Genomic DNA, 115,343 nt, shown 5'->3' with positions numbered 1-115,343 from the left:
CCCCAATCAACTCCGACATTGGAGAATATGGAATTCCGAAATCTCGCGGATCAATCTTGATCTCTTTAACTTTGCCCTCGCCGATAACGAGAACGGTAGAAGTGGTTGTCAAAGTGATCTCATCCAGGCCGTCATCGCCACGGAATACAAAGCCATCCACGCCTCTGCGTGTAAGAACCTCGGCCATCACATGGTGTAACCGTTGATCAGCAACGCCTATGGCTGCCGCCTTAGGTCGGGCTGGATTGGCGAGCGGACCAAGAATATTAAATACGCTCGGAACCCCTAAGGCCTTTCGAGCCGACCCCGCGAATCGCATTGCCGGATGAAATTTAGGAGCAAAACAGAAACCAATTCCAAGTTCACGGACGCAAGTTTCAATCGCCGGTCCATCCAGTGAGATAGCCACGCCTAGCGCTTCGAGAAGATCGGCGGCACCGGATCGAGAGGTTGCTGCTCGATTTCCATGTTTTATGACGCGTGCGCCAGCGGCCGCTGCGATGATGGCGGAGGTAGTTGAAATATTAATTGTGTGAGCGACATCCCCACCCGTGCCCACGATGTCGACAGCCCTTTCCGAAATGGAGATCGGAGCGCAATGCAGATACATCTCGTCGACCAGTGCATTCACTTCGCCAGCCGTTTCCCCTTTGGCTCGGAGAAGGAGGAGGAAAGCACTTATCTCGGCGTCATTAGCTCGGCCTTCAAGAATTTCTCTCATCGACCACTGAGCATCCGGCACAGTGAGATCTAAACCCAGTTCAAGATTGTGCAGGACGTATGCCCACGACCCTGGCTGCAGGGTCATCTAGCTGGTGAGTTGTGCCGTGCGCCTGAGCAATCCGGCGGCGACATGCGCAAAGGTAAAAGGGTCGATTGGTGCCAGCACGGTGGCATCGGACCGAGACCAGGCGGCCAACCAAGCATCATCGGGTCGAGCCGTAATCAGCAGGACCGGTGGGCATTGAAAAACCTCATCTTTGAGTTGGCGCGAAACGCCCATCCCGCCCTCTGGAACCGCTTCCGCGTCTAAAATGATTAAATCAGCCGCCTTACCTGGTTTGGAGGCATCAATCACTGCCCGCAGGGCATCCGCTGTGGCGAACTCCGAAATATCGTGCTCGCCCAGGTCGGCGCTCACGCGTTTGCCCAGGGCGCTTAGGATCGCAGCCCGCACCGTTGAATCGTCCGAATAAACTAGAATCTTCTTGCGTGAAGTAGTCGCTCCCATGGCAAGAAGTCTAATGCGTTGGGCACCTTCTTCCTATCAGCCCTTTGCATGTCGAGCCCGATGGGATCGGGTCGGACGGTGCCGAATGATTTGCCTCACGTCTGTCGATCCAACAAATCGCGGACAAACCCCTGGCGGATTAAGCAAATCCGGAGAATTCAGGAATAATACCCCCATGTCAAGCGCCACTTTAGTCACGCCAAAAATCAATCGCCCCAACCTGGTGGCCGTAGGAACAATTGTCTGGTTGTCGAGCGAGCTCATGTTTTTCGCGGCTCTCTTCGCAATGTACTTCACGACGAGAGCGGTGCAAGGTCCTGCCGTTTGGCTAGAGTCAACAAGAATATTGAATGTTCCTTTTGCGGCGATAAATACGACCGTTCTTGTCCTTTCGTCGGTAACCTGCCAATTCGGGGTATTCGCGGCAGAGCGCTTACAGTCAAAACGCAAAGGTCCTCTCTTCAAAGTTTCACGCTGGGGCATGCGCGAGTGGTTTGCTCTCACATTCCTGATGGGTGCCTTCTTCGTCGGCGGACAAGTTTATGAGTATGCATCCTTAGTTCAAGAAGGTGTGACACTTTCATCGCATGCCTACGGTTCGGTCTTCTACATCACCACCGGATTCCACGGCTTGCACGTGACGGGCGGTCTCATTGCCTTTTTGATCGTTTTGATCCGTGCCAACAAAGCCCGTAAATTCACCCATTCGCAAGCAACAACCGCCATTGTGGTGTCTTATTATTGGCACTTTGTGGACGTCGTCTGGATTGCTCTCTTTTCTGCGATTTACCTGATTAGATAGACAAAAAGAACCGTAGGAATATCCACTTGCTACTTGGCAGTTGAGGGTTAAACAATTGAGAGGGAGTAAATCGTGAGACGCCTTTCGCGTTACCGACGACACCGTTTTGCGGGGCCAATTTTGTTGGTCTTCGCGCTATTTATGATTGGCACAACCTTCTCGGTTGCGAGTGCCTCAACCCAGCGAACAGCTAATGCCCTCGCCCGAACGACAGCCATTGACGAAGGGCGTCAGCTCTTTCTTAGAGGGTGTTCGTCTTGCCACGGCCTCAATGCAGAGGGCACATCGGTTGCCACATCACTGATCGGAGTGGGTGCGGCTTCCGTGGATTTCCAAGTCGCTACCGGTCGAATGCCCATGGCGGATATGAGCACTCAGGCTATTAGAAAGAAACCTGCTTACACTCCAGATGAAGTTGCTGCCCTGGTCGCTTATGTATCATCTCTTTCGCCCGGCCCGGCAATTCCTGATCAACAAGTTATGTTCTACGAACGGGATGGAAACACCGCGCAAGGCGGCGAGCTCTTTCGAAATAACTGCGCCATGTGCCACAACTTTGCAGGTCAAGGCGGAGCACTTACGCAAGGTAAATTTGCTCCAACCCTGATGGCATCCACTCCCGTGGAGATCTACGAAGCCATGATTACTGGTCCACAATCCATGCCAGTCTTTGGAGACAAAATCGTTACGCCCGAAGAAAAACTCTCCATTATAAAATGGATCAAAGCAGCACAGAACGAACCGAACTTAGGCGGCGCCTCACTTGGCCGCGTAGGCCCGGTTACAGAAGGTTTACTCATTTGGACACTTGGACTCGGACTGCTGATTGGTATTGCAGTCTGGTTGGCGACGAAAGCGAGATAGCAAATGTCAGATCAAATCGAGCGTCTCCAAGATCCGGGTTTACCGGAGCATGTGCATCGGAAGGCGGACACAGATCCGACCGCTGCCGATAAAGCAGAGCGTCAGATAGCCATTCTCTTTGGGCTCTCTGCTCTCGGAACAATTCTCTTTATTTATGCGTACATCAAAGTGCCAGGGGACACATTCGTTTTTCTTCCCGTTCTTGGAACAACGAATGCACAACAACTTCTCCTCGGCATTGGCCTTACCTTCTCCACCCTCTTTATTGGTTTGGGGGCGGTGCATTGGGCGAAAACCTTGATGCCAGATAACGAAGTAGTCCAAGATCGTCATGAGTTCCGCTCCGAAGATGTTGATCGAATTGATTTCGTAAAGACCGTTAAGGAGCAGGCCGCGGCATCGAACTTAGGTCGACGATCCCTGATCAAACGTTCACTTGGACTTTCACTTGGCCTTCTGGGACTTGTGCCACTCGTTGCTCTGCGCGATCTTGGTCCCCTGCCTAAGAAGTCACTTGAAGAAACCAGTTGGATGAAAGGCACCCGGCTGGTCACCGATCCCGGTGATCGACCTATTAGGCCTTCTGACTTAGAAGTTGGTGCGGTTGCCCAAGTATTGCCAGCGTTGCTCCCAGGCGAGGAGCGAACCCTCAATAACATCGCAAAAGACGCGGTTCTTCTCATCCGCGTTCGTCCCGAGGAGTTCCAACTCTCCCCTGAGCGGCTCGCTTGGACTTATCAAGGGATTATTGCTTTTTCCAAAATCTGCACGCATATGGGTTGCGCGGTTGCACTCTACGAACAACAGACGAAACATCTGCTCTGCCCTTGTCATCAATCGACCTTCGACGTGCCGCGCGCCGCCAAGGTAATCTTCGGGCCAGCGGCCCGCCCGCTGCCACAACTCGCCATTACAGTGGATGCCGAGGGTTACCTAGTCGCCCAAAAACCATTTACAGAAGCAGTCGGACCTAGTTTTTGGGAGCGTTCATCATGAGTAGCGCAGAGAAGAAACTCGGTTCAGTCGCCAACTACGTCGACGAGCGTACCGGTGCCGCAAAATGGTTGAAAAAGAATCTAACTAAGGTATTTCCCGACCACTGGTCATTCATGTTGGGCGAAATTGCGCTGTATTCATTCATCATTCTGCTGCTAACTGGTGTGTTCCTCACATTCTGGTTCGATCCATCCCAACGCGAAGTCTTCTACCACGGCAACTACGCCCCGTTGAGTGAAATCAAAATGTCGGCTGCTTATGCCTCGACTCTTAATATCTCCTTCGATATCCGCGGCGGACTTTTGATGCGCCAAATCCATCACTGGGCCGCCCTGCTCTTCATGGCAGCAATCGTGGTCCACTTGATGAGGGTTTTCTTCACCGGCGCTTTCCGCAAACCGCGTGAGTTCAACTGGATTATCGGAGTCGGGCTTCTTACCCTGGGAATTGTTGAAGGTTTCTTGGGTTACTCACTTCCTGACGACTTGCTCTCCGGTACCGGAATTCGAATCGCTGAGGCGATTATTCAGGCGATGCCAATCGTCGGATCATATTTAGCGTTCTTCGCATTTGGTGGTCCGTTCCCAGGCGAAGTCTTTATTCCTCGCATCTTCACTGTCCACGTCTTACTACTCCCCGGCATCTTCCTGGCACTCATTACCGCTCACTTGATGCTGGTTTGGTACCAGAAGCACACTCAATATCCAGGCCCTGGTCGCACCGAGAAGAACGTCGTTGGCTATCCATTTATGCCTGTCTATATGGCCAAGGCGGGTGGATTCTTCTTCATCGTCTTCGGAGTTACGGCATTCATCTCCGCCGTCGCCTCAATCAACCCCATCTGGCTCTATGGACCATATACACCGGGACAGATTTCCGCAGGTTCTCAACCGGACTGGTACATGGGCTGGCTAGATGGACTGGTGCGAATGTCACCAAATTGGGAATCGCACCTGTTCGGACACACCATTTCCTGGAACATTCTTATTCCAGGTTTGATCATCCCCGGAATTCTCTTCACATCTATGGCGCTCTACCCATTCATCGAAAGTTGGGTGACGGGAGACAAGAGAGAACACCATCTCTTGGACCGTCCACGCAATGCACCAAACCGCACGGCACTGGGCGTGACGGCCTTGACCTTCACAATGGTCACCCTGCTCAATGGAGGCAATGACCTCATTGCAACGCACTTTTCACTCTCAATTAACCAGATCACGTGGATGAGCCGTATCGGGGTACTCGTGCTACCTCCTCTCGCTTTCGTCATCACCAAACGTCTCTGCCTCTCCCTGCAAAGGGCAGACCGTGAATTGGTCCTCCATGGAAAAGAGACTGGTCGTTTAGTCCTGTTGCCGCATGGCGAATTTGTCGAAGTGCATCAGCCCCTGACCGATGCAGAGGCCTTCGCTCTAACGCAGCATGAACAGTTGCAACCTCTAGAGCTGGCAGATGTCGATAGCCACGGCGTTCGCCGCCGAGTGGGGATCGCAAACAAACTGCGTGTCCGAATCAGCCGTGCCACGACAGAGCAAATTGCCAAGCCTTCACCGGAAGATCTCAAGGAGATCGAGCACCACTAATAAACTAGCGTGCACCCGACTCAGTTTCCAACTGATTGGTCTTCGCGCTTACGAGGAATGAGTTTAGATTTGACCCTTTGCAAACAGATCCATGAAGACGTCGACACTTGTGCTCTCCAATTTCTTCCGATTGAGAGAGTAATCCAAAATCATTGTCTGTTGCGCGGGTGAAAAGACTCGCGCCAGATTTGTCCGATATTTCGCGATTAATAGCGGGATACCTTCCCTGCGTCGCCTGGCATGACCTAATGGGTACTCAACAATGACCTCATCCATCACCGACCCATCTTCAAATTCAACCGTTAAGGCATTGGCGATCGATCGTTTGTTTGGATCGTGGTAATCGTCGGTAAATTGCGGATCCTCCTTGCAAATTATTCTATTTCGCAGCGAATCAATGGATGGGTCCGAAGCCACATCATCCTCATAATCTCTCGCGGTGAGTCGACCATAGATTAAGGGCACGGCCACCATGTATTGAATGCAATGATCGCGGTCCGCTGGGTTATTCAGACGGCCTTTCTTATCAATAATTCGTACGCAGGCTTCGTGTGTGCGAATGGTTACCCGTCTGATTTCCTGAGCTGACTTCCCCGCTTCTCGCATCTGCTTATGTATCTGCATAGCAGCCTCAACAGCAGTTTGTGCATGGAATTCAGCCGGGAAGGAAATTTTAAAAAGGATGTTCTCCATTACGTATGAACCGTAAGGGCGCTGAAAACTAAAGGGTTGGCCTTTGAAAAGCACATCATAAAAACCCCATGTTTTCGCCGTGAGCGCCGAGGGGTATCCCATTTCTCCGACTTTGGCCATAAGTACCAAACGAACCGCTCGTGACGTTGCATCCCCTGCCGCCCAAGATTTTCTCGAACCTGCATTTGGAAAATGTCGGTAAGTTCTAAGAGACTGTCCATCAACCCATGCGAGAGAGAGTGCATTCAAAGATTGTTCATGCGTGAGACCCATCATTTTCGCCACAACGGCAGTCGAGGCAACTTTCACCAAAAGCACATGATCTAGGCCGACGCGATTAAAGGAATTCTCCAATGCAATGCAGCCCTGAATCTCATGCGCCTTAATCATTGCCGTGAGCACGTCCCTCATCAGGAGCGGTCTTTCTCCTGCTGCCACCGCACTTCTGGAGAGCCAGTCTGCCACCGCGAGAATTGCTCCCAAGTTGTCAGACGGGTGTCCCCATTCAGCAGCCAGCCACGTGTCGTTAAAATCCAGCCAGCGGATCATGGTGCCGAGGTTAAAAGCACCCTGAACTGGATCAAGTTGAAAATTTGTCCCCGGGATTTTGACGCCATTTTCAACAACTGTCCCCGGGACCAGCGGCCCTAAGAGTTTGGTACAGGCAGGGTACTCAAGTGCCTCCAGACCGCATCCAAGTGTGTCCAGTAGACAGTTCCAAGCAGTTTCATATGCTAAGTCGGAGTCAACTTCGTAGTTCTCAACGTAATCAACAATATCAACGATAACTTGGTCGAATTCCTGGGTTGAATTGTCCTCGCTCGTTGCCACAGAGATACGCCTATCGCTTATCTATTGGCTGGAAAGGCAGGTCTTCGGGACCAATGTAAAGAGCACTTGGGCGAATTATCTTGTTGTCGATTCTTTGCTCAATAACATGAGCGGCCCATCCAGAAATCCTTGCCATCACAAAGAGCGGCGTGAAGAACGAGGTGGGTATCTTCATTTTGCTGTAAGCAACGGCTGAGTACCAATCCAGATTTGGGAACATTTTTTTCGTCTCCCACATCACTTCTTCTATTCGTTCAGCAATCTCAAAAAGCACGGTTGACGAGGCTTGCGAGGATAAATTTCTCGCGATCTCTTTTATGATGCCACTGCGCGGGTCAGAGATTGTGTACACAGGATGGCCGAATCCAATAATCACTTCCTTCTCAGAAACCCTCTTCCGAATATCTTCTTCAGCTTCAGCTGGGTCTTTATATCGTTCTAGTATCTCCAAAGCCACTTCATTTGCGCCTCCGTGCTTCGGACCACGGAGTGCTCCGATCGCCCCGGTTATTGCAGAGTAGATGTCAGATCCAGTGCCGGCGACTACCCTGGCAGCAAATGTAGAGGCATTGAACTCATGCTCGGCGTACAAAATGAGAGATGCATGCATCGCCTTCTCCCAAATTGGATCCGCTTCAACTCCATGGAGAAGGAAGAGAAAGTGTCCCCCAATTGAATCTTCTTGGGTCTGCACATCGATCCGTTTGGCGTTGTGACTAAAGTGATACCAGTACAAAAGCATGGAAGCGGAGCAAGCCAGTAGGCGATCGGCGATATCACGCGCTTGTGCTTCTGTATGCGACACACTCTCCGGCAAATCGCATCCCAATGCCGATACGCCGGTGCGTAATACATCCATGGGATGCGCAGTGACTGGTAGTGCTTCCAGTACCAGTTTTACCGAGTCGGGCAACCCACGCAATGAAGTCAATTTACGCTTGTATTTAACTAACTCCACGCGGGTAGGAAGCACACCGTGAATCAACAAATGAGCGACTTCTTCAAATTGGCATTCTCGGGCTAGATCCGCAATGTCGTATCCACGATAGTGAAGATCATTACCGCTTTTTCCAACCGAGCAGAGTGCCGTGCTGCCCGCAACAACACCTGATAGGGCAACCGATTTCTTCGCTTTGATATCCACCATATTTGAACTATTTCTCTCTTTCCGAAAATCGATCCAAAATGGCTTCGTACTCGTAATAATTGATACGCTCATAAAGCTCTTCACGGGTTTGCATTTCCGCTAAGACTGACTTCTGAGTGCCGTCTCGGCGAATAGATTCGTAGACTCGCTCTGCTGCCTTATTCATGGCTCGAAAGGCAGATAAGGGATAAAGTGCCATCGAAACATTCGCACGTCTTAATTCTTCAACAGTAAAAAGTGGCGTAAGTCCAAATTCAGTAATGTTTGCCAATATCGGTACTTCTACAACTTCAGCGAATCTTCTATATGTTTCGAGTTCGGTAATTGCTTCGGGGAAAAGCATGTCTGCACCGGCTTCGATGTACAAACCTGCTCGATCTAAAGCCGCTTCAACGCCTTCTCCAGCAATGGCATCCGTCCTGGCCATAATAGAAAAACTCTCATCAGTACGTGCATCGACCGCCGCCTTAATTCGATCCACCATCTCGGCCGCGCTCACCAAATCCTTATTCGGACGGTGCCCGCATCGCTTGGCGCCGACCTGGTCCTCAATGTGCATGGCCGCCGCCCCGCCTTTGATGAGAGATTTCACCGTCCGGCCGATATTGAAAGCCGAGGCACCAAAGCCAGTATCAGCGTCGACGAGGAGTGGCAGTTCGCAAATATCGGTTATGCGTCGAACTTCGATAAGGACGTCCTCAAGTGAGGTAATTCCAAGATCGGGAACGCCGAGAGAGCCGGCTGCGACACCCCCGCCGGAAAGGTAGACCGCCTTAAAACCAACCCGCTTGGCCAATAACGCGTGGTTGGCATTGATAGCACCGACGATTTGCAGGGGCGACTCCGCCTCCAATGCCCTTCTCAACCGAGTACCCGCAGTATCTCCAGCCATAAAATGACCCTATCACGCGCTATTTTTCGCCTATTGACTAGTGCTGGCACTCACCCGGGCGTAGGTTATGGGACATGAAACGCCTTCCCACTATAGCCATGGGTGCTGCATTGGCGTTGGCATTAGCCGGCCTCACTCCATTTTCTTATGCGGTGGGTACCAACTCACCGGGCACTAGATGTGTCAAAGTAGGCGCGATTGCCAAATCCGGTGCGGTTCAGGTGAAGTGCGTCAAAAGCGGAAAGAATTTGATCTGGCAGAAGAAGGTAAAACCTAAAACCACGCGAAAAACACCCGCGCCAATTACTTCAGCGGGCAGTGTTAAGCCAACACCATCCAAGAGTCAAACTTCCCCCGCAATTCCAGTGGTTCAGAGCGAATACACGGTCAACGCAAAGGGCGTGGCGTGGTCTTGGTCATTCACCTATCAACTTGATGGAACCAACTCCGTGCTCGTTTCCGATTCTTCTCATTCCGCGGTTCTGTTTATCCCTCAAGGCAAACTTGTCCATATCAATCTGAAATCAAATGATGTCTCACACGGATTTTGGATTCCTGGACTTGGAATTGACAAAGAAGCTTCACCCGATTCTGTTGGGAGAATAGACATCATGGCTGAAAAAGCCGGAATATTCCCCGGTGCATGCAATATCCAATGCGGAAGAGGACATGCAGGGATGAAATTATCAGTTCAGGTTGTAACCGAAATGGAATACCTAAAGTACCTATCAACCCTTAAGTAAGCATCAACATTCGAACTAACAAAATCTAATTGCAGAACCAGAATTAGTGATGCGATGAAGTGGTTGGCTTCTCGTATTCGGTGACATAGCCGAGAATGCTGACCAGCAAGGCTCCTACGCCAATGAAGGTAAGCCACCATCCGATGATCAGCCCAAGACCGGCCGCGCAAGCGGAGAGTGCAACCGGCAGCGGCCACCAAGAATGTGGACTGTAGAAACCAAGTTCGCCTGCTCCGTCAGCTATCTCTGCCTCTTGTCGATCTTCCGGTAAAGATCCACCAATTCGCTTATGCGCGAACCACATGTAGAAGCCAACCAGGGCCGCCAACGCACCACTTAGAAAAAGAGCCGTAATTCCAACGGCTTCTCCCCCGACCTGCCAATAGATGGCAGTAATAATGAAATAGAAGACTGCTAACCCGAAGAAAAGGTTTATCGATGTTTTCATGGGAGTTAGTGCCCTTCGGTCTTGATATGAGGGTGATGCAGATCGAATGCCGGGCGTTCACTTCGGATACGAGGCATCGCAGTGAAATTGTGACGCGGCGGCGGACACGAGGTAGCCCACTCCAGCGATCCGCCATAACCCCATGGATCATCCACGCCGACCATGGGAGAATTTCGCGTAATCCAGACATTTATCGCGAACGGAATCATGGAAGCGGCAAGAAGCACTGCCCCAACTGTCGAAACCTCGTTCATGAAAGTGAACCCATCCGATGGCAAATAATCAGAGTAGCGACGAGGGAATCCCTTAATACCTAGCCAATGTTGAATCAAGAAGGTCAGGTGGAATCCAAAGAAAGTCATCCAGAAATGGATCTTTCCCAACCGTTCATTGAGCATCTTACCCGTCATTTTTGGCCACCAGAAATAGAATCCGGCGAACATTGAGAAGACCACGGTTCCAAAAAGGACGTAGTGGAAGTGAGCGACGACGAAATATGAAGCCGACACCGCGAAGTCAAGTGGAGGTGAAGCCAGAATGATTCCAGTCAACCCGCCAAAGAGGAAGGTAATGAGGAATCCTAGAATCCAGAGCATCGGGGTCTCGAAAGTGATCGACCCGCGCCACATCGTGCCGATCCAGTTAAAGAACTTCACTCCAGTTGGAACGCCGATGAGAAAAGTCATAAAAGAGAAAAACGGTAGAAGGACTTGTCCACTTGCGAACATGTGGTGGGCCCATACTGAAACCGAGAGAGCCGAAATCGCGATAGTTGCTGCTACCAAACCCTTGTAGCCGAAAATCGGTTTACGGCTGAAAACGGGCAAAATTTCGCTTGCAATACCGAAGAACGGGATCGCAAGAATGTAAACCTCGGGGTGACCAAAGAACCAGAACAAGTGCTGCCACAACATAGCTCCGCCGTTTGCCGGGTCAAAGATATGTGAACCGAAGAGACGGTCGGACTCGAGCCCCAGGAATGCAGCAGCAAGTGGAGGAAATGCTAGTAGAACCAGAATAGAAGTGAGAAGTATGTTCCATGAAAAAATTGACATTCTAAACATCGTCATCCCCGGTGCGCGCATTGTGAAAATTGTGGTTATGAAGTTGACGCCGGAAAGAATTGTTCCAAGGCCACCAAGTGCCAACCCCATGACCCACAGGTCTCCCCCGATTCCAGGAGAGAACTGCGAATTAGCCAACGGGGCGTAGGCGGTCCAACCAAAGGATGCCGCGCCGCCCGGAGCCAAGAAGCCGGCAAACGCCATGGTGCTGCCAAAAAGATAGAGCCAGTACGACAACATATTCAAGCGTGGAAAGGCCACGTCTGCCGCGCCAATTTGAAGAGGCATGATGACGTTGGCGAACCCAACAAAGAGCGGGGTGGCAAACATCAGCAACATGATCGTTCCGTGCATGGTGAAGATCTGGTTGTACTGCTCGTTGCTCCAGAACTGCAGTCCTGGGCGGGTTAATTCTGCGCGGAGAAAGAGGGCAAGAATTCCGCCGATAAGAAACCAGGAAAACGAGGTCATGAGGTACAGATACCCGATTGTCTTGTGATCCGTTGACGTTATCCACTTCACAAAAGTGCTGCCCTTACGGGACGGCGCCTTCATAGTCGAGAGAGTGGCAACTCTTGGTGGCTGTGCAACTGTTGTCATGACAGACTCGCCTTCAAGGTATTGAGGTAATCCTGATAGTGCGCAGGAGTAACGACGCGAACCGTAAATAACATTCGCGAGTGATCGCGCCCACAGAGAATGTTGCACCGACCTGGATAGTCACCAAGTTTGTTGGCGGTGAATTCCAGATGATTCGTAACTCCGGGCAAATTCTGCATTTGAATCATGAATGCCGGAATCCAGAATCCGTGCACTACATCACTTGAGGTGAGGGTGAAACGAACTTTTTCGCCTTGTGGAAGATAGAGAATCGGCGCCTTTCCAGGCGTTCCTGTCACAACAGCCTTCTCGCCTGCTTCGGTATATCCGAATTGCCAGGACCACTGAATTCCATTGACAGAAATATTGTGTGCAACACCCGTCGTCGACTTAGAGGTGATTTTAGATTCATCGCGAGCTGTCATTGCAAAAAATACGGCGACGATAATAAACGGAATCAGGGTATAAGCGATCTCGATTGGGATGTGGTACTGAGTTTGTTTCGGAAACTCCTCGTTCTTCTTCCGGTGGAAAAAGGCCGACCAAAAAATAAGCCCTGCGGTAAATACGCCGACGACTCCCGCCGTAATCCACTCTGCTTGCCAGAGCGTCATCGATGTGTCGTTCACGCTGGAAACTCCCTTTTCGAAGCCGAGTCCAGAAATGGAACAGCCAGATAAGAGAACAAGCGCGGGAATTAACAGGGCAAGATTGCGCACAAGATGTGCGTTTCGGGTGCGGGGCTCCAAAGACATGGGGTAAAGGATAGTGGGGCATTTCGATCTGGCTTGCAAGTGGGGGTAGCGTAGGCGAGGTGGCTGACTTCACCAGGAATTTTCTCTCAGAATCCCCTCTCTCTCCTCTGGTCGCCGATGCCCTTACGGATGCCCTGAACCAGGGCTGGCATGATCCCCACAAGCTCTCCCAACACTCGGCGCGAGCGCGAATCCTGCTCAATTCGGCCCTGGACTCCCTGGCGGCAGGACTGAATGTACGACCTTCTGAGATTGAGATCCTGGGAGAACCAGGGCTAGCCCCCTACCTCGCCATTGTCGGCCTGCTACACCCCACAGACACGCTCCTCTTCTCCAGCGTGGATCGGAAGGAGGTCATCACCATTGCTCGAGACCATGGGCAAGCCCAAGAATTGCAGGTTGATCCGGCTGGCCACATTCTCCCCGATTCCCTCCCTCAGGATGCGCAACTCGTGTGGGCCATACAGGGTGCCAACGCCGAAACCGGAGTCGTGCAGGATCTCGAAACCCTCATCACCCATGCACCTAAAGCCAGAATTGCCTGCGATTTCACGGTATCGGGCACCCGGGTGCCCCTTCCAGCGCGATGGGACACTGCCATTTTTGATGCAAGGTCCTGGCAGGGGCCGCAAGGCGTATCGCTCTTACTTATTCACGAAGGAGCCAACTGGCGCAACCCTTTGCCCCATTTAAACCACCTTCGAACACCACAGTCATATTCCTTGCCTCTGCTCATCGCCAGCGCGGTTGCCCTTGAGGAGTGGTCCGGCAATGAAGAAAGGGAGAAGGCGCGACTTCGCAAACTTAGCGCAGAATTAAGAGCGCAAATTCGCGCCTCGATTGAAGATTGCGACATCGCTGGAGATCTTGAATCATCGTTACCCAACATCACTTCATTCTCATTTCTGTACGTGCAGGGTGAAGAGTTGCTACGCCGACTCGAGGTAGCTGGCTTCTCAGTAGATTCTGGTTCTGCTTGCACTGCCGATGATCTGCAGCCGAGCCACGTACTTGCCGCCATGGGACTTCTCACTCACGGAAATATTCGCATCACTCTTCACCATGGCGCCACGCAGGAGGAGATTTCGGCTCTTGTCACCGCGATTCGTGAAGCGGTCAGAGATTTACGTGGATCATGAAAGTAGTTGATTGCCTCGGAACCCGGTGCCCACTTCCCATTATTCACACTGCCAAAGCCCTAAAAAGCCTCAAGGAAGGCGAGTCTTTGGTTTTACTGGCCGATGACCCAGCAACGAAGCCAGATCTTCACGCGTGGGCGCGGATGACTGGCAATACGGTTGAAGAGATTGGACCAACGCAATTCAAAGTGACAAAAGGGCACTAATGATTAACGAGTTTAAAAATCAAAAAGTAAAAATTAAGAATCGAATCCAAAGTGGACGAGGTGTTCGCTTACATCTGCAGTAGCTTCTGCACCGAAAGCCTTTTCAAATCTCTCCAAGAACTCTTCCCTCGTAAAGCGATACTCCTGCGTACCTTTAGTTTCGATGACATAGGTTGCCAGCATTGAGCCAAGTTGGGCACAACGCTCGTGACTCAGTCCCCATGCGAGCCCGGCAATAAACCCAGCTCGAAAGGAATCACCGACCCCGGTGGGATCCAACTTGGACTTCTCCTGGGCAATCCCCACGGTGATGGTTTCCTGACCCTTTTCCTCGACTTTCGCGCCTTTAGAGCCGAGCGTGACTACTCGGACCTCAACCCGATCGAGAATCTCTCCATCACTCCAACCTGTCTTCTGACTAGCCAGGGCTAACTCGTACTCATTAAGGAATAAATAGGCCGCCCCGTCAATTAACTTCTTGATTTCTTCCCCGCTCATTCGAGCCATTTGCTGAGAAGGGTCCGCCGCGATCCGAATGCCTTCGCGCTTGGCAATTTCGGAATGACGCAACATGGCTTCGGGGTCATCAGGTGAAATCACCAGAAGGTCGAGTTTCCCGGTCTTATCCATTATGGGCGCCAACTCGATATTTCGTGCTTCGCTCATCGCACCCGGAAAGAATGAGGCAATTTGATTGAGCTCAGTATCAGTTGTCACCATGTACAGCGCGGTGAGAAGAGTCTCAGAAACCAACACGTGCGAAGTGTCCACGCCATGACGTGTCAACCATGCTTCGTAGTCTTCAAAATCCGTGCCAACCGCGGCTATAAGGATTGGATTAAGTCCGAGAACTCCCATTCCGAAGGCAATATTTGCCGCGCATCCCCCGCGCCGAATATCAAGTCCATCTACTAGAAAGGATAGGGAAACACTCTCAAGCGAACCGGCAACCAGGGAATCCGTAAATTTGCCGGGAAAGGTCATCAAATGATCTCGGCCCACCGAACCAGCAACACCGATTTTCATAATGATCCAGCGGGTAGCGAAGTCAAAGAATTAATGGAATGAATCTCCGCAGGCACAGGAACCACCGGCGTTGGGGTTATCTATCGTGAACCCCTGCTTTTCGATGGTGTCGACAAAATCAATCGTTGCGCCGGCTAAGTAAGGATCGCTCATTTTGTCAACGATAACCTTCACTGTGCCAAAAACATGAGTGGAATCACCTTCCATGTCGCGATCGTCAAAATAGAGCTGGTAGCGCAGCCCTGAACAACCGCCGGGTTGAACCGCGACCCGAAGAGCTAAATCATCGCGACCCTCTTGCGCCAATAGAGCTGCCACCTTGCCAGCGGCAATATCAGTCAACTGGATCGTGCTGGTTGTTATCGGAGTGGTTGTCTCAGTGCTCATATTCATTCTCTCCTCTTTTGCGTACTGGAAGAGCCTACCCGCTACCACCCTCACACGCAGAATGAACTCGCGCGTAGCCATAAAAGCGTGGAGAATACGGACGTGGCTCTACTAGACCTCTTAAACTTTGGCCGTGAAGCAGACTTAAGCAGCGAGCGAGGCGTCTCCTGTACGGGCGAACTCCCTGCGGCTAGCGATCCAAGTCTCGTCGCCCGCGCGCGCGCGGCGCGGGCAACCCTTGGATCGCGTGCGCTGGTCCTCGGGCACCACTACCAGCGAGATGAAGTTATTGAGTTCGCGGACATCACGGGGGATTCGTTCAAGTTAGCGCAAGCCGCAGCCGCACAATCCAGCGCGGAATACATCATCTTCTGCGGAGTGCATTTCATGGCCGAGAGCGCGGATATTCTTACCTCTCCCGCTCAGAAAGTTATTCTCCCCGATTTGGCTGCGGGATGCTCCATGGCAGACATGGCCACGGCGAACCAAGTCGATGATTGCTGGAAAGTTCTAGAAGATCTGGGAGTCGCAGGTTCGACAATTCCTGTGACATACATGAATTCGTCGGCTGCAATCAAAAGTTTCACGGGCAAAAATGGTGGCACCGTTTGCACCTCGTCCAATGCAAAACGGGCAATGACCTGGGCCTTAGAACAAGGCGAGAAAGTACTTTTCCTGCCCGATCAACATTTAGGACGCAACACCGCAGTTCTCAGCCTGGGGCTCTCGTTGGAAGACTGTGTCCTTTGGAATCCCTGGAAACCCATGGGAGGACTCACAGCGGAGGAGATCAAAAACGCAAAAATAATTCTCTGGCGGGGACACTGTTCGGTTCATGGTCGCTTCTCATTGGAAACAGTCAATGAAGTAAGGGAGAAAATTCCTGGCATTCAGATTCTCGTACATCCCGAGTGCCAGTATGACGTCGTGTCTCATGCCGATGTTGTTGGTTCGACTGAAATGATCATCCGCGCCATTGAAGCGGCTCCAGCGGGATCACAGTGGGCTATCGGTACCGAACTCAATCTGGTCTCTCGACTTGCTAAAAATCACCCTGACAAATCCATCATGTTCTTGGATAAGACAGTCTGCTATTGCTCGACCATGAATCGCATTGATCTCCCCCACCTTGTCTGGGTCATGGAGTCTCTCGTCAGTGGCCACCTCGTAAATCAGATTCAAGTAAGTGAGGAAGTTGCGAAGTTCTCCAAAATTGCCTTAGAACGAATGTTGGCGCTCCCCTAGATTCCCTCTCCAGTGCGGACTACCCGTATAGTCGCTACATGAATTCAGAATCGACACAGAACACACCTGAGAGCAAGGGTCGTCCGACACCTAAGCGAAAAGACGCTCAAGCCAAACGCGTGGTTAACTCAATGGCACCCGCGACAAATAAAGCAGAACGAGCGCAACAAAAGGAACTAGTACGCCAGCAGCGAGCGGCAACCCGCGCCGCGTATATGCGTGGAGAAGAGAATGCTCTGCCTGCGCGAGACCGCGGTCCCGTTCGCCGATACGTTCGCGATCTCGTGGATTCGCGCCGCTCTGTTGGAGAGTACTTTCTTCCACTTCTTGTGCTTGTCCTACTCATTTCGAGAATTGCACAACTTCAAGCCGTGGCAGTCATCCTCATGTACTTCATCATGTTCAGCGCGCTCGCGGATTGGTTCGTTTTGAGTCGTCGTATAAAACGCGAAGTTGGCGCTAAATTTCCAGATGCTCCGACCAGAGGTTTGGGAATGTATGCATGGTCGCGCTCAACCCAGTTGCGTCGACTCCGTGCGCCAAAGACTCAAGTCACTCCTGCTTCTCTAGGGAAAAAGAAGAAATAAAGAGAAGCGACTAACCTCTAGTCTTTGGACTTTCCGTTAGCGCTGGATCTTTTTCTGGCAACTTCCCCAAAGCTTTGTCAATTGCCTTCATTGATTTTGCCGAGAGTTTTACACCCGAAGCTTTGACATTCTCTTTAATCTGCGAAGGCTTCGTCGCCCCGATTATCGCCGATGAGACATTCTTGTTCTGAAGGACCCAAGCAACAGCCAACTGAGCCATAGTCAATCCAGCTTCTTCGGCGATCGGGCGAAGGTTCTGAACAGCGCTAAGCACATCGTCTCTCATCCAACGAGAAACCATTTCGGCGCCACTCTTCTTATCTGTTGCGCGCGATCCAGCCGGAACCTTTTTGCCTGCTTTGTACTTACCAGACAACACGCCCTGCGCGATCGGAGACCAAACAATCTGACCAATTCCAGCCTTAACCGATGTCGGAATTACTTCCGCTTCGATTACCCGCCAGAGCATGGAGTATTGAGGTTGGTTGGATACGAAACGGTCGTACCCATAAGCATTCTGAATTTCGATAGCGGCTTCGATTTCGCTGGCTTTCCATTCCGAAACTCCTATGTAATTAACTTTGCCCTGACGAATCAAATCGTCAAAAGCTTTGAGGGTTTCTTCTAGTGGGGTCTCATAGTCGAAACGATGAGCTTGATACAGATCTATGTGATCGGTCCCGAGTCGCTTCAAAGAAGCGTGACATGACTCCAAAATGTGTTTACGAGACAGTCCCTGATCATTCTTGCCCGGTCCCGTCTTTCCGTAGACTTTTGTAAACAACTCATACGACTCTCTGCGCACACCCTTTAGAGCCTTACCTAGGACGGTTTCCGCTCGCGTATCTGCATAAACATCGGCTGTATCAAAAGTCGTAATACCCACATTAAGCGCCTCTTTTACGCAAGCGATGGCACTTTGCTGTTCTACTTGCGAACCGTGAGTGATCCAATTCCCGTAAGAAATTTCAGATACATACAATCCAGAACTTCCTAAACGGCGATACTCCATGGCGGTCTCCTAAGTGGCTACTCTCGGTCGTGACTAGTTCACGCTCAAATCTCACTAAGTGAAGGCTAGCACCGCCAGTTCGAGCCTGCCGCTTTGCATACGTCACCCACTTGTGGTTTGGTAGACCCACAATTACATATTGTTCTTGCGTTCAGGGGAAGTCCGGTGAGAGTCCGGCGCTGACCCGCAACCGTAAAGCAGTTCATAACTGCTAAGTCGGATTACCTGACCAGGAACTCGATATCGACACCACCCGCCGAGGTTTGCGGGGCGCTCGTCCAAACAGAAGTGTTTGCACAGTTGGTTAAGTCGTTCGAGAACACGATCGAGCGGTTTTTTTGTGTAGAAATTTCAACTGGTCCGCCCTGTGAGACTCCCTACAGAGAGACTCATACATTGAAAAGTAAAAGTTCACGTTCATTCATATTCCTAATTCTTTCTACATTCGTTCTATCTGCTCTATCGCCTTCGGCTCAAGCCGCCGACAAGGGTTACCGCTACTGGGGGTATTTCCAAGCAGCACCTGGAGCAACTGCTTGGAGTGAAGCAATGACAGGTCCAACCACCGTTGTTGCAGATGGTTCAGTTGAAGGATGGGTTTTCACATTCAGTGGTGACGGCGTCCCGCAGGCTTCACAACCAATGTTTGCTCCAAATTTCAAACGATTGTGCGGAAGAGCAAAGTTTAAGTCCGCCACTCAGAAACGAGTTGGCGTAGTAGTCGATTTCGGACGAGTCGTCTTGCGCCCAAAGGGTGAGTCGATTCCCCACTTTGTCTCTAAATGCGTCGTGATTGAGAAATCGGCACTCGGTTCGGACATACTGGCGAAAGTTGTGAAAATACGTTTCGCTGCTTCCGGATTTATTTGTGCCTTCAATGATTATCCCGCAAAAGAATGCGGAGCCGAAATTCCCACTCCTCGATTGCTGCTCATAAAGAAGAAGTAATAACGTATGGATCGTTCATTACACCCACTTGCATGGTGGATATGGGCTGGCGCCCTCGCTATTAGTGCGGCGCGTCAAAGTTCCGTTCTCATGTCCATCGCAATGGTGGGTGTAGTGGCGATCATTGTTCTCTTCAAATCGGAGGATGCCCCTTGGGCGCACAGCTTCAAATGGGCGCTCAAACTAGGGCTTTGGATCTTCGCAATTCGCACTCTCACTGGGATTCTCATTGGAGTCCCCATACCTGGACAAACGCTATTTTCGATCCCAGTCCTCCCCCTTCCTTCTTGGATGGCAGGGATTCGCATCGGAGGCAATGTCACACTCGAACGTTTATCCCTTACCGCTCATGAGGGAGTGATGTTGGCAACAATCGTGGCGTTGCTTGGTGCAGCCGCGTCGCTTTCAAGCCCGCACAGGTTACTTCGATCCTTGCCTATCATGATTTATGAATTTGGGGTTGCTGTCGTGATTGCCACTTCGTTGGTTCCGCAGCTTGTCACAAGCACGACGAGAATTCGAGAAGCACAACGATTGCGTGGCCAAGATATCCACGGCTTGAAGAGTTGGAAACGAGTCGCTCTTCCACTCCTTGAAGATTCTCTTTCGCGATCTCTCGACCTAGCGGCGGCAATGGATGCGCGCGGGTACGGTTTCAGTAAAAGGCGATCTCGCTATCGACCAAACTCATGGCATTTTAGAGAGACTCTCATCTGTTTGAGCGCAATTGCGGCGGTTGCTTGGCCCTCACTTGCATTGCCTGCATCGATTACAGCACTCGTGCTTGCACCTAATTTGAAGATAAGGCAAGAACTGGGTGTCCAACAATGATCTCCTTTACAAATGTCTCTCTTATATACCCAACGTCAACAAAAACAATTTTTGAAGATCTCAGTTTCACCATTAGTGAAGGTGAACTTGTGCTTGTTATGGGAGCGACAGGTTCTGGAAAATCATCCCTATTGCGCCTTATCAATGGGCTCATCCCCCACCACACAGGTGGAATTCTCGCGGGCGATATAAGTGTCAACGGTATTTCGACTAGAGAAGTAAAACCCGGCGGACTCGCGCATCTCATTGGAATCGTGGGACAAAATCCAATCAATGGATTTGTAACCGACAAAGTTGAGGAAGAACTTGCTTTTGGAATGGAAGCACTCAATTTGCCTCCCGACATCATGCGGAAAAGAGTGGAAGAAGTACTCGACCTTCTCAGTTTGGCTCACCTAAGAAATCGCTCTATTGCAACCCTCAGCGGAGGTGAGCAGCAAAGAGTTGCAATTGGAAGTGCTCTAGTCATGCACCCCAAGGTTTTGGTTCTTGACGAACCTACAAGCGCGCTTGATCCGATCGCTGCCGAAGAAGTGCTCTCAATTCTTCACCGGCTGGTTCAGGACCTCGGACTGACGGTGGTGATATCAGAGCATAAATTGGAGCGAGTCATCCAATTCGCAGACAGAATTCTCTACATAAAAGGTGGTGGCCAAGCGGAAATCGGAAGTCCTGAAACGATTCTACAAACTTCCGAAATTGCTCCACCAATTGTCCACCTTGCTCGTGCACTTGATCTACCCGCGATATCACTCACGGTACGTGACATGCGGCGATCGACAGAAGCATTGCGAAGAGATATTTCGATACCGAATACTCAATCTGATCAAATGCCTCACTCTGAAGTGATAAGTATCAGAGGGATTTCACTTTCGTATGCAAACACGAAGGCACTCGACAATATCTCGCTCTCAATCGGAGGGGGAGAGATCATCACAATCATGGGTCGAAACGGCGCCGGAAAGAGCACTCTCCTCAAAAGCATTGCTGGAATTCTTAAACCTACTCAAGGTCAGATATCCGTCCTCGGAAATGTTCCCTCTTCACTTCATGGCAAAGAACGGCGAATGTGTATCGGTTTCATTCCACAAGAGCCGAGTGACCTCCTATACGGCCAAAGTGTCCTAGGAGAGTGCGCAACGGCAGATCGAGATAACGAGATCGATAAGGGATCGACTTTTGAATTACTGAAGAGCCTAGTCCCAGGCATTTCCCCTAATACGCACCCACGAGATCTTTCAGAAGGACAGCGTCTGGCCCTCGCCTTGAGTGTTGTTCTCTCCTCAAATCCAAAAATTCTCATTCTCGATGAGCCGACGCGTGGGCTGGATTACAGTGCGAAGAATTCCCTTGTAGCAACGCTCAATGCCACCGCCTCTCGTGGATGCGCTGTCATTCTGGCAACTCACGACGTCGAACTCGTGGCAGAAGTAGCGACGAGAGTGGTCTTCATTGCAGATGGTGAAATTGTCGCGGACGGTCGCACAGTTGACGTTCTACTCTCGTCGCCGGCTTTTGCACCCCAAGTTGCCAAAATTATGTCGCCAGCGCCCTGGCTTACTGTAAAAAATGTTGTTGATGTTCTTGAGCTCTCGAAGCCCAACGAATGAGCACCACAGCGAATATCTACACGTTTAGATTTAGATCAGTTCTCGCACTTTCTGTAGCTTCGTTAGTGAGTCTTTATGGATTCCTCTGGCCATTCCTTCTTGATGCTCAATCCAGTTGGCATCACATCAATAATCAAATCTTCTTCTTCGCGGCGGTACCGCTTGCACTTGCTCTGCTGATTACCGAGATTAGCAACCAACGATTGGACGCCAAATCGGTGGCTCTACTTGGCGTGTTGGCAGCGCTCACTGCTGCTCTGCGACCGATGGGTGCCGGGGCTGCCGGAATCGAACCTATGTGGTTTATTTTGATCCTAGGTGCGCGGGTCTTTGGCGCCTCATTTGGATTTGTTCTGGGAATTCTCTCAATGTTCGTCTCGGCGATTCTCACGGGCGGTTTCGGTCCATGGCTCGCCTATCAAATGTTTGCGGCGGGTTGGATTGGATTGGCAGCAGGAGCACTCCCCAATCGATTCGGAAAACAATTGATCCGAGGACGAAGTGAAGTGCTTCTTTTGGTTGCATTTGGAGCAGTTGCAGCATTCACATTTGGCCTGCTTATGGACCTTCAGTTCTGGCCGTGGGCCTTAGGTGCTCAGACTCAGATTTCCTATTCTCCCACTGCAAGCGTTGGAACAAATTTCCACCATTTCATCATTTATCACTTCGCATCCGCGATGGCATGGGATGTTCCAAGAGCCATTCTCACCAGCATGCTTATGCTTTTGACCGCGCCAGCTGTCCTCTTTGCACTACGAAGAACGCAACGCAAGGCCGCTTTTGTTACCCCGATCGAATTCCAAAGTGCGAAAGAATTCGCTATCGCACGTGCGAAGGAACAAAAGGCACTTTGACGATTTCGACTTCGCAGTCTTTGCCGCGTACATCGATGCTGAGGCGATCGCCAAGAGAATGACCAGGTGCAATAAGTGCTAAAGCAATGCCATTCTTAAGAGTCGGGGAGAAAGTTCCACTCGTCACTTCGCCAATCTTTTCGCCAGCAGAGTTCTTCACTTCCATATGCGCACGCGGGATTCCCCGGCCAAGGCATTTCAGCCCAACGAGCCTACGAGCAGGACCATCCTCTTTTTCTTTGCGAAGAATGTCAGATCCAGTGAAGAGAGTTTTATTCCAACCGACAGCCCAATTGGCACTTGCTTGAACGGGAGTTATATCTAACGAGAGTTCGTGACCATGGAGTGGATAACCCATTTCCGTCCGCAATGTATCCCGAGCTCCGAGACCACAGACAACACCATCAAATGGCTTCATTGCATCGACAATTTCTACCCAGACTTTCTCTGCCTCATTCCACGTTGGTAAAATCTCGTATCCATGTTCGCCCGTATAACCCGTACGGCAGAGAATGACAGGTGCCCCAGCAATGGATGTGCGAGAAAAACTCATGTAGTCGATATCAGGGTTTACGCCAAGCGCACGGAGAACGTCAATTGAATTCGGGCCTTGCACTGCCAAGACGCCATATTCTTCGTGCAAATTTCTTATTTCCATCCCAGGGTGAGAGAACGCCTTAAGGCCTCCGACTACATCAGATGTATTGGAAGCGTTAGGAACCAGAAAAAAATCATCTGGACTATTTCTATAAACAATAAGGTCATCTATTACGCCTCCTGCCGCATTGCACATCATTGTGTATTGCGCTTCTCCATCAGCAATCCGATTGAGGTCATTGGTAAAAGCCGCGTTAAGAAAATCCAGTGCATCTTGCCCCTTCACTGACGCCTTGCCGAGATGGGACACATCGAAAAGCCCCACTCGCTCACGAACCGCGGTGTGCTCGGCCAAAGTACCGGTATCTGGATAATCGATTGGCATAAGCCAACCGCCAAAGTCGGCCATCTTGGCGTTTCGGGCGAGATGCTGGGCGTGCAAGGGTGAATGTTTCATGTTGTTAATCTATCGCCTAGGCTCACTTCTTGTAACGAAGTGCAGAGCGAACAGACCGAGTCTTCCGAGTATTAAGGAGTAATTCGTGGCAAAGGTGCGATTAATCGACGGAGCAGCCTCAACCGGTGTCCTCGTGGTGGGACTGACGCACGGTGAAGGAAAGAATCCCACACTTCACATTGAATCGGGTGACTTAGTTCTCGACACCAAGCCACTTCTCGCTACCCTTGCAGATCTAGGTGCAACTGGTAAAACCGATGAAATCATTCGACTTCCTGGCGCTTCTATCCGTCTACTTGTATTTACAGGACTCGGGAAGAAAGCCCAAAAATATCCGCATGAAGTACTGCGACGCGCCGCAGGTGCAGCCACTCGCGCCTTGGCCGGCAATGCGGAAGTCTCCTTTGCTCTGCCGGTGGCTGACGTTCACGCGGTAAACGCCATTGCTGAAGGTGCGGCCATTGCCGCGTACTCATTTGAGGAATTTCGTGGAAGCACTAAGGGCGACGCCCGAACACCTGTTACTTCGATCACAGTTCACACGACACTTGCGAATTCGCCACAAGCTAAGAACATTTCTAAACGCGCGATGATAACTGGCCAATACAACGCCCTGGTTCGCGACCTTGTGAATACGCCTCCGAGCCACCTCACTCCAATGTCATTTGTGGAACACATCAAAAAGGCAGTTGCAGATGCAGGTGGTGAAAAGGCAGGGCTTAAAATTACAGTTCTCAATGAAAAGCAACTGAAATCTCAGGGTTTCGGTGGCATCACCAGCGTTGGACAAGGCTCCTCCAACCCTCCGCGTTTACTGCACATCGCCTATAGCCCTAAGAAATCAAAAAAGAGGTACGCCTTCGTGGGAAAGGGAATCACCTTCGATACTGGGGGGCTCAACCTGAAAGCGGGACTGGGTATGGAAGCGATGAAATCAGATATGGCGGGCGCGGCTGCCGTCTGCGCGGCAACTCTCGCAATTGCCGCCCTAAAACTTCCGATTCACATTGACGCATGGGCGGCGCTGGCAGAGAACATGGTCAGCGATACGGCCACCCGCCCTGGTGACATCGTCACAATATACGGAGGGAAAACCGTCGAAGTGCTCAATCCCGATGCCGAAGGGCGACTGGTTCTAGCGGATTCGCTGGTTAAGGCGGTAGAAGTGGCCAATGCCGGTGGTTTAAAAAGAAAAAAATTGGACGGAATCATCGACGTGGCGACCTTAACCGGCGCACAACTCATCGCACTCGGCACACGTACCGGCGCCGTGATGACCAACGACGAGGGACTATCCACGCAATTCCTGCAGGCCGCTGGGGAGGCAGGCGATTCCCTCTGGCCCATGCCGCTACCTGAAGAACTTCGCGCATCCTTGGACTCGCCCGTCGCCGACATGGCAAATATCGGCGAGAAAATGGGTGGGATGCTGGTTGCGGGTCTTTTCCTGCGGGAGTTTATTCCCACAGACCTTCCCTGGCTTCACATTGATATTGCCGGGCCGTCCTACAACGTCCACGAGCCGCATGGTTACACCCCCAAAGGTGGGACCGGGATGCCTATGCGCTCATTAATCCGTTTTGCTGAGAACAATCTGGAGTAAAGGGATCCACTTCCAGGAGGGGAACCAAATCTCAAGTCGTGCTCAACGCCCAATGGCTGGCAGAATAGGCAAACCAATCTGAAGGGGTAGAAGTGTCTGAATTTGATCTGGTTGTGCTGGGCGGCGGTAGCGGTGGATATGCATGTGCTCTGAGAAGCGCACAGTTGGGCTACTCAGTAGCTCTCATCGAATCGGATAAATTAGGCGGTACGTGCCTGCATCGCGGATGTATCCCAACCAAGGCACTTCTTCACGCGGGCGAAATTGCCGACAACACCCGAGAAGCCATTCGCTATGGTGTCAACGCCCAATTCCAGTCCATTGACATGGATGGCGTGAATGCTTATAAGGATGGCGTCATCAACAAACTTCACAAAGGATTGCAAGGTCTCGTTAAGTCTCGAAACATAACTTTTGTACAGGGCCATGGACGACTCGTGTCGAAGAACACCGTAGAAGTTGATGGGGAGCAATATGTCGGCAAGAACGTCGTACTGGCTACCGGTTCCTACGCGCGTTCATTGCCTGGGCTCGATATTGATGGCAACAGAATTATCACGAGCGACCATGCGCTGACATTAAATTACGTCCCCTCTAACGTCATTGTTCTCGGAGGAGGCGTAATTGGATGTGAGTTTGCTTCACTCTGGAAGTCCTTTGGCGCTGAAGTACGAATTATTGAGGCGCTTCCCCACCTGGTTGCCCTGGAAGATGAATCTTCAAGCAAGCAACTTGAAAGAGCTTTCCGCAAGCGAGGAATTAATTTTGAATTAGGCGTTCGATTCCAATCGGCCGCGGTGACGGACGAAAACGTGACCGTGACTTTAGAGAACGGAAAAGAGTTTGTGGCCGACCTGCTCTTGGTAGCAGTCGGTCGCGGACCAGTTTCTGCCAATTTGGGTTATGAAGAGCAAGGCATTGCAATGGAACGCGGCTACATCACCGTTGATGACAAGTGCCGCACAAATGTTCCAGGAATCTGGGCAGTTGGAGATTTAATCCCAACTCTTCAATTGGCCCATGTTGGATTCGGCGAAGGAATTCTCGTGGCTGAAGAAATTGCCGGACTCAACCCCCGACCTATTAACTACGACGGAGTTCCACGTGTCACCTATTCAGACCCTGAAGTTGCTTCGGTCGGACTGACCACTGCGCAGGCCAAAGAGCGCGGTCACGATGTCATTGAGTTGACGTATGACCTTGCTGGAAACGGCAAAGCTCAAATTCTTGGAACCGCGGGTTCCATCAAACTCGTATCCGAGAAAGACGGCCCAGTTCTCGGTATTCACATGGTCGGTGCCCGCGTGGGAGAACTCCTCGCGGAAGCACAACTCATATTCAATTGGGAAGCCAGCGCCAAGGATGTCGCTGCGTTAATTCACGCGCATCCAACGTTGTCGGAGGCAATGGGTGAAGCGCACATGGCACTTGCCGGTAAACCGCTGCATGCGCACGGTTGAAATTATTAGCAAACTCATCGCAGTCACACTAAGGGGAGAACGTCAATGACATTTTCAGTAACGATGCCAGCTCTGGGCGAGAGTGTCACGGAAGGCACTGTCACGCGCTGGCTTAAGGCCGAGGGCGATCATGTCGCAGTTGATGAGGCACTCTTGGAAGTTTCCACCGACAAAGTCGATACCGAAATTCCTTCCCCCGTTGCCGGCATCCTCTCCAAAATAGTCGTTGGAATTGACCAAACAGTTCCAGTCGGCGCTGAACTCGCGATTATTGCGCAAAGCACAGAGGCCACTCCTTTTCCAGCAGCACCGGTTGTGCCCGCTGCATCCACAGCACCGGTTGTGCCCGCTGCATCCACAGTGCCCGCTGCGCCAGTTGTCGAAACTCCAATCGTTGCCACACCGGCACCTGTCTCCTCGAACTCGGGGACTGTCGTATCCATGCCAGCCCTCGGCGAATCAGTCTCTGAAGGAACCGTCACGCGCTGGCTTAAAAATGTGGGCGACCCGGTTGCGGTAGATGAGGCTCTCCTGGAAGTTTCTACCGACAAAGTTGATACGGAAATTCCCTCCCCCGTCGCAGGTGTTCTACTTGCTATTGATGTTCCCATTGATACAACAGTTCCAGTTGGAGCACGCCTCGCCCTCATTGGTTCCACACTCACTCCAGTTGCACCAGCACCAGTTGCACCAGCACCAGTTGCAACTTCCATTGCTTCTCCGATAGTTGCGCCCGTTGCCGTTGCGCCTACATCGACGCCGGCATCCCTCACTCCTGTTGTCGCCGAGGCCGATGCCTATGTCACTCCCCTCGTCCGCAAACTCGCTGCAGAACTCGGTGTCGACCTGGCAAAAGTTGCGGGTACTGGTGTGGGTGGCCGTATCCGTAAGGAAGATATTGAAGCCGCTGCGGTTCGCTTGGCGCCAGCGCCAGTTGCACCACCTGTCGCGACCGTCGCTCCTGTAACCCACGTAGCATCGGGTGCTAGTACAAAGATGCCGACTTCAGGAGGATCCCCTCTTCGGGGGCAGACCGTCACGATGTCTCGTCTGCGAAAAGTTATCGCCGCGCGCATGGTCGAATCACTTCATGTAAGTGCGCAACTCACAACGGTTATTGAAGTAGATGTCACCAAAATTGCCCGTTTGCGCGATCGCGCTAAGGCCAAGTTCGAAGAGCGTGAGGGAGTGAAACTCACATTCCTTCCATTCTTTGCCGTAGCCGTATGTGAAGCATTAAAGCAACATCCGGTTGTCAACTCATCGGTTGAAGGCGACCAGATCACGTATCACGCGGCCGAACATCTTGGTATCGCAGTAGACACCGAACGCGGGTTGCTGGTTCCGGTAATACGCGACGCAGGCAACCTCAACATGGGCGGAATCGCCCAGAAGATCTCAGATCTTGCAACTCGTACGCGCGATAACAAAGTCACTCCGGACGAACTCGGTGGCGGCACATTCACAATCACCAACACGGGTAGTCGCGGTGCGTTATTCGATACTCCGATTATCAACCAACCCCAGGTCGCGATTCTTGGTCTTGGTGCAATTGTGAAGCGACCAATGGTGGTCAAGGGCGAAGATGGTGGGGAAACAATCGCCATTCGCTCCATGGTTTATTTGGCCCTCTCTTACGATCACCGAGTTGTAGACGGCGCAGATGCAGCACGCTTCTTGGTGACACTGAAAGATCGTCTTGAAGGCGGATCATTTGAAACGGACCTTGGTTTGTAATGAACCCATTACAACGCATTGCCGTTACAGGATCCTCGGGTCTTATCGGAACTGCGATTGTGGGACATCTCAAATCAGAGGGGCATACAGTTCAACGTTTGGTGCGACGGCAGACCGTCGCGCCGGATGAAATCAGTTGGGATCCACAAGCAGGTACCGTGGATCTCGCGGCACTTGAAGGCGTCGATGCGGTCATCCATCTGGCAGGTGCTGGGGTCGGAGATAAAAGGTGGACTGCAAAATACAAAAGTGAGATCTTGAACTCGCGCCTACTTGGAACAACGACAATTGCACATGCAGTTGCAGCGGTAAAGCCAAAGGTATTCATTTCTTCCAGCGCAATGGGTTGGTACGGCGAAACAGGTAATCGAGCCATGACCGAAAGGGATCGCGCAGGGGATGATTTCCTTGCAGCCGTATGCCATGAGTGGGAGAACGCGGCAGATCTTGCCGGGGATGTTCGAACCGTAAAACTTCGAACGGGACTCGTCCTAGATCCAACTGGTGGTGCACTTGGAAGGATGATCCCGTTCTTTCGTTTCGGCATTGGCGGTCGGCTCGGATCAGGAAAACAGTGGTGGTCTTGGATAACTCTGCATGATGTGGTTCGCGCCGTCAGCTTCGCTTTGGAGAATCCAATATTGGGTCCGGTCAACATAACCGCACCCAATCCCGTGACCAATCAAGAATTCACTGCTGCCCTGGCACGCGCCCTGCATCGGCCAGCCGTTTTCCCAGTTCCTGCCATCGCCTTAAAAATTGCCTTTGGCGGATTCTCATCCGAGATGCTCGGATCAAAAAAGGTCATTCCGGAAGTTCTCACTGAGGCTGGATTTGCCTTCGATTATCCCCATATAGGGGCAGCACTTGCGGCTTTAGTGGAGTAAGTAATCACTTCCTAATCGCGGTGCTGGAGTTTTGAGGGCCACCAGACTTTGCCACCAATATCGTGTACAAGTGCCGGCACAAGTATCGATCGCACGATGATCGTATCGAGCAGGACTCCAAATCCAACCGCAAAACCTAATTCGGCAAGAAATACCAGTGGAAGTATCCCAAGTACGCCAAAGGTCGCCGCAAGCACGATACCGGCAGAGGTAATCACTCCACCTGTGACTGTCAATCCCTTGATTACTCCAGCGCGAGTTCCGATTCTTGCACTCTCTTCACGAACCCGAGTCATTAAGAAGATGTTGTAATCAATTCCAAGAGCAACCAGGAAAACAAAGGCGAAAAGCGGGAAAGAAGTGTCGGCTCCTGGAAAGTGGAAAATATTATGGAAGACCAATTGGCATACTCCCAAGGTTGCGGCATATGAGAGCACAACTGTGGCAAGTAGGAGTCCTGCTGCTACAAAGCTCCGCAGGAGGAATGTAAGGATGATTCCAATCAATATCAAAACCACCGGGATAATCAAGCGATTATCGTGGCGTGAAGCTTGATCAATGTCATAAGAAACTGCGCTGGATCCTCCCACAAGGATTGTCGGATCAATCTTATGAACAGCAGCTCGTATTACTGGTACCGATTCCCTTGCCTTCACAGAATCAGGAGCTTGGGTCAAAGTCGCATTGAGTACTACGAGTCCGCCGACAATCTTAATATCAGGTAGCGGCTGGCCCGGAATCGGAATTGAAGTGCGCATAGGCTCGACGCTGGCGACGCCATTTACAGATAAGAGAACTTTCGTCGTTTCCTGCATGAGCGATTCTTTAACAATGACTTCAGTTGGCTGCCCTTCCCCGCCGGGGAAGTGCTTGAGCAATAGATCCTGTCCAACAACAGATTCAGGCCGGGTGGTGAATGATTGCGATGTCGACAGACCATCTGCTTGCAAGGTTGTGGCAAATCCAGCAAGAACGAGAAGAAGTACTGCAGTGCTGATCCAAAGACGACGCGGTTGCTTGCTTACCTGCGCGCCCACTTTCGCCCACACTCCCGAAAGATTGGCATCCACATCATCAAAGCGTGGAATGCGTGGCCAAAAAATCCACCGCCCAAAAATCACCAATAGCGCCGGCAGTAGGGTCAATATCGTCAACATGGCCGCGACGACTCCTATCGCACCCACTGGTCCCAAGCCGCGGTTGCTGGAAAGTTCGCTCAAGAGCAGAACCAGCAGACTGATCGCCACTGTTGTTCCAGAGGCGAGAATTGGCTCAAAGATTCCTCGATAGGCAGCGCGCATCGCAACAAATCTTGATTCATGGTGGTGCAACTCTTCGCGGTAACGAGCAATCAGCAGCAGCGCATAATCAGTCGCCGCACCAAGAACCAGAATCGTGAGAATCCCTTGCGCTTGCCCATTCAAATCGATGATTTGGTTCTTCGCTAAAAGATAAACGATTCCCCCACCAGTGGAAAGTGCAAGTATCGCTGATGCCACCGGAAGGATCCAAAGTACGGGTGATCGATAGACAATAATAAGAATGAAAGAAACGACTCCAAGTGTCGTGAAAAGCAAACTTGAATCAATGCCGCCGAAGGCACCAAAAAGATCACTGAGCAGCGCGCCTATTCCCGTCACATGACTGACGAACCCGTTCTCGGCGGCCCACTTGTTCATATCATCGCGAATCGTTTTGATCATTGCTGTGATCACAGGTTGACCGTCTGGGAGGGTTGCAGTCGCCACCGTCATAGATACGGGCAGACTAAGAAGGATTGCCTTTCCATCCGGGGCAGGGAAAGCTTGCGGAGAAGCGCCCCCGGCAAAATACTGCGAAAGTTTGATTCCCGAGTCAACCGTGCCTTGGTACTTCTCTAAATAATTAATGTGCTTATTCGGCAGAGTAACAAGGTGCGCATTAATGGCTGCCAATTTGCTGGCATCAACATTTCCTTCCAACAGAACCAGGGTTGGAAGTTTGGAATTGTCCGCGACGGAGAATCGGGCGATCACTTGGGATGCCTTAGTTGACTCAGCGTTATCCGGTAAAAAGGATGAGTTGTTATTCTCTTGCACCGTGCTCAACTTGCTAAAAAGCGGGCCAAAGACACCGCTGGCTCCAAACCAGATGAAGATGACCAAGACTGCACTCCAGAAGGGGCGGCGAAATGCCTTTCTTGGAGATTTCGCCGGATGGACGGATGTGGTCTGGGACACGAATATGAGACCTTTCCTTCGCTGGTGGGGCCATTCTGCCATCTGCTTAGAATTTCAAGGAGATGAGAGTGCCAGCCTACCTTTAGGCTATGTGGGTGCCAGTTGAAGCAATCCTCACTAAATCGCCAATCGCGCTTTCTCGGAGCGGAATAATCGACTACGAAAAAGCGTGGCAAATTCAGCGAACCGTTCACGCGGAAGTCGCAGAAGGAAAACGCCCCAACACCTTGATGTTGCTGGAGCACCCGTCGGTCTTTACCGCCGGACGGCGCACTCTCGATGTTGAAAGACCAACTGACGGAACCCCCGTGATCGACGTCGACCGCGGCGGCAAAATCACTTGGCACGGACCTGGACAAATAGTCGGTTATCCCATTGTCCGGTTGGCAAAACGACATGATGTGGTGGGCTTCGTCCGTGAGATCGAGACCGCGCTCATTGATGTCTGCCTAGAGTTCGGCATACCAGCGCAGAGATATTGCGAACGTTCCGGGGTATGGCTACGGGACGAGAAGGGTGACCGGAAGATTGCAGCGATCGGCATCCGCTTCGCTAAAGGTGTCACCATGCACGGTTTTGCGCTCAATGTAAATCCGGACCTATCCTGGTTCGACCGGATCGTGCCATGCGGTCTCCCAGATGCGGACGTGACATCGATCTCCAAAGAATTGGCACGAGAAGTAACCGTTGAGGAAGTGGTACCCGTGGTCGAACGACACATCTATGAGGCATTGTTAAGGGTGAGCGCATGACATTGGCACCAGATGGAAGAAAATTACTTCGGATTGAAGCTCGCAACGCCGCAACGCCGATTGAACGAAAGCCTGAATGGATCAAGACACGGGCCAATATGGGACCTGAGTACACACGTCTTCGTTCCCTGGTTAAGGGCGAAGGGCTTCATACCGTCTGCCAAGAGGCAGCTTGTCCGAACATTTTTGAATGTTGGGAAGATCGCGAGGCAACTTTTCTCATTGGCGGCGAGCAGTGCACCCGACGGTGTGATTTCTGCAATATTGATACCGGCAAACCGCAACCACTCGATCGTGATGAGCCCCGTCGAGTAGCAGAGTCAGTGCAAAGAATGAATTTGGCATATGCGACGATTACTGGAGTCGCCCGCGATGACCTGGACGATGAAGGTGCCTGGCTCTACGCGGAGACAATTCGCCTCGTACATGAAGTCAATCCGGATTGTGGAGTTGAAATGCTTGCTCCAGATTTCAGCGGACACGCACACCTTCTCAATCAAGTCTTCGAAACCCGCCCGGAAGTTTTTGCTCATAATGTGGAAACGGTCCCCCGTATTTTCAAAAGGATCCGGCCTGCTTTTACTTATGAGCGGTCATTAAAAGTAATTACGATGGCTCGTGAATTCGGTCTTATTACCAAGTCAAATCTCATCCTCGGTTTGGGTGAAACTCGTGAAGAAGTGAGCCAGGCACTCCGTGATTTACATGATTCAGGGTGCGATCTGATCACTATTACACAGTATCTTCGACCAACTAATCGCCATCACCCGGTAGAACGATGGGTCAAACCAGAAGAGTTCGTGGAGCTCGCTGATGAAGCGAAAGAAATTGGGTTCCTGGGAGTTATGAGCGGTCCGCTGGTGCGCTCAAGTTACCGCGCAGGACGCCTCTACAAACAAGCCATGGAGGCGCGAGTCTCAAATGGCTGAGTTGGTTTACCCTCCTGTCATCACGATCGCCAAATTATTTTGGCGCTATCTGGGTTTGAAGCTGACGGTAACTGGTGAGGAAAATATTCCTAAAGAGGGTGGGGCGATTATCGCCATCAACCACGTCGGTTACCTTGACTTTGCCCTCGCCGGCACTGCATTGCTTCCTGCAAAGCGCTACGTGCGATTCATGGCAAAAAAGGAAATCTTCGATAACAAATTTGCTGGCCCTTTGATGCGCGGAATGCATCACATCAATGTTGACCGCAGTAGTGGATCGGCATCCTTTGTTGCAGCTTTGCGAGCACTTCGAGCCGGAGAGTTCGTCGGAATTTTTCCGGAAGGGACCATTTCTAAAAGTTTTGAGATCAAAGAGATGAAAACCGGCGTTGTGCGCCTTGCCATGGGTGCGAGTGTGCCGATAATCCCCGTCATTATTTGGGGTAGTCAGAGAATTTGGACCAAAGGTGTCCCGCGAAATTTGAAACGAAAACGCGTTCCAATCAGTATCTCTATTGGTACGCCAATCCATTTCACGAAGGATGACGACGTGGCGGCTGCGGAAATCGCCCTGCGGTCCACAATGATCGCGATGCTTCACGAAGTCCAGGAAGAATATCCAGATGGGCACACTGGACAGTGGTGGGCCCCGCTTCGCCTTGGTGGTACCGCACCTGCCCCACTAAACTCCTGACCATGTTCAATCGGAAGAAGTCAGCGAAAACCCCAAAGACCGCCAAAGAACCTCGTCTCAAAGCGGTTCGAGAGGCCTACGTCGTAACCAAGAGCGTTAAACCCTGGATAGGAATGGCACTCCTCGCCATCTTCTTAGTCATCTGGGTCATCGGTATTCTCCTCGGCTATATCTGGGGCCATCCGGTCTACGCGGGCTTTGTCTCACTTCCCTTGGCGATTCTCGGCGCACTCTTCTTCTTCACGCGCCAAGCCAGCACCGCCGCATACAAATCTATTGAAGGCCAAGTCGGAGCGGCTGCCAGCGTGCTCATGGCCATCCGAAAAGGTTGGACCACAACTCCGGCCGTGGCTGTAAATCGAAACCAGGACATGATTCACCGCAGTGTCGGCCGGCCCGGAATCGTGCTCGTAGGAGAAGGCGGGCCATCTGTGCGTCAACTTCTTAGCGATGAGCGGAAGAAGACCGAACGATTCGCACCCGGGGTTCCGATCTCCGAACTAATTGTCGGCGATAACGCAGGACAAGTGAAATTATCCAAGATTCAGAAGCACCTGAAGAAGATGCCCAAGAAATTGAGCCCGGCTCAACTACGTGAAGTGCGTAATCGCCTCAAAGCAGTGGGTGGCTTGGCGATGCCAATTCCCAAAGGACCTATGCCTAAGAATCTCAAGGTTCCAAAGCGGTAAGTACGGTTCCACTCGCTCGCTCATGAATTCCGCGACCATTTTCATCAAATGTCACAGCGGTAACAACCAGGCAGAGTAAAAAAGTACGGATAAGAGCCTGGGTTGGCGTGACCGCACCGCCATCGGAAAATCGGACGACTTTCATCCGCAGAATTCTCTGACCAGCCGACGCTCCCTGCAGGGAAGTCAGAACCCAGACTTCAATGAAGAAGATCCCAAGGGGTGCAAATTGGCTCCACCCCGGAGTTCGAGGAACGAACGCGCTGGCAATCGCCAAGCACATCAGCCAATCAATCAGCAGGGCAAAAATTCGACGCCAGAGGCCAACCCTTTTGAAATGCATCAGAGAAGAGTAACCCTCCAAACCCAGTTGTAGTCCTCGGATTCTGTAACATATCCGTAACACACGGGTCACGACCATTTCACGCCCTAGTTCTACCCTAACGCCAAGAGTTGGAGCTCAATGTGGAGCCAATCAGGTACCCCCGCGAACGCGGATATCGGTCTGTATGGGAGAAGCATGTTTAAGAATTCGGCAGAAGTATTTGCTTTCATTAAAAAAGAGGATGTCAAACTCGTTGATGTTCGTTTCATCGACTTGCCAGGTATCCAGCACCACTTCAATGTTCCAGTTGAATCATTTGACGAAGCTGTCTTCACCGACGGTTTGATGTTTGATGGTTCATCCATCCGTGGATTCCAAGCAATCCACGAGTCAGATATGAAACTCCTTCCAGTTCCTGAATCAGCATTCCTTGATCCATACCGCAAAGAGAAGACTCTGATTATTAACTTCTCTGTTCATAATCCAGCCGATGATTCGCCATACAGTCGTGATCCGCGCGGCATTGTTGCCAAAGCGGTTGATTTCATGCGCAGCACCGGTATCGCTGACACCGCGTTCTTCGCACCTGAAGCAGAGTTCTATGTCTTTGATGCGGTTCGTTTCTCAACCGGAATCAACGAATCATTCCACCACATTGATTCATACGAAGGCGCCTGGAACACCGGCATCGAAAAGGATGCCGATGGCACACCTAACCGCGGATATCGCACTCGTGTTAAGGGTGGATACTTCCCAGTCTCTCCAACAGATCAGTACGCAGATCTTCGCGATGAAATGGTCATGAAGCTCGGTGAAGTTGGTTTGCTCGTTGAACGCGCCCACCACGAAGTCGGTACGGCCGGTCAAATGGAAATCAACTACCGCTTCAGCGATATCTTGCATGCCGGCGATGACTTAATGAAGTTCAAGTACGTCATCAAGAACACCGCCTGGGCAGGTGGCAAGACCGCAACCTTCATGCCTAAACCACTCTTCGGTGACAACGGATCCGGCATGCACGTGCACCAATCACTCTGGAAAAACGGCGTGCCACTCTTCTTCGGTGATGGATATGGGGATCTTTCAGATATCGCACGTTGGTATGTCGGAGGTCTGTTGAAGCACGCACCATCTCTTCTCGCCTTCACCAACCCAACCGTCAACTCATATCGACGACTGGTTCCAGGATATGAAGCGCCGGTAAACCTCGTGTATTCCGCACGGAACCGCTCTGCTTGTATCCGTATCCCAATCACAGGATCGAATCCAAAAGCCAAGCGCATTGAATTCCGATGCCCAGACCCATCATCGAATCCATACCTAGCTTTCGCAGCAATGCTGATGGCAGGCCTGGATGGAATCATCAACAAAATCGAGCCACCACTTCCAGTTGACAAGGATCTCTACGAGCTAACAGGCGAAGAGGCCGCAGCTATCCCGCAAGTTCCGGGTTCCTTGGAAGCGGTTCTTAACAATCTCGAGAGAGACAATGAGTTCCTAACCCGTGGTGGAGTCTTCACGCAAGATCTCATCGACACTTGGATCCACTTCAAGCGAACTCAGGAAGTTGACTACGTGCAATTGCGACCACATCCAGCAGAGTTCGAGTTGTACTTCGACCTATAGGAATCTGTACTAAAAACCCCCATCAGAAATGGTGGGGGTTTTGTATTTCGGTTCGATCTCATCCTGTTGATCCGGAAGGATTCCGAGCGCCCGAAAATTACCTTTGGCTTTAAGCGATTTGATATCTGATTTTTATAGTTGAACTTTGTCCGCTCGGCGTTTTGTGCAATATCTCGTCTCCCGACTTCATGAGTGAGTACATGACACCGCACACCATAGGCATTCGATTGCGAAGGTTCAATTCACGTGCAATATCTCCCGAAACTAAGATGGAAGAATCCTCACCTCGTCCTCGTGAATCTTCAAATCTTCCAAGAATGTATTCTCGGATATCAGCGCTTCTGGTCATGGCCACTCCTTATCGTAGTTGCGATTCATTTATTGAAAGAGTAGTCCGCAATCTTTTCATTTGTATAGCCTTTTTTGTGTTACTAAATCTGTGTCACTAGATAGGTCACAAGATGTCCAGAATCGAAGCCGCCTAAAAAAACTTTCTAAACTTAATGATCTTGCGCGCCGCCATGCCTCTCGGGCGACCTTAAAGGAGAAGCAGCAAGTCAGAGCAAACTTCAGATTGATCCAAATTTCACTTCGACCTATAGGCCACTAATTATCTGACTTGCCAAAATGGCGAGACGTGATGGTTTCTATCAGGCTTCCTCGCACTTCCCGTCATTTACGATTGTTCGGCTTGTCTCTTCGTAGTGGAGCTAGTCTGTCTGGACGTTGCGATACGCTCCCGGAATGAGTGAGAATGAGTGGGATTCCTACGCCCCAACGTACGACAATGAACCTGATCACGGCTTGTCAGACCCGCTCATAAAGCAAAAATGGACCGAATTAATTGTCAGTCAGTTGCCAGGCAAGCCAATAAGAATTATTGATATGGGTGGTGGCACAGGAAGCATTACTGAGTTACTGGCCGACGCTGGTCATCACGTCACCTACGTTGATTCCTCTCCTGAAATGGCGAAATTAGCAAAAGAGAAATGTCAAAGGTTTGGTAACCAAATAGATTATTTCACCTGTTCAGTCAAAAATCTGGATAAAGCAATTTTGAATTCAAGGTTCGACGTCGTGTTCGGCAGACATATTTTGTGGGCAACGGAGAATCTCGTCAGCACTCTCCAGGCATGGCACTCCCTTTTGAGTGAACATGGCTATTTCGTTTTGGTTGAAGGCTTTTGGTCTACTGGAGCAGGAATTACTTCAGGAGTGCTTGAGAATGCCGTTAAGACGGAGATGGGTTCCGCCTCCACTTTCCCTTTGAATGATCCGATTTATTGGGGGAAGCAGATAGATGACGAAAGATACTTAATAGTCTCAAAATAGTTCACGCCTCGCCCTGGTGTGCCCCCGTTGTGCGCCGAAGACTAAAACAATTCAATTTGAGCGTGATTTACTAACGGTCACTTTTACTTCGACCTGTAAAACTTGCCCAAAGAGCCTCTCGAGAAATCGGGAGGCTCTTTCACTTTGGTCGCTAGAATTCCCGAACCATGAATGAGATCTCAATCAAGACGCCGCGACTCTTGTTGCGTCAGAGGGGTGATACCGATTTGCTATCACTGGCAGAGATGAATCTAGACCCAAAGGTTATGGAGTTCATTGGGCCCATAATCAGCGAATCAGAAAGTCGAGCCATGATTGAGAGGGCGAGAGGGAGTTGGCAAGAACTTGGCTACGGACGCTTCGCAGTGGAAATTTCCGAAACTTCAGAATTGATCGGCTTCATCGGGCTGGCACAATGCAAATTTGAGTCTCACTTCACCCCGGCAGTTGAAATCGGTTGGCGACTTGCTCAAAAGCATTGGGGTTTTGGGTATGCCACCGAAGGCGCCGATGCAGTGATGAGTTGGGCATTTGCGAACTGCGAAATAGATGAAATCGTTTCATTCTCTTCCGCCTCGAACCTGAGTTCCCGTCGGGTCATGGAAAAGCTAGAAATGCATAGGAGCGATACCGACGATTTCTTACATCCGAATCTGAAGCCCGGAGATCCCCTGCGACAGTGTGTTCTCTACAGGAAGCGAATCCCTCACTAATTGAACTCTCTCGTGCCCCTCAAGTGCTCCAAGAAACTTGAAAATGCATATGATGAAAATGCACACAATTCGGACATCATGTATTTTGCAGGTGCTTTGTTACAGGGAACGCACCTCTACGCGTTTGGTTCAACACTCCGGGAAGCAAAACGCCCGATTGGTCATTCTTCGCTTCCCGAAATTCTCAGGAACCTCCATGGGAGACTCCAGCATGACTCCTGAGGGAAAGAATAATGAGGGTTCGTATTCGCGAGATTTTATCAAGGCGAATTTTGGAGTCATCGCAACCCTCCTCTCTTTCGCGTTCATAGTGCTTCAACTTTTTATGATTTCTGAAAAAGATTACCCAACAACTCTTTTTCTGCTCGCCCATTCGGAAAAAATTCCCCTTCTAGTAGGTATTATGCTTCCCCTTTTGGCACCCCTCTTCATGTTCACGACGTGGGTGTTCTTTCGGATTTACTTTGTAGCCAATTTTAAAGGACGAAAACTTCACGATCAGGTTATCTTCTTTCTGGCTATCATAAGTGCCTTCCTTGCTGTTGAGATGGGCAATTGGCAAACTTGGCTACTTGTATCCGGGCTTTCTTACTTCATTCTGGATATCCATTTTCCAGCTTGGCTCTTTACGCGAAAGGGTCGAGCAGGGTGGCGACTTAAACCACCAGAAGAAAAGCACGTTTTTTATAGGGATGACATAGCTTGGAGTCCAGGATCTTATGTTGCAATAATTGCAATGGTTGCCCTCTATTCTTCCGGAAATTCCTGGCTTCCTAGCGAGTGTGTCACCCTCACAAACGGAAATAGAATCTCCGCATTCGTCCTTTCTATTGATGTCCGAAACACATACTTGATGGATCTTCCAGGACGTCACCCCCTTGTGTTGAAATCCGATGAAATAGAGGATCGTCAAGTTGATCCCACGAATTCCGAAGTCGCTTGCAAGAAACTAACCAAGAAAGACAGCAGGATTACCCCTGGTGCTCCGATTGTGTCCCCAACTCCTTCGACTGTGCCATAAGTGCAGGTCGGACAATTGCTTAGAGGTGATTAGATTCCAATTCGACTTATAAGCCATAAGTCGTCCCATGCCGTTGAGCTGGCGGGAAATCGAAGGTGATCACTCTGAGTGATTTGTGGACATTCTCGCCATTCGTATCGCAGTACTTGGAATAATTCTCCGAGCAATAAAAAACTCCGGGTCCGCGTGAGCGAAATACCGGAGTTTCCAATGCAGTGCCTAAGTAACTTAACTCGAAAGTCAGCGGTCCTCAAAGGCTTTCGTGCCGAACTATACCCTTGAAGGAAGAACGTGCCAACTCAGCGACCATCCGATCCGTGGATAGAAACTTGGCTGAGCACCGGACGATTTGGAACTTATCTTTCGGCGGCTCAAGGGTCGCGATCTCTTGCCCTCGCACTCTATGAATGGAATGCCCGCCTGGGAGCAGCCTTTCTTCACGACTTGGGGCACTTCGAAGTTGGACTTCGCAATGCTTACGATCGGGCTCTTTCGGCGGCCACTGTTAGTGAAGATTCACATTGGACAGAAATTCCCACAATGCTAAAACTATTCCCAGTTGTAATGAAAAACGAACCAGCCCAACAGCGACTGGTTGATGCAAATGAAATTCCTAGAAGTCAAATTCAACGTGCCCGCATAGACGCTTCTAGGTCTGGGAACACCACACCGGTTCCTGGAAAAGTAGTCGCCGAAGTCATGTTTGGATTTTGGACTTATTTAACATCGAATGCCCATGAAAAAACCATATGGGTTCCCTATCTTCATACGGCTTATCCCAGTAAAACTGATCGAAGGAAAATCCACCAAACTCTTTATGAATTGAGGGAGTTCAGAAACCGGGTAGCACACCATGAGCCGCTGCTCGTTGGCTCAGAATTCGAACGCAGAAAGATTATTTCCGTCGCTTCACGATTGCTACCCAAGGATGCATTTGCTCACTTGACTCAAAATAGCGAAGTACTAAAGATACTTGGTGACCGACCGTCATAAATCAGAGACAAACACCGCGCGTGCTCCCGTCGTGCTCCCACTTTGGAAAGATCAAACAAAACTGCAGGTGGAAGAAGGAAAGCTCTCCCCAAACTTTTACTTCGACCTCTAAAAAGTAAGTTCTCTGGCCTGGGAAGATGGCGAGGGGTGAGCGTGAATCAAGCGTAAATGGCTCTCATCACTTGTCGCCATTATTCGTTTGTTTTCGGCGCACGACCCACTTAATTGCGAGGCGACGTGGAGTGCTCGCTTAGGCCAAGGCCATCCGGACAGCCGCTTCGGCATGGATACGGGTAGTTGGAAATACGGGCAAAGGGCTGTCGCTCTCGTCAACGAGCAATTCGATTTCGGTACAACCGAGGATGACTCCCTGAGCTCCACGGTCGTGAAGTGAGGAAATTATCGCGACGTATTCCTGGCGAGAAGCGTCGCTAACTATGCCCAGCACGAGTTCTTCGTAGATGATTCGATGGACGATCGCCCTTCGGGCAGCATCCGGCACGATGACCGTGAGTCCGTGTGAGGACACTCGGTCTCTATAGAAGTCCTGTTCCATGGTGAACGCGGTCCCCAGTAGCTCGACGGTGGTCACACCGGCCTCGAGCACGGCTTGCGCTGTCGCGTCGGCCAGGTGAAGCAATGGAATTGACACAGCCCTCTCGATGTCGGGAGCAACTTTGTGCATGGTGTTTGTACACAGCACAATAAAGTCCGCGCCGGCGGCTTCGAGGCGACGGGACTGTTCGGCAAGTACTTGCCCTGCCGTGACCCAGTCCCCGACCGATTGCAGATGTTCAATCTCGGAAAAATCAACCGAAGCCATCACGCATGCAGCGGAATGCAAGCCACCCAACTGCTCACGGACCAACTCGTTAATCAGCCGGTAGTACAAAACTGAGCTTTCCCAACTCATACCACCAAGCAAGCCAATTGTTTTCACAAGATGAGACTACACGAGCAAAAATCAATAAATACATTAAAGCAACCAACTAACGCTGAATAAACATAGGGATGCATTTGTGACGACCCATCTGCATTTATGAACTTTTAATGCATACAATGCTTATCGATATGACGATTCAATCTATCTGCAACACATGGTCGTCCGTGTCCCGGACGGCACCGACCACACAAGCGAAGCGGAACTGCTATTGACTTCAAGGCCGTGTGCCCAGGTGGTGCTCTGAAGCGATTTCATCCACGGCTTTGAGCGTGTATTTCAAACTTCACTCATTACTTCGAGCTCTAGGTCCTTACTTCTCCAGCCAATGAAAATGGCGGGAAGTGTGGGTGAATCCAAAAGACTAGCCACACTTGCCGCCATTTCTGATTCTGTTAACTTGCCGCAGCAGGCCATCTCCAACTTGCGAAGCATTCCGAACGCCTGATAAATACCTTTGGCCTTAAGCGATTTGGTATCTGATCTTTATAGTTGAACTTTGTCCGCTCGTTGTCTTATGCAATATCACCTCTCCCGACTTCATGAGCGAGTACATGACACTGCAAACCATAGGCATCCGATTGCGAAGGTTCAATTCACCTGCAATATCTCCCGAAACTAAAGTGGAAGAATCCTCTCCTCGCTCTCGAAAATATTCAAACCTTCCGAGGATGTATTCTCGGATATCAGTGCTTCTGGTCATGGCCACTAATTATTTGACTTGTCAAAATAGCGGGAGGTGATGGGCGCCATCAAGCGACCCGCACTGCCTATCGTTTATGCTTCTCCGACTTAACTCTTCATATAGGAGCTAGCCGGGCTGGACGTGGCGATACGCTCCCAGAATGAGTGAGAATGAATGGGATTCCTACGCGCCGTTAAAGATAATCGATATGGGTGGTGGCACGGGAAGCATTACTGAGTTATTGGCTGGAGCTGGTCATCACGTGACCTACGTAGATTCCTCTCTTGAAATGGCGAAATTAGCAAAAGAGAAATGTCAAAAGTGTGGCAACCAAATAGATTACTTCACATGTTCAGTCGAAAATCTTGATAGTTCGAGCCTCGCCCTAGTGTGCTCCCGTTGTGCCCCTGACGGGACTCGAACCGGTATCTCCGGCTTCGTTACAGTGGTGCTCTATAAGTTGAGTTACTGCCTAAAGCCTCGAGAGAATATCTCGGGGCTTTGGTGCTTTAAAGGTTCGATAAAGTACCGCCCACGAATGAATAAATATTGGTTTTGAAGGAGCACTTTTCGTCTTTAATGAGCAGCGGAAAATATGACTGGCGGACACGCTTAAATGGCTAGTCCAATGGTTTCAATTTGTAATGGGTGCTTCGACCACCAGCCGGAGTTCTCATTAACACACCTTTGGTTATGAGATCCGTGATGTCCCGCAACGCGGTATCTGGCGAACACTTTGCGATAACTGCCCATTTCTTGCTGGTTAGGTTTCCGTCGAATCCATCAAGTAGTCCGTTTAATAGATTGATTTGACGAGGGTTAAAAGATGTTCCCGCCCAGTGTTGCCAGAATCGTGCTTTGGTAAGTACCACATTAAGCAACTCTTCTGCGCCCTGCATTGCACGCAGGAGCGCCTTTAGAAACCATTCCAGCCATTCGGTGACGTCAAGGGAATCTTTTTGAGTGCGCACGAGCAAGTTGTAATAATTCTTTCGCTCCTTTCCTATTTGCGCCGAGAGGCTGTAGAACCGTTGCGCCGATTGTTCACTCCGCGCAAGAATCATGTCGCAAACCGCACGCCCGACACGACCGTTGCCGTCTTCAAACGGATGTATGGTCACAAACCAGAGATGCGCCAACCCAGACTTCACAAACAGATCTAGATCTTGGTCTTCGTTGAACCAATTCAAGAAATTAGACATTTCCTTTGGCACGAGTTCTGCCGGTGGTGCTTCGTAATGCGCTTTCTCTCGCCCCATTGGCCCTGAGACAACCTGCATCGGTCCTGCGGCGTCATCGCGCCAATCACCGACTCGTATTTTGGTATCGCCGCTGTAGCCCGTCGGAAACAACCCCGCGTGCCAGCCAAATAATCTCTCTCTGGTTAATGGCTTCTTGAAGTTTTGCGTTGCGTCCAAGACCATGTCGACTACGCCGTCGACGCGTCGATCTTGCAGAGCCACCGCCCCCACTTCCAGGCCTAGTCGACGCGCTATGGAAGAACGTACGGTGTCGGGGTCAAGCAGTTCGCCTTCTATTTCGCTGGTTTTCAGCACTTCGCTGGTCAGCATGGACAATGTGGCTTGGTCACTTTGTCCCAGCCCAAGATTGCGCATGCGGCCCAAGAGGAGACCTTGAGCATGGTGCACCTGGGTTAAGAGGGAAGCAAGACGCTGTGCGTTATAACGCCAGAGCGGCCAGTCTGGCTGCTGCCATATATAGGCCTTATCTCCGCGATTCATGCGGAGAATATACCTCGTATCCTCCGCAACGTCCATTTAATTACCGCAGTATCTGCGGAGAATAGGGTCAATCACGCGGAGAACCGGTGGGCAGCAGCCAAGGTTTCAGTCACTCACGATCGTTGGTTTGCTCAAGGATTTACTCGGAATTTGGTCTTTGGTGCAAGCGGCCAGGTTTACGAAAGCCCTGAAGTCATTTTTGAACACCAGCTCTCACTGATCGGCGCTTCAACTGAAAGCATTTTTCACAGATGTAAGTGAGACACTCGCCCGTGACCGCTTTGCGTCTTCAAAAAGATTCAACGACACCGCCCTCTACGCAACCAGTCGTATGTGAGCAACACGGTCGTGGAAAACGATGGTGGGAATGGTGGTTAGGAAGGAAGCCATGAACGAAACTAAATCCAGTTGGATGAGTTTTCTTGCCTGGCCCGTTGTTGGAGCAACTCTTGCAGTGAGCGTTCTAGGCGCTATGACAATTGGTCTCTATGTATTACCTCTCGCAATTGCCGCTCTGTTCGCACTCCTTAGGTGGGGTGGCAATCGGAAGAGTAGCGTCGGATTGATTTCCGGTGCCGGATTGCCTTTTCTATACATTGCTTTCTTAAACCGCCACGGTCCTGCTGACATTGTGTGTCGCCTGTACGCAGATGGCGGACAGCAATGTGCGCAGGAGTTCAGTCCCTGGCCCTTACTAATTATTGGAACCATATTGGTTCTACTTGGCATGCTGCTGTTTGTGCGCCTCCGTTCAGGTTCAACAATGTCGTCGCGCAGTACAGGGCTTTGGACGTTGACTCTCGTTGTCAGTGTGATTTTTACGAGATTGATTGCCACTCCGGCGTCCATTCCTCCGATCGCAACTGAATCTGGGAGAATTCAAAATGCGTTCAACGAAATGTCTGTGGTCGTCATTAAAAAAGAGGGGGTGCCCGCTCCGTGGCTCACTCCCGTGCACGCGGGCACCGTCTCTACTCTTGATGGTTCAAAAGTATCGTTGTGGGTTCCAAAGCCCTCACCGTTAGGAATTCGATCAAACTGTTTTTATGTAGAGGAGCGAAGAAAAGGTGGGTCTTCAGGTTTGACTGAAAATTCATGCATCGTTCCTAAGTCGGAAGTGATCTTGGAAAGGCAGGGGTTCGTTGTTATTGGTTTTGTAAGAATGACAAAGGCGAACTTCGCCACAATAACTTCCAACGGCGTTACGCTTAAGGCACCCATAACTTTTGGCTATTTCATTGTCCCCAGTGCCTTGTCGGGGGATCCGAAGGGGAAATTCGCGATCTCCTTTATTGATCCTGGTGGGGCCACCTGCAAGGTTGCCGATCTCCCAGCGCCAGGCGATTCGGCTTCCATACAATGCGTCATCGCCTAGCGAGTCTGGTACTGACATTTGAGTTAAAACTAGTTAGTTTTGAGGGAAAGACTAATGAGCGTTGGGAGATCGAGATGAATTCAAATAGGCGTTCAATGGCAAGGAAATTGACCATTCATGTCCGGTCAGGAGTTAAGTGACAATACTTACCAAATATACCTGGAGGCACAGCACTAGAGAGTGTTAGTCTGACGTGACTCTAGACCTTGGCGGCAAAGTTTGCTACCAGTACCTTCCCCAAGAGGTGTGATTCTTACCCATGTTGGCAATCATTCGTTTCTTAGCGAAACTCATTAAGAAAGAACAGTTAGTCCTGTCTCGCTATGAAAAATCCCATCCTCATTTCATGTGGTACTTAGGCCTTGATGCCGTTCTTTCCGTAGTGTTGGCATTCGGCGTATTTCAGATCGCTACATCTCATTCATTGATCCGTCTTGACGCCATCATGGGGCACTCTGGACTGGTAACGATGTCTGCTAGCGAATTTATAGACCATGTCAAAGAAGACAATCTGGATGCATATTGGCTAGGGCCTGTCTCGGAATACAAATACACTATTAATCATCAAGCACCGGGTATCGCCGATATTTTCTATCTGCCCAAAGCTTCAGGTCAAAGCGACACGAAACTATTCCTATATGAAGTTAAAACCTACAAGAATAAGGAAGTCTGGGAGGCACGCACCCATCCCCTTTTAGCGACTTCAGGTACCACTACTATTACGACTGCCCAAGGTCTCTCAATAAAGATTAACCCGGCCTCAATGAAGGGCGAAGTCGTAACCTTCAGTGACCGGCCTGAAATTGTTGCAATCGCTTACCCAGCACCCCAATCACAACAGGCCATGATAAAAAACGCGGAGAGTCTCCAGCCGGTTCGATGACACATCCTCCTCTCGCCCAAGTCTTATCCCGCTGAACTAGAAATCACGCGCAACATATTTGTTTTATACAGGGATCTCGCTGCTCAAATACCCGATGGAAATGTCTCCATAACTTTGCTGGCATGACTGCCTTTAGGCATAAGTAGCAGAAAGCGATCCAGACCGGTGTCGTGAAACACTTTTTCATAACTACCGGCAAGTGCCGGACGGACCTGTTTGCGTTCTGCGGCACCACCCCATTCGACAGCGGCGGTTACTGTGCCGCTATGAGTTGTAAATCCGATCAAGATTGCCTCATGCCCGTAGCGCTGCCACGCGCCCGTCGCGACGGGCACGTTCTGCTCCCTCTGGATCGATCTTTTGGAGGTAACTCAGAACCGCATTGATTGAGGTGTGTAGGCTATATAAATCCAAACCATAAAACCCCGTCTTAATCGCACTATCCGACAGGTCATCATTGTGCGTGAAACTAGCCGATAAAATCCAACACATCGTTTTGGATGAGACACGATGAAAGTAGCACGAGACTTAAATCGTTGCTACGTTGAAAGTGGCTGGTACCAACATCGGTTTCACCTCCGACCACATAGTTGGTCGTCCTCTTCTCGTGTTCGATACGCATGGTAAGAGTTTCCGGGGGCATGCTCTTTGGTTTCTCTCTGATAAAAACATTCACCCAATGCCTTGTCGGCACGGAACAAGAGAAATATCACAATAATATATCTAGCCACATCCGGAAATGGAATTTTGGAATGGTACGCTTAGGTCGTTATATTTTGGTGACAAGATATGCCATCAAAACCTTGTCTTTTAGAAGTGTGGCTCCTAATCTGATGTTGGTGATCATTCGTTTCCTCGCGAAATACATTAGGAAAGAACATTTGGTCCTGTCTCGCTATGATAAATCGCATCCCCATTTTAAGTGGTTCTTAGGCCTTGACGCCGTTCTTTCCGTATTGTTGGTGTTTGGTGGGCTTCAATTCGCTGCATCTTCGCCATCAACGTCAAGTTTATTGAAAACTTGTGGGGTAACGCCCTTATCTGTTGCAGAATTAACAAACTATGTCAAAGACGAAAATAAGCCCGTCTATTGGCTTGGACCTATGCCAGGGAATACATACACAATCAATAACACCCAACCTGATACCCGCCTTATTACCTATCTGCCCGCGTGTTTGGTTCCGTCTAAAGAAAATAATCTCAGCTTGACGGTTGAAACATATAATAATCTTGCCAGTTACATGGCGCACATGCGTCCCCTGACAGGGGCAATTAGCGAGAGACTTGTAACCGCCAAAGGTGCTACCGTGGAATTTGATAAGGTCTCAATGAATCGTGAAATTGTAACTTTCAAAGACAGGCCCGAAATTGTCGTAATTAATTATCCAACACGGCAAACTGCACAGGCCATGATGAAGGATGCGGATAGCCTTAAATTAATTTGGTCAGGCCCCGATACCTAGATAAGCACGTTTGACAGCCTCGTCGGTCAACAGTTCTTTGGATGGAGCGGTCTTCACCACGATTCCGGTTTCCATCACGTAAGCCCGTTCGGAACGCAAAAGTGCTTGCTGGGCGTTCTGTTCAACCAGCACGATCGTCATTCCATCCTGATTAATTTTCGTGATGATTTCAAAAATTTGGGTGACGATCATCGGCGCCAATCCCATTGAGGGCTCGTCTAAAAGTAATAGCGTTGGCCTAGACATCAAGGCGCGTCCGATAGCAACCATCTGCTGTTCGCCACCTGAGAGTGTGCCGGCTGATTGCCCAGCACGCTCTTTCACTCGCGGGAACAAGTCGTAGACTTTTTCTAAATCTTGATCCATCTCTGCCCGACCATGCTTGCGGTGATACTTGCCCATCTCAAGATTTTCTAGAACGGTCATGCCGGGAAAAATGCCCCGCCCTTCCGGGATTTGAGATATTCCCAGATCAACTCGAGCGTAGGGCGCCACGGTTGCCACATCCACACCATTGAAATGAATAGTCCCAGAGGTGGGTTTTAGCAGACCGCTAATTGTCTTCAGTGTTGTTGTTTTACCTGCGCCGTTAGCGCCAATGATCGAAATTATCTCACCCTGATGAACGTGGAATGAAATGCCGGCCAGCGCCTCAATCTTCCCGTAGTGGACGTGTAAATCTTTTACCTCAAGAAGCATCAACTGGCACCCCTAGGTAGGCCGCGATAACTCGCGGGTCGCGTTGTATTTCACTCGGGATTTGGTCCGCGATCTTCGTACCGAAGTCGAGGACCATAACTCGATCAGAGATACCCATGACCAGACTCATATCGTGCTCGATTAACAAGATGGTGAAACCGCGATCTCGGATTGCTCGTATCTGCTCTCCCAAGATTTCCTTCTCAACGGGATTGAATCCAGCTGCTGGTTCATCAAGTAAGAGAATTTCCGGGTTGGTAGCCAGCGCACGACAGATCTCAAGGCGACGTTGATCCCCGTAAGGCAATCCCTTAGCCAATAGGTGTGCCTGCTTTGAGATTCCCATAAATGACATGAGTTCGTTGGCGCGTTCATGTGCTTCGCGCTCTTCGCGACGTTTGCGTGGCAGCGTAAAGATTGCTCCGGGCACAGAGGATTTAGAATGTGCATCGGCCCCAACCAGAACATTCTCGAGTGCCGTCATCTCAGCAAAGAGCCGGATATTCTGAAAAGTCCGTGCAAGTCCCATTCGGGTAATCTCAGATCGCTTCCTGCCGACGATGCTCTCCCCTTTGAAGCGGACCTCTCCTTGAGTTGGTTGATAGACGCCGGTAACGATATTAAAGACCGTGGTTTTCCCTGCACCATTTGGTCCAATCAGCGCGGCAATCTCGCCTTTACCAACCGAGATATCAACATGGCTAAGCGCAGTCACGCCACCAAAGCGCATCGATACATTTTTGAATTCAAGGAGAACTGGCGCGTTAGACATCAGCCAACCTTTCCACGAACGCGGCGAGGAAGCAGACCTTGCGGACGCAGATTCATCATAATGACGAGAGCCGCGCCAAATAAGAGCACTCGGTACTCACTAAATCCGCGGAGTCGTTCTGGAATATATGAAATCGCTAGTGCGCCCAAAATGACACCTGGAATATTGCCGCTGCCACCAAGTACCACGATCGCCAGGAACATGACCGAAAGAGTGAGCGGGAAGTTATCGGGCGAGATAAATCCAACCTTGCTCGCGAAGAGAACTCCCCCCATGCCGCCAATGCCAGCTCCGATGCTAAAGGCCCAGAGCTTAAATTTAAGTGTCTGCACGCCCATCAATTCGGCGGCGTCTTCATCTTCTCTAATTGCTTCCCAGGCACGACCGACTCGCGAACGATCAATTCGTTTAAGGAGCCAGATAACCAAAATAATCAAGGCCAGCAATACCCAGTAAAACGGCTTGGGGTTGAGAATGTCTTCAAAATTCAGCGGACCGATCGCCGCTGGCCAAGGAATATTTGGAACACCGCGGTTAGCGCCGAGCCAATCAACATTGACCGCAGTGATTCGAATTATTTCACCAAAGCCCAATGTCACAATCGCCAGGTAATCACCCCGAAGTCGCAAAGTCGGCAGACCGAGAATCGCTCCTGCGCTCATCGCAATAACTACACCGAGCGGCAGAATGAGCCAGAAACTCCAATGGAGCAAGGTTCCAATCTGAGCCATCGTGTAGCCACCAATGGCAAAGAAGGCGACATAGCCAAGGTCGAGCAGACCAGCTTTCCCAACCACCACATTGAGGCCGATTCCCATGAGGACGTAGAGCCCAATTTTGTCGAAAAGGAGTGAAGGAAAATCTGTCTGCGGAGTATTCAGCAATGGAATCTGGACCATCGGCAGTACCGCTATACCTGCAATGAAAATCACCGTCAGCAACCGCTGCGTTGCCTTAGGTAATCCCCTCCAGCGATCTCCGACGGCATCAGTAGCCGATGATAGATATTTCATGATCACGCTCTCGCCTTCTGGAGCGTCTCGCCCAATAGGCCCGAAGGCCTGAACATGAGAACAAGGACGAGGATGACAAATGCCACAACGTCTTTCCATGATCCGCCAAATATTGCAGCGCCATAAGACTCAACTACGCCAAGGACTAGGCCGCCAAGTAAGGCACCGCGCAAATTACCAATGCCGCCAAGTACTGCGGCCGTAAAGGCCTTAACTCCGAGCACGATTCCTATACTAAAGCGCGTCTGCTCGAAATAGACCTGGTTCAACGATCCGGCAAAGCCAGCCATCAAGCCACCGATTAAAAAGGTCAAGGTAACTACTCGATCAATATTGACTCCCATCAAGACTGAAGTGTCTTGATTCTGTGCAACAGCGCGAATACCACGACCCAGACGCGTTAGCGAAACGAAGCGTTCAAGTGCAATCATCATGAGTATCGCAGAGACCAAAATCAAAACTTTGTCTGATCTAATGTCAGCCCCAAAAACTGTAAACCAGACATCCTTCTCCAGAAAGCGCGGAAAGGTTTCGTAATTACGACCCCTCCAGAGCGCGACTGCTTCCTGAAGGAAGAGTGAAGCGCCAATCGCACTAATTAGCACGGTGAGTCGGCCAGCACCGCGACGTCGCAATCCGCGATAGGCAATTCTCTCCAACAAGACCGCGGCGACTCCAGAGATAGCCATCGCCACAATCGTGACTAAGAGAAAAGTGCCGATGAGTGCCAATCCACTACGCGGTGCGCTCTCCGCATTTAAACCAATGGCTTGCGCAGAAAGGAGAGCGCCAAAAGTTCCGAGCATAAAGATTTCGGAGTGTGCAAAATTGATCAGACGCAATACGCCATAAACGAGAGTGTAGCCCAAGGCTACGAGTGCATAAATTGCCCCAAGAACGAGTCCATCAAAAGTCAACGCACCAAATTGGCTCGTTAGGGTTGAGAAATTCATAGACCCTCCTTGGACAACGTAAGGACCAAGCCACTATTGGTCAGTATTGACCCAGTGAAACCAAACTTATTGTTAGAGAGGGGGTACCCGAAGGCACCCCCTCTCTAACGAACCAGATTTACAACTATTTAATTAAGGAAGCCGTGTTCTGACCACCCTTGTATACGTAAGCGAAGATCGCACCACCGGAAACTTCACCGGTCTTGCTGAACTTCAAGGTCTTGGTGATTCCTACCCAAGACTTTGTCGAAACATACGCATTGATTGATGCACGTGTGGTCTTGCCTGATTTGATCGCCGCGAGGAAGAAGTTCACAGCGTCATACGCCTCAGGAGAATAGGTACCGTCCTTCACTCCAAAACGGGCCTTGTAGGCAGCCTTAAACGCCCGACCAACCTTGGTCGTGTCGATTGGTGCGCAAGCACATGTAACGACAGCGCCATCAGTTGCCGAACCACCAGCAGTTACGAAGCCTGGATCTAACGTTCCATCACCAGACATAAGTGTGGCTGTAACGCCGGCGTCCTTGAGCTGCTTGGCCAGACGACCAGCCTCTGCGTAGTAACCACCGTAATAAACAACATCCGCTCCGCCCGATTTGATCTGGCTGATGGTGCTACTGAAGTCTGGCGACTTTGGGTCAAGGGAGGTGCGGGTTACGACTAGCGAACCAAGGCTCGTCGCCACCACAGTTGCCAAGCCCTTGCCGTACTCCGAGGCGTCATCAATGACAGCGACCTTGGATGGCTTTAGGACGGTCTTGATGTACTTAGCCCCCATGGAGCCCTGAATTGCATCAGTACCGAGTGCGCGGTGAAAAATCTTCCAGCCCTGCTGTGAGAGCGCTGGGTTGGTGGCCGACGGAGTGATGATTGAGAGTCCACCACGTTGGAAAATTGGGTTGGCGGCCATGGATTCACCAGAGAAGGCAGGTCCAACTATGCCAACCAGACACTTGTTTTTAATTGCGCTCTGCGCCAGGCCGGGAGCCTGGGCTGGATCACCTTGGCTGTCAAAACTGACGAAATCAACTTTGACCTTTGATGCGGTAAGAGCGTATTGAGCAACCGCGAGTTCGGCACCCTGAGAAATATTCTTGCCAAGGTTTCCGGCATCACCCGTAAGCGCGCCAAAAAAACCAAGCGATAAAGTCTTACAACCTTTAGGCAACGCAGCCTGAGCAGGAGTGCCAACGGCAACCAGGCCACCCATAGCCAGAGCCAAAGTGGCCAGAACACTGGCCGTCGAACGGAACGAAACCTTCATAAATTACTCCCTAAAGATAAGGCCCTGGGGCTGGAATGGGGTGGTCATCATAGGCCGATTGGATTCCATATGCAATTTTTTCCGCGGTTGTCTCTCTACTTCAACCTCTCACTATTCAAATAACAGCCCTACAACTTAACGACACGCCGTTTTGCTAATGCCTCCTGAGATAATTGAAATTTCGTGGCTAGTCTCTGCACACAGATGGTTCGACATTACAACAGTGGTGTCGTCGTAAGAGGGAACCCGGTGAGAATCTGGGACTGCCCCGCAGCGGTAATTGGGAACGAAGTCCGTCTATAGCACTGGAAATTCAATTCTGGGAAGCGACGGCTAGTAGAAAATGCTCGAAGTTTTTCGAGTACATGCCCGAAAGTCCGAAGACCTGCCACCTGACCGAATCACTCATTCGGTGTGTCTGTGACCTCGAGGGAGGGTTCGCCGACGGTGGCTCCGCGAGGACAGGCTTGCCCTCCCCTATCTGCCGTTCCGACTCTTCCTAGTGACTCCGGGCTCATCGCTCATACTCGCGAGGAGAGAACAGTGACAATAACGAAGAGTAAGCCTGCGAACGGTGCATCCATTAGATCGACGATGCAGGTAACCAAGCGAAATGGCGCAAGAGAGCCAGTGGACGTCAATAAAATTGTGAGGGCAGTCGAACTCTCATGTCATGAACTCCTAGAGGTGGATCCACTGCGGGTTGCCACAAAAACCATCAGTGGACTGTACGACGGAGCAACAACCGAAGAACTCGACAAACTATCCATCCGCACCGCCTCCGAACTTATTGGCGAAGAGCCTAGTTATTCACTACTAGCAGCAAGGCTCCTGTCCAATTTAATTCACAAGGAAGTGCGAAACCAAGGGCTGCACTCTTTTTCACAATCATTAAAACTCGGTTACGAACTTGGGCTCATATCTGAAACTACTTACCAATTCGTTCAACTAAACGAACGAAAATTGAATGATGCGATTGACTCGAAAGGGGATCAACGATTCGAGTACTTTGGAATGCGAACCATCTATGACCGCTACCTTCTACGCCACCCAGAATCTCGTCAAGTGATCGAGACTCCCCAATATTTCATGCTTCGTGTCGCGTGCGGATTATCTACTCATCCGTCAGAGGCAATCGAATTGTATGCGTTACTAAGCCAACTGAAGTACCTTCCAAGCTCTCCAACTCTCTTCAACTCCGGTACACGGCACTCGCAAATGTCCTCTTGCTACCTCATTGACAGCCCGGAAGATACTCTCGAGTCCATTTACTCGAGGTATTCACAAATTGCTCAGCTTTCTAAATTCGCCGGCGGTATAGGAATTTCGTGGTCCCGAGTGCGATCGCGTGGCTCATTGATACGTGGAACAAATGGTCACTCAAACGGGATAGTTCCTTGGTTGAAAACACTTGACTCCTCGGTATCTGCTGTCAACCAAGGGGGTCGTCGTAAAGGCGCCGCATGTATCTATCTTGAGACCTGGCATGCGGATATCGAGGAATTTCTTGAGTTGAGAGACAATACTGGAGACGAATCGCGTCGAACTCATAACCTCAATCTGGCGCATTGGATCCCAGATCTATTTCTTCGTCGCGTTGAAGAAGACGCGATGTGGTCTCTCTTTGATCCATCAAAGGTCCCTCACTTTCCCGATCTGTGGGGAGAAGATTTCGAAAATGCCTACCGCGAAGCGGAAGAACAAGGATTAGCGGTCCGAAGTATTAAGGCCCGAGAGCTCTATACCCGGATGCTTCGCACTTTGGCCGAAACGGGCAATGGATGGATGACATTTAAGGATGCATCAAATCGTCACTCCAATCAGACGGAGAAGAGAGAAAATGTCGTTCATCTATCAAATCTCTGCACGGAAATAGTTGAGGTGACTAATAATTCCGAGACGGCCGTCTGCAATCTTGGGTCAGTCAACTTGGCAAAATTTGTGAAAGACGGGGAAGTCGATTGGGAGTCACTTGCAGAGACAGTCAGAACTGCCGTGCGATTCCTCGACCGCGTAATAGATATAAATTTCTACCCCAGTCAAGAAGCGGCCGCAAGCAATCCAAAATGGCGACCAGTGGGTTTGGGATTAATGGGTCTGCAAGACCTCTTCTTTGAGCTGCGTATTCCATTCGATTCCGATAAAGCACTCGAGCTCTCAACGAAGATTTCCGCAGAGATATATTTCAATGCTCTGCGCGAATCTTGCTCTTTAGCGAAAATTCATGGTCCGCACCCGGAATATCTTTCGACAAGAATTTCAAAAGGCACGCTCCACTTTGACGGATGGGCCGCCTCCCTTGGAAGCGGAGAGCGCTGGGATCAACTCAGAGAAGACATCTCGAAGCATGGAGTCAGGAACTCCCTCCTAATCGCAATTGCACCCACTGCAACGATTGCGTCGATTGCTGGTGCCTATGAATGCATTGAACCTCAGGTGTCTAACCTTTTCAAGCGGGAGACTCTCAGCGGTGAATTTCTGCAAATAAACGGCTTTCTAGTGAAGGAGTTGAAGGAGAGAGGTTTATGGACTCCTGAAATTAGAGATGAGATTAAGAGATCAGAAGGATCAATCCAAGGAATCGATCAAATTCCGATTCAAGTGAGAGATTTGTTTCGCACCGCCTGGGAACTCCCCCAAAAAGTACTCATCGACCTTGCCTCATCGAGAGCCCCATTTATCGATCAAAGTCAATCACTCAATCTATTCCTCTCAGATCCAAGTATCGGAAAATTGTCATCCATGTATATCTATGCCTGGAAATCAGGGCTTAAAACTACTTACTATTTACGCTCTCGCCCAGCGACGCGTATTAGACAAACGACAATTCAGCAATCAACAAAAGCACTTAGTACAAGCGCAGCAGAAGCTCTCGCTTGCTCCCTTGAGAATCCAGAAAGTTGTGAGGTTTGCCAATAATGAACACCAACGAATTCGTAACAGTTTCCTCTTCTTCGCGCGGGTCTTTGCTAGACCCCGGACTCGACTTGACTCTTCGACCAATGAGGTATCCGCAGTTCTACGAGCAGTTCCGAAATGCTATTAAAAACACCTGGACCGTCGAGGAAGTCGATCTTCACTCTGACCTTAGTGATCTGGAAAACTTAACCCCTGCTGAACGACACCTCATCGAACGATTAGTCGCATTTTTTGCCACGGGCGACACAATAGTCGCCAATAATCTCGTACTGAATCTGTATGAGCACATCAATGCGCCGGAAGCCAGACTCTACCTATCCCGCCAACTTTTCGAAGAGGCCGTGCATGTTCAATTCTATTTAACTCTGCTCGATACCTACCTCCCTGATCCCGACGACCGACATCAGGCGTTCGCGGCCGTCGAAAATATCCCATCCATTCGCGCCAAAGCACGGTTCTGCTACAAATGGATTGGGGCCTTGGAGAAAATGGGGCCGCTTATAACGGCAGATGATCGAAAGACATTTCTTCTCAATTTGATTTGCTTTGCTGCCTGCGTCGAAGGACTCTTTTTCTACGGGGCATTTGCCTATGTATATTTCTTGCGATCACGAGGACTTCTTAATGGCCTTGCATCCGGAACCAATTGGGTTTTTAGAGATGAATCCATGCACATGGCCTTTGCTTTCGACGTAATAGACACCGTGAGACGTGAAGAACCATCTTTATTCGATGAAGACCTAAATGCGAACATCAGATCAATGATGATCGAAGCAGTTGACGCCGAATATGCATTTGCGGAAGATCTTCTGAGCGGAGGAATAGCAGGAATGGCTCCTGAAGAAATGCGACACTATCTAGAATTCGTTGCCGATCAGCGCGTCGTCCAACTTGGTCTGAAGCCGATTTTTGGAAGCTCGAATCCTTTCGCATTTATGGAGTTACAGGATGTCCAAGAACTTTCAAACTTCTTTGAACGGCGAGTATCCGCCTACCAGGTGGGAGTGAGCGGAGCGATCGCTTTTGATGAAACCTTCTAGAAGTGGTACGAGAAGGACTCGCACCACTTCTCGCCATTTTTAGCATGAGTGACGCTAGCCCTCTTCTCTTTGAGGACTTTCCAGAGGAAGATGAAACGTCACGATCGATGGTTCCTCTGAGGAATTTTTATGAAGAGTGGATTTTCCAACCCAAAGGGTGAACTCGTACTTGTTACGGGTGCCACGGGATATATCGGTGGTCGCTTGGTTCCAGAACTCTTGGCGGCTGGATATCGAGTTCGGGTTATGGCACGACAACCACGGCACCTTGCCGACCGAGAATGGTTCGATCGTGTTGAGATTGTCTATGGCGATCCTTCTGATCTGGAGACTCTTCCCCCTGCGCTTTCCATGGTGACCGTGGCCTACTATTTGATTCATTCGCTTGGAGCCGGAGCAACTTTTGAATCTCTCGATCGCATTAATGCGCACAATTTCGCGGAAGCGGCATCGGCATCTGAAGTAGAGCGAGTCATCTATCTAGGTGGTCTCTACCCCAAAGAAGCGAAGTTGAGTCCTCATCTGAAGTCGAGGAAAGAAGTGGGCGATATTTTGCTGTCTAGCAGTGTGCCCACCACCGTACTGCGCGCTGCGGTGATTATCGGTTCTGGTTCGCTCTCCTTTGAAATGCTCCGCTACCTCACGGAGCGTTTGCCGATCATGATTACTCCCAACTGGGTGGATAGCCGGATACAGCCAATTGCAGTCAGAGATGTCCTCCATTACCTTGTCAAATCCGCGAAAATGCCGCCGGAGATCAACCGCGGTTTTGACATCGGAGGACCAGATGTACTTACTTACCGAGAGATGATGGTCCTCTATGCAAAAGCATCGGGTTATAAGCCACGCCGGATCATTTCGCTCCCGTTCATGACGCCATCGCTGTCAAGTCAATGGGTGGGCTTAGTGACTCCGGTTCCTAAGAAGATCGCTCAAGCGCTCATGGAGAGCCTTGTGAACGAAGTTATTTGTAAAGAACATGATATTTCTCAATACATCCCAGACCCGGAGGGGGGACTCATTGACTTTTGTACAGCAGTAGATCTGGCACTCCAACGAATTCAAGATGGCCGCGTCACCACTCGGTGGGCGTCGGCTTCGCACATTGGCGCGCCGAGTGACCCTCTGCCGACCGATCCAGATTGGGCGGGTGGAGGCCTCTACGTTGATGAACGAGTGCGAATGGTCAAGTGCGCGCCAGCGCAACTGTGGCACATTATTGAAGGCATTGGCGGCGAACACGGATGGTATTCATGGAGGCTTGGTTGGTGGACCCGTGGAGTGCTCGATCGATTTGTTGGTGGACCAGGACTTCGTCGAGGTCGCAGGGATGCCTTTGATCTTGTCATTGGTGACGCTCTTGACTGGTGGCGGGTTGAAGATCTCGAAGAGAATCATTTGCTCCGCTTGAGAGCGGAAATGCGCCTACCGGGATTAGCTTGGCTAGAACTCATCATTGAAAAGGATGACCAGGGTCAAACTCTTTTTCGCCAACGCGCCCTATTCCATCCACACGGCCCTGCTGGTGGACTTTATTGGGTGATGATCAAACCCTTCCATGGACTGGTCTTCGGTGGAATGCAGCGAAATATCGCTCGTGCGGCCGAGCACGCCCCGACCCAGATACCGCAATAACTTTCTCCAGGTTTCGATCTCTCCTTAGGTTTCGTCTGATGAGTAAAATGAAGCGATGCTCAACTAGTTTCGCGCGATCTGAATAATCGCGCTAACGAGGAGCACTACGAGCAGCGCCGATGTCCCTAGCCATATGGTGCGACTCTCCTTCTTGGAATCTCTTGCATTCACCAGCCAGTCGTACTCTATTTCTGCCTCAACAATGTTCGGCGGCGGTGGAGTATCGGCTATGTGCCCGGCCTGCCATCCCTTGACTAGTCTGCCAAACCTCAAACCTGCTGAATCAAGCGTCCTAATTTCGGCGTCGAGGAAGACTACCCGCCCAAGAGTTAAAACTGTAAGGATTGCAATGATGACTAAGGCAATGTTCATAACTAAAGAGTAGGTCGCGATGCCTGACTATTCAAGCGAAGAATTTCCTAACAATTGCTTATCTGCCTATCAACCATGACATTTCCCTTAGGAAGGTTCTTCATTATTTCTAGTTCCTCATCCAAGAGCCGGTAACTAGTCTTCTCATAGCCAGACTCGTGAAGAAAAAGATAATTGCAAGAACAACCCAACCGGGTTTTCCTAACCCGATTACCAACGCAGTGACAATGGACGGACCGAAAGCCCCTCCAACTCCCGAACCGAGCGAATACACTGCCTGATACTGACCTTGGTGATTCTGATCGGCTAACCCAAAACCTATGCTCCAAGATCCGACCGATCCAAGTAACTCCCCCGCCACGTGAACGAGCATTGCAAGTAGCAAGAGTGCACATGCCAGATATTTTGAAACACCAGCAGAAAGCGCATAAATCAAACACGATATCGCGATCAACGCGCCGGCCCTTGCATAGAGACGTGCACCCGTGTTGATATCTCCTGCACCTCTACTTGCACGAACTTGAAAGAGTATAACTGCAATTGTATTAACCAACATGATCACGGCAACCCACCAACGAGGAGCTGAAGTCTCCTGAACAACCCAGAGAGGTATCGCAACATTCTGAAGAATAAAATGGAGAGACATGATGCCGTTGAAAGCCGTAGCGGTGAGAAATTTACGGTCCCGAAACGCATTAAAGGTAATCGGTTCACCTCTTGCCACCGTTGGCGCTACATATGGCAACTTGTGCCACACATATCCCGCGGCAAAGTAGGTAATCGCGTCAAGAACGAGCATGGCGACGTAACCAGCATTGGTATTGATGGCAAGTGAGACACCCGCGAATACCGTTCCGAGTGCAATTCCCAAGTTGGTAACCGCCCTCGTATAGGCCCGGATCCTGACTCTCTCCTCACCAGTACCGAACTGCGCAATCATTGCCATCCGCAAGGCTCCACTTACTGCTCCCGTAGCACCTGCAAGTAAGGAGACAAATACAAAGGGCCAAAATGAATGCACGAAGATAAAAGTTATTAAGACGAGGCCCTCGGAAATATAGGCGAAAACCGTGATGTCACGGGGACCGAATCGATCGGCAATGTGGCCAGCAGGAACACCAAAGAGAAGTGAAATCCCTCCACCAATGGAGAGTCCGAGGGCAACTTGCGTCGGAGTGAGACCCACGTGAAAGGTGAAATAGATAACCTCAATAGTCACAAAAAGGCCGTTGCCAAAAGTATTGATGAGTGTAGCCAAACTTAAGACCCGAATTGCGCCTTCTTTGGGTATCGCAGCATTCTTCAATCTAGAAAATCGCGATTGTTCACTTTCAGGCATTGGGAAACCTTAACGTGTCGAGTCATGGAGACGCCACGACATTAAATACAGATACCCTTAGGCGTGCCTCGAAGAATCCCTCAGACATTTCGCAGATTTATCGCAATAGAAAGTTCCGGCGGAATTGTATTGGTCCTGGCTGCGGTCATCGCCCTTATATGCGCCAACTCCCCCTTCAAGATCGGGTATGAAGAATTCTGGCGACCCGGAGAGGCCTTCATCAACGAAGGCCTCATGAGTATCTTCTTCTTTCTGGTGGGTTTGGAAATCAAGAGAGAGTTTATCCACGGAGAACTTCGCGACCCCAAAAAGGCCGCGCTTCCCGTTCTCGGCGCAATTGGCGGAATGATCCTTCCTGCGCTCATATATGCGTTGGTAAACCAGGGAGGCGACGGCTCTGCTGGGTGGGCAGTACCTATGCCAACTGATATTGCGCTGGCGGTGGGAGCACTGACACTTCTTGGTTCGCGAATCAATCCTTCTCTAAAAATCTTCTTACTCTCGTTGGCGATTGCCGATGATCTCGGCTCTATTTTGGTCTTAGGTGTTTTCTACTCTGATGGTCTTAGCCCACTTAAAATTGCCTCAACTATCGGCGCGGTTCTTTTTGCATGGATCATTCCAACTCGAACCAAGCTTCCTCTGAATAGTTTGATTGATTGGATACACCCCTGGAGCAGCTACTTGGTAATCCCAGTCTTCGCTCTGGCAAATATCGGAGTCACAATAGATTTCTCATCTCTTCAAACCTTGATTACGTCCCCAATTTCCTTGGGAATTATCATCGGGCGAGTAGTCGGTAAATTCATTGGCATAACCCTCTTTGTCTGGCTCGCCGTGAGAATAGGAATTGCGAGAATGCCCGGCGCTGTTTCAATGAAAGAAATTGCCGGAGTTGCGGCTCTTGGTGGCATGGGACTTACCGTCTCCCTATTTATCGCCGATTTGGCGATGAAGGACCCTACTCAACTCTCTCAAGTGAAAACAGGGTTGATTATCTCCGCCATACTCTCAGCATTTATTGGACTGGGAATTTTACGAAAGGCAACCTCAATAAAGCCAGAATAGGAACCTTCTCCTACTGACGATCTGATTCAAGGTACGGGGTACTTTCTTGCCTCTGAATAGCCTTTCGAGCGAGGATGACGTGGCCGAAAAATCCGACAATGAGTGAGAAAATTACACCGAGATTGGCGTAGGCCCATGGGCCTTCTTTCCCGCCGATCGCGTCCATGAAGTAACCCTGCCATGAGAGCCACGATGCAAAAGGATTTGTCACAAAACCCCACCCAATTATCGATCCGATTAGTACAAGAAAGATGGAACGAAGATTCCATGACCCATATCTTCCAGATGGGAGAAATAGTTCAGATTCCGCATAATTTCGTTTGCGCATCACTACATCTGCCACAAAAATCGCAGACCAAACTGCAATCGGCACACCCAAGGTGATGAGAAAACCTTGGAATGGGCCAATGAAATCGCTCGCGTGCCAAACAATATAAATCGTCCCCAAGAGCATAATCAACGCATCTATGGATGCTGCCACATGCCGACGGACAGGAAGTCCAATGGAAACCAAGGCAAGTCCGGATGAGTACAGATCGAGAATGGCGCCACCAATAAGACCCAATACCGCCACAATCGCAAAGGGAATCAGATACCAGGTAGGAAGAAGGGTAGTGAGTGCTCCGATTGGATCCATTGCGATCTTCTCACTGAGATCTTTACTACTACCGGCTAAAAGTGACCCGTAAATAACCAAAATTACTGGTACGAGGGACGAGCCAAAAACGGTCCAACCTACAACTGCCCGACTGGAAACAGTCCGCGGAAGATAGCGTGAATAATCAGCGGCCGAATTCACCCATCCCAGTCCAATACCCGTGATACCAAAAATCATCGCCCCAATGAATGCTTGCGGATTTCCGCTGGGGATTGACGAAACCATTGTCCAATCAATGTGCTTGAAAGTCAGAGCGATATATCCGAGAGTCATCAACCCAGTAACAATCGTTAACCACTTCTGGAGTTTCATAATTACGTGGAACCCAAGTACTCCGCCAAATACGGTTAGTCCGGCCGCTATCGAAAAACCAATAATCCGAGCCACATTATGATCAATATGCCCTAGTCGAGCCAATACGGTTTCCGTTGCCAAGGTAGCTAATGAAACGAGAATTGTTTCCCAGCCAACAAAGATCAGATAGGAAAGTATGCCCGGTACGAAATTGCCGCGGACTCCGAAAGCAGCCCGTGACAGCGTCATAGTCGGAGCGTTCGACTTCTTGCCGGCAAGTGAACTCACTCCGACGAGGAGAAATGAGAGAACAACTCCAAAAAGAGCCGCTAAAGATGCCTGGGCCACCGAAATCCCAAATCCAAGAAAAAAGGCTCCGAAAGAAAGTGCAAGAAGAGAAATATTTGCGCCACACCAAGGCCAGAAAAGATTACTTGGCTTTCCAGTTCTCTCGTCTTCCTTAATGAAATTGGTCCCATTGAGTTCGAGGTTGAGGTCAAATAGCGGCACAAATTCTCCTTTGAAGGTGGGGGCTATCCTACTAATAGTGCGCGCCGATTCCACGCGAAAGAGTATTCTTCCGAGGTTATGTCAATGTTGACTACGTATGTCTCACAACTGCGTCGGAGATCTCCGATGGATGCTGTGCCATTTCACGACCCCGGAAATCCAGCGATATCCTCCCCTGCTGCGCTGCTGTTCTGGCTCGCCCGCAATCAAGTGAGAGTGATTCTTTTTGGCGCGGTTTTTGGAGTCCTGAGCACTCTCACCCTGGCGGTCATGCCTGGGTTCCTGGGCAAAGCCGTGCAAGCAATTTCTGATCATGATGAGTTTGCTCTTAGGAAATGGGTATCCATTGTTTTCGCTTTAGGCTTCACGCAATCCATCGCAAGCGTCATTCGCCACCGCTGGGCCGTAGCCAGTTGGATCATCACTGCCACACGGATGAAACAGATCATCGCCCGCAAAGCCTCGGAACTTGGCGCCGATCTACCGCGACTCATTTCGACTGGCGAAGTCGTCTCCGTCAATAACAATGACGTAGAGCGAATGGCCAGAGGTTTTGACAATATTCCCCGCCTCATTGGCTCCATAATCTCCTTCATATTTGTTTCAATCATGCTCATCCGCTCATCGCCGTCGATCGGAATGATCGTGATCGCTGGTGTTCCAATCATGGCTCTAGTCATCGCACCCATCATCGGTCCACTACAAGAGCGCGAAGCCGAACAGCGAAAAAAATTAAGCCACTCGACAAATTTGGCCGCAGATACAGTCGCCGGCCTTCGAGTCTTAAGAGGCATCGGTGGCGAAGACACCTTCATCGAGCGGTTTAGATTAGCTTCGCAAGATGTACGAGCAGCCGCCGTAAGGACGGCCAAGACTCGCTCCCTCCTCCAAGCACTCCAAATTGTTCTGCCGGGCTTCTTCATACTTATCGTCATATTTGCTGGAGGAAGCCTGGTAGCTGATGGAAAAATGAGAATTGGCGAACTTCTATCGTTCTATGGTTACAGCGCTTTCCTTGTCCTTCCATTGAGGGTGATGACTGAAACAGCGCAGCGCATGACCTCCGCGATCGTCTCCGCACGTCGAGTCATAAGTCTTCTTTCGGTTGCCCCTGTAAATACCTGGGGCGTGGACGAATCACCAAACTCTCTGGGCGTAGTACGAGACCTAATCTCCGGAATTGAAATCAGATCGGGCGAGTTTCTGGTAATAGTGAGCGAGAATCCCTTAATATCCGATGAACTTTGCGACCGCCTCGGTGGGTACATTGATGCAGACCGAGTTACTATCGATGATCGCCCACTTACCGCCTTCACAAGGACTGCCATAAGACGAACAATCTATTCGCAAGAGAAGGAGCCTGCGATCTTGTCCGGCACGATTGGTTCGATTTTTGCCGTCCCCCACTCTGGACGATTATCGATTGACCAAGCGATTGATGCAGCCTCAGCTCGCAATATCCTCGATTCACTAGAAGGAGAGGGCCTCGAGGCTGAAGTAGTGGAGCGTGGTCGAACCCTCAGCGGTGGGGAACGTCAGCGCCTTTCTCTCGCCAGAACTCTTTTCGTTGATGCCCCCATTGTCATCCTTGATGATCCGACCAGCGCTGTGGATGCTCATACTGAGACGAGAATTGCTCAGCGGCTCTCCGAAATACGAAATGGTCGCACCACTGTTGTCTTCTCCAATTCACCACTCATTCTTGATCGTGCCGATCGGGTTGAACTCATTCTTAACGGCGAAAAGCAAGAGCAAGGAACTCACAATGAATTGCTGGAAAGATCGCAGAAATACCGCGATCTGGTTATGAGGGGTGCATGAGAGGCAAACCGGTAAGCGAGGCTCATCTGCCGCCAAGTGCGTTTCGCTCTCCGCCTCCAAATACTGAGCGCATCAACACTAATTTCGGCTTCGAAAAGTCCTCATCTCGTCTTCCTATAGCAAGTGTCGAAACCGTAAATAAAGAGATGATTGCACTCATTGCAAAACACAAACGTGGATTCATGCTTGTCGCGGGTCTTCAATTAGTGACGGTCGCCGCAGCCTTGGTAATTCCTCGCGCCTTCGGAAGTCTACTTGGCCAATTGGGAAAAGATCCGCGCCATGCAAACATATCCATGACGGTAATCGTCGCCGGAGCCGCACTTGTGGTCCAGACAGTCTTCTCGTACTGGACAAAGGTAAAAGCTTCAGTCTTGGGTGAATTCGTACTCTCTTCTCTGAGGGAGCGGTTTCTTGAACGAGTGGTTGAACTTCCGCCAAATGTTGTGGAGCGAGCAGGAAGTGGAGAACTCCTCAGCAGAACTACCACCGATATTGATCATATTACGTGGGCGGTTCGCGATGCTTTCCCGATTATCACGATCTGTTTGGTAGAGATCGCAAGCATCTTTCTCGCGATTGGATTTACAGCGCCAATTTTCGTAGCAGTGGTGATGATTGGCTTCCCTGTCATCTACGCGGTGACTAGACGATACTTGCGTAAATCACCACAGGCTTACCGTGTCGAGTCATCTTCTTACGCCTTAATGAACTCAGTGCTGGTCGAGTCAGCTGAATCAGGACGAACAATTGATGCGTTGCGCCTGGGTGAGGATCGAATAGAGCGAAGTGACTCAGCTCTTGGTCGTTGGATCGAATGGGAGCGTTACACATTGCGTCTTCGGACCGCCTGGTTTCCTTTCGTCGAAGCTAGCTACGTCTTCCCGTTGGGCGTAGTCCTTCTCGTTGGTGATCACTTTTACAATCAAGGGATCATGACAATTGCGCAAGTGACGACTTGCCTCCTCTACGCTCAGATGGCCATCGATCCCCTAGAGGGCATCCTCTGGTGGATTGACGAACTACAAGGCGGAAAGGCTTCTCTTTCCCGGCTATTGGGGATTCACGAAATACAAGCACGTGAAATTCGCGAATCAGAGCCTGACGGTTATGAAGTTCGTGCAGATGAGATCCGATATGGTTACAAAAAAGAACGCGATGTCCTCAACGGAATCTCCTTCCTTGTTCAGCCCGGAACTCGAGTAGCCATCGTTGGCCCCTCCGGTGCGGGTAAATCCACACTTGGCAAATTGCTCGCTGGCATCTCGCCACCACGAACTGGAACGGTCACCATCGGCGGCTCGGAAGTTGGTTATCTTCCAGTAGAACAGGCGAGAACTCATGTCGCATTGGTAACCCAAGAACACCACATCTTTGTCGGGACATTGCGGGAGAACATATGTCTTGCCAACCCTCAAGCCAGCGATGAGGAAGTGTGGGATGCACTCGGCGCCGTAGATGCAAAGGGGTGGGTCGAAGAATTATTGGATGGGGTCGACACTCAAGTGGGAGTGGGCGGTGCCCGACTACTCCCACCCCAAGCCCAACAAATTGCACTAGCTCGATTGGTCCTTGCCGATCCACACACTCTTATCCTCGATGAAGCGACTTCGCTCCTTGACCAACAATCCGCCAGACATCTAGAAGCATCCCTCAGTGCGGTCCTACATGGACGAACCGTGATTGCGATCGCGCATCGACTTCAAACCGCGCACGATGCCGACATTATTGTTGTTATCGAGGATGGAAAGATTTCAGAGTGGGGCTCGCATGACGCCTTAATGATTGCGAATGGTCCCTACGCCAGTCTTTGGAAATCTTGGCGGGATGAAGCTAGTTAGTACGATTTTCTAATTTGTAGCGGACGGCAGTGAGAATTCCTTGCAGAATAACGATCGGTTCTGGCGGGCACCCCGGTATTTCATAATCGACGTTCAAGACTTTAGATGCCCCGCCGATAGTCGCATAACTTTCACCGAATATTCCTCCATTGATAGCACAATCCCCTACTGCAACCACCAGCTTGGGTGAAGGAGTTGCTTCATACGTCATAGATAGGGCAGTGGACATATTCCTGGAAATCGGTCCAGTAATTAAAAGCATGTCCGCATGACGAGGACTCGCAACAAATTTTATCCCGAGTCCTTCTAGGTTGTAATAGAGATTACCCAGTGCATTTAATTCAAGTTCACACCCATTACAACTTCCCGCATCGATTTCGCGGATAGTCAATGCCCGTCCAAGAATCTTAAGAATCTCATCATGAATGTGGCTCGCTTCAACTTCCATTGCTACAGGTGGTGTCTCAGTTGCGATTCCAGTCTTAGCAATCTGCTTGAGTACTTCCCACATCATCGGTCATGCCCCGAGTAAGTGAGATTGAATGATTTATTAATCAGAGGAAAGTCGGGCACGATGTCACCAATGACGGCGTATTCAAGGACCGGCCAATTCTGCCAAGAAGGATCATGAACATGACATCTCTCCACTTTGCCACCTTTCCCAATCGAGAGAGCAACAAACACCCCTCCGCGCCATCCTTCCACCCACCCAGCTCCCGATCCAGATGGCTGGGCTTTCGTCCACGGGGAATACATTTCACCCGCAGGCAATCTTTCGAGTATTTGTTCTAGCAAACGTAAGGAGTCAGCGATCTCATCAAATCGCACGCTCACACGGGCGGCTACATCGCCATCTTCATGAAAAGCCACATTTACATCAAGCTGAGTGTAGGGAAATGACTTCGAATCGACCCGCACATCGTGAGAAACTCCGCTGGCCCTGCCAGCCAAACCGGTCAAACCTAGTCGCAGTGCCAATTCGTTATCGACTATTCCGGTGTGCATGAATCGATCCTGGAGACCTGAATGATCGTCATAAATAGCACGTAAGCGCTCCACTCCAGATCGAAACGCTCTTATTTGCTCGCGAATCTTTGCAATAGATTCGAGAGAAATGTCGGCTTTCACACCACCAGGTAGAACGCAATCCATCATGAATCGGTGCCCAAATATCTCTTTATTCGCCCTTAGCCACAATTCCTTCAATCGCATAAATTGAGTGAGTCCAAAGGCAAATCCCGCATCGTTTGCAATCGCTCCCACGTCACCCAGATGGTTTGCAATCCGCTCTCGTTCCAGCATGATGGCCCGGATCCAGAGAGCCCTGTCGGGGACATTCCAATTCCACGCAGATTCGAGAGCCATGCAATACGCCCAAGAATATGCGACGGTTGAATCCCCAGATATTCGACCTGCCAGACGAGATCCCTCGATGGGCTCCATCCGCTCAAAAACCTTGTCTACTCCTTTGTGCGCGTAACCCAGTCTCTCCTCCAGGCGAAGTGTCTTCTCTCCTACGACCGAAAATCTGAAATGCCCGGGTTCGATAATTCCTGCGTGTACAGGACCAACCGCAATTTCGTGAACACCATCACCTGCTACTTCAACAAAGTGGTAGTCCTGCGCAGTCCCTTCATCGTGCACTTCCAATCCCGAGAGATCTTTGCGAAGTGGATAGTAATCATCTGGCCAGAACCCATGATTGAGCCAAGGTCGATCATCTCCACTTCCGTTAGCCACAATTCCAATGAGATCACGTATTGCTCTCTGCATTCTAATTGCGCTTGGGAAAAGTCCGGAAATATCTGGGAATGAAACTTCGTTCTCGCGCAAAAGTAGCTCGAGCCAGAGAAGACCTTCCCCCTGCAACGAATAGATCGCAGTCACGGCGAATTTCTTAGAACTTTTCTGGCTGGCCCATAGTGTTACCAACTGCCCATGATTTTGTGCGATGGCCAGTGCGCACTCTTCCCACACCACTTCATTCACCATCGTGCGGCGAATGCGAAATGGCGAACGCATCTCCTCCATTTTCAACTCAAGCTCATCGAATTTCATTAATTCATCCCCCAATAATTTTCGCGGCTTGGAGGAACCATGTTTCAAGGTATCCCGGAATGTACAACCCAAGCATTAAGGCAATTCCGAGGTGAAGAAAAACTGGTAACAAAGCTGGCGAGTGGGGCAATCGCTTCATCGTTGTTTCGCCAAAGACCATGGGTTGGACTCGACTAAATATCGCCGCAAAAGCGACGCCAAGTCCGAGTAGGAGAATCGGTGTGGCCCATGGCATCTGTCGCATGGCGCTGGTCAAAATGAGGAATTCACTGGCAAATATTCCAAATGGTGGCATACCCAGAATTGCCAGAGTGCCCATCATCAGTCCCCAGCCAACTGTGGGGCTGACTTTAATGAGCCCGCGTATGTTCTCCATGATCTGCGAGCCGGCCTTTTGCGCGGCATGACCCACTGCATAGAAAATTGCAGATTTTGTGAGTGCATGGACTGTCATGTGTAACAAACCCGCGAAATTGGCAATGGGTCCACCGATTCCGAAAGCAAAAGTCATCAACCCCATGTGTTCGATTGATGAGTAAGAGAACATCCGTTTAATATCCCTTTGCCGAAGCAGCGAGAATGCTCCGACGAGGACTGAGAGCAGACCAAAACCCACCATGAGGTGTCCCGCAAAATTGTTGCCAAGAGCCCCGTCTGTGAGAACTTTGCAGCGAATGACTGCATAAAGAGCAACATTAAGGAGCAATCCTGAAAGGACCGCAGAAATCGGAGTCGGACCTTCCGCATGCGCATCAGGTAACCAGTTGTGGAGTGGAGCGAGCCCGACTTTAGTTCCGTAGCCAACAAAAAGGAAAACGAAGGCCAGCGACATGATGACCGGGTTTAGTAAGAACTTGACTTCGTTGAGGTTGGTCCACAGGAGTGGATTCTCGCCTTCCAGAATAACTCGCTGTGCAGCCATATAGAGAAGGATTGTGCCGAGCAGAGCTTGCGCAATACCAACTCCGCACAGAATAAAGTACTTCCACGCCGCTTCAAGACTCGATGGTGTGCGGTAGACCGAAACGAGGAGAACTGTCGTCAGTGTCGCTGCCTCCATGGAAACCCAAAGAATTCCCATGTTATTCGTAGTGAGGGCTAACAACATGCAGAAACTGAAGAGTTGATACATGCTGAAATAGAGACGCATGCGATTAGGGGTCATCTTGCCGCGCTCTTCTTCAATACGCATGTACGGTCGAGAGAAGAGGGAAGTTGTGAATCCAATGAAGGCAGTAAGGGTGACTAGAAAAATATTGAGCGAGTCAATGAAGAATTGACTGTCTAATGCAAATATTGGTCCATCTGACACGATCCGGGCAGTCAATATCGATGCCGCGAGAAATGTCCCGAAACTAAAAACAACATTGACATTTCGACCTTGTACTCGATGGCCCATTACCGCAAGGACTACAAATCCAAGTAGAGGGGTCACAAGAACCGGGATAAGTGGACTCATTACCCCTCCTTTAAATTCTCAAGGTGGGAAATATCTAGACTTTCAAATTGTTCACGGATCTGAAACATGAACAGCCCAAGGATGAAGACTCCCACCAGGACGTCCAGAGCAATTCCCAATTCAACGACCATCGGCATTCCATATGTCGCAGAAGTCGCAGCAAATACCAGGGCATTTTCCATCGAAAGGAAGCCGATCACCTGTGGAATTGCTTTCGATCGAGTAATCATCATCATGAACGATAAAAGTACGCAGGCTAAAGCGATGCCGAGTGTTCCTGGACTCACGGAGGATGAGAGTTTTGACACTGGCAGAGCAAGATTGAAAGCAAACACGACAAGGACTATTCCTACGAGCATTGTGCTCGGAATATTAATGAGCGTTTCGACGTCCCACCGCACATTCAGCCGCTTGATCAATCGATGCAGCACCCACGGAATGAAAAATACCTTCAAAACAAGCGTCATCGCTGCGGAGAAATAGAGATGGTCCTGATGAGTCACATACGCCACCACACTCGTAGCAGCAACGACTGTGAAACCCTGAAGTGCATAGATGTGTACGAGATTCAATACGCGGCGCTGTGCAAGCATGGCGAATGCCAACATGAGGAGAAATGCCGCAAAGAGATTTATAAGTTGGATGCTGATGTTTGACATCATCTATGCTCCCAACAGAATGTGCGTAAGCATGCCAATGACTCCTAGCAAGAAAGCCGTTGCGAGAAACTCTGGAACCCTGAAGATGCGCAACTTGGCTGAAAGAGTTTCAACCAGGGCAAGAATGACCCCCAGGATCGCAAGTTTGAGAAAGAGAAACACAAGCGCCAGAAGTATCCGCGATGGATCCGTACCATCCGTTATCCCCCAAGGAAGAAAGAGGGCAATGCCAATAGTTGAATAGGCGAACAACTTCATTGAAGCGGCCCATTCAAGCAATGCTAAATGTCGACCTGAATATTCAAGGATCAGCGCTTCATGGATCATGGTCAATTCCAAGTGCGTGGCAGGATTATCGACGGGCACTCTCGCATTTTCCGCCAAGAAGACAAGAACAAAGGCCATCGAGGCGAAAACCAAACTGGGATAGATTGTGAATTCGTTCTGACTTACTTTGTTGACAATGGTTTTAAGAGCCGTAGAACTTGCAATGAGTGAGGACGAGAAAAGAACCGTAAGTAGCGCAGGTTCTGCAAGAAAACCAATCAGCATTTCCCGGCGGGCGCCGAGCGTTCCGAAAGCGGTTCCAATATCCATAGCTGCGAGAGCTAGAAAGACTCTCGCAAGTGCGAAAAGGCCAACCAGCGCAATCGCATCGGCAGCACGGGCCAGAGGCAAGTCAGTGGACAGTGTCGGAATGATTGCACTCGCTAAAAGCATGCACCCGAATATCAAATATGGGACGAATCGGAACAAAGGAGAAGCTGTATCCGCCATTACTGACTCTTTATTGAACAACTTGTGTAGCGCTCTATATGGCTGGAGTACTCCAGGACCTGAACGATTCGCTAACCATGCCCGTGACTGATTAACCCAACCGAGTAGAAGAGGTGCCAAAAGTACTGCGGAAAGTGTGGCAAATATTTGCGAAAGAAGTTGCGAAATATTCATCGGCTCACCTCTGGGACTAATAACAAAGTGATGAGCAGCGTTAGGAAACTATAGAGAAGGTAGATGGATATTCGTCCTTGTTGCAATCGGCCAACCTGGGCAGAGACAAATTCAGTTGCGCGCGCAATCGGAAGATAAACCCCTTTCCAGAATTTGTCATTGACCACAACCTTGTATTCAGGTTCGCTCTCTTCAGGTTTAGGAAGATGTCTTTCCATATCGAAAAAAGACTCAAATATCTGACGGATCGGTTGCCCATAGCCTTCAGCCGTGTCTTGCATGCGGGCGTTCTGCCAAGTATGCCCGCCACCCCATGGCACAGATCTGCGCATTCGACCGTGGTAGAAGATTCGAACCACTGTAAAAATGAGAGCGCACGTAATTACAACTCCAACTAGGAAATAGATCGGGCTATAACTCGCGCGCTCGAGAGAGGTCGGGGTGAGCAACCACCACCCATTTGCACTGCCACTGTGGGCTAGACCTTTGCCGACCAAGGTTTGCGTGACGGGGTCAATAAAGTGAAGAACAAAGGTGGGCGCCAATCCGAGTACTAAACACGCCAGAGCAAGCCAGAGCATGCCGATTTTCTCCAAGAACCCTGCGTCGTGGGCCTGGCTCAATTTCTCTTCACGAGGTTGCCCGAGAAATACCACACCGAAGAATTTCACCATGGCATAACCCGCAAGCGCAGCCGTCAGAGCAATCGATGCGGCAGCAACTGGAATGAGCATATTTAGAAAGGACTGTGGCAAACCAGGGGTAAATAAGAAACTCTGGAGCAACAGCCATTCGGAAACAAAACCAGAGAAGGGCGGTAATCCCGAACTCGCTAAAACGCCAATGAGCGCGAGCCAGGCAACCCATGGCATGAATCGGATAAGACCGCCAAGTTTGCCGAGGTTTCTCTCCCCTGTTGCATGTAGCACCGAACCCGTAGTGAGAAAGAGAAGGCTTTTAAAGAAAGCGTGCGCACCTACATGGTACAAACACGCAGTAAGCGCCAAAGCCGCAAGGGTGTTCATTCCATAAGAGCGGAAGATGAGCGCCAAGCCCATTGCAGCAAAGAGAAGGCCCACGTTTTCAATCGACGAATAGGCCAAAAGACGTTTCATATCGGTCTGAACAGTTGCAAAAATGACACCAAAGAGCGCGGTCACCAGGCCCAGGGCAAGAAGTAAGACACCCCACCACCAAATCTGGATGTGTAGAAGATCAAAACAAACACGTAGAAGTCCATAGATTGCCATCTTGATCATGACGCCGCTCATGAGAGCAGAAACCGGCGAAGGCGCTGCTGGATGCGCTTCTGGCAACCAGACATGAAGCGGAAGGATGCCTGCCTTCGCACCGAAACCAAAAACGGCTAGGAGGAACGCAACAGATGCCCAAAAAGGTGAAATCTCCTGAAGACGCATATTTGCAAACGTGTAATCGCCAGTATTTGCCTGCAAAATTCCGAAAGAAAGCAGGACCGCAATTGCTCCTACGTGAGCAATAACTAGGTACAAAAATCCGGCAGCTCTTATCTTCGGCATTCTATGATTAGCAGTTACCAGGAAATAGGAGGAGAGCGCCATGCTCTCCCAAGCCACCATGAAAGCGTACGCATCATCAGCAATCAGAACCAGGGCCATACTGGCAAGGAAGAAGTGGAACTCCATGCAGAGCAGTCCCGGCGCGGTACCCGAGCCGTTTCGGAAATATCCTGCCGAGAAAAGGGAAATTCCTACGCTGGTGATGCCAAGGACGAGGAGAAAAAAAGAGGAGAGCTGATCTAGTCGTAGATGAAACTGAAGTTGAGGTAACCCGATAGGCAGCGTCGTAGTCTCAACGGCTCCAGAGATGAGGGCGTGAGCCGACGCCCAAACCAATGCGAGTCCGGCGATTCCTCCCAAGGGGAAGAACACCTTGGCAACTACTCCAAATCGTCGTAGCGCGACAATTCCGAGAAATCCGATGCCAATCCATACGGCAATCACCCAGAGAACCCAGTTGAGCGGTAACCCGTCCAGCATTGTCTCTAATCGTGTCCTTACCTCAATCACCAACAGACGCTGGTGTGAATTTCCCCTCTAGTGTTCAGGAAAATTCATCTCTCCAGGCATTATATCTACCAATAGTCAAAACTTAGTACGTGGCACGTCCACCGGAAGCGTCGAAGGTAAATCCCGTTGTAAATGAACAGGCCTTGGATGCGATAAACCCAATCAGCTCTGCCACTTCTTCTGCTTCGCCGACTCGGCCCATTGGGATACGAGCAAGCATGTACTTGAGAGTCTCCTCGCTGGTGGATGAGTTCATGGGGGTTCTGATAACTGCAGGAGCGATTGCGTTGACTGTGATTCCATCGGGCGCAACCTCTTTGCCGACGCCCTTCACAAAACCGATCATCCCGGCTTTGGATGTGTTGTAAGGCGCCATTCCAGGGTTGCCCTCTTTTCCGGCGATGGATGTAACGTGAACGATACGACCGTACTTTTGAGCTTTCATAATTGGTATGACTTGCTGAGTGAGCCAGATGGCACCGAAGAGGTTCACCTTTATCGTCTGCTCGTAATCTGCCCAAGAGATATCTTCAACTTTTACATTTGTGGGACCCGTCATTCCCGCCGTATTTACCAACGCGTCAATTCTCTTTTCGGAGGCAAAAATTTTGGCTACCACGGCCTGAACTCTTTCTTGATTTGAAATATCAAGTTCGACTATTTGGTCATCTTGCAAAGACAAGTCCGCTTGAACTTTCTTGAGTGCTTGGAGATTGAAATCGAGCGCAATCACACGGGCGCCTCGAGACTTCAAAAGTGCCGCCGCCGCAGCGCCGATGCCACTGGCGGCACCAACCACGAGCACTACCTGACCACTAAAATCTGTCTTATTCTCCATGGGGCTTGTGTCCTTTACCAATCTGTCCGTTGTCGCAATTCTCGCTGAGAGTCTAATCTACTCTTTAAATTAGTGTCAGAACGTTCGCCGTAGCAGAACGCAAGCAACCCGCACCATGAATGCGTCAGCGTTCAGTTCGTGGAGACTTTCTCTCTCAATTCTTAGAGGCCGAGATTGCTCGCCAACTCATCCGGCAAGCCTTGGAAAGTCACTGGACGCAGAAAGCGTGAGATGGCATTTATGCCAACTGAAGTGTGAAGTGGAGAGGTAGATGCTGGATACGGTCCACCGTGATGTTGTCCACTCGTAACCGCAACGCCAGTTGGCCAGGCATTAAACGCAACTCGCCCGCACATGGAAGCAAGTACCGATGCAATTTCAACATTTGATGCATCATCACTCGAACTAAATAAACATCCAACGAGGGCGCCTTCGAGTTTGGAGAGTATCTCCTTAACTTCTCCAATAGAGGAATAAGTGACGATAATCCCGGTCGGACCGAAACATTCGATATGTAGTTTCTTTGAATTCACCCTCGCCTGTGAAGCAGGAAGAACGAATACTTCCGCTCTGGAATAGAAGCCTGAACTCTGCGCATTCTTTCCAAAGTAATCAGTAGAACCCAGTGATTCAGCCAATTTTTCACGATTAGCATCATGCAAATTCTTTGTCGCCTCGCTAAGGAAAGGTTGCGCTTCTCGGTGGCTCAATTGAGATTGAAGTTCGGCGAGGAAATGTTCGTCTTCCGGAACAAAAAGGAGACTTGGATTTGTGCAGAATTGCCCATTTCCGAGAAGCAGAGAATCTAAGTACCCTCCTACGAAAATTGACCGATCGGAAATTCCCGCGGCTGTGGCAACGACCGGATTGACGCTTCCTAATTCGCCATAGAAGGGAATCGGCATGTTACGTGCTTGAGCCATGTCAAATAGGGCCCGTCCACCGGCTCGAGAGCCAGTGAAGGCACCGGCGTTGATACGTGGGTCAGCTATAACCGCCTTCCCGAACTCAAAACCATGACCAAGACCTATCAGATTTACTGGCGCTCCTGCAGCGATCAGCGACTTAGCGGCAATATCGAAGGTAAGTTGAGAAGTCTGCGGATGCGAAGGATGCGCTTTAATTACAACTGAGCATCCTGCTGCAAGCGCAGATGCCGTGTCTCCCCCCAGGACGCTAAACGCAAAGGGAAAATTACTTGCACCAAAGATTGCAACCGGACCAATTGCACGCATAGTACGCAAAAATTTTGGATGACCTTGTGGCAAGGGCGCCTCAACGGCGGCATCTAGCGTGGGTCCAACAAATTCATTGGCGGCCAACGCATTTGCAAAGGTACGAATCTGAAAGGTTGTTCTGGCAACTTCCCCAGTAAGGCGACCAACTCCCAAACCTGTTTCAAGGTCAGCAATAGCAACCAGCGCATCAAGATTGGAATCAATACTTTCGGCAAGGTGGTTTAGCACTCGAGCACGTTCTTTCGGTGCAGTCTGACTCCAGACGCTAAAACTTGCAACTGCGCCATCAATAATCGAATCAATTTCGCGCGAACTCGTTGCCTCAAAAGTAGGGCCGAACTCTTCACCAGTTCGTGGATTTACCGATCGGATCGACATATTTTCCTCTTTGTAATTTACCCTGGAAATCCAGGAGACATAATCCTAATCTATGAAGAAGTCGGTGAGAAACTCCTTTGTTCCTGAAACCACGGAGTACTTATCCAAATCTGAGACCCCAGCGGATGCTAGGACCTCATCATCGATAAAGAAGTTGCCCGTGCAATCTTCAGATGCACGACTAAAGATCTCGTATGCCGCATCAGCCACAATCTCAGGCTTCCGACAAGCGCCTGTCTCAACCCCTGGGATCATTGCCAGAGCAGCGGTGTCAATCGCCGTCCGCGGCCAGAGAGCATTCACGGCGATACCATCCCGCCGAAATTCTTCCGCCATCCCAAGAACGCACATGCTCATCCCATATTTAGCCATTGTGTAGGCAAGATTGTTCTTAAACCATTTTGGTTTCATGGACAACGGGGGCGACAGGTTGAGAATGTGGGGATTTCGTCCGTCTTTTCCAGAATCACGTAGGAAGGGAACTGCTGCCTGCGAAGTCAAGAACGTGCCACGGACATTCACATCAAACATCAGATCAAACCGTTTCGCAGAGGTATCTTCAGTCCGAGTCAAATTTATCGCGCTGGCGTTATTGACGAGAATATCGATCCCGCCAAAAGTTTCATGAGTCAAATTTATCGCACTGGCAATTTGGCTTTCATCACGAATGTCGCATTGAATTGCGAGAGCCTCTCCTCCGGCTGCTCGAATTTCCTCCGCCGCAGAATAGATAGTTCCAGGCAACTTTGGGTTCACCTCTGTCGTTTTCGCCGCAATGGCAATTCGTGCCCCATCTTGTGCAGCCCGGAGTGCAATCGCTAGGCCAATACCTCTTGATCCCCCAGTTATGAATATTCTTTTTCCAGCAAGGCTCATTTGTTCTCTCTCCTGATCGTGAATTCCATGAATGCTTGTGCAGCCTCTTCGGATTGAAGGGCGAGGGTAAAGAGTTGGGCTTCTACTCCCATCACCATTGTCACGGCATCATGATCCCGACTCTTCAACAGCGCCTTCGTGTTGATGACGGCGTTTGGAGGTTGTTTGGCAATCCGTGCCGCAAGAGCATGTCCCTCCGCAGATGCGTTTTCAGAGACCATGGAGACAAGTCCCATTTCCAATGCCTCCCTTGCTGAAAAACTATCGCCAGTAAGAAAGATTCGAGATGCTCTCTGGTATCCAACTAACTGAGGGAAGAGGTAACTCGAACCCGCCTCTGGAACTAAACCCAGGGAAACGAAGGGCATCGAGAAAGTAGCGGTTGGATCTGCAACAACCGCGTCGCAATGCAAAAGCATGGTTGTCCCTATTCCGATGGCGCGTCCCTGCACAATCGCGATAATTGGCTTGGGAAAATTATGGAGCTCTAGAAGAAAATTGAAACCATCACTATCCCCCACCACGATCTCATCGGACATGAAGTCATTTATGTCGTTGCCGGCAGTGAAATTTGCCCCCTCGCCTTGGATGACCAGGCATCGGATTCCAAAATCTTCCACTGCCTCCTTGAGGTGCTTACGCAGAAGAACATACATGCCGGTGGTGATTGCATTCATTTTCGCGGGTCGGTTGAGAGTGAGAGTGAGCACACCGCCAGCCTGATTTCTTAGAATCTCATCCATTTGGCAATCTTATGGTGGTAATAGTCAATATTTTGTAGGAGAATCCTTCTCGAGTCTTCGGAGAGGCGGGTAACATCCAATGACAGCCGACATCACGCTCTCATCGAGAGATTTGACGCCTTTCGAGCGGTTGGTGATGGATCTTCTTTGCGAAGGGAAATCCAACGCCGCGATCGCGCATGAAACTTCGCACACGGAAAAAGTAGTTGAAAATACAGTCAGCCGCACCGCAAAAACTTTTGGGATCAAAGCTGACGGAGATACCAACTTGCGTGTCCTTCTTGCCTTGGCATACCGGACTCATTACGGTGACAAAGCTTTTGAACAATTAGGGATTGCGTGCCAGCACCTAGAGATCGGACCTGACGGGCAGATGATGTGCTCGCGACATATCGATTAATCTTGATTACTGCTTTTGGGTTGGCACCTCTGATTTTAAAATTCAATCGATGGCGTTATTTGTGACGTGCGTAACTCAACGTGATTCATCTAACTCATTAACATTTATCACATTTCGGCGAGGGCTAACACTCTGCACCTTCTATTCAGCGCACACTTTCTGAGTATTATTTTACATGTTCCAAACAAATGTGAACACATAAGAGGAGAGAAAATAATGAAACGTCAAACTTTTGACAAGATCGTCACGATGGTTGGAGTCGGTCTTGCGGTATTTCTATTCGTCGCAGCTGGACTCCTCAACTGGGGATACTCATTCGCCGACAGCCAAGTAAAGGGACAACTTCAGTCTCAATCTATTATTATGCCTTCGTCAACACAGAATCCCGACGAGGCTGCAGACGTAACCGCATTCTTCACGGAAAATGGCGACAAGCCAATGGCTACCGGCAAGCAAGCTCAGATGTACGCGGATCACTACTTGGGCTTCCACTTGTCAAATTTGGGAACCTACGCTGCGGTGTCTACTGCAAACCGCACGGCACAAGGCGCACTTTCAGCAGATCCAACCAATGCTGACCTCAAAGCAAAGGCAGATTCTGCAGCTGAATTAGTTGACACAGTATTCAAGGGCACAATGCTTCGTGGAACGCTGCTGACAGCATATGCATTCTGGGAGTTGGGGCAGATTGCAAAGATTGCTGCAATGGTAACTCTTGTAGGAGGTTTCCTCCTACTCGTTCTCTCAATCGCAGGGTGGGTACACCTTCGTCGCACTCCCGCAGAGGCGACGATCTAGCCCTCTACTCTCCGTGAGGGTGAAGAGAAACACCCCCCGAATTAATTCGGGGGGTGTTTTTTAATGCGGATTTATTTTACCTTTCAACAGTCCCGGAAATAAATTCTTCGGTACGGACCTGCGCCTGGTCATCTGTGTACTGAATGGGCGGGGTTTTCATGAAATAACTTGCGGGCGAGAGCAATGGCCCACCGATGCCTCGATCAAGTCCAAGTTTTGCGCAACGGAGAGCATCGATGATGACACCCGCCGAGTTAGGGGAATCCCAGACTTCTAGCTTGTATTCCAAGTTAAGTGGCACATCTCCGAAGGCGCGACCCTCTAGTCGCACATAAGCCCACTTACGATCATCCAGCCACGGAATGTAGTCGGATGGACCGATGTGCACATTCCGCGCTCCCAAATCGTGTTCCAATTGCGATGTGACGGAGTTCGTCTTTGAGATCTTCTTGGATTCAAGACGATCTCGTTCTAACATGTTTTTGAAGTCCATGTTCCCGCCAACATTGAGTTGGTAGGTACGATCCAAGTGGACGCCACGATCTTGAAACAATTTAGCCATAATTCGGTGTGTGATCGTTGCACCTACCTGGCTCTTAATGTCATCACCAATGATGGGAAGACCGGCCTTGGTGAATTTATCTGCCCACACTGGATCCGAAGCAATAAAGACAGGTAGAGCGTTCACGAATGCACACCCGGCATCAATTGCACACTGAGCGTAGAATTTCGCGGCCTCCTCTGAACCGACAGGCAGGTAGCAAATGAGTACGTCAACAGCTGCATCCTTAAGTGTGGTAACCATGTCTACTGGCGCAGCATCAGACTCCGTGATTGTCTCGCGGTAGTACCGACCTAAACCATCTAGTGTCACACCACGCTGGACGATCACTCCGGTCTTCTCAACCTCAGCGAATTTAATGGTGTTGTTCTCACTTGCCCACATTGCGTCAGCAAGGTCTAGTCCAACCTTCTTCGCATCAACATCAAAGGCGGCAACAAACTTCACATTATTAATGTGATAACCACCGATGACCGCATGCATAAGTCCAGGAATTTCTTGGTCTAAGGGAGCGTCCTTGTAATAGACGACTCCCTGAATCAGTGAGTTGGCACAGTTTCCTACGCCGATGATTGCAACACGGATGTCGCCTTTACCTGTTGAGATGGTCACGCTACTTCCTTTCGGTTTTTATCATGTCTTCCAACCAAGCGATTTCTCGTTCGGCGGATTCCAAAGAATGACGTCGCCACTCTTCTAAGTACTTATCCAGACCAATGGGTGATTTCTCAAGTTCGTTGCGAAGGATCTCTGCGCGTTCTTTTAAACGTCTATGACGTCCCTCAAGTATGCGGACCCGATTGGCCCCCGATGTGGGGCTAAAGAAGGCAAAGCGAACCTCGAAACCTTCGTCTTCCCAGGTATCAGGACTGACAGTGTCCGTCAGTTGCGAAAAACGATCCTTACCTTTTGCCGATAGGCGGTACACAATCCGAGAGCGACGCGAGAGTCCCCCATCCTCTGTGAAACTCTCTTCGATGAGCCCGGCGTCGAGCATGCGACGCAACTGCGGATAAAGAACAGAGAAGGAAAGGGCGCGAAAAGGACCAAAAATAGCGGTCATGCGCTTGCGCAATTCGTAACCATGGAGCTCGTTCTGTGAGAGGAGACCAAGGAGTGCAAACTCCAGAGACTCAGATCTCGATCGCACGCACTCCCCTACTTCCATATAGTTACTTTATATTCAAAAGATATATCGACTCGATATATAACGCGTACATTCAATCGGATATATCGCAGGGATGCAAGTCTGACTCGGGTCGGCGGCGTGGCGCGGGCTTTACGCTCAATCTAGCGAGAAGTGCACCTTACCCTTGGACCGTCTTCCCCGACCCATCTCTCCTCAGGCGCGATCTGCGCCACCACCGCGGAAGGAAGCACAGATGTCCCTACTCTCTTGGAAACTGCATGGATCTGGCAAAACGATTGGCGCTGGCGAAGTCGTATCCACCGACGAACGTTTAAGTTGGCCAAGGACCACCGGCGTTGGACTGCAACACATCGCTGCAATGTTTGGAGCCACATTTCTTGTACCGATAATTACCGGATTGCCCCCTACGACCACCCTTTTCTTCTCTGGAATCGGAACATTGCTCTTCCTCGTTATTACGAAAAATAGAGTCCCTAGTTACTTAGGCTCTTCCTTTGCGTTCCTCGCTCCCATCGCAGCGGCAGTCTCCAAGGGTGGGATGTCTGATGCACTTGGAGGCGTAGTCGTCACTGGAATCATTTTGGCAATGATTGGTCTTATCGTCAGAGCCGCTGGCATTGGCTGGATCAACTGGATGTTGCCACCAATCGTGACCGGCACCATCGTTATGGTCATCGGTCTGAATCTGGCAGGAGCCGCGAAAGGCAACTTCACCAAAGGACCAGCAATTGGCATTATTACTCTCGCCGCCATCGGCCTAGTTTCTGCATTCTCGCGCGGGTTCCTCAATCGAATTAGCATCTTCGTCGGATTGGTCCTTGGCTATGTCATTGCCTTCTTAATGGGCGACGTCAACACCGACGGTATTAAGGCTGCTAAATGGGTTGCCGCCCCACATTTCACAAGTCCGACTTTCAATATCAGTGCGGTAATCCTCTTCTTGCCTGTTGTCCTGGTTCTCATCGCGGAGAACGTCGGCCACGTTAAGGCAGTGGCAGCAATGACTGGAAAGAATCTTGACGACCAGATGGGCATGGCTCTTTTCGCTGACGGCGTTGCAACAACGCTAGCTGGTGCAGGTGGTGGTTCTGGTACAACAACTTACGCAGAAAACATAGGAGTCATGGCCGCCACTCGCGTCTACTCAACTGCGGCTTACTGGATCGCTGGCATGGGAGCCATCGTGCTCTCCCTTTCACCAAAATTCGGTGCCGTCTTGAGTGCAACCCCTGTCGGCGCGCTCGGTGGAGTCGGCGTGGCACTCTTCGGAATGATCGGGGTTCTCGGTGCAAGGATCTGGATCGAGGGAAAAGTTAACTTTGCAGATTCAACCAATCTCATCATCGCTGCATCCGCCTTGATTATCGGAATTTCTGATATGTCGTGGTCCCGTGGCAACTACACCTTCAACGGCATCATCAATGCAACTCTCGTTGCCGTCGTTGGATACCGTGTTCTCAATTCAATCGCAAAATCACGCGGCACATCAGCGGAGTAATCACGCGCCTGAGGGTTCCATAGCGTGTGGCTCAAGAACGGCGATTAAAAGAAAGAGTGCGCTCGACAAGTCATAGAGTTGAGACCGGCGATTAAAAGAAAGAGCACAATCGCCTCGTCTCAACTCTATGACTTGTCTTCTGTTTCTTATGCTGGCTGCTCAAGCTGTCGGCCGATCATAAGAAAGGCGATTGTGCTCTTTCTTTTAATCGCCGTTTATGATCGGCCAGAAGCGCACGTCTTCGATAGTATGCGGACATGATCGTGCCGACGCGAATTTGGGAATACCTTTTGGCGTCCATACTTATCATTATTGCTCCCGGCCCCAGCGTCCTCTTTGTTATTGCCAGAGCCATTGCCTGGGGGCGCAAGACAGCGGTACTCACCGTAATGGGCAATGCTGCTGGGGCATACGTTCTTTCAATATTTGTCGCGTTAGGACTTGGCCCAGTTCTACAGCGTTCGAATCTCGCGTACTCAATCATCCAATGGGGTGGCGGGGCTTACCTGGTTTATCTGGGCGTGGATGCAATTCGGCACCGCAAAATACATGCCACCGACATGACACAGAAGACCGGCATGCAGCCAGCGCCTTTTGCGTCTATGCGTGATGGATTCTGGGTAGGAGTACTCAACCCCAAGGCATTGGTCTTCTTTGCCGCCGTCTTGCCACAGTTCATCGATCGCGAACGCGGCCACATCACCGCCCAATTACTCCTCCTGGGAGCACTCTTTGCGACTCTAGCATTGATATCAGATGGATCATGGGGATTGCTTGCTGGAACCGCAAGACAGTGGTTAGCAACGGATGCCAGCCGCCTCATTAAGCTGCGCAGCGCTGGTGGTGTCGTCATGATTGCACTTGGTACATTGGTCATTATTTCCGCTATTCGTCACTCAGTGTTGTAACCAAATGATTCATACCGTCTTGGAAAAGCATGTCGTTAGAGTCTTGACATTTGCTCAAATTTTGAATGGTATAGGAGTTGCCGGAACTGTTGCCGCGGGTTCCTTGTTAGTTTCCTCAATTACACATTCAGATTCACTCGCCGGACTTGCGCAGACAAGTGCCGTACTCGGCGCGGCTGCGATGGCTCTTCCACTTTCAAGGTTGACTGAGCGGGGTGGTCGAAGATTAGCCCTCTCAATCGGGTATGTAATCGGAGTTATAGGTGCTTCGCTGGCGATAGTTGGTGGAACCTCCCGCGTGATGCCAATTCTTCTCCTAGGAACCTTCTTGCTCGGTGCAGCGTCCGCAGCAGGTTACCAAGCCCGATTCGCAGCAGTGGATCTCGCTTCAGCGGATACTCGCTCGCGCTCACTCTCCATCGTCGTATGGGGGTCCACGGTCGGCGCAGTTTCGGGTCCAAATCTCATGGAGCCTGTCGGCAGGCTCGCGCACGCACTTGGCTTGCCGAAACTAGTTGGTCCCTATCTTCTCGCAGTGGTAACTCTCGCTCTATCTGCACTGATTATTTTCTATTTTCTCCGTCCAGATCCATACCTAACGTCGCGGCATATCGCAAGTGCGCGTGTCGAATCTGACACTCGAGTTTCGACACGCTCCACATTGAAGAGGATTAGGAAAAATTCCCCGGCGCTTTTCGCTGTGGTCTCAATTGCGGTGGGGCATCTATCAATGGTCACCATCATGGTGATGACTCCGATCCACATGGCACATGTTGATGTGACTCTCTCAGTGATAGGTATGGTCATCAGTACACACATTGCGGGCATGTATGTTCTCTCTCCAATCGTTGGTTACCTCAGCGATAAAATTGGCAGAAAACGAGTGATTCAAATTGGATTGGCTACCTTGCTACTCGCCGCAATGATTGCGGGCAACTCTGCGGGAAATAGTACGATTGCACTTGGAATCGGACTATTTCTTCTCGGAGTGGGTTGGTCATGCACGCTTATCGCAGGCTCGGCGCTTCTGTCTGAATCTGTCGGAGATGAGGAACGCGCAGCTTCTCAAGGCGCATCGGATTTCATAATGAATCTAACCGGGGCATTCGGCGGAGTAATGGCTGGCATCATCATCGCCCTTCTGAGCTACGGATGGCTCTGCGCCCTGGCCTCACTGCCGGTTCTCCTCTTGGCCGCGTGGTCATATCGACTCGGCAAATAGAGGATGTCTGTCAGGGTAATTGGGCACAATTGGGCACAATTAGCGACATGAGAAAACCCACCATTCCTGCCCGCGAGAACATTTCCCCTTCGGATCTTACCTTTGGTCTCTCAACCTGTAAGCGTTGTCTCTGGATCAAGTACTGGCACAAGGTGACTATGCCAGGATCCTTTCCATTGGTCGGGACTTTCTCATCGCTCCAAGAGAGAGCATTTCGCGGAGTGGCTATGACCGATATTGACGCATCGCTGCGACCAGGAAGAATCACCAAATTGGCTGAGTGGGTCAAAAGTAAGCCATTACTTGTCAACGGCGAAGAGTCTCGTTGGAGAATTCTTGGAAAGTACGACCTTGTTGCTGAAAACGAAGATGGCACGGTAGCCCTTATTGATTGCAAGGTTTCCGACAGTGCACGGGATTCTGGCGAGTTCTACTCTCCCCAACTAGAGGCATACGCATATGCCATGGAAAGACCCGCGGCCGGAAAGGGTGAATCGGTTGCAACAATGGGACTATTGGTTTGGAATCCCAATAAAGTGATTGGTGCCGATTCGCAATCGTATGCGTTCGGAGTGTCTCAAAAGTATGTGCCAGTTCCCCGTGATCAGCAGAAATTCGAATCAGTCATCACGGATTTTATAAACGTACTTGAGGGGCCGCTTCCCGATTCAGGACCGACTTGCACGACTTGCAACTACCTTGTCGAACGGCTCGCCCTAGAGGACTAATCCTCTTCTTTGATCTCCGCCTTCCGACGGGTGGCATATATATCAACATACTCTTGGCCCGATAATTCTTGAATTTTCCGCATGAGGTCATCTGTGAGGTCGCGGAGCAACCTAAGATCTGATGGATCTCCCGTGTAAAAGATAGGTTCTCCAAAGATCATCTTTACCCGCATGATTTTCGGAATGACTTTGCCAGTAGGTTGAATCTTCTCGGTATCAAACATCGCCACTGGAATAATTGGTGCACCAGATTCAAGAGCGAGTCGGACTATGCCAGTACGTCCCTTGTAGAGACGTCCGTCGGGAGATCGTGTCCCTTCTGGATAGATCCCAAGACACTTGCCTTGAGAAAGGAGTTCGAGTCCCGTAATGAGAGCGGCTTCGCTCCTTCTTCCGCCCGAACGATCGACGGGCACCTGACCTAATGCGATAAAGGTCAATTTTTTGAGCAGCCCCTTGGGACCAGGCGATGTGAAGTATTCGCTCTTTGCCAAGAAAGTGACTTTGCGTGGAACGACGAGGGGCATGAAAATCGAATCGCTAAAGGAAAGATGATTCGAAGCCATTATCACTGGTCCGTTTACAGGAACATTACGAAGTCCGGTGACTTTGGGCCGGAACAAGAGCATGAGAAAAGGCGTAAGAAAAGCCCGCAAGAGCCCATAAGGCAGATTGACCACCTGGCCCCCTTTCAAACCACGTCAGTACCAAATCCACCGGCACTCATTACTTGGGGTGAATCCCCAGGGCACTAATTTAGTGGGTCTGAGCCCCCTATGACACTATGGGAAAGTGACAATGAACCCACCAGAAGCGGATATGGAGTTCGTTGGTCGCCAAGTGGGGGTTCTCATCCTGGATGGGACCCCTCAATCCAGAGTAATTGCAATTGCGTTGGCAAATTCCCTGCAGGATTCAGGGCTCAATGTGGTACTGCCAATGCTGAACGAAAGCCCGCACGAGTGGAATGAATTGAATTATAAACTCTGGAAAGAATGGCTAGAGATCTCAAATAAAGCATTTTTAGAGTTGAAAGAGAAATGCGGGACCGTTTTTATTGCGGGCTTGGATGCCGCTAGTACCATCGCACTCAGACTCGCTCAAATCCACGGAGACGGAATCGACGGAATCATTCTCGTCGAGCCATCACTTCCTGATAACCATCTACGCCTACGTAAAATTTGGAAAATGGTGGACCAGGGTCTACCTCTCATAGACCAGCCAATTATCATGATGTATTCGACTCGAGCCGAACTTGATTACTCAGAAAATGCAATAACAATTTCGAATAATATTTCCTCTCCATTCATTCGAGAGGTTGTACTTGAAAATTCCGCAAATGACTTCCCAATGATTGTTGAAGAATCCTCACTATTCATTAACGAAGTAAAAAATGGTTTTTGGCTAACCAATATTGCAACCGATGATGACTCTGATCTCATTGATGCAGAATTTGCTTCAATCGTTGCTGGTCTCTCTCTAGATGAATCAACTCCCTCTAACTTTCTCGACGATCTCGATCGGCGGATCCCGGTTGAAGACGAAGAACATTTTGAAAATCCAGATCCAGTTCTTGAACCGATTAGAGATCCGGCAAGAAGAAACGCAATCATCGCGATGATTCTTGGGCCCATCTACGCCTTTGCGACGGCCCTAACTGGGTTCAACCCATTTGGGATTGAACCCTGGCCTGGAATCCTCGTTTTCATTGGCGGATTGCTCTATTTCTTTTATAGTCTTCAAGACAATTCCGATGATGACGGGGCGAAACTCTAGGTACTAGAGCCTCGCTAAATCTGCAACGCCAACTAAGCCAGCTTCATTACCCAATTGTGCGGCGATGATGCGAGGTAAGGGATGCCTACCTGCAAAAGGCATGTACCTCTCCACTGCCACACGCGTAGGCTCCAAGAGAATTTCGCCAGCATCAATCACGCCACCGCCGATAATGACACATGCGGGATCGAGTGCTACAGATAACGACGCGATGCCAGCGCCTAACCATTGCGCCGTTGTATTGAACGCCGCGAGCGCCACCGCATCGCCAACCCGCGCGGCATCGGTGATGTGCTTTCCGGTCAAACCCGCCACCGTTCCATCGCCAAGGGAGAGCAAGTTACGTGCCACATCCGGAGACGCATTAATCGCTTCGCGCGCGTGTCGGAGAAGTGCATTCCCCGATGCATACTGTTCGAAGCACCCTCGCGCCCCGCACCCGCAGAGGTGACCTTCCGGGACTACTCGAACGTGACCAAATTCCGCAGCAATTCCAAAAGCACCTCGAAAAAGTTCTCCATTGACAACGAGGCCGCCGCCGATTCCCGTGCCGACTGTGAGCATCATGATGTGATCTTCATTAACTCCCGCACCGAATCGCGCCTCGCCCCACGCCGCAGCATTTGCATCATTTTCTATGACAAGAGGCAACCCAATAAGCGAACCCAATTGCGCATCAAGGTCGACACCGTTCCAACCCGCGATATTTGGTGTGGCCAACATGGTCTTTCGATCAGATGAGATCAAACCTGCGGCCGAGATCCCCACACACTTAACCTCTGTGAACTTTTGCAGAAGTTCTAGGGCTACATCGGCGATTGCCCGGGTGAGTTCTGCGCCACCTTGCCGCGGGGTATCCCTTCGAGCATGAGCCAGAACATTTCCGGACTCGTCAACAACCCCACCCAGAACCTTGGTTCCGCCGACGTCGACGCCTATCGAGTAAGACAATTATTTCTCAGCAAATGCTTTTAGTTGAGACAAGGCCATGTCGATTGTTGCCTTCTCTGCCTTATGTCGCATCATCGCAGGAACGGGCATAGAGAGTTCGACATGCAACTCATACGTCACTTGAGTGGAGTCCTCATCCTGCGCCTTCAGAATGTATGCCCCGTCCATGGCGGTCAAGAGATCTGCATCCGAGAGCATGAAACTCACCTTGTTCGGTGCTCCACTCCAGTCGTAATCTAGGGTGACTCGGTCTTTGAGCATTCCAGCATCTATTTTGAGCAGAGCCGAACTCACTCGTCCAGTCTCATCTCTACCCAAGACTTCCACGGACTTAATTGCAGAGGTCCAGGATGGGTAGTTGGCAATGTCGAATAGGAGTTCTTGCACGCGTGCCAACGGAGCGTCGATCAAGATATTTCCGCTTGTTATGTCAGCCATGTCCTTAGGCTACCCCCTCTCCCTTTCCGCTCCGACTCACGCTAGCGTAGGCGCCATGAATGAAGTGACCATACCTGCCCTTGTTCCTGCAGCTACCGCTGGAAACCTCACCAACCTCGTCGCCGAGCGAGCTTGGTTCGAACCGGAACGGATCATGCTCTCTCGTCCACTCGGACAGGGGTGGCAGAGCGTCACGGCCCGAGAGTTTGAATCTGAAGTGAGAGCCACCGCAAAAGGCTTAGTCGCCAGTGGCATACAAATCGGTGATCGAGTCGCAATCATGGCGCGCACTCGTTATGAGTGGACGATTCTGGACTTTGCCATCTGGTTTGCTGGCGGATGCGTGGTGCCTATTTTTGAAACCTCCTCCGCCGAACAGATCCAATGGATTCTAAGTGATTCTGGTTGCGTAGCGATCGTGGTCGAGACCCCGACCCACCGAGAGTTGGTCGAATCCGTCCTCCCCACACATACAAAAAATGTATGGACCATTACCGATGACGTACTTCACGTTCTTGGTGAGGCAGGAGTGAGCATTTCCGACGACGAGATAGACCGTCGTCGGAATGCGCTCGTCCCCGACACTCTCGCAACTCTTATCTACACCTCTGGTACAACTGGTCGGCCAAAGGGCGTCCAACTCACACATTCGAATTTTTTATCAGAGTGCGGCAATGTCGTACAAGCCGCCCCCGATCTCTTCCTCAATCCCAACGGTTCGACGTTGCTCTTTCTTCCGGTCGCACATGTTTTTGGAAGAATGGTCGAGATCGGCGCCGTCAGTGCAGGCTTGCACATGGCACACTGTGGAGATCCCGCCACTCGATTGGCAATTGACCTCGGCACTTTCAAGCCAACATTCATTCTGGCAGTGCCACGAATCTTCGAAAAAATTTACAACGGTTCAGAGGCCCACGCTGAAGCCGGCGGTAAGGGTGCGATCTTCCGGAAAGCAGCGGGAGTATCCATCGCCTACAGCAGGGCGATGGATACCGGAAAGATTCCACTTCCCCTCCTGCTAAAACATAAACTCTTCGACAAACTCGTCTTTTCAAAAATAAGAGCAGGAATGGGCGGAAGAGTCGAGGCAGCAATATCCGGCGGCGCCCCGCTTGGCGAACGGCTTGGTCACTTCTATCGCGGTGCTGGCATTCGCATTCTCGAAGGTTACGGATTAACCGAGACAACTGCTGGTGCGACACTTAACCTCACAGCGCATCATCGAGTTGGATCGGTCGGACGACCAGTCCCCGGAACTTCAATACGCATTGATGAGGACGGCGAAGTTCTGCTTAAGGGCCCTATCGTGATGCGAGGTTATTGGCAGAATGAGGAAGCAAATAAGGAAGTATTTACTGAGGACGGATGGTTTAAGTCTGGCGACCTCGGACGACTAGACGATGAGGGCTTCTTGTTCATCGTTGGCCGAAAGAAGGAAATAATTGTTACATCCGGCGGGAAAAACGTAGCCCCCGCCGTACTAGAAGACCGCCTCCGTGCCCATCCGTTGGTAAGCCAGTGCGTAGTTGTTGGTGATAACAAGCCGTATATCGCAGCCCTCGTCACGCTTGATCTTGACGCACTCAAGCCATGGGTAGCGATTCATAAGAAGGAATGGACAACCGTTACAGAATTGGCGAAAGATCCAGATCTGATCGCAGTCATACAAACTGCCGTGGACGAGGCAAACAAGGCGGTAAGCCGGGCAGAGTCCATCCGCAAGTTTACGATTCTGCCAACGGATTTCACCATTGCCGGGGGTCAACTCACAGCGAAACTCTCTATCAAGCGACATGTCATTGCAAAAGAGTTTGCCGCCGAAATTGAAGCTCTCTACGCATAAAACCATTCTATGACGATCACCGAGCGGCACCGTATTGCCCTGGAGTTGCATGATGGAATTGCTCAAGATCTCGTCGGAATCGGGTATGCGCTCGACCTTCTCTTAGCTCAAGAGGATTCAAATGCAGAAGCCCGGATATCGATTCGCACATTGCGATTTACCGTCACAGACCTCGTCGAAAAAGTTCGAAGAGAAATCTATCTGTTGAGAGAAGGAAACGATTTAGATCTTAACGACCGTTTGCGAGCTGCAGCTGAACAGATATGCCCGAGTCACGAGATCTACTATTCGCTAGATCAATTCCCGACGCCCACCAATTTAGAACGAGCCGAGCAAATCGAGCGCATCGCTACTGAAGCGCTTCGCAATATATCGGCGCACGCGCAAGCAAAAAGAGTGTGGATTAGCCTCATTTGCAATAACGGTCTCGCCGAACTCATCATTGCTGATGACGGTGTCGGGGGGTTGGAAGAGCGTGAGAATCATTATGGATTTTCGGGGATTCGAGAACGAGCAATAAATTTAGAAGGCGACTTAGATTTTAAATCTTCCCCTTCAGGCACCCAGATTCACCTACGAGTTCCCTACCCCTATGTTCCAACACTGACCCAATATGGAGAGTAAGCGCGCCAGAGTCCTTCTTGTAGACGATCATCAAGTCGTCCGAGAGGGGTTACGTGTAGGCCTTGAAGGCGCCGACTTCAATGTGGTCGGAGAGGCGGCATCGAAAAAGGAAGCTATGGCACAGATGGCACATAAGAATCCAGATGTCGTGGTTATTGATTTGAATCTTCCCGATGGTAGTGGCCTCGAAGTGATCTCTTGGGCTAGACAAATATCTAACACCATTGGGATCGTAGTGCTCACGCTCAACGACGATGACAACCATCTCCTTGCCGCGTTGCAGGCTGGGGCAAGTGCGTATGTTCTCAAGAGCTCCCCACTTACGGAGGTCATAAGTGCTGTAGCACATGCATTTTCAAGCCCCCTTATATTCTCTGCTAAGGGATTGAGTTCGGCGATCGCCCGAAAAGACGAGAACTTCGGATTGACCGCTAGGGAAATTGAAGTTCTCGCGCTTTTGCCTAAAGGCCAAAAGACTTCACAGATTGCAGCCGAACTATTCGTGAGTGAGGCAACTGTCAAAACTCATCTCGCATCAATCTACCGAAAACTTAGCGCGTCAAATCGAACTAAGGCGGTCGTGACGGCAATTCGGCACGGATTAATTACCTAGACTTCAATATCTCCGCAAAACGATTTGACCAAGATTTCCAAGACCACTGAGCAAGTACCCACTCGCGTCCGTATTTTCCCATTTCCTTGGCCTTTGCTTCATCTGAAAGCAAACTGCTTATGACGCGCGCAATTTCCTCAACATTCTTCCCATCTACAATGAGACCCGTTTCCCCTTCAACAACTGCATCTGGTGCCCCACCTGATCTTCCAGCAATCACTGGTAACCCACATGAACTTGCCTCTAAGTAAACGATCCCCAACCCTTCCACTTCGAGTCCGCCAAAGCGCGAGCGACTAGGCATGGCGAATACATCCCCTACCCGAAAATACTTTGGAAGATCGGTAAAGGGAACTCGACCCACAAAAGTGACGGCATCTGATATGCCTTCTCGATGAACTAGTTTCCTTAAGTGCCTTCCATAGGAACCTTCTCCAACAAAGAGAAGATGGGCGTTTGGAATCGCTTTCCGGATCGATGGTAACGCTTCGATCAAGCGATCCTGACCTTTGCGCTTTACTAGCCGGCCCACGCTGATCACAACTTTCTTTCCTTCCAAATTGAGTTCTGAACGAAGCGAGCTCTCCCCCGTACTGGGAGAGAAGTGTTCGATATCAATGCCGGGCGCCAATCGGACCATGGATGAGCGCGCGCTATCCGAGAGAGCTTTAGAAATCTCACGTTTCGTGAATTCACCAAGATATGTCAGAACATCCACGCAATCACCAATCCTGCGCAGAGCAAGTGAGAACGGGAAGACTTTTGCCCACCAAACTTCGTGCCCGTGAGTAATTGCGACAATTCGACTTACTCCCCTCCGGCGAAGTCCATTGGCAAGCAGACCGAGCGGCGCGGCTGCTCCAAAGCAGACAACATCGACCCCTGCTCTGTTGACAATCTTTTGAAGTGTACGAGATACCCGCGGAGTTGGAAGAAGTACTTTAGTGCGATCGCGAAGAACTTCAACACCATAATCCGCATACCAAGATCGATCGTATTCGCTGGTGTCGGATTGCCTTGAAGTGTAAACAAGCACCGAATCTTTTGGAAGATTCTCAATGATGCCCATGATGAATGATTCAATCCCTCCAGCGCGTGGGCCGAAATCGTTGGTGACGAAAAGAATCTTTTTCATTTAGAAACGACGCGCTGCAACGAGACGCAATCTGCCGAAATAGGATCCGAAAGCCTCAACGCGCACCCGCGCACCAGTGTGGGGTGCGTCAACCATCCTTCCACCGCCGATATAGATCCCGTTATGTGAAATTGGACTGCCGAAGAAGACGAGATCCCCGGGTCGGAGTTGATTGAGAGGAACTCGCCTGCCGTAACCTGTCTGCGCAGATGCAGAATGAGGAAGCGAGACACCGGCGGCCCGATAGGCGCGCATCGTCAATCCTGAGCAATCCCAATAGACCAGACCGGCGGCGCCAAAGACATAGCGATCTCCGATCTGCTTCAAAGCAAACTTGATTGCGATCCCCGCGCGACCCGACACGCGCTTGGTGGTTTTGGCGAAAGCCAGGGAAGACTTCTGTTCTCGAGCATTGCGCTTTTGAGTAAGTTTGGCCAGACGTGCCCGGTCGCTCTTCTTCAATTTCGCGAGAATTTTCTCGACTTCCTTTAATTTTGATTGGGCAAGGGCTGACTGGGCAACAAAACGCGCTCGCGTTGCACGGACAAGAGCCAATTTGTCGTTGACGGTAATTGTTGTGGCATTGAGACGTTGCTGGGCGGCGGCAAATTTATGAAGTTGAAGAGATTTTCGCCTGGTAATCGAATCGAGCGACCCCGCTGCCGAAAGGTAGAGCGTCGGATTTGCGGAGAAGAGCAGTTCGAGACCCTGGCTCAACCCACCGGATTTATATTCCTCAACCGCAATCACCCCCAAGCTCTTGCGAAGCTGGCCGACGGTTTCACCTTGGAGAGCTGCCTGTTTCTTAATCCCAGATAAGGTCCGCGTGAGTTGGTCCAATTGAACCTTGGCGCTCTGGGCGCCTTCGGCGGAAGCAGCCGCATCTTCCTGCAAGGAAGTGACTTGCCTCTGCACTGATGAGAGAGATTGGGCCCCTTGGGCGGGTTCGAGGCCCAGGTAGAGGGGCAAAACTGTCAGAGCAAGAGCTACCCGAGCGGTCTTGAGAAAACTCACGTGGTCAGGCTAACGGGGTGTCGGAATCGACTCAACCTCAGAAGAGGCGCCGAACCTGCGAATTAGCCTTGAACCGCTCTCAGAAAACGCATCGGACGGACAATTCCGCGGGAAGAAAGGAGTTCGATGGCCTGCGCCGTTGCCTCACTGACCTCAGGAGGGGCCATTCCAGGGATGGCAAGCAGGGTGGAGACCACGCAATCAGAGCAGGCAATATCACGCATGATGCAGGTATCGCAATTAATCAACATACCGAAAAGGTAGCAAACACCACTGACACCTCATCAGGGACTCAGAGAGTTACTGTTGGCGCCATGAGTGTCCAGGCAACTCTAGTGATGGGTACTGATGGTTCGACATCTTTCTTAGGCAATTCGGACGGGGTAACAACCCCGGCGGATCGCGCCCAGTTCTTGGTTAGTCGCCGCAAGAGTGACGTCATCATGATCGGTGGCAACACAGCGCGTCACGAAAGATATCGCCGCACACCTGTGCCCCTTGTCGTCCTCTCTCACTCTTACCCTGCAGTCATTGGAGAGAATCCCAAAGCGCACTGGTGGAATCTCTCCCCGCTCGAGGCCGTGAGAAAAGCGGAGAAGGAGTTCGGCCCCGCTATCTTTGTTGAAGCGGGCGTTTCAATGATCGGCCAGTTGCTTTCGGTGGGATTGATATCACAATTAAATCTGAGCGTGACTCCGATGTCGGGCGGCGAGAATCGGGCTGACCTAACCGAACTTCTTTCGTATTTCAAAGTGGTGGAGCACCATGAAAAAGACGCCACGATCTTCTATTCCTGCACCCAACCTATTTAACTGCTATTTAACTAGTGGCGTCCGCTCCCATCAGGAAGCTGAGATGATCGCCACCCCAGCGATCGCCAGAACAATCCCGGCGTACTGAATCCGATGTAATCTTTCATGCAAAATCTTATACGCGAGAACTGCAGTCATGATCGGAAATAGAGAACCTAAAACCATAACAATGGAAACTAAACCTTTCGTCGATGCAACCCCAAGTAGAACATTGGCCAAGAAATCTGCCGCACCAATGTAAATCAACCGGGGAAGATCGCTCTTAGCGAATCCCCCTGTAGTTCGGTACTTTGCAGCAAGTCCGATCGAGATAAAAAGTGTTGTGATACGCATCATCACCATAGTCATGAGAGCGCTTGAAACCGAACCACGTGCCATAAAAGAGAGTGCCGTGCCAAATCCAACAGCTGCGCCAATGGCAAGAAGAACCGGTCGAAATGGAAGTCCCTGTGAAATTTCCGGCCCACTCGCGCAGAACGCTCCAATTAGAGCAATTGCAATTCCTATACCTGTGCTCACGGGAAGATGTTCTCCACTTACCAGAGCGACCGTCACTGGAATAATTGCGCACAGCGAGCTTATTGGCGAAACGACTCCCATTCTTCCGGTTGCCAGCCCTGCATAGAGGGCCACGAGCCCAAGGTAGCCAGTTACTCCAGCGATAACCGCCGGAAAGAAGTAACCCTGGGCGCCAAAGGCAGGAGCGCGCCATTCGCCCGTAATGAGAACGAGTCCCATGCCTACCGCAAGTCCAAATGCTTGCGATACTCCCGTGACAGCAATGGCCGGAAATTTCTTGGCCATCCTGCCGCCTTCAAAATCAGCGCTGCCCCAGAGAACGCTGGAGAAAAGTGCAAGAAGTAGGGCCACGTGGACTAGGTTACCGCCCCGCCTCCCACCTTTCTGTCGTAATTTTCCTTACATTGAGGTAGTGGATTCGCGAGATTTTGAGGCCGTTGTAAAGACATTACGTTCATTCGTTCCACGCGCAGAAATAGTTCTTGAAGAAGTTCCAGCCCCACAAAAATTGGCAACGCATGCATTTGCCTTCTCTGCTGATGTCAGCAACGGTCTTTCAGGTGATGAAGAAGACGAGATTGCATCCGGTCGTTTTGTACTCCTACACGAACCAGGTGGGCAAGATACTTGGGAAGGTGATTACAGGTGCGTCACCTACATTCGCGCCGATGTAGACATGATGATGCAGGAAGATCCTCTCCTGCCGGAAGTTGGCTGGAATTGGTTGCTTGAATCTCTCACCCTGGCAGGTTGTCAGTATGTGGCAGCGAGTGGAACCGTGACACGAGTGGCCAGTTCATCTTTCGGAAAATTGTCACTTCGCAATGACGAAGCCGAGATCGAGATCCGTGCATCATGGACGCCAGTGCTCGCCAAAAGTGAAGGGATCGAGACTCACATTGATGGCTGGTGCACACTCCTTGCTGAAGTCGCAGGACTCACTCCAATCCCCGAGGGCATCTCAGTTATCAAACCACCGCCCCGTGGATCGCGCTAATCGATGACAGAGACAACTTCACAAGAGCCAGAAGGAGCAATTCCACTACTGGTCCCCGCTGATGGAACGCCTCCCGCAATAACCACCGAGTCCGAACTCGAACGCGCTATCGCCACCCTGGCGACAGGTTCGGGACCATTCGCTATTGATGCTGAACGAGCATCCGGATACAAATACAGCTCCCGTGCTTATCTCATTCAGATAAAACGAACCGACGGTGGGTTGCATCTGATCGATCCAATCCCGTTTCAATCACAGGGACCAGAAAATGTGCATCCACTTTTTGAGGCCCTTAACGAACTTCTCAACAGCGACGAAGTGATTCTGCATGCGAGTACCCAGGACCTTCCATGTCTACGCGATGTTGGACTCATCCCATCAAAACTATTTGACACAGAATTGGGGGGACGGATTGCCGGACTACCTCGCGTTGGACTGGGCGCTCTCGTTGAAAGTCTGCTCGGAGTATCACTCGCAAAAGAACACAGTTCTGTGGACTGGTCCACGAGACCGTTGCCGCATGATTGGCTCAACTACGCCGCCTTGGATGTCGAATTACTCATCGAACTGCGCGAGAAAGTAAACGATACTTTACGAATCCAAGGAAAATTGGAATGGGCTGATCAAGAATTTAAGGCCATCCTCAATGCACCGATGCCAGAGCCCAGGAAGGATCCCTGGCGAAGAACTTCTGGAATTCACAAGATCAAAGAACGGCGACGATTGGCAATTATTAAGTCAATTTGGCACGAACGTGACACGCTGGCGCGCCACCTGGACATTGCACCGGGAAAGTTGCTCTCCGACGCCGCCCTGATAGAACTTTCGGTTCGTATCCCCCAGAACCGAAAGGAGATGGAGCAGGCTTTGCGACCAATGGGTGCGCGAGCGCGCTGGTTTGAACATGCCCCGAACTGGCTGCGCGCCATAGAAGCGGGTAAAGGAACCCCGGAAAATCAGTGGCCGCCCGTGAGAATCGAGGCAGATTCCATGCCCCCCATAAAGATCTGGCGGGAGAAGTTTCCCAATAAATTTGCGCCCCTGTCCCATGCCCGTGCCAGCATCGAGAAGGAGGCGGAATCGCTCTCCATTCCGGCCGAAAATCTCATCTCCCCAGATCTCGTCCGCCGTATCTGCTGGTCGCCGCCAGAAGGTTCAACCACCTCACTTCACACAGAACGAGTCCGGGACGCCCTGCTAGAGCGTGGAGCCCGTCCCTGGCAGATCTCCATCGTCGCCCCGCTCCTCGCACACGCCCTGTTGGAGCGTGAACCGATCCCCCAGCCGCAACCACTGCCCGCTAACGTGGAGATCTCTGAGGCCTAGGGAGTGAGATTAATTACGCAACACTTGAGTTGCGTAATTCGACATTGAGCGTTAAATTGCTCGCATGTTGAGTACTTTTATAATCGCACTGCGCGAGGGCCTGGAAGCTGCCCTCATCATCGGCATCCTCCTGGCCTATGTGGTCAAAACCAACAGATCTCACCTGCGCACTCCCCTCTGGATTGGTGTCTTAGTCGCCATTGTCTTGAGTCTGGGGTTGGGCGCAATCTTGAGCTTTACTTCCAGTGAATTGACGCCGGGTGCCGAAGAAGCATTTGCGGGAATTCTCTCCGTGGTCGCCGTGGCATTAGTGACCTGGATGGTTTTCTGGATGAAGCGCACCGCCCGAAATCTCAAACGTGAACTTGAAAAGAAAGTCGATAGCGCAGTCACGATGGGCTCTCTCGCGATGGCAATCACTGCATTTGTCGCGGTTGGCCGTGAGGGAATTGAAACCTCCCTCTTTATCTATACCAATTTCACGACCGTGAAATCTTCTTTTGGTCCTTCCGTGGGATTGGTTCTGGGACTTGCTGCCGCGATTGGCCTTGGATATTTAATGTATAGACAGACCGTTCACTTTGACCTGAACCAATTCTTCAAAATTACTGGCATCGCATTGATTGTTGTTGCTGCCGGTGTTCTCGCCCACGGAATTGGCGATCTGCAAGAGACCGGATGGCTGCCTGGATTGGATTCTGTGGCATGGAATATCGATTCATGGTTAAACCCCGATTCCTTCATTGCCAGTATTCTTTCGGGTTCGATTGGTTTCTCGACCACCAGCACCTGGCTTCAGGTAGGTGTCTGGTTCGTCTACCTCGTCACCATTCTGTCAACCTACCTGGCACCATCGTTCTCAAAGACTCTCTCAAGGGGAGCTTCGAAGAATAGTTCAAAAAGATAGCGGCGGTGGCAATAGTCTGCCAATAGTCTCGGAGATACAGTGAGAAAAGTCGTGGGTACCTTTTTTACCTACTCACGAGTAACCTTCTATCACCGTGATCTGCGATCCAGCCTGAGTAGAGGGAATGCATATGTCGAAATCAGTCGTCCTTGTTGATGCAGTTCGAACCCCTTTTGGAAAGGCCGGGAGCCTTTACGCTGGAACGCGTGCCGATGATCTGATGGTGCGTGTCCTACGTGGGCTGCTGGAGAGAAATCCGAAAGTCTCCCCTGACCAGATCGATGATGTTGCCATTGCTGCCGCAACACAGACGGGTGACCAAGGAATGAATATCGGTCGTAGCGTTTCTTTATTGGCCGGACTGCCTAACACTGTTCCGGGTTATTCCGTTGATCGTTGGTGTGCTGGCGCACTTACGGCCGTCACCACAATCTCTGGAGCCATCGGCATTGGGGCTTACGACATTGCAATTGCCGGTGGCGTTGAACATATGGGCAATCACCCGATTGGAGATGGCATAGATCCCAATCCGCGCTACCTCGCTGAGAAAATCGTTGACAGTGATGCGCTCGCAATGGGTAATACCGCCGAGCGGTTACATGACAGATTTCCTCACCTCACACGCGAGCGTGCAGATAGATATTCGTTGAATTCACAGTTGAAAACTGCAAAGGCTTATGAAGCAGGCAAAATCCAGCGCGATCTCATACCGATGGCTGTTCGCAGCGCCGAACTAGGTTGGGGTATTGCAACAGTGGATGAACCTCCCCGCCCCGGCACAACTCTCGAGGCGCTGGCAGGTTTGAAAACTCCTTTCCGCCCAGCGGGTCGAGTCACAGCGGGAAATTCTGCAGGTCTCAATGACGGAGCAACGGCAGCAATTTTGGCCAGTGAAGAGAAGGCGATCGAATTAGGTCTCACTATCAAAGCGCGGTTGGTTACTTTTGCCTTTGCGGGGGTAGAACCTGAGGTCATGGGTTACGGGCCGATTCCATCGACAAAAAAAGCCTTATCAAAAGCCGGATTGAACATTTCAGATATCGGACTCTTTGAAATCAATGAAGCATTCGCCATCCAAGTACTTTCGTTCCTTGACCACTTCGGAATTGCAGATGATGACGCGCGGGTGAATCCGTATGGCGGAGCGATAGCTGTGGGACACCCGCTTGCATCATCAGGAGTGCGCCTCATGCTCAACCTTGCGCGAGGATTCGAAGAGCACCCAGAAGTTCGCTATGGAATCACGACCATGTGCATCGGATTGGGAATGGGTGGCACGGTCATCTGGGAGAACCCGCACTGGAATGGAGCCAAATAAAATGACGGACCTACACGTTCCCGCTGGCGCACCAGATGAAGTCGTGACACAGGCATTTGTCCGCAATGTAGACCTGTCCGCCTTTGGATTCAAAGGCGATCTCGCTCTCATTACGATTGACAACGGAGAAGACTTCAATCGACCAAATACTTTTGGCGTGCAATCACTTCTCGCCCTCGATGCCGCGATCTCTGAGGCCGTCTCGCGTAAGCCCGATGCGATAGCCGTTATCGGAAAACCATTCATCTTTGCTGCGGGTGCAGATTTGCGCGGGCTTGGATCTATCAGTGAGCGTTCACAGTCTCTGGGAATTGGCAAACTCGGTCATGATGTTTTCCGCCGGCTCGGTGAGTGCGGGATTCCAACCTTTGGTTTTATCAACGGTCTTGCACTAGGCGGTGGACTCGAACTCGGACTTCACTGCGATTATCGAACTCTCGCAACCACAGCAATGACTGGATTGCCTGAGGTCTTTCTTGGCCTAGTACCCGGATGGGGCGGCGCAACGTTGCTTCCCAAGTTGATTGGACCAGAACGTGCAGTACAGGTAATCGTTCTCAATCCCCTGAACAACAACACGATGTTGAAAGCCAAAGATGCGCTTGCCCTGGGAGTTGTCGATGCGGTGTACGAACCTGCTGACTATCTCGAACGATCCGTTGGCTTTGTCGCAGACGTACTGAGCGGAAAGAAGAAGATTAAAAGAACGGACTACTCCCAAGATTCCAATTGGGACAAGGCGATTGCGACAGGACAAGCGGCCGCGTTCAAGAAGTACGGCGGCGCTGAGATTGACGCGCCACAACGTGCTCTTCAACTCATCGCCGGTGCTCGCACTGCGACACGTAGCGAAGGTTTTGACGCCGAAGATCAAGCACTTGCTGATTTAACGATGAGCGATGCCCTCCGTGCATCTCTCTACGCCTTTAATCTCATCCAAAAGAAACGGAAGAAAGTGGAAGGTGCACCGAAGGCCGCCCTTGCACGAAAGGTTGCCAAAGTCGGTGTCGTTGGCGCTGGTCTCATGGCATCCCAACTGGCCCTGATCATGGTTCGTAATCTGAAATGCCCGGTGGTGATGACTGATCTGGATCAAGCCCGTGTGGATAAGGGCGTGGCTTGGGTCCATTCAGAGATCAATAAATTGGTGGAGAAGAAGCGGCTCACCGAAGAGACAGCACGTCGATTGATCTCACTCGTATCGGGATCGGTCGATCAAAGTGCCTTTGCTGGCGCTGACTTCGTCATCGAAGCCATCTTCGAAGAACTTGCCCTCAAGCAAGAACTCTTTAAGAAGCTAGAAAAGATTGTTTCGCCAGAGTGCGTACTTGCTACCAACACTTCTTCACTCAGCGTGGAAGCAATGACACAGGGGTTGGAACATCCCGAGAGAGTCATCGGATTCCATTTTTTCAATCCGGTTGCGGTTATGCCGCTGCTTGAGATCGCGCGAACCAACAAGACTGATGACGCCACAACGGCGACAACGGTCAACATCGGCAAAGAACTCAAGAAGACAATGGTCATTACTAAGGACTCCCCTGGATTTGTCGTCAACCGACTCCTGATTCGCTTCATGGGTGAGATCACTGATGCTATTGATGAAGGAACACCGGTAGAGGTTGCGGATAATTCAATGCGCAGTATTGGCTTCCCAATGACCCCCTTTGAGTTGCTCGGACTCGTTGGTCCGGGGGTTGCACTCCATGTGACCGAGATACTGAATAAGAATCTTGGACCGCGCTATCGGATCTCACCGACAATGGGGCGCCTGGTGAAAGAAGGAGTGAGGAACTTCTACGTAAAGGGTGAGGATGGAAAGAATCATCCGAATCCTGTTGCACTCGCGCTGGTGGAGAAAGGCGACAAACCCTCCTCTGCCGAGCAAGTGCGGATGCGCGCTCTCAATGCACTCGCGGAAGAGGCTCGCATGATGCTCGATGAAGGAGTCGTCTCGAGCCCTGCTGAGATAGATCTCTGCATGCTCCTTGGCGCTGGATGGCCACTCACTCTTGGTGGAATCTTGCCGTACTTGGACCGCGTCGGAGTCAGCGAATCGGTTTGCGGATCTCGCTTTCATGCTCCTGGGATTGCATCTCTGCCTTAAAGAAATTGTTCCCTGAAGGATAACTGTGCCACTCCAGAATCGAACGTGAAATATCCTGCACAGTAATACCCAGATCATGCAATATTTCCGCGCGTTTTGAATGTTCAATAAATTCAAGAGGCACGCCGATTGAGTGAATTGGAATTGCGCTCTGTGCATCGCGGAACATCTCTGAAAGAGAACTTGCAATTCCCCCGTGCCGAATTCCATCTTCAATGACCACAACTCGCGAATACTTCTGCGCAATGTCCAACAAGGAAAGTGGGAGTGGCTTCACCCAACGTGGGTCGATAACTGTGACTCCTACTCCTTCACGCTGCGCCTGCGCTGCCACCTCCAGCGATAAATGCGCAAATGCACCCACACTTACCAGAAGGACATCATCACTCTCGGAGCGATACAGGAAATCAATCCCGTCAACACGTTCGATGGTCCCAATATCCTGCGGAAGAGCGCCTTTGGGAAAGCGAATAAGGGTTGGGGCATCGTTGACGTTGAGAGCCTCTCTAAGGCTTTCCTTTAAGCGAGTTCCATCGCGAGGTGCAGCTACCTGCAGGGTGGGAATTATCCCAGTCAGTGCAAGATCCCACATTCCATGGTGGGAAGGTCCGTCATCTCCAGTAATGCCGGCTCGATCAAGTACGAGAGTAACGCCGGCGTGATGTAAGGAGACATCAAGGAGAAGTTGATCAAAAGCCCGGTTTAGGAATGTGGAATAAAGAGCAACGACCGGGTGCATACCGGTGAAGGCCAGGCCCGCTGCGCTGGTAAGCGCATGTTGTTCGGCGATTCCAACATCGACAGTTCGCTCAGGGAAGCGGCGTTGAAATTCATCAAGCCCAGTAGGACCGAGCATCGCTGCAGTGATCGCAACAATCTCTTTTCGCTCTTGCCCGATTTCGGCCAATTCTTTCGAGAATACATTTGTCCAACTAATACTGCTCTTGGCAAGTGGTTGGCCGGTCTCTGGATCAAGGATGCCAATGGCGTGAAACTTCTCGGCTTCATCGGCAATGGCGGGTGAATATCCTTGTCCCTTTTTGGTGAGTGCATGCACTATCACCGGTGCGCCAAAGTGTTTCGCTTTCTCCAGCGCGCTCTCCATAGCTGCAATGTCATGACCGTCAATCGGGCCTATGTATTTCAGACCGAGATCCTCAAACATTCCCTGCGATGCAAGTCCGCCAATCGTCGGTGAGTAAGAACGTTCGTTGTCATTAACTACAATTACAAGTCTCTGATCTTTGGATGTCGCTATGTTATTTAGCGCCTCCCAGGCCATTCCGCCGGTAAGAGCCCCATCGCCCACGACAACGACTACGCTTCGGTCGTTTCTGCCTTGCAACGCAAAACCGCGTGATATTCCGTCGCCCCATGAGAGCGAAGTGGAGGCATGAGAATTTTCAATCACATCATGTGCGCTCTCCGCGCGAGATGGGTAGCCGGCCAGGCCACCCCTTTGTCGCAGCAGATCAAAACCCGCCGCACGGCCCGTCAGAATCTTGTGGACATAACTCTGGTGGCCAGTATCGAAAAGAATGACATCTTTAGGCGATTGAAAAACCCGATGAATTGCCAGAGTGAGTTCGACTACTCCGAGGTTGGGACCTAAATGTCCCCCGCTTTTAGTCACTTTCTCGATGAGAAATGCGCGGATCTCTCCTGCAAGAGCCGACATTTCCTCGGTAGAGAAGGATGCCAGGTCTTGCGGAGAATTAAGGGAGTCTATCACCGCCCTAGTCTAGGTCGGCGAGCGAGATTCTCAATCCGTAATGAGCGAACGCAAGACGTATTGCATGATTCCACCGTGACGGTAGTAGTCAGCCTCACCAGGCGTATCAATTCGAACCTTGGTGCCAAAACTCTTTCCGTTGGCGGTGACGGTTACTTCCTTTGGAACTCCCCCAGTATTGAGGGCTGCGATACCCGCGATAGCGAAGATCTCTGTTCCATCAAGACCAAGTGACTTAGCCGTCTCTCCCTCTTTGAATTGGAGGGGAAGAACGCCCATTCCGATCAAGTTAGATCGGTGAATTCGCTCAAATGACTCGGCAATCACGGCACGGACTCCCAAGAGTGCTGTTCCCTTTGCTGCCCAGTCTCTTGATGATCCAGAACCATATTCTTTACCGGCCAGGATTACGAGTGGGATTCCCGCTGCCTGATATGCAACAGAGGCATCGTAGATGGTGCTCTGATCACCGTTGTCAAGGAAGTTGCGGGTAAACCCACCTTCGACTCCCTCAAGAAGTAGATTCTTCAATCGGATATTGGCGAATGTTCCGCGAATCATTACCTCATGATTTCCGCGACGCGAGCCGTAAGAGTTAAAATCCTTTCGGTCGACGCCATGCTCGATGAGATATTTACCTGCTGGAGAATCCACGCGAATGTTGCCCGCAGGAGAAATGTGGTCAGTAGTAACTGAATCTCCAAGCACCGCAAGGACGCGGGCATGTGAAATATCCACTACGGGTCGTGGCTGTGCAGGCATGCCGTCGAAATACGGGGGTTTTCGAACGTATGTCGAATCGGCATCCCATTCGAAAGTCTTTCCCATTGGGGTATCAAGTGATTTCCAGCGGAAGTCACCATCAAAGACGCTGGCATAATCTTTGGTGAACATTGCAGATGAAATCGAATCTCCGATAACAGTGGCAATCTCCTCTGAGGTTGGCCAAATGTCCTTGAGGAAGACGGGATTGCCATCTTTATCATCACCAAGAGAATCAGTTTCAAAGTCGTGGTCCATCGTGCCGGCGATGGCATAAGCAACAACTAGGGGTGGCGAAGCGAGGTAATTCATTTTTACATCTGGGCTAATGCGTCCTTCGAAGTTTCTATTTCCGGAGAGCACCGCTGTGACAGCCAAATCGTGCTCATTGATGGCCTTGCTAATCTCGACAGGAAGCGGACCGGAGTTGCCGATACACGTCACACATCCGTATCCGACGAGGTTAAAACCGAGTTTCTCCATGTACTGGGTCAGATCTGCTCTGTCGTAATAGTCCGTAACAACCTTGGATCCAGGTGCCAGAGTCGTTTTCACCCATGGCTTGGATGTAAGTCCCTTTTCGACCGCCTTTTTCGCAAGGAGCGCAGCGCCAATCATCACCGAAGGATTGGAGGTATTTGTGCAGGAAGTAATGGACGCAATGGCAACATAACCGTTCTTGATGGTAGTCGCCTTGCCATTGACATGAACGTCCACTGCCTTCTTCTCAGTTTTTTCAGAGAGATAGGAAGGAAGAATATTTTCAAATGCATCCTTGGACCCCGAAAGCGAAATGCGATCTTGTGGTCGCTTAGGGCCAGCGATGGAAGGCACCACCGTCGAAAGATCCAACTCGATGTGTTCTGAGAAGCGAGGAGAAAGCGACGGATCGTGCCAGAGACCCTGCTGCTTTGCATACTGCTCAACCAGTGCTACTTGTTCGGTCGAACGACCGGTGAGTGTGAGATAGCGAAGAGTCTCCTCGTCAATCGGGAAAATTGCGCACGTGGACCCATACTCAGGACTCATATTTCCGATGGTGGCTCGGTTAGCCATTGGTACGGAGACGACCCCGGGGCCGTAGAACTCAACAAACTTTCCGACTACTCCGTGCTTGCGCAGCATCTCAGTAATAGTGAGGGCCAAGTCGGTCGCCGTGGTGCCGATAGGCAACTGCCCATTCAGCTTGAATCCGACGACGCGAGGAATCAGCATCGAAACAGGCTGACCGAGAAGCGCCGCTTCGGCTTCGATTCCGCCAACGCCCCATCCGAGTACGCCCAGGCCATTCACCATGGTGGTGTGCGAATCTGTGCCGACGACAGTATCTGGATAAGCCTGCAAGTTGCCGCCCACATTTCGTGTCATGACGACTCGTGCAAGGTATTCAATATTTACTTGGTGGACAATTCCCGTCCCGGGTGGAACAACTTTGAATTCATCAAATGCACCTTGTCCCCAGCGCAGGAAGCGATAGCGCTCGCGGTTTCGTTCGTATTCAATATCCGTGTTCTTCTCGAAAGAATCTTTGGTGCCAAAAACATCCGCAATAACGGAGTGGTCGATAACCAATTCTGCCGGCGCCAAAGGATTTACTTTTGCGGGGTCTCCACCCAGGTCAACGAGAGCTTCACGCATAGTCGCAAGATCGACGATGCATGGGACTCCGGTGAAGTCCTGCATAACGACGCGGGCAGGAGTGAATTGGATTTCAGTATCCGGCTCGACAGATGGATCCCAGTTGGCGAGCGCCTTGATCTGCGCCGCGGTGATGTTGACCCCATCTTCGGTGCGAAGCAGGTTTTCCAGAAGGATCTTTAAACTAAAGGGCAGGCTGGCCGCGCCATCTATCTTGGAAATATTGAAGATTTCGTAACTCTGACCCGATACCTCGAGTTGGCCCTTGGAATTAAATGAATTCTTGCTCATATCCCACCTCGCTCATTTATCTTGATATCAAGATACCTTACTTGCTCACTTTTGGAAAGGTGTAAACCGTGCGACACACTCAACATGATGGGTCATAGGGAATAGATCGAAGGCGCGCAAACCAACCATCTCATAGCCATTCTCGGCCAGATAGGCGGTGTCACGAGCCAACGCGGCGGGATCGCAGGCCACATAAAGAATCGAGCGTGGACCTAACTCCACGATGGCGGCAATCGTCTCTTTGCCCGCGCCCTCTCGTGGCGGATCAAGCAGGACAACGTCTGCCCGACTAGTTCTGCCAAGCTCCTTGAGTACATCACCTGTAATAACCGAAACATTCGGAAAACTTGCAAAGTTGCGCTTTGCATCCGCGGTGGCCGATTGGCTCGATTCGACAAGGTCAATATGTCCATTAGCACCCACGCGATCAAGCAGGGCAGCTGTAAAGAGTCCAACTCCTCCGTACAAATCAAGGAGGTGGTCACCTTCTTGTACGTCTTCCCTCACCGCTTCCGTCAGTATTTGCGGGGCTACGTCGTGACTCTGCCAGAAACTTCTCTGACTTACTTCAACGCTATGACCGTCGATCACTTCGGTCAGGATTTGGGGACCTTCCGTTAAACGCGATTTGGATCCTCGCCCAGCTGGCGCAATTGCAATAGAACGAATGCCTTCTGAACTTGCTGAAATCTCAATCCTTGACCCTTTCGGCCATGTTCTCTGGGCAAGTTCGGGAAACTTGATCGATTCTGCAGCGATCAGGCAATCTTTCACTGGGACTACAGAGTGAGAACGAGAGGCGTAGAAGCCGATCTCACCTATGTTATTTGTCGCCGCGGAGATTCTAGTTCTCCAATGGAGAGGATCACCCACGTCTTCTACTTCAATGTCGATTTCCATTTTTGCGATTCGACTAAATTGCTCGCGAATCACATCGGCTTTCAGTTGGCGCTGGCGAATAATCGAAATATGTTGAAAATCGCAGCCTCCGCAACCACCCGCATGCGAATAGCGGCAAGGTGGTGAGACCCGATCAGGCGAAGGCTCGATCACTTCAAGAACATCGGCGCGAAGAAAACTAGACCCAGTACTAGTGACTTCAATCTCGACTCGTTCGCCAGGGATTGAATGCCGGACGAAAAAGACTTGACCCTCATGTCGGGCAATAAAATGCCCTCCGTGGGCGACTTTTTCAATAGATACAGTCAGATGTTCGCCGACGTGGAATTGGGGACGTGGACTCTTCATAGGTGGCAAGCCTATTGCCCTTCGTAGGTGTAGGTTTTCCCCGTGCACGTCGTAATCATGGGATGCGGTCGCGTCGGTTCATCACTTGCGACCGAACTCGAGGCAATGGGTCATTCCGTCGCAATCGTCGATCAGTCCCGTGAAGCCTTCCGGCGCCTCGGCGCCAATTTCAACGGGCTCACGATTACCGGAATCGGCTTCGACCGCGACACCCTTCTAGAAGCCGGCATCGAAAAAGCAGATGCTTTCGCCGCGGTCAGCAATGGCGATAATTCAAATATCTTGGCGGCTCGTGTCGCACGCGAGACTTACGGGGTCGAAAATGTAGTCGCACGTATTTATGATCCTGGCCGCGCTGAGATTTATCAACGGCTTGGCATCCCTACAGTTGCCACCGTCCTTTGGACATCTGATCAGATCCTTCGCCGGTTGCTTCCAGAGGGATCGCGGTCGGAGTGGCGCGATGCCAGCGGAACCATTCAACTGTGCGAAATGCATGTTGATGCGACCTGGTATGGAAATCCGGTTTCTCGCATTGAAAATATCACTCCTGCACGCGTCGCATTCATTACGCGCCTCGGCGAAGGTTTGATTCCTGACGAGCACACAGTTTTACAAGATGGAGATCTGGTCCATGTGATGGTCTACGAAAAAGATGTTGCAATTGTCGAAGCCGCCCTCGCACACTCCCCTGAGGTAGCATCATGAGAGTTGCCATCGCCGGAGCGGGCAATGTTGGACGGGCTATCGCACGCGAACTTCTAGATAATGGACACCAAGTCCTCCTCATTGATAAAGATCCAAAAGCACTTAAGTTGGAAAGCGTCCCTGAAGCAGAGTGGTTAATGGCGGATGCTTGCGAGATTTCTTCCCTTGACAACGCGAAGTTGAATTCATGCCAAGTTCTCATCGCTGCCACAGGGGATGACAAAGTGAACCTCGTCGCTTCACTTCTCGGCAAGACCGAGTATGGAGTCCCTCGAGTTGTGGCGCGGGTCAATCACCCAAAGAACGAATGGCTCTTTGATGCGGCTTGGGGAGTCGACGTTGCCGTGTCCACACCGCGAATCATCTCAGCATTGGTTGAAGAAGCTGTCAGTGTGGGCGACGTCGTACGCCTCTTCTCTTTCCAAAATGGTCAAGCAAACTTAGTCGAACTCACACTGCCCGACGATTCATCGTGCGTCGGCAAGACAGTAGAAGAAGTGCCGCTTCCAGAGCACTCAGTCTTATCTGCCATTGTCCGTGATGGACGCGTGATCGCGGCAAAGCCTCATGATGTATTTAGCGCGGGCGACGAACTTCTTTTTATCGCCTCCGCTAAAGCCGAATCTGAGATTAAGAGCTGCTTCATTACTCCCTTCGTCAATCCGAAGTAGTCGGTGATTCACCTTTCCACGAAGACGACAGAAATCACCAGCACTAGAGCCACGACTCCTTCGATAATTCCAATCCGCCCAGGCCTTAATCCTGGTTTCATCACCGTGGTTCGGATAAGCCCTAGCGCGAAGGGCAAGACCAGCCAAGCAGGTTGTGAAGAAGAGGCAAGACCCGCTACGACGAGCGCATGGAATAGAACACTCCCCCAATGCCAGAGGGGATTTTTCGCTTCACGAATGAGTGCCTTTACATGGAGGACCGAGCCAAAAAAATAAAGTAATGACAGAAGTGACGCGATCCAAATTGCATGTGGAACGTCACTGAAAGACTTCTCATCATTTGCAACTTGATACATGAGAACTGGCGCAGCCGAGGCAAGTGCGATTAACAGTATGTCATTGGAAATACCACGTTCGTGACCGGCCCATGATAGATAGGTACTCAACCCCCACATGAGAATTATGACTGCACCCGAAAAAACTATCCACGGGCGATGTGTAATCAAAATTGCTGAGCCAACAACGGCGATAAAACTCCATTCCATCGCATTTCGCAATTCCCTCGTGGCTCTAGAAGTCCAAGAGCCTCTACGTGATCGAGCGACTATCGCTCTGCTTGCAAAATAGGTAAACGGGTATGCGCCAATCCATGTGAGCAGGAAAACCCAACCGAGCCAATTTCCAGCCCCGAGGAAAAGCGCCATAACGGTTGGAACGATGAGGAAAGCCCATGCTCCATGCTGTGGAGGGAATTTCACTTCTACTCTGCCTTCACTTCTACTCTGCCTTCACTTCTGCCTTGGCGCTCGGTACGGCACGTAGCAGCATCCATGATCCCCATGCAGCCAAGAGAAAGAATGGGTAACCCATTACTAAACGTGCGGTCCCCAGGGCATTGATATTTCCACTCTTGTAGAGCGGATACTGAACGATCAGACGTGAAACAAAGAGCGCCACCCAGAGCCAACCCGCGCGAATGTAGGCTCGCTTTCTCTCCGGAACTTTCCGCCACGCTAGATTTTCACCGAGAATGGGACCAAGAAGCAGTCCGAGCACGGGTAAACCAACCAGGTTGAAGACGGCGTAGATGGTTCCGTAAATGACATTGATAATCAGCCCAGGGAGGTAGAAGTCCACTGCTTGGCCGGTTTTTCGCGCAAGCAGGGCGCAGAAAGCAACGCCGACGAATCCGGATAGTACATGTTGCAAAGTGTCGCGCCGCATCAGTCGAATCAAAGTGAGAAGAGCCGAGGTTATAACCGCTGCATAGAGGGCGCCACGAAGATCGTGAAGTACGTTGAACGCTATGAGGAAGACTAAGGATGGCAGACCCGAATCAAGAATTCCCCGCTTACCGCCAAGTGCGTTGATGATCTTTGTTTTGTCGTTATCCATTATTTTCTCCCCGTTGATCCAAAACCATTTGCACCGCGACCGGACCCGGGCAATTCTTCAACTTCAATAAATTCTGCGCGCTCCACTTTTTGAATGACTAGTTGGGCAATTCTGTCCCCACGAGAAAATATCACCGTTGACTCTGGATCGTGGTTAATGAGAATTATTTGAAGTTCGCCTCGAAAACCCGCATCGACCGTACCAGGAGCGTTGACCATCGTGACCCCATGCTTTATTGCCAAACCCGAACGCGGATGAACAAAGGCCGCATATCCATCGGGAAGAGCAATCGATATTCCCGTGGGCACAAGTTTGCGCTCTCCGGGAGCGAGCCTGACATCAACACACGTGACTAAATCCGCACCAGCATCGCCACCTTTTGAGTACGACGGAAGCGGGACTCCCTTATCCAAACGGGTTATAAGTACCTGGACACTCATAAAAGCATCAAGGATTGATCTCAAAATTGGGGTCAACAAATGCCATCAATTCTGGATGCTTTGAAATGTATTCCAAATACTCCTTTGGAGCATTCGTCATAAAGTGGCTCATACCCACGACTACGTACAGGGCAGATGCTTTAACCGCGATCGGGCCGTCGTGTGAACCCAGTCTTCCCTCGGCGCTCGTGTAAACCTTGCGATTAATCTGACCAGTAATTTCGGCCCGGATGTAGAGGGTGGAACCAATTGGCACGGGAAGTAGAAAATCTGTTTCCAGTCGAGCTGTGACTGCAGGAGAGCGGATGAGCCACATCAACTTTCCAAGTGCTTCATCAAATGCGAGAGAAAGTATTCCCCCGTGAGCAAGACCCGGAGCCCCTTGGTGATCCTCGGTCACCGTAAATTGGGCAGTGAGATCTGCGCCTTGACCCGCATGGGCAACCAGATGAAGTCCGGTGGGATGAAGTTCGCCGCAGCCGAAGCAATGTCCAAAATGAGAGGGGATTTGTGATCCAATTGCTGGCGCTTGAGCGTGGCGCGAAGGAACTTGCGCCCCTTCTGGTGGAGTAGTGCTGGCAACTCGGCTCATACACTCAAGGTTACTTGAAAATCCGCTACCGTCAGACCCGTGAACGCGAGAAATCTAGAGAATGACCACTACACGCAAATTATTAAACCCCCGCTATGGCTCCTCGCCTTTATCTTCTTCCTACTGGCCTCAGTTGCCCTCTCGGTCTGGGCCGCCTTCGATAATCCGGCAGGCGTAATCACACTAGGTATGGGAGTCGTGCTCCTCTTTATTATTAGGAATGCACTCATTATGAGAATTGACCTGACCTCGAGCGAATTGAGGATCGGGTCGGCACATATAGATCGCTCATATTTGGCAGATGCCACAGAACTCTCAGTAGATCAGATGCGACTGACTCGAGGACGAGACGCGGATCCGGCTGCATTTCTAGCCATTCGCTTCTGGCAGCCGCACGGCGTCAAAATCACCGTGGCGGACCCTAGAGACCCAACGCCATACTGGTTGATTAGCGCCAGAAATGCTAAAGGTTTAGTAGAGGTACTAAATAAGCGTTAAGCGCACTCTTTGCAAACCGCAGTGGAGCCGTCGCCCTTAGCCAATTGAGTGATGTGGTGGACCAAGAAACACCGCGTACAGGCAAACTCATCTACCTGCCTAGGCACGACGCGCACCGACAACTCTTCACCGGATAGATCTGCCCCCGGCAGTTCAAGAGTTTCGGCGGCTTCTGCCTCATCGACATCGACCTGTCCCGATTGAGCGTCGACCCGGCGAGCCTTGAGCTCCTCGAGGGATTCTTCGTGAAGTTCTTCATCAGTTTTTCTGGGGGTGTCATAGTCAGTTGCCACTACTTTCCCTCGCTTCCTTGTAGAAGTTCTTCGGTCTGGCAATTACCAGCGCGCGCATATTCGCGCATTTAACACCAATCTGCTGGTACAACCATCGGCGTGTCGTGGTTATTCCCTAGGAGATTGGTCTCAGGGGGGTAAAGATAGGGTGAAATCGCCGCAACGCCAAGTTATGAACGGTCCGGAGAGGCTTAAAAACCTGTCATTTTCCTGCGAATTCACTAAATGGCTATAAAGCTTCGTTGATTTCCTTGGCTAAGCCCGCGTCCACCCGAGCATGGATCGCCGTCCCCTCCGGCAGATATTCCTCACTCAAAATCTCACCTCGCTGATGGACCGCGCTAATCAAGTCACCCCGTCCATACGGGACCACGGCATTGATCTCCACGCTAAGGATTGGCAGCGACTTCTCAATCGCAAGGAGCAAGCCAGGCAGACCAAATCCAGTACGTGCAGAGAAGGCATAACTATTGGGCTCAGTGCGGAGAATATGCATAACAACGGATGGGTCAGCTGCATCAACCTTATTAATCGCGATGATCTCAGGGATGTCGGATGCGCCGATTTCTGAGATGACTTCACGCACTGCACGAATCTGCTCAAACGGATCTGGGTGAGATCCATCCACGACATGCACAATGAGATCGGCATCTGCCACTTCTTCAAGTGTGGATTTGAAGGCATCGACAAGTTGATGAGGAAGATGGCGAACAAATCCCACTGTGTCAGTCAGTGTGTAAATTCTTCCGTCACTTGTCTTCGATTGGCGAACTGTTGGATCCAATGTCGCGAAAAGTGCATTCTCCACAAGTACTCCCGCATTAGTGAGCACATTAAGCAGAGATGATTTTCCCGCGTTGGTATAACCAGCGATTGCAACGGATGGAACGCGGTGACGCCTTCGTTCTTGACGTTTAGTGTCGCGTGAGACCTTCATCTCCTTGAGTTCTCCACGCAATTTCGACATCTTATCGCGGATGCGTCGACGGTCTGTCTCAATCTTTGTCTCACCCGGACCTCGACCGCCGATACCTGCACCACCAGCGGCACGACCGCCCACCTGTCGGGAAAGGGAACCTCCCCAACCTCGCAGGCGTGGGAGCAGGTAGGACATTTGAGCCAGCTCCACTTGAGCCTTGCCCTCTTTGCTCTTCGCATGCTGCGCGAAAATATCGAGGATAAGCGCAGTTCTGTCTACGACCTTGACCTTTAACTTCTCTTCCAACTGCCTCAACTGAGAAGGCGAGAGTTCTCCGTCGCAGATGACAGTATCTGCGCCTGTTGCTACCACTACTTGACGAAGTTCAGTCACTTTTCCAGAGCCAATATATGTTGCAGGATCTGGTTTATCACGTCTTTGAATTAATCCTTCAAGTACTTCTGAACCTGCCGTTTCGGCTAGTGCCTTCAATTCGGCAAGCGAATTCTCAGCCATCTGTGCGCTTCCTTCGGTCCATACTCCCACGAGTACAACTCGCTCCAATTGAAGTTGGCGATACTCGGCCTCAGAAATGTCTTGCAGTTCAGTCGAGAAACCGGCTACACGACGCAGCGCCTGACGTTGCTCGAGTTCGGGTTGTGACGCCTCTTCGGCCGAGTCATATTCAGCTGCGGTACGAGCACTCTCTCGAAGAAGTGCCTCAAACTCGTCTTGCGAATCCAATTTGCGTTTACTCATTGCTCACCTTCAAAGAATTATCGACAAAGTACTTAGAGATGTCGTGCTCGCTGATGAGCACTGCTGGACCTGTCAATGTCGCATTTGAATGGCCGTCAATTTCTACTTCAAGTCGACCTCCCGGTGGGTAGATAACCCACTTGGCGGGCAGCCTCTCGCCTCGCTTAAGACTTGCCGCCAGGGCTACGGCACACGTGCCGGTACCGCACGACTTTGTTTCACCAACACCACGTTCAAAGACTCGCATCTTAAGTTCATGATCACTGCCAAATTCAACAAATTCAACGTTAACGCCCTCTGGATATGCGTCGGGAGGGGAAACGACTGGCGCTATTTTCAAATCACCGACGCCTGCTACGGAGTCAACAAAGACAACGGCGTGAGGGTTTCCGATACTGATGTTGTAACCATCCCAGGAATGATTGCCGATTGTGACGGTAACATCTTCATCTTCATGGATGAGTTGGCCCATATTGACAGTGATATCTCCGCTCATCGGTACACGAAGATGCTTGCGCCCATCTCGAGTGTCAATCGGGAAAATTCCCTCTTTCTGGCGGCCATTTTCTACTAAATAGCGTGCCATCACACGAATACCGTTGCCGCACATCTCCGCTATCGAGCCGTCCGCATTTCGATAATCCATAAACCATTTTCCATCGCGTTTAGCAATGCGGATCAATCCATCGGCACCAATGCCACTCTCTCGATTGCAGAGAGCGGCTGTGACTTCAGAAGTTATGACGATCTTCTCATCAGGATCAAAAATTATGACGAAATCATTCTCGGTACCGTGGCCGTAAGTGGCTAAAACTTTCATTGGTGTACTCATCTCTACCGAGAAGTTTAACCGTTTGGGTTGGACTCGTGCGCTCTCAATTTCCTCTCAATTGCTTCGCAATTCGCTCCAAACGTGGCTCTGCGGGCGAAATCCATTGAATTCGCTCATCTCTTGAAAACCAGGTCTCCTGCCTGCGCGCGTATTGGCGGGTTGCCCGCTTCGTATCTTCTTTCGCTTCCGTCTCGGACATGAGGCCATCGCGAAACTTGAGAATCTGGGCGTATCCCAGAGCTAACTGAGCGGTGCGTCCTTTTCGCATCCCGCGCTCCACCAGGCGGTCAGTCTCCTCGACTAAGCCCCTTTCCCACATCAGATCGACCCGCTGGCTGATTCGTTCGTCTAGTTTTTCTCGATCCATGACCAATCCGAACTGCAAAGCATTGGGATAGCGAGTGCTCTCTTTCCGGGGAAGGTTTGCTGTAAACGGCTTGCCCGTGATTTCGATAACTTCTAGAGCCCTAATCACCCTTCGTAGATTCCGTGAATCGATCGCAAGAGCGGCCGCCGGATCGAGTTTTTGCAGTCGCTCATGCATCGCCCGCTCACCTATCTGCTCCGCCATTTTGTTGAGCGATGCGCGCACGTCAGGATCCGTATCGGGAAAATTCAATTCATCGAGAATCGCCTTGATATACAGCCCAGTGCCACCGACTACAACTACGTTCTTTCCTCGCGAATCAATTTCTTCAATGAGTTCGCGTGCTCTCGATTGGTACCAGGCAACGCTCGCATCCTCCCTCACATCAAGAACGTCAAGCAAGTGGTGCGGGATGTTCTTACGCTCTTCCAGTGTGAGTTTGGCAGTGCCAATATCCATGCCTCGATACAACTGCATCGAGTCTGCATTAATAATTTCCGCATTTATCTCCTGCGCCAGGGAGATTGCTAAATCACTCTTTCCAGTTGCGGTTGTACCACATATTACGACCAGGCTCATGATCGCAATTGCGGCATTCCTAATAGAAGAGGATCCCGTGTGCGTTCTTCCGTGCGTAGTTGGTGCGCATCGCCTCCGCGCGTACGTCGGACGTCTCCACCCTGGCCAGAGAGGAAATGTGGTGCCGCATCACTTATTTTCACCGTGACGACATCACCGGGGCGAGCAATATTCGCCGCGTCAAAACTAAAATGAGCTAGACGGAAGTCCTCTGTTCGGCCTGACATTCGTGCTCTCTCCGCGTCTCGTCGTCCTTCGTGCTCGGTTACCAAAACGTGCATCGTCATCCCGATGGCTTCCCTATTGACCGAAAGTGAGATCGCTTCTTGGTGAGCGTGCAAGCGCGTGTAACGCTCCCCTACTACCTCGGGTGCCACTTGATCCGGCATGCTGGCAGCGGGAGTGCCTGGTCGCTTTGAGTATTGATAGGTGTAAGCGGCGCTAAACCGAGCCTGCGTACACAAATCCAATGTTGCCTGAAAATCCGCTTCGCTCTCTCCAGGAAATCCGACGATGATGTCTGTCGTTATTTGTGAGTGCGGAATCGCCTTTCGCACCCGTTCGATAATTCCCAAATATCGGTCAGTCCGGTACGAACGGCGCATCTGTGCAAGTACTCGATTAGATCCAGATTGCAGGGGCATATGAAGGTGAGGCATGGCATTGGGAGTTTCCGCCATGGCCTCAATGACATCGTCGGTAAAGTCGCGCGGATGCGGAGACATAAATCGAACCCGCTCCAGCCCATCTACTCGCCCACACTCACGGATCAACTTGGCAAATGCTTCTCGGTCACCGAAATCAACGCCATATGCGTTGACGTTCTGCCCTAGAAGGGTAATTTCCATCACTCCCGCTTCGACGAGAGCGCGCACTTCTTTCATGATGTCGCCTGGTTCGCGATCTTT

General features: G+C 50.7%; 113 protein-coding genes and 2 riboswitches (2 of these 115 only partly in view). Of the genes, 55 read left to right on the top strand and 58 right to left on the bottom strand.

What is annotated here, in order from left to right; all coding sequences use genetic code 11:
• Together trpD and VMW30_04990 are read right to left on the bottom strand one after the other, a co-directional pair.
• On the bottom strand, positions 1–808 hold the 5' portion of the coding sequence (gene trpD / locus VMW30_04995) for an anthranilate phosphoribosyltransferase (protein HUW87719.1). It extends 245 nt beyond the left edge of the window; the window shows 808 of its 1,053 coding nt (coding positions 1–808); it begins with the start codon at positions 806–808; the stop codon falls past the left edge of the window.
• Positions 809–1,231, bottom strand: a complete 423-nt coding sequence (locus tag VMW30_04990) for a hypothetical protein (protein HUW87718.1) — start codon at positions 1,229–1,231, stop codon at positions 809–811.
• A 175-nt stretch (positions 1,232–1,406) separates the two neighbouring features.
• On the opposite strand from VMW30_04990, the gene VMW30_04985 reads away from it, so the two are divergent.
• The 4 genes from VMW30_04985 to VMW30_04970 all read left to right on the top strand — a co-directional run bounded on the left by VMW30_04985 (position 1,407) and on the right by VMW30_04970 (position 5,476).
• On the top strand, positions 1,407–2,033 hold the full coding sequence (locus tag VMW30_04985) for a heme-copper oxidase subunit III (GenBank protein HUW87717.1): 627 nt from the start codon (positions 1,407–1,409) through the stop codon (positions 2,031–2,033).
• 72 nt (positions 2,034–2,105) lie between these two features.
• Complete coding sequence (locus VMW30_04980) at positions 2,106–2,897, top strand: cytochrome c (GenBank protein ID HUW87716.1); 792 nt, start codon at positions 2,106–2,108, stop codon at positions 2,895–2,897.
• A gap of 3 nt (positions 2,898–2,900) precedes the next feature.
• Complete coding sequence (locus VMW30_04975; protein HUW87715.1) at positions 2,901–3,893, top strand: Rieske 2Fe-2S domain-containing protein; 993 nt, start codon at positions 2,901–2,903, stop codon at positions 3,891–3,893.
• Positions 3,890–5,476, top strand: coding sequence for a ubiquinol-cytochrome c reductase cytochrome b subunit (locus VMW30_04970; GenBank protein ID HUW87714.1), 1,587 nt, complete (start codon positions 3,890–3,892; stop codon positions 5,474–5,476). The genes VMW30_04975 and VMW30_04970 overlap by 4 nt, the downstream gene beginning before the upstream one ends.
• Positions 5,477–5,539: 63 nt before the next feature.
• Here VMW30_04970 and VMW30_04965 read toward each other — a convergent pair whose 3' ends face one another.
• Genes VMW30_04965 through prpB form a run of 3 tightly spaced genes read right to left on the bottom strand, consistent with a single transcriptional unit; the run spans position 5,540 to position 9,039 of the window.
• A complete protein-coding gene (locus VMW30_04965) occupies positions 5,540–7,000 on the bottom strand; it encodes a bifunctional 2-methylcitrate dehydratase/aconitate hydratase (protein ID HUW87713.1) in 1,461 nt (486 codons plus the stop codon).
• Positions 7,001–7,010: 10 nt separating this feature from the next.
• A complete protein-coding gene (gene prpC / locus VMW30_04960; GenBank protein HUW87712.1) occupies positions 7,011–8,147 on the bottom strand; it encodes a 2-methylcitrate synthase in 1,137 nt (378 codons plus the stop codon).
• Between the two features lie 7 nt (positions 8,148–8,154).
• Positions 8,155–9,039 carry a methylisocitrate lyase gene (gene prpB, locus VMW30_04955; GenBank protein HUW87711.1) on the bottom strand — a complete coding sequence of 295 codons (885 nt, stop codon included), beginning with the start codon at positions 9,037–9,039 and terminating at the stop codon, positions 8,155–8,157.
• A 74-nt stretch (positions 9,040–9,113) separates the two neighbouring features.
• Between prpB and VMW30_04950 the strand changes: the two genes are divergently transcribed.
• Positions 9,114–9,782 (top strand): hypothetical protein, encoded by a 669-nt coding sequence (locus VMW30_04950; GenBank protein ID HUW87710.1) that lies wholly within the window; start codon positions 9,114–9,116, stop codon positions 9,780–9,782.
• A gap of 43 nt (positions 9,783–9,825) precedes the next feature.
• Here the strand turns inward: VMW30_04950 and VMW30_04945 are convergent, their stop codons facing one another.
• Genes VMW30_04945 through coxB form a run of 3 tightly spaced genes read right to left on the bottom strand, consistent with a single transcriptional unit; the run spans position 9,826 to position 12,649 of the window.
• Complete coding sequence (locus VMW30_04945) at positions 9,826–10,230, bottom strand: cytochrome c oxidase subunit 4 (protein HUW87709.1); 405 nt, start codon at positions 10,228–10,230, stop codon at positions 9,826–9,828.
• Positions 10,231–10,235: 5 nt separating this feature from the next.
• Positions 10,236–11,894, bottom strand: coding sequence for a cytochrome c oxidase subunit I (gene ctaD, locus VMW30_04940; protein ID HUW87708.1), 1,659 nt, complete (start codon positions 11,892–11,894; stop codon positions 10,236–10,238).
• Positions 11,891–12,649 carry a cytochrome c oxidase subunit II gene (gene coxB / locus VMW30_04935; GenBank protein ID HUW87707.1) on the bottom strand — a complete coding sequence of 253 codons (759 nt, stop codon included), beginning with the start codon at positions 12,647–12,649 and terminating at the stop codon, positions 11,891–11,893. Before coxB ends, ctaD begins: the two co-directional genes overlap by 4 nt.
• Before the next feature lie 59 nt (positions 12,650–12,708).
• Here coxB and VMW30_04930 point away from each other — a divergent pair, with 59 nt between their 5' ends.
• Both VMW30_04930 and VMW30_04925 read left to right on the top strand, forming a co-directional pair.
• Positions 12,709–13,788, top strand: coding sequence for an aminotransferase class V-fold PLP-dependent enzyme (locus tag VMW30_04930; GenBank protein ID HUW87706.1), 1,080 nt, complete (start codon positions 12,709–12,711; stop codon positions 13,786–13,788).
• Positions 13,785–13,994 carry a sulfurtransferase TusA family protein gene (locus VMW30_04925; GenBank protein ID HUW87705.1) on the top strand — a complete coding sequence of 70 codons (210 nt, stop codon included), beginning with the start codon at positions 13,785–13,787 and terminating at the stop codon, positions 13,992–13,994. Before VMW30_04930 ends, VMW30_04925 begins: the two co-directional genes overlap by 4 nt.
• 33 nt (positions 13,995–14,027) lie before the next feature.
• On the opposite strand, the gene VMW30_04920 is transcribed toward VMW30_04925, so the two are convergent.
• Positions 14,028–15,020 (bottom strand): carbohydrate kinase family protein, encoded by a 993-nt coding sequence (locus tag VMW30_04920; GenBank protein HUW87704.1) that lies wholly within the window; start codon positions 15,018–15,020, stop codon positions 14,028–14,030.
• Positions 15,021–15,050: 30 nt separating this feature from the next.
• Positions 15,051–15,413, bottom strand: coding sequence for an iron-sulfur cluster assembly accessory protein (locus VMW30_04915; GenBank protein ID HUW87703.1), 363 nt, complete (start codon positions 15,411–15,413; stop codon positions 15,051–15,053).
• A 96-nt stretch (positions 15,414–15,509) separates the two neighbouring features.
• On the opposite strand from VMW30_04915, the gene nadA reads away from it, so the two are divergent.
• A complete protein-coding gene (nadA, locus tag VMW30_04910) occupies positions 15,510–16,652 on the top strand; it encodes a quinolinate synthase NadA (protein HUW87702.1) in 1,143 nt (380 codons plus the stop codon).
• 38 nt (positions 16,653–16,690) lie between these two features.
• A complete protein-coding gene (locus VMW30_04905) occupies positions 16,691–17,239 on the top strand; it encodes a DUF3043 domain-containing protein (protein HUW87701.1) in 549 nt (182 codons plus the stop codon).
• A gap of 10 nt (positions 17,240–17,249) precedes the next feature.
• Here the strand turns inward: VMW30_04905 and VMW30_04900 are convergent, their stop codons facing one another.
• Positions 17,250–18,251: an aldo/keto reductase family protein gene (locus VMW30_04900; protein ID HUW87700.1), complete on the bottom strand. Its 1,002-nt coding sequence runs from the start codon at positions 18,249–18,251 to the stop codon at positions 17,250–17,252.
• Between the two features lie 97 nt (positions 18,252–18,348).
• A riboswitch (cobalamin riboswitch) is annotated at positions 18,349–18,499 on the top strand.
• Positions 18,500–18,647: 148 nt separating this feature from the next.
• On the opposite strand from VMW30_04900, the gene VMW30_04895 reads away from it, so the two are divergent.
• Genes VMW30_04895 through VMW30_04880 form a run of 4 tightly spaced genes read left to right on the top strand, consistent with a single transcriptional unit; the run spans position 18,648 to position 22,494 of the window.
• The gene (locus VMW30_04895) at positions 18,648–19,199 is read left to right on the top strand and encodes an SCO2322 family protein (GenBank protein ID HUW87699.1); all 552 of its coding nucleotides are present in this window, start codon (positions 18,648–18,650) and stop codon (positions 19,197–19,199) included.
• Between the two features lie 6 nt (positions 19,200–19,205).
• Positions 19,206–20,030 carry an energy-coupling factor transporter transmembrane component T gene (locus VMW30_04890; protein ID HUW87698.1) on the top strand — a complete coding sequence of 275 codons (825 nt, stop codon included), beginning with the start codon at positions 19,206–19,208 and terminating at the stop codon, positions 20,028–20,030.
• Positions 20,027–21,640: an ATP-binding cassette domain-containing protein gene (locus tag VMW30_04885; GenBank protein HUW87697.1), complete on the top strand. Its 1,614-nt coding sequence runs from the start codon at positions 20,027–20,029 to the stop codon at positions 21,638–21,640. Before VMW30_04890 ends, VMW30_04885 begins: the two co-directional genes overlap by 4 nt.
• Positions 21,637–22,494, top strand: coding sequence for an ECF transporter S component (locus tag VMW30_04880; GenBank protein HUW87696.1), 858 nt, complete (start codon positions 21,637–21,639; stop codon positions 22,492–22,494). Before VMW30_04885 ends, VMW30_04880 begins: the two co-directional genes overlap by 4 nt.
• Here VMW30_04880 and gcvT read toward each other — a convergent pair.
• Positions 22,460–23,548 (bottom strand): glycine cleavage system aminomethyltransferase GcvT, encoded by a 1,089-nt coding sequence (gcvT, locus tag VMW30_04875; GenBank protein HUW87695.1) that lies wholly within the window; start codon positions 23,546–23,548, stop codon positions 22,460–22,462. The two genes, VMW30_04880 and gcvT, sit on opposite strands and share 35 nt — an antisense overlap.
• An 85-nt stretch (positions 23,549–23,633) precedes the next feature.
• Between gcvT and VMW30_04870 the strand changes: the two genes are divergently transcribed.
• The 4 genes from VMW30_04870 (at position 23,634) to VMW30_04855 (ending at position 29,235) form a co-directional block, all read left to right on the top strand.
• Positions 23,634–25,151: a leucyl aminopeptidase gene (locus VMW30_04870; GenBank protein ID HUW87694.1), complete on the top strand. Its 1,518-nt coding sequence runs from the start codon at positions 23,634–23,636 to the stop codon at positions 25,149–25,151.
• Positions 25,152–25,243: 92 nt separating this feature from the next.
• Complete coding sequence (gene lpdA, locus VMW30_04865; protein HUW87693.1) at positions 25,244–26,611, top strand: dihydrolipoyl dehydrogenase; 1,368 nt, start codon at positions 25,244–25,246, stop codon at positions 26,609–26,611.
• 45 nt (positions 26,612–26,656) lie between these two features.
• Entirely contained in the window at positions 26,657–28,348 is a 1,692-nt protein-coding gene (sucB, locus tag VMW30_04860) for a 2-oxoglutarate dehydrogenase, E2 component, dihydrolipoamide succinyltransferase (GenBank protein ID HUW87692.1), read from the top strand.
• Positions 28,348–29,235, top strand: a complete 888-nt coding sequence (locus VMW30_04855; protein HUW87691.1) for a TIGR01777 family oxidoreductase — start codon at positions 28,348–28,350, stop codon at positions 29,233–29,235. The genes sucB and VMW30_04855 overlap by 1 nt, the downstream gene beginning before the upstream one ends.
• 11 nt (positions 29,236–29,246) lie before the next feature.
• Here the strand turns inward: VMW30_04855 and VMW30_04850 are convergent, their stop codons facing one another.
• Positions 29,247–31,454, bottom strand: coding sequence for an MMPL family transporter (locus tag VMW30_04850; protein ID HUW87690.1), 2,208 nt, complete (start codon positions 31,452–31,454; stop codon positions 29,247–29,249).
• Positions 31,455–31,549: 95 nt separating this feature from the next.
• Between VMW30_04850 and lipB the strand changes: the two genes are divergently transcribed.
• The 4 genes from lipB to VMW30_04830 are packed head-to-tail and all read left to right on the top strand — an operon-like array spanning position 31,550 to position 34,518.
• Positions 31,550–32,206 carry a lipoyl(octanoyl) transferase LipB gene (gene lipB, locus VMW30_04845; GenBank protein ID HUW87689.1) on the top strand — a complete coding sequence of 219 codons (657 nt, stop codon included), beginning with the start codon at positions 31,550–31,552 and terminating at the stop codon, positions 32,204–32,206.
• On the top strand, positions 32,203–33,135 hold the full coding sequence (gene lipA / locus VMW30_04840; protein ID HUW87688.1) for a lipoyl synthase: 933 nt from the start codon (positions 32,203–32,205) through the stop codon (positions 33,133–33,135). The genes lipB and lipA overlap by 4 nt, the downstream gene beginning before the upstream one ends.
• Positions 33,128–33,829, top strand: coding sequence for a lysophospholipid acyltransferase family protein (locus VMW30_04835; protein HUW87687.1), 702 nt, complete (start codon positions 33,128–33,130; stop codon positions 33,827–33,829). The genes lipA and VMW30_04835 overlap by 8 nt, the downstream gene beginning before the upstream one ends.
• Positions 33,830–33,831: 2 nt before the next feature.
• The gene (locus VMW30_04830) at positions 33,832–34,518 is read left to right on the top strand and encodes a DUF4191 domain-containing protein (GenBank protein HUW87686.1); all 687 of its coding nucleotides are present in this window, start codon (positions 33,832–33,834) and stop codon (positions 34,516–34,518) included.
• Here the strand turns inward: VMW30_04830 and VMW30_04825 are convergent.
• Positions 34,499–34,861: an RDD family protein gene (locus tag VMW30_04825; protein ID HUW87685.1), complete on the bottom strand. Its 363-nt coding sequence runs from the start codon at positions 34,859–34,861 to the stop codon at positions 34,499–34,501. The genes VMW30_04830 and VMW30_04825 overlap by 20 nt on opposite strands.
• A 177-nt stretch (positions 34,862–35,038) precedes the next feature.
• Between VMW30_04825 and glnA the strand changes: the two genes are divergently transcribed.
• A complete protein-coding gene (gene glnA, locus VMW30_04820; protein HUW87684.1) occupies positions 35,039–36,469 on the top strand; it encodes a type I glutamate--ammonia ligase in 1,431 nt (476 codons plus the stop codon).
• Positions 36,470–36,578: 109 nt separating this feature from the next.
• Here the strand turns inward: glnA and VMW30_04815 are convergent, their stop codons facing one another.
• Positions 36,579–36,818 (bottom strand): hypothetical protein, encoded by a 240-nt coding sequence (locus VMW30_04815; GenBank protein HUW87683.1) that lies wholly within the window; start codon positions 36,816–36,818, stop codon positions 36,579–36,581.
• Positions 36,819–37,213: 395 nt separating this feature from the next.
• On the opposite strand from VMW30_04815, the gene VMW30_04810 reads away from it, so the two are divergent.
• The 4 genes from VMW30_04810 (at position 37,214) to VMW30_04795 (ending at position 40,528) form a co-directional block, all read left to right on the top strand.
• Positions 37,214–37,801: a class I SAM-dependent methyltransferase gene (locus VMW30_04810; GenBank protein ID HUW87682.1), complete on the top strand. Its 588-nt coding sequence runs from the start codon at positions 37,214–37,216 to the stop codon at positions 37,799–37,801.
• Positions 37,802–37,968: 167 nt separating this feature from the next.
• Positions 37,969–38,514, top strand: coding sequence for a GNAT family N-acetyltransferase (locus VMW30_04805; protein ID HUW87681.1), 546 nt, complete (start codon positions 37,969–37,971; stop codon positions 38,512–38,514).
• 211 nt (positions 38,515–38,725) lie between these two features.
• On the top strand, positions 38,726–39,535 hold the full coding sequence (locus VMW30_04800; GenBank protein HUW87680.1) for a hypothetical protein: 810 nt from the start codon (positions 38,726–38,728) through the stop codon (positions 39,533–39,535).
• Between the two features lie 291 nt (positions 39,536–39,826).
• Entirely contained in the window at positions 39,827–40,528 is a 702-nt protein-coding gene (locus VMW30_04795; GenBank protein ID HUW87679.1) for an Abi family protein, read from the top strand.
• Positions 40,529–40,778: 250 nt separating this feature from the next.
• On the opposite strand, the gene VMW30_04790 is transcribed toward VMW30_04795, so the two are convergent.
• A complete protein-coding gene (locus tag VMW30_04790; protein HUW87678.1) occupies positions 40,779–41,468 on the bottom strand; it encodes an aspartate/glutamate racemase family protein in 690 nt (229 codons plus the stop codon).
• Between the two features lie 845 nt (positions 41,469–42,313).
• Between VMW30_04790 and VMW30_04785 the strand changes: the two genes are divergently transcribed.
• The gene (locus VMW30_04785; protein ID HUW87677.1) at positions 42,314–42,712 is read left to right on the top strand and encodes a class I SAM-dependent methyltransferase; all 399 of its coding nucleotides are present in this window, start codon (positions 42,314–42,316) and stop codon (positions 42,710–42,712) included.
• Between the two features lie 61 nt (positions 42,713–42,773).
• On the opposite strand, the gene VMW30_04780 is transcribed toward VMW30_04785, so the two are convergent.
• A complete protein-coding gene (locus VMW30_04780) occupies positions 42,774–43,895 on the bottom strand; it encodes a Fic family protein (GenBank protein HUW87676.1) in 1,122 nt (373 codons plus the stop codon).
• Between the two features lie 388 nt (positions 43,896–44,283).
• On the opposite strand from VMW30_04780, the gene VMW30_04775 reads away from it, so the two are divergent.
• Together VMW30_04775 and VMW30_04770 are read left to right on the top strand one after the other, a co-directional pair.
• Positions 44,284–45,270, top strand: a complete 987-nt coding sequence (locus tag VMW30_04775) for a hypothetical protein (protein ID HUW87675.1) — start codon at positions 44,284–44,286, stop codon at positions 45,268–45,270.
• 259 nt (positions 45,271–45,529) lie between these two features.
• Complete coding sequence (locus VMW30_04770) at positions 45,530–46,153, top strand: hypothetical protein (protein ID HUW87674.1); 624 nt, start codon at positions 45,530–45,532, stop codon at positions 46,151–46,153.
• A gap of 83 nt (positions 46,154–46,236) precedes the next feature.
• On the opposite strand, the gene VMW30_04765 is transcribed toward VMW30_04770, so the two are convergent.
• Together VMW30_04765 and VMW30_04760 are read right to left on the bottom strand one after the other, a co-directional pair.
• Positions 46,237–46,488, bottom strand: coding sequence for an erythromycin esterase family protein (locus VMW30_04765; protein ID HUW87673.1), 252 nt, complete (start codon positions 46,486–46,488; stop codon positions 46,237–46,239).
• Positions 46,448–46,645: an erythromycin esterase family protein gene (locus VMW30_04760; protein ID HUW87672.1), complete on the bottom strand. Its 198-nt coding sequence runs from the start codon at positions 46,643–46,645 to the stop codon at positions 46,448–46,450. The genes VMW30_04765 and VMW30_04760 overlap by 41 nt, the downstream gene beginning before the upstream one ends.
• Positions 46,646–46,794: 149 nt before the next feature.
• On the opposite strand from VMW30_04760, the gene VMW30_04755 reads away from it, so the two are divergent.
• Positions 46,795–47,616, top strand: a complete 822-nt coding sequence (locus VMW30_04755; GenBank protein ID HUW87671.1) for a hypothetical protein — start codon at positions 46,795–46,797, stop codon at positions 47,614–47,616.
• Here VMW30_04755 and VMW30_04750 read toward each other — a convergent pair.
• The 5 genes from VMW30_04750 to VMW30_04730 form a co-directional block, all read right to left on the bottom strand.
• Positions 47,599–48,315: an ABC transporter ATP-binding protein gene (locus VMW30_04750; GenBank protein ID HUW87670.1), complete on the bottom strand. Its 717-nt coding sequence runs from the start codon at positions 48,313–48,315 to the stop codon at positions 47,599–47,601. The genes VMW30_04755 and VMW30_04750 overlap by 18 nt on opposite strands.
• Positions 48,305–49,087, bottom strand: coding sequence for an ABC transporter ATP-binding protein (locus VMW30_04745; protein ID HUW87669.1), 783 nt, complete (start codon positions 49,085–49,087; stop codon positions 48,305–48,307). Before VMW30_04745 ends, VMW30_04750 begins: the two co-directional genes overlap by 11 nt.
• Positions 49,087–50,100 (bottom strand): branched-chain amino acid ABC transporter permease, encoded by a 1,014-nt coding sequence (locus VMW30_04740; GenBank protein HUW87668.1) that lies wholly within the window; start codon positions 50,098–50,100, stop codon positions 49,087–49,089. The genes VMW30_04745 and VMW30_04740 overlap by 1 nt, the downstream gene beginning before the upstream one ends.
• Before the next feature lie 2 nt (positions 50,101–50,102).
• Entirely contained in the window at positions 50,103–51,053 is a 951-nt protein-coding gene (locus VMW30_04735; GenBank protein ID HUW87667.1) for a branched-chain amino acid ABC transporter permease, read from the bottom strand.
• A gap of 124 nt (positions 51,054–51,177) precedes the next feature.
• On the bottom strand, positions 51,178–52,320 hold the full coding sequence (locus tag VMW30_04730; GenBank protein ID HUW87666.1) for a branched-chain amino acid ABC transporter substrate-binding protein: 1,143 nt from the start codon (positions 52,318–52,320) through the stop codon (positions 51,178–51,180).
• 188 nt (positions 52,321–52,508) lie between these two features.
• A riboswitch (cobalamin riboswitch) is annotated at positions 52,509–52,728 on the top strand.
• 135 nt (positions 52,729–52,863) lie between these two features.
• Here VMW30_04730 and VMW30_04725 point away from each other — a divergent pair.
• The 3 genes from VMW30_04725 (at position 52,864) to VMW30_04715 (ending at position 57,914) form a co-directional block, all read left to right on the top strand.
• On the top strand, positions 52,864–55,239 hold the full coding sequence (locus tag VMW30_04725) for a ribonucleoside-diphosphate reductase subunit alpha (GenBank protein HUW87665.1): 2,376 nt from the start codon (positions 52,864–52,866) through the stop codon (positions 55,237–55,239).
• Positions 55,239–56,279: a ribonucleotide-diphosphate reductase subunit beta gene (locus VMW30_04720; GenBank protein ID HUW87664.1), complete on the top strand. Its 1,041-nt coding sequence runs from the start codon at positions 55,239–55,241 to the stop codon at positions 56,277–56,279. The genes VMW30_04725 and VMW30_04720 overlap by 1 nt, the downstream gene beginning before the upstream one ends.
• A 129-nt stretch (positions 56,280–56,408) precedes the next feature.
• Entirely contained in the window at positions 56,409–57,914 is a 1,506-nt protein-coding gene (locus tag VMW30_04715; GenBank protein HUW87663.1) for an SDR family oxidoreductase, read from the top strand.
• Between the two features lie 63 nt (positions 57,915–57,977).
• Here VMW30_04715 and VMW30_04710 read toward each other — a convergent pair whose 3' ends face one another.
• Both VMW30_04710 and VMW30_04705 read right to left on the bottom strand, forming a co-directional pair.
• Complete coding sequence (locus VMW30_04710) at positions 57,978–58,286, bottom strand: hypothetical protein (protein ID HUW87662.1); 309 nt, start codon at positions 58,284–58,286, stop codon at positions 57,978–57,980.
• A 109-nt stretch (positions 58,287–58,395) separates the two neighbouring features.
• Complete coding sequence (locus VMW30_04705) at positions 58,396–59,625, bottom strand: MFS transporter (GenBank protein HUW87661.1); 1,230 nt, start codon at positions 59,623–59,625, stop codon at positions 58,396–58,398.
• A 63-nt stretch (positions 59,626–59,688) separates the two neighbouring features.
• On the opposite strand from VMW30_04705, the gene VMW30_04700 reads away from it, so the two are divergent.
• Complete coding sequence (locus tag VMW30_04700) at positions 59,689–60,693, top strand: Na+/H+ antiporter NhaA (GenBank protein HUW87660.1); 1,005 nt, start codon at positions 59,689–59,691, stop codon at positions 60,691–60,693.
• Between the two features lie 10 nt (positions 60,694–60,703).
• Here VMW30_04700 and VMW30_04695 read toward each other — a convergent pair whose 3' ends face one another.
• On the bottom strand, positions 60,704–62,155 hold the full coding sequence (locus VMW30_04695) for a cytosine permease (protein ID HUW87659.1): 1,452 nt from the start codon (positions 62,153–62,155) through the stop codon (positions 60,704–60,706).
• 84 nt (positions 62,156–62,239) lie between these two features.
• On the opposite strand from VMW30_04695, the gene VMW30_04690 reads away from it, so the two are divergent.
• Both VMW30_04690 and VMW30_04685 read left to right on the top strand, forming a co-directional pair.
• Positions 62,240–63,976: an ABC transporter ATP-binding protein gene (locus VMW30_04690; GenBank protein HUW87658.1), complete on the top strand. Its 1,737-nt coding sequence runs from the start codon at positions 62,240–62,242 to the stop codon at positions 63,974–63,976.
• Entirely contained in the window at positions 63,973–65,817 is a 1,845-nt protein-coding gene (locus VMW30_04685; protein ID HUW87657.1) for an ABC transporter ATP-binding protein, read from the top strand. Before VMW30_04690 ends, VMW30_04685 begins: the two co-directional genes overlap by 4 nt.
• On the opposite strand, the gene VMW30_04680 is transcribed toward VMW30_04685, so the two are convergent.
• The 10 genes from VMW30_04680 to VMW30_04635 all read right to left on the bottom strand — a co-directional run bounded on the left by VMW30_04680 (position 65,810) and on the right by VMW30_04635 (position 77,065).
• On the bottom strand, positions 65,810–66,328 hold the full coding sequence (locus VMW30_04680) for a formate hydrogenlyase (protein ID HUW87656.1): 519 nt from the start codon (positions 66,326–66,328) through the stop codon (positions 65,810–65,812). The two genes, VMW30_04685 and VMW30_04680, sit on opposite strands and share 8 nt — an antisense overlap.
• The gene (locus tag VMW30_04675) at positions 66,328–67,875 is read right to left on the bottom strand and encodes an NADH-quinone oxidoreductase subunit C (protein HUW87655.1); all 1,548 of its coding nucleotides are present in this window, start codon (positions 67,873–67,875) and stop codon (positions 66,328–66,330) included. Before VMW30_04675 ends, VMW30_04680 begins: the two co-directional genes overlap by 1 nt.
• A gap of 4 nt (positions 67,876–67,879) precedes the next feature.
• Complete coding sequence (locus tag VMW30_04670) at positions 67,880–69,334, bottom strand: hydrogenase 4 subunit F (GenBank protein ID HUW87654.1); 1,455 nt, start codon at positions 69,332–69,334, stop codon at positions 67,880–67,882.
• Positions 69,334–69,993, bottom strand: a complete 660-nt coding sequence (locus tag VMW30_04665) for a formate hydrogenlyase (GenBank protein HUW87653.1) — start codon at positions 69,991–69,993, stop codon at positions 69,334–69,336. The genes VMW30_04670 and VMW30_04665 overlap by 1 nt, the downstream gene beginning before the upstream one ends.
• 3 nt (positions 69,994–69,996) lie before the next feature.
• Positions 69,997–70,944, bottom strand: a complete 948-nt coding sequence (locus VMW30_04660; protein ID HUW87652.1) for an NADH-quinone oxidoreductase subunit H — start codon at positions 70,942–70,944, stop codon at positions 69,997–69,999.
• A complete protein-coding gene (gene hyfB, locus VMW30_04655; GenBank protein HUW87651.1) occupies positions 70,941–72,962 on the bottom strand; it encodes a hydrogenase 4 subunit B in 2,022 nt (673 codons plus the stop codon). The genes VMW30_04660 and hyfB overlap by 4 nt, the downstream gene beginning before the upstream one ends.
• A 112-nt stretch (positions 72,963–73,074) precedes the next feature.
• The gene (locus tag VMW30_04650) at positions 73,075–73,830 is read right to left on the bottom strand and encodes an SDR family NAD(P)-dependent oxidoreductase (GenBank protein ID HUW87650.1); all 756 of its coding nucleotides are present in this window, start codon (positions 73,828–73,830) and stop codon (positions 73,075–73,077) included.
• A gap of 161 nt (positions 73,831–73,991) precedes the next feature.
• Positions 73,992–75,446, bottom strand: coding sequence for an aldehyde dehydrogenase family protein (locus VMW30_04645; protein HUW87649.1), 1,455 nt, complete (start codon positions 75,444–75,446; stop codon positions 73,992–73,994).
• A gap of 45 nt (positions 75,447–75,491) precedes the next feature.
• The gene (locus VMW30_04640) at positions 75,492–76,322 is read right to left on the bottom strand and encodes an NAD(P)-dependent oxidoreductase (GenBank protein HUW87648.1); all 831 of its coding nucleotides are present in this window, start codon (positions 76,320–76,322) and stop codon (positions 75,492–75,494) included.
• On the bottom strand, positions 76,319–77,065 hold the full coding sequence (locus VMW30_04635) for an enoyl-CoA hydratase-related protein (GenBank protein HUW87647.1): 747 nt from the start codon (positions 77,063–77,065) through the stop codon (positions 76,319–76,321). Before VMW30_04635 ends, VMW30_04640 begins: the two co-directional genes overlap by 4 nt.
• A gap of 79 nt (positions 77,066–77,144) precedes the next feature.
• Between VMW30_04635 and VMW30_04630 the strand changes: the two genes are divergently transcribed.
• Complete coding sequence (locus VMW30_04630; GenBank protein HUW87646.1) at positions 77,145–77,465, top strand: chemotaxis protein CheY; 321 nt, start codon at positions 77,145–77,147, stop codon at positions 77,463–77,465.
• A gap of 216 nt (positions 77,466–77,681) precedes the next feature.
• Positions 77,682–78,263 (top strand): hypothetical protein, encoded by a 582-nt coding sequence (locus VMW30_04625; GenBank protein HUW87645.1) that lies wholly within the window; start codon positions 77,682–77,684, stop codon positions 78,261–78,263.
• 76 nt (positions 78,264–78,339) lie between these two features.
• Here VMW30_04625 and VMW30_04620 read toward each other — a convergent pair whose 3' ends face one another.
• Positions 78,340–79,437 carry an inositol-3-phosphate synthase gene (locus tag VMW30_04620; protein HUW87644.1) on the bottom strand — a complete coding sequence of 366 codons (1,098 nt, stop codon included), beginning with the start codon at positions 79,435–79,437 and terminating at the stop codon, positions 78,340–78,342.
• Between the two features lies 1 nt (position 79,438).
• On the bottom strand, positions 79,439–79,975 hold the full coding sequence (locus VMW30_04615) for a PadR family transcriptional regulator (protein ID HUW87643.1): 537 nt from the start codon (positions 79,973–79,975) through the stop codon (positions 79,439–79,441).
• Between the two features lie 232 nt (positions 79,976–80,207).
• Here VMW30_04615 and VMW30_04610 point away from each other — a divergent pair, with 232 nt between their 5' ends.
• From VMW30_04610 to VMW30_04595, 4 genes are all read left to right on the top strand, one after another.
• Positions 80,208–81,473 carry a solute carrier family 23 protein gene (locus VMW30_04610; GenBank protein ID HUW87642.1) on the top strand — a complete coding sequence of 422 codons (1,266 nt, stop codon included), beginning with the start codon at positions 80,208–80,210 and terminating at the stop codon, positions 81,471–81,473.
• A 257-nt stretch (positions 81,474–81,730) separates the two neighbouring features.
• Positions 81,731–82,381 (top strand): LysE family translocator, encoded by a 651-nt coding sequence (locus VMW30_04605; GenBank protein ID HUW87641.1) that lies wholly within the window; start codon positions 81,731–81,733, stop codon positions 82,379–82,381.
• Positions 82,382–82,385: 4 nt separating this feature from the next.
• Positions 82,386–83,603: an MFS transporter gene (locus VMW30_04600; protein HUW87640.1), complete on the top strand. Its 1,218-nt coding sequence runs from the start codon at positions 82,386–82,388 to the stop codon at positions 83,601–83,603.
• Between the two features lie 47 nt (positions 83,604–83,650).
• The gene (locus VMW30_04595) at positions 83,651–84,331 is read left to right on the top strand and encodes a PD-(D/E)XK nuclease family protein (protein HUW87639.1); all 681 of its coding nucleotides are present in this window, start codon (positions 83,651–83,653) and stop codon (positions 84,329–84,331) included.
• Here the strand turns inward: VMW30_04595 and VMW30_04590 are convergent.
• Complete coding sequence (locus VMW30_04590; GenBank protein ID HUW87638.1) at positions 84,328–85,011, bottom strand: lysophospholipid acyltransferase family protein; 684 nt, start codon at positions 85,009–85,011, stop codon at positions 84,328–84,330. The genes VMW30_04595 and VMW30_04590 overlap by 4 nt on opposite strands.
• 118 nt (positions 85,012–85,129) lie before the next feature.
• Between VMW30_04590 and VMW30_04585 the strand changes: the two genes are divergently transcribed.
• Positions 85,130–86,107, top strand: a complete 978-nt coding sequence (locus VMW30_04585; GenBank protein ID HUW87637.1) for a hypothetical protein — start codon at positions 85,130–85,132, stop codon at positions 86,105–86,107.
• 3 nt (positions 86,108–86,110) lie between these two features.
• Here the strand turns inward: VMW30_04585 and VMW30_04580 are convergent, their stop codons facing one another.
• Positions 86,111–87,058 carry an ROK family glucokinase gene (locus tag VMW30_04580; protein HUW87636.1) on the bottom strand — a complete coding sequence of 316 codons (948 nt, stop codon included), beginning with the start codon at positions 87,056–87,058 and terminating at the stop codon, positions 86,111–86,113.
• Entirely contained in the window at positions 87,059–87,496 is a 438-nt protein-coding gene (locus VMW30_04575) for an SRPBCC family protein (protein HUW87635.1), read from the bottom strand.
• A gap of 55 nt (positions 87,497–87,551) precedes the next feature.
• Between VMW30_04575 and VMW30_04570 the strand changes: the two genes are divergently transcribed.
• The 3 genes from VMW30_04570 to VMW30_04560 are packed head-to-tail and all read left to right on the top strand — an operon-like array spanning position 87,552 to position 90,576.
• Positions 87,552–89,339: a long-chain fatty acid--CoA ligase gene (locus VMW30_04570; GenBank protein ID HUW87634.1), complete on the top strand. Its 1,788-nt coding sequence runs from the start codon at positions 87,552–87,554 to the stop codon at positions 89,337–89,339.
• 9 nt (positions 89,340–89,348) lie between these two features.
• Complete coding sequence (locus VMW30_04565) at positions 89,349–89,963, top strand: histidine kinase (protein ID HUW87633.1); 615 nt, start codon at positions 89,349–89,351, stop codon at positions 89,961–89,963.
• On the top strand, positions 89,953–90,576 hold the full coding sequence (locus VMW30_04560) for a response regulator transcription factor (GenBank protein HUW87632.1): 624 nt from the start codon (positions 89,953–89,955) through the stop codon (positions 90,574–90,576). The genes VMW30_04565 and VMW30_04560 overlap by 11 nt, the downstream gene beginning before the upstream one ends.
• On the opposite strand, the gene VMW30_04555 is transcribed toward VMW30_04560, so the two are convergent.
• The 3 genes from VMW30_04555 to VMW30_04545 all read right to left on the bottom strand — a co-directional run bounded on the left by VMW30_04555 (position 90,569) and on the right by VMW30_04545 (position 92,976).
• A complete protein-coding gene (locus VMW30_04555) occupies positions 90,569–91,711 on the bottom strand; it encodes a glycosyltransferase family 4 protein (protein HUW87631.1) in 1,143 nt (380 codons plus the stop codon). The genes VMW30_04560 and VMW30_04555 overlap by 8 nt on opposite strands.
• Positions 91,712–92,725: an NlpC/P60 family protein gene (locus tag VMW30_04550; GenBank protein ID HUW87630.1), complete on the bottom strand. Its 1,014-nt coding sequence runs from the start codon at positions 92,723–92,725 to the stop codon at positions 91,712–91,714.
• 62 nt (positions 92,726–92,787) lie between these two features.
• A complete protein-coding gene (locus VMW30_04545) occupies positions 92,788–92,976 on the bottom strand; it encodes a hypothetical protein (protein ID HUW87629.1) in 189 nt (62 codons plus the stop codon).
• A gap of 63 nt (positions 92,977–93,039) precedes the next feature.
• On the opposite strand from VMW30_04545, the gene VMW30_04540 reads away from it, so the two are divergent.
• Entirely contained in the window at positions 93,040–93,537 is a 498-nt protein-coding gene (locus tag VMW30_04540) for a dihydrofolate reductase family protein (GenBank protein HUW87628.1), read from the top strand.
• Between the two features lie 30 nt (positions 93,538–93,567).
• On the opposite strand, the gene VMW30_04535 is transcribed toward VMW30_04540, so the two are convergent.
• On the bottom strand, positions 93,568–94,407 hold the full coding sequence (locus tag VMW30_04535; protein HUW87627.1) for a DMT family transporter: 840 nt from the start codon (positions 94,405–94,407) through the stop codon (positions 93,568–93,570).
• A 61-nt stretch (positions 94,408–94,468) separates the two neighbouring features.
• Here VMW30_04535 and VMW30_04530 point away from each other — a divergent pair, with 61 nt between their 5' ends.
• The 5 genes from VMW30_04530 to VMW30_04510 all read left to right on the top strand — a co-directional run bounded on the left by VMW30_04530 (position 94,469) and on the right by VMW30_04510 (position 100,711).
• A complete protein-coding gene (locus VMW30_04530) occupies positions 94,469–95,053 on the top strand; it encodes a DUF3000 domain-containing protein (GenBank protein HUW87626.1) in 585 nt (194 codons plus the stop codon).
• A 3-nt stretch (positions 95,054–95,056) separates the two neighbouring features.
• Entirely contained in the window at positions 95,057–96,379 is a 1,323-nt protein-coding gene (locus VMW30_04525; protein ID HUW87625.1) for an HRDC domain-containing protein, read from the top strand.
• Between the two features lie 64 nt (positions 96,380–96,443).
• Positions 96,444–97,286 carry an iron uptake transporter permease EfeU gene (gene efeU / locus VMW30_04520; GenBank protein HUW87624.1) on the top strand — a complete coding sequence of 281 codons (843 nt, stop codon included), beginning with the start codon at positions 96,444–96,446 and terminating at the stop codon, positions 97,284–97,286.
• A gap of 130 nt (positions 97,287–97,416) precedes the next feature.
• On the top strand, positions 97,417–98,604 hold the full coding sequence (locus tag VMW30_04515; protein HUW87623.1) for a thiolase family protein: 1,188 nt from the start codon (positions 97,417–97,419) through the stop codon (positions 98,602–98,604).
• Between the two features lies 1 nt (position 98,605).
• Positions 98,606–100,711, top strand: a complete 2,106-nt coding sequence (locus tag VMW30_04510; GenBank protein ID HUW87622.1) for a 3-hydroxyacyl-CoA dehydrogenase NAD-binding domain-containing protein — start codon at positions 98,606–98,608, stop codon at positions 100,709–100,711.
• Here the strand turns inward: VMW30_04510 and VMW30_04505 are convergent.
• The 3 genes from VMW30_04505 to VMW30_04495 are packed head-to-tail and all read right to left on the bottom strand — an operon-like array spanning position 100,653 to position 106,382.
• Complete coding sequence (locus VMW30_04505) at positions 100,653–102,443, bottom strand: 1-deoxy-D-xylulose-5-phosphate synthase (protein HUW87621.1); 1,791 nt, start codon at positions 102,441–102,443, stop codon at positions 100,653–100,655. The genes VMW30_04510 and VMW30_04505 overlap by 59 nt on opposite strands.
• A 30-nt stretch (positions 102,444–102,473) precedes the next feature.
• Positions 102,474–105,134: an aconitate hydratase AcnA gene (gene acnA / locus VMW30_04500; protein HUW87620.1), complete on the bottom strand. Its 2,661-nt coding sequence runs from the start codon at positions 105,132–105,134 to the stop codon at positions 102,474–102,476.
• A gap of 45 nt (positions 105,135–105,179) precedes the next feature.
• Positions 105,180–106,382 (bottom strand): TRAM domain-containing protein, encoded by a 1,203-nt coding sequence (locus tag VMW30_04495; GenBank protein HUW87619.1) that lies wholly within the window; start codon positions 106,380–106,382, stop codon positions 105,180–105,182.
• Positions 106,383–106,424: 42 nt separating this feature from the next.
• Between VMW30_04495 and VMW30_04490 the strand changes: the two genes are divergently transcribed.
• Together VMW30_04490 and VMW30_04485 are read left to right on the top strand one after the other, a co-directional pair.
• On the top strand, positions 106,425–107,090 hold the full coding sequence (locus VMW30_04490; GenBank protein HUW87618.1) for a TrkA family potassium uptake protein: 666 nt from the start codon (positions 106,425–106,427) through the stop codon (positions 107,088–107,090).
• Positions 107,087–107,761: a TrkA family potassium uptake protein gene (locus VMW30_04485; protein ID HUW87617.1), complete on the top strand. Its 675-nt coding sequence runs from the start codon at positions 107,087–107,089 to the stop codon at positions 107,759–107,761. Before VMW30_04490 ends, VMW30_04485 begins: the two co-directional genes overlap by 4 nt.
• An 8-nt stretch (positions 107,762–107,769) precedes the next feature.
• On the opposite strand, the gene VMW30_04480 is transcribed toward VMW30_04485, so the two are convergent.
• Genes VMW30_04480 through VMW30_04465 form a run of 4 tightly spaced genes read right to left on the bottom strand, consistent with a single transcriptional unit; the run spans position 107,770 to position 110,188 of the window.
• Positions 107,770–108,519, bottom strand: a complete 750-nt coding sequence (locus tag VMW30_04480; protein ID HUW87616.1) for a YwiC-like family protein — start codon at positions 108,517–108,519, stop codon at positions 107,770–107,772.
• 19 nt (positions 108,520–108,538) lie between these two features.
• Positions 108,539–109,156, bottom strand: a complete 618-nt coding sequence (locus VMW30_04475) for a DUF3159 domain-containing protein (GenBank protein ID HUW87615.1) — start codon at positions 109,154–109,156, stop codon at positions 108,539–108,541.
• Complete coding sequence (gene dut, locus VMW30_04470) at positions 109,156–109,596, bottom strand: dUTP diphosphatase (GenBank protein ID HUW87614.1); 441 nt, start codon at positions 109,594–109,596, stop codon at positions 109,156–109,158. The genes VMW30_04475 and dut overlap by 1 nt, the downstream gene beginning before the upstream one ends.
• A 7-nt stretch (positions 109,597–109,603) precedes the next feature.
• The gene (locus tag VMW30_04465; GenBank protein ID HUW87613.1) at positions 109,604–110,188 is read right to left on the bottom strand and encodes a PaaI family thioesterase; all 585 of its coding nucleotides are present in this window, start codon (positions 110,186–110,188) and stop codon (positions 109,604–109,606) included.
• A gap of 39 nt (positions 110,189–110,227) precedes the next feature.
• On the opposite strand from VMW30_04465, the gene VMW30_04460 reads away from it, so the two are divergent.
• On the top strand, positions 110,228–110,686 hold the full coding sequence (locus VMW30_04460) for a DUF3093 domain-containing protein (protein ID HUW87612.1): 459 nt from the start codon (positions 110,228–110,230) through the stop codon (positions 110,684–110,686).
• Here the strand turns inward: VMW30_04460 and VMW30_04455 are convergent.
• The 5 genes from VMW30_04455 to miaB all read right to left on the bottom strand — a co-directional run.
• Positions 110,683–110,979, bottom strand: coding sequence for a DUF4193 domain-containing protein (locus VMW30_04455; GenBank protein HUW87611.1), 297 nt, complete (start codon positions 110,977–110,979; stop codon positions 110,683–110,685). The two genes, VMW30_04460 and VMW30_04455, sit on opposite strands and share 4 nt — an antisense overlap.
• A gap of 229 nt (positions 110,980–111,208) precedes the next feature.
• Positions 111,209–112,657 (bottom strand): GTPase HflX, encoded by a 1,449-nt coding sequence (gene hflX / locus VMW30_04450; GenBank protein HUW87610.1) that lies wholly within the window; start codon positions 112,655–112,657, stop codon positions 111,209–111,211.
• Positions 112,650–113,489, bottom strand: a complete 840-nt coding sequence (gene dapF, locus VMW30_04445; protein ID HUW87609.1) for a diaminopimelate epimerase — start codon at positions 113,487–113,489, stop codon at positions 112,650–112,652. Before dapF ends, hflX begins: the two co-directional genes overlap by 8 nt.
• A 43-nt stretch (positions 113,490–113,532) precedes the next feature.
• Positions 113,533–114,435, bottom strand: a complete 903-nt coding sequence (gene miaA, locus VMW30_04440; GenBank protein HUW87608.1) for a tRNA (adenosine(37)-N6)-dimethylallyltransferase MiaA — start codon at positions 114,433–114,435, stop codon at positions 113,533–113,535.
• Positions 114,432–115,343 carry the 3' portion of a tRNA (N6-isopentenyl adenosine(37)-C2)-methylthiotransferase MiaB gene (gene miaB, locus VMW30_04435; protein HUW87607.1) on the bottom strand. 516 nt of this gene lie beyond the right edge of the window, so 912 of the gene's 1,428 nt are visible here — the last part of the coding sequence; its start codon lies beyond the right edge, outside the window; it ends in the stop codon at positions 114,432–114,434. Before miaB ends, miaA begins: the two co-directional genes overlap by 4 nt.

Source organism: Candidatus Paceibacterota bacterium, from assembly GCA_035530615.1.
Lineage (GTDB): Bacteria > Actinomycetota > Actinomycetes > Nanopelagicales > Nanopelagicaceae > QYPT01.
Note: the sequence above shows the minus strand (reverse complement) of the source record. Positions and strands in the feature narration are given on the sequence as shown.

Excerpts from the sequence above, each read along its gene's own strand:
- VMW30_04945 (HUW87709.1), bottom strand. The coding sequence starts at position 10,230 with ATGAAAACATCGATAAACCTTTTCTTCGGGTTAGCAGTCTTCTATTTC.
- VMW30_04515 (HUW87623.1), top strand. The coding sequence starts at position 97,417 with ATGTCGAAATCAGTCGTCCTTGTTGATGCAGTTCGAACCCCTTTTGGA.
- VMW30_04805 (HUW87681.1), top strand. The coding sequence starts at position 37,969 with ATGAATGAGATCTCAATCAAGACGCCGCGACTCTTGTTGCGTCAGAGG.
- prpC (HUW87712.1), bottom strand. The coding sequence starts at position 8,147 with ATGGTGGATATCAAAGCGAAGAAATCGGTTGCCCTATCAGGTGTTGTT.
- miaA (HUW87608.1), bottom strand. The coding sequence starts at position 114,435 with ATGAGCCTGGTCGTAATATGTGGTACAACCGCAACTGGAAAGAGTGAT.
- VMW30_04630 (HUW87646.1), top strand. The coding sequence starts at position 77,145 with ATGACAGCCGACATCACGCTCTCATCGAGAGATTTGACGCCTTTCGAG.
- VMW30_04475 (HUW87615.1), bottom strand. The coding sequence starts at position 109,156 with ATGGATAACGACAAAACAAAGATCATCAACGCACTTGGCGGTAAGCGG.
- VMW30_04685 (HUW87657.1), top strand. The coding sequence starts at position 63,973 with ATGAGAGGCAAACCGGTAAGCGAGGCTCATCTGCCGCCAAGTGCGTTT.
- VMW30_04495 (HUW87619.1), bottom strand. The coding sequence starts at position 106,382 with ATGAAGAGTCCACGTCCCCAATTCCACGTCGGCGAACATCTGACTGTA.
- VMW30_04595 (HUW87639.1), top strand. The coding sequence starts at position 83,651 with ATGAGAAAACCCACCATTCCTGCCCGCGAGAACATTTCCCCTTCGGAT.
- dut (HUW87614.1), bottom strand. The coding sequence starts at position 109,596 with ATGAGTGTCCAGGTACTTATAACCCGTTTGGATAAGGGAGTCCCGCTT.
- VMW30_04770 (HUW87674.1), top strand. The coding sequence starts at position 45,530 with ATGTTGGCAATCATTCGTTTCTTAGCGAAACTCATTAAGAAAGAACAG.
- VMW30_04555 (HUW87631.1), bottom strand. The coding sequence starts at position 91,711 with ATGAAAAAGATTCTTTTCGTCACCAACGATTTCGGCCCACGCGCTGGA.
- VMW30_04755 (HUW87671.1), top strand. The coding sequence starts at position 46,795 with ATGCTCTTTGGTTTCTCTCTGATAAAAACATTCACCCAATGCCTTGTC.
- VMW30_04525 (HUW87625.1), top strand. The coding sequence starts at position 95,057 with ATGACAGAGACAACTTCACAAGAGCCAGAAGGAGCAATTCCACTACTG.
- VMW30_04750 (HUW87670.1), bottom strand. The coding sequence starts at position 48,315 with ATGCTTCTTGAGGTAAAAGATTTACACGTCCACTACGGGAAGATTGAG.
- VMW30_04585 (HUW87637.1), top strand. The coding sequence starts at position 85,130 with ATGAACCCACCAGAAGCGGATATGGAGTTCGTTGGTCGCCAAGTGGGG.
- prpB (HUW87711.1), bottom strand. The coding sequence starts at position 9,039 with ATGGCTGGAGATACTGCGGGTACTCGGTTGAGAAGGGCATTGGAGGCG.
- VMW30_04575 (HUW87635.1), bottom strand. The coding sequence starts at position 87,496 with ATGGCTGACATAACAAGCGGAAATATCTTGATCGACGCTCCGTTGGCA.
- VMW30_04510 (HUW87622.1), top strand. The coding sequence starts at position 98,606 with ATGACGGACCTACACGTTCCCGCTGGCGCACCAGATGAAGTCGTGACA.
- VMW30_04915 (HUW87703.1), bottom strand. The coding sequence starts at position 15,413 with ATGAATATGAGCACTGAGACAACCACTCCGATAACAACCAGCACGATC.
- VMW30_04970 (HUW87714.1), top strand. The coding sequence starts at position 3,890 with ATGAGTAGCGCAGAGAAGAAACTCGGTTCAGTCGCCAACTACGTCGAC.
- VMW30_04485 (HUW87617.1), top strand. The coding sequence starts at position 107,087 with ATGAGAGTTGCCATCGCCGGAGCGGGCAATGTTGGACGGGCTATCGCA.
- coxB (HUW87707.1), bottom strand. The coding sequence starts at position 12,649 with ATGTCTTTGGAGCCCCGCACCCGAAACGCACATCTTGTGCGCAATCTT.
- VMW30_04825 (HUW87685.1), bottom strand. The coding sequence starts at position 34,861 with ATGCATTTCAAAAGGGTTGGCCTCTGGCGTCGAATTTTTGCCCTGCTG.
- VMW30_04800 (HUW87680.1), top strand. The coding sequence starts at position 38,726 with ATGACTCCTGAGGGAAAGAATAATGAGGGTTCGTATTCGCGAGATTTT.
- VMW30_04545 (HUW87629.1), bottom strand. The coding sequence starts at position 92,976 with ATGTTGATTAATTGCGATACCTGCATCATGCGTGATATTGCCTGCTCT.
- VMW30_04760 (HUW87672.1), bottom strand. The coding sequence starts at position 46,645 with ATGTGTTGGATTTTATCGGCTAGTTTCACGCACAATGATGACCTGTCG.
- VMW30_04540 (HUW87628.1), top strand. The coding sequence starts at position 93,040 with ATGAGTGTCCAGGCAACTCTAGTGATGGGTACTGATGGTTCGACATCT.
- VMW30_04600 (HUW87640.1), top strand. The coding sequence starts at position 82,386 with ATGATTCATACCGTCTTGGAAAAGCATGTCGTTAGAGTCTTGACATTT.
- VMW30_04785 (HUW87677.1), top strand. The coding sequence starts at position 42,314 with ATGAGTGAGAATGAATGGGATTCCTACGCGCCGTTAAAGATAATCGAT.
- VMW30_04740 (HUW87668.1), bottom strand. The coding sequence starts at position 50,100 with ATGAAATATCTATCATCGGCTACTGATGCCGTCGGAGATCGCTGGAGG.
- VMW30_04675 (HUW87655.1), bottom strand. The coding sequence starts at position 67,875 with ATGAAATTCGATGAGCTTGAGTTGAAAATGGAGGAGATGCGTTCGCCA.
- VMW30_04950 (HUW87710.1), top strand. The coding sequence starts at position 9,114 with ATGAAACGCCTTCCCACTATAGCCATGGGTGCTGCATTGGCGTTGGCA.
- VMW30_04705 (HUW87661.1), bottom strand. The coding sequence starts at position 59,625 with ATGCCTGAAAGTGAACAATCGCGATTTTCTAGATTGAAGAATGCTGCG.
- VMW30_04835 (HUW87687.1), top strand. The coding sequence starts at position 33,128 with ATGGCTGAGTTGGTTTACCCTCCTGTCATCACGATCGCCAAATTATTT.
- VMW30_04985 (HUW87717.1), top strand. The coding sequence starts at position 1,407 with ATGTCAAGCGCCACTTTAGTCACGCCAAAAATCAATCGCCCCAACCTG.
- VMW30_04660 (HUW87652.1), bottom strand. The coding sequence starts at position 70,944 with ATGAATATTTCGCAACTTCTTTCGCAAATATTTGCCACACTTTCCGCA.
- VMW30_04690 (HUW87658.1), top strand. The coding sequence starts at position 62,240 with ATGTTGACTACGTATGTCTCACAACTGCGTCGGAGATCTCCGATGGAT.
- lipA (HUW87688.1), top strand. The coding sequence starts at position 32,203 with ATGACATTGGCACCAGATGGAAGAAAATTACTTCGGATTGAAGCTCGC.
- VMW30_04565 (HUW87633.1), top strand. The coding sequence starts at position 89,349 with ATGACGATCACCGAGCGGCACCGTATTGCCCTGGAGTTGCATGATGGA.
- VMW30_04905 (HUW87701.1), top strand. The coding sequence starts at position 16,691 with ATGAATTCAGAATCGACACAGAACACACCTGAGAGCAAGGGTCGTCCG.
- VMW30_04780 (HUW87676.1), bottom strand. The coding sequence starts at position 43,895 with ATGAATCGCGGAGATAAGGCCTATATATGGCAGCAGCCAGACTGGCCG.
- ctaD (HUW87708.1), bottom strand. The coding sequence starts at position 11,894 with ATGACAACAGTTGCACAGCCACCAAGAGTTGCCACTCTCTCGACTATG.
- VMW30_04990 (HUW87718.1), bottom strand. The coding sequence starts at position 1,231 with ATGGGAGCGACTACTTCACGCAAGAAGATTCTAGTTTATTCGGACGAT.
- VMW30_04650 (HUW87650.1), bottom strand. The coding sequence starts at position 73,830 with ATGGAGAATAAGACAGATTTTAGTGGTCAGGTAGTGCTCGTGGTTGGT.
- VMW30_04570 (HUW87634.1), top strand. The coding sequence starts at position 87,552 with ATGAATGAAGTGACCATACCTGCCCTTGTTCCTGCAGCTACCGCTGGA.
- VMW30_04745 (HUW87669.1), bottom strand. The coding sequence starts at position 49,087 with ATGTCTAACGCGCCAGTTCTCCTTGAATTCAAAAATGTATCGATGCGC.
- VMW30_04465 (HUW87613.1), bottom strand. The coding sequence starts at position 110,188 with ATGAGCCGAGTTGCCAGCACTACTCCACCAGAAGGGGCGCAAGTTCCT.
- VMW30_04680 (HUW87656.1), bottom strand. The coding sequence starts at position 66,328 with ATGTGGGAAGTACTCAAGCAGATTGCTAAGACTGGAATCGCAACTGAG.
- VMW30_04610 (HUW87642.1), top strand. The coding sequence starts at position 80,208 with ATGTCCCTACTCTCTTGGAAACTGCATGGATCTGGCAAAACGATTGGC.
- gcvT (HUW87695.1), bottom strand. The coding sequence starts at position 23,548 with ATGAAACATTCACCCTTGCACGCCCAGCATCTCGCCCGAAACGCCAAG.
- efeU (HUW87624.1), top strand. The coding sequence starts at position 96,444 with ATGTTGAGTACTTTTATAATCGCACTGCGCGAGGGCCTGGAAGCTGCC.
- VMW30_04775 (HUW87675.1), top strand. The coding sequence starts at position 44,284 with ATGAACGAAACTAAATCCAGTTGGATGAGTTTTCTTGCCTGGCCCGTT.
- VMW30_04815 (HUW87683.1), bottom strand. The coding sequence starts at position 36,818 with ATGACCAGAAGCGCTGATATCCGAGAATACATTCTTGGAAGATTTGAA.
- VMW30_04560 (HUW87632.1), top strand. The coding sequence starts at position 89,953 with ATGGAGAGTAAGCGCGCCAGAGTCCTTCTTGTAGACGATCATCAAGTC.
- VMW30_04810 (HUW87682.1), top strand. The coding sequence starts at position 37,214 with ATGAGTGAGAATGAGTGGGATTCCTACGCCCCAACGTACGACAATGAA.
- VMW30_04605 (HUW87641.1), top strand. The coding sequence starts at position 81,731 with ATGATCGTGCCGACGCGAATTTGGGAATACCTTTTGGCGTCCATACTT.
- VMW30_04720 (HUW87664.1), top strand. The coding sequence starts at position 55,239 with ATGAACACCAACGAATTCGTAACAGTTTCCTCTTCTTCGCGCGGGTCT.
- hflX (HUW87610.1), bottom strand. The coding sequence starts at position 112,657 with ATGAGTAAACGCAAATTGGATTCGCAAGACGAGTTTGAGGCACTTCTT.
- VMW30_04925 (HUW87705.1), top strand. The coding sequence starts at position 13,785 with ATGAAAGTAGTTGATTGCCTCGGAACCCGGTGCCCACTTCCCATTATT.
- VMW30_04715 (HUW87663.1), top strand. The coding sequence starts at position 56,409 with ATGAAGAGTGGATTTTCCAACCCAAAGGGTGAACTCGTACTTGTTACG.
- VMW30_04830 (HUW87686.1), top strand. The coding sequence starts at position 33,832 with ATGTTCAATCGGAAGAAGTCAGCGAAAACCCCAAAGACCGCCAAAGAA.
- VMW30_04885 (HUW87697.1), top strand. The coding sequence starts at position 20,027 with ATGATCTCCTTTACAAATGTCTCTCTTATATACCCAACGTCAACAAAA.
- VMW30_04665 (HUW87653.1), bottom strand. The coding sequence starts at position 69,993 with ATGTCAAACATCAGCATCCAACTTATAAATCTCTTTGCGGCATTTCTC.
- glnA (HUW87684.1), top strand. The coding sequence starts at position 35,039 with ATGTTTAAGAATTCGGCAGAAGTATTTGCTTTCATTAAAAAAGAGGAT.
- VMW30_04625 (HUW87645.1), top strand. The coding sequence starts at position 77,682 with ATGAAACGTCAAACTTTTGACAAGATCGTCACGATGGTTGGAGTCGGT.
- VMW30_04900 (HUW87700.1), bottom strand. The coding sequence starts at position 18,251 with ATGGAGTATCGCCGTTTAGGAAGTTCTGGATTGTATGTATCTGAAATT.
- VMW30_04975 (HUW87715.1), top strand. The coding sequence starts at position 2,901 with ATGTCAGATCAAATCGAGCGTCTCCAAGATCCGGGTTTACCGGAGCAT.
- acnA (HUW87620.1), bottom strand. The coding sequence starts at position 105,134 with ATGAGCAAGAATTCATTTAATTCCAAGGGCCAACTCGAGGTATCGGGT.
- VMW30_04855 (HUW87691.1), top strand. The coding sequence starts at position 28,348 with ATGAACCCATTACAACGCATTGCCGTTACAGGATCCTCGGGTCTTATC.
- VMW30_04645 (HUW87649.1), bottom strand. The coding sequence starts at position 75,446 with ATGTCGATCCGATCGGTAAATCCACGAACTGGTGAAGAGTTCGGCCCT.
- VMW30_04920 (HUW87704.1), bottom strand. The coding sequence starts at position 15,020 with ATGAAAATCGGTGTTGCTGGTTCGGTGGGCCGAGATCATTTGATGACC.
- VMW30_04640 (HUW87648.1), bottom strand. The coding sequence starts at position 76,322 with ATGAGCCTTGCTGGAAAAAGAATATTCATAACTGGGGGATCAAGAGGT.
- dapF (HUW87609.1), bottom strand. The coding sequence starts at position 113,489 with ATGAGTACACCAATGAAAGTTTTAGCCACTTACGGCCACGGTACCGAG.
- sucB (HUW87692.1), top strand. The coding sequence starts at position 26,657 with ATGACATTTTCAGTAACGATGCCAGCTCTGGGCGAGAGTGTCACGGAA.
- VMW30_04890 (HUW87698.1), top strand. The coding sequence starts at position 19,206 with ATGGATCGTTCATTACACCCACTTGCATGGTGGATATGGGCTGGCGCC.
- VMW30_04730 (HUW87666.1), bottom strand. The coding sequence starts at position 52,320 with ATGAAGGTTTCGTTCCGTTCGACGGCCAGTGTTCTGGCCACTTTGGCT.
- VMW30_04880 (HUW87696.1), top strand. The coding sequence starts at position 21,637 with ATGAGCACCACAGCGAATATCTACACGTTTAGATTTAGATCAGTTCTC.
- VMW30_04710 (HUW87662.1), bottom strand. The coding sequence starts at position 58,286 with ATGAACATTGCCTTAGTCATCATTGCAATCCTTACAGTTTTAACTCTT.
- VMW30_04735 (HUW87667.1), bottom strand. The coding sequence starts at position 51,053 with ATGAATTTCTCAACCCTAACGAGCCAATTTGGTGCGTTGACTTTTGAT.
- VMW30_04635 (HUW87647.1), bottom strand. The coding sequence starts at position 77,065 with ATGGATGAGATTCTAAGAAATCAGGCTGGCGGTGTGCTCACTCTCACT.
- hyfB (HUW87651.1), bottom strand. The coding sequence starts at position 72,962 with ATGCTGGACGGGTTACCGCTCAACTGGGTTCTCTGGGTGATTGCCGTA.
- VMW30_04670 (HUW87654.1), bottom strand. The coding sequence starts at position 69,334 with ATGAGTCCACTTATCCCGGTTCTTGTGACCCCTCTACTTGGATTTGTA.